The following is a 115,343-nucleotide window of genomic DNA, read 5'->3' as shown; positions in this document are numbered from 1 at the left end:
ACGTGATCACCGAATTCCCCTACACCGGCGTCAACGACGTCACCTACGATCCCGGCACCTACCGGGAATCGCTCGACCTCGCCGAGGCCACCCTCCGCGATGAGGGCTGGTACGAGTTCCGGGACCGGGCCGCCGCCGAGGGGCGGCACATCGGCATCGGATACTGCTGCTTCTCGGAGCGGACCGGCTACGGTTCCGACGCTTTCGCCAAGCGCAAGATGCAGGTGGTTCCCGGTTTCGACGTCTCCGAGATCCGGATGGACACCACGGGGTCGGTGGTGGTCACCAGCGGCACGATGAACCACGGGCAGTCGCATGAGACGACCCTCGCCCAGATCGTGGCCGACCGGCTGGGACTGGACCTGGACAAGGTCAAGCTGCGGCAGGGCGACACCGAGCGCATCGCCTACGGGTGGGGAACCTTCGCCTCGCGGTCGGTGACGATCGGCGGGTCGGCCGTGTCCGTCGCGGCCAGACGGCTCGGCGAGCTGCTGTGCACCATCGCCGCGCACCTGCTCAGGACACGCCCGGACAACGTCCGCCTGGACGGCGATGGGGGAGTCGTCCAGATCGACGACCCCGCGCAGCGAGTGTCCTTCGAGGACATCGCGGACGTGGCCTATCTGCGCAGCCACCTGTTGCCCAAGGGCGTCGAACCGACGCTGACGGCGACCGCGAGCTTCGACGTCGCCGGTGACGGCACGTTCTCCAACGCCACCCACGCGGTGGTCGTCGAGGCCGATCCGGGCACCGGCCAGATCACAATCCTGCGCTACGCCTGCGTGGAGGACTGCGGAGTGGTGATCCACCCGCAGGTCGTCGATGGCCAGTGCCGCGGCGGGATCGCCCAGGGCATCGCCGGAGCGCTGTTCGAGGAAATCACCTACGCCGACAACGGCGAGCCCTCGGCCGTCAGCTTCATCGACTACCTCGTACCGACCGCGACGGAGATCCCCGACATCACCGTCACCCACCTCGAGACACCGTGCGCCTTCACCGAGAACGGCGCCAAAGGCGCCGGCGAGGGCGGCACCATCGGTGCACCGGCCGCCGTGCTGAACGCGATCAACGACGCACTGCGCCACACCGGAGCCGAACTCGACACCACGCCCGTGCACCCGCAGACCGTGCTGGCCGCGCTGGACGCGGCCCGCTCCCCGCAATCGTCCGACCGAGAGGAGGCGACCACCCCGTCATGAACGATCGACACCTGATCGGGCTGAACGTCAACGGCGCAACGCACGAGGCCATCGTCGAACCGCGGAAGACCCTGCTCGACGCCCTGCGCCACGACCTCGGTCTCACCGGCACCCACGTCGGATGCGAGCACGGGGTGTGCGGGGCCTGCACCGTCCTCGTCGATGGCGAACCGGTGCGGGCCTGCCTGATGTTCGCCGTACAAGCCGAGAACTGCGACATCCGCACGGTCGAGTCGCTCGCCGACGACGGCGAGCTCTCCGATCTGCAGCGGGCCTTCCGCGACCACCACGGACTGCAGTGCGGGTTCTGCACCCCTGGGTTCCTCATGCTCGCCGAGGGCTTCCTCGCCCAACAGCCGGACGCCGACCGCGACGAGATCCGCGAGGCGGTCTCGGCCAACCTGTGCCGCTGCACGGGTTACCAGACGATCGTCGACGCGATCGCCGCGACCGCTGCGTGTCGACGGTCCACTTCGGACACCGAAACTGCTTGCCCGGCCGGCATCTCCGCCGAGAAAGAAGCGACACCGTGATCCTGGAAAACCAACTGCAAGTCCCGGCCGACCCGGATGCCGTGTTCGCCCTGATCAACGACGTCGAGCGGGTGGCGGGCTGCCTGCCCGGCGCGACCCTCGACGGGCGGGACGGCGACACCTACCGCGGCCGCGTCAAGTTCAAGGTCGGCCCGATCAGCGCCGCCTACGCCGGCACGGTGAGGTTCAGCGAGGTCGCTGCCGCTGATCGCCGGCTGCGACTGCTCGCGCGGGGAGCGGACAGCCACGGCAACGGCGACGCCGAGGCCGATGTCACCCTGACCGTGATCGAAGCTCCCGGGGGAGCGACGCTCAACCTGCACACCGACCTGTCCGTGCGCGGAAAGCTCGCCCAGTTCGGCAAGAGCGCGATCGGCACCGTGTCCAACCGGCTGCTCGACCAGTTCGCCCGCAACCTCGCCGTCCAACTGCAGCAGGGGCCGAGCACCGCGGCCTCGGAACCGGCTCTCGGAACCCCGGGCAGCAACGGCGTTGCGCCCGCCCCGGCTGCGAGGCCCGCTGCGAACGACAGCGGCGATGCCCTCGACGGGCTGGCGATGCTGCTTCCTCCCGAGACCCGGCGATACGCCGCGGTGGCGGCCGCAGCAGCACTCGGGTTCTTCCAAGGCTGGCTGCTCGGCCGGATCCGCACCCAGGACAAACTGATCAAGGAGTTGCAGCGTGCCCGTCGATGACCACCGATCCGCCGGCCTGCACGGGGCCGAGACCGATGCCACCTACGACCGGGCCGGGTTCGGCGCCGCTGTTCCCCGTGGCAGCCGCCCGGCACTGGTCGTGGTCGACCTGACCCGCGGATTCACCGAACCCGGCTTCGCCTCCGGATCCGACCTCACCCGGGAGGTGACCGCGGCGGCCGTCCTCGCGACCACGGCCCGGCAGCACGACGTGCCGGTGATCTACACCGCGATCAGCTACACGCCCGCCGAGGCAGACGGCGATTCCGTCGCCTGGCTCCGCAAAGCACCGGGCATGCGAGCCCTGCGGGAAGGAAGCGAAGAGGTCGCTCTCGATCCCCGACTCGAGCAGCACACTGGCGACCACCTCGTCCTGAAGAAGGGCGCCTCCGCATTCCACGGAACCGGCTTGGCCACCCTGCTGACCAGCCTGGGCACCGACACGCTGCTCGTCTGCGGCGCCACCACCTCCGGCTGCGTCCGCGCCACCGCGGTCGATGCCGTGCAGTGCGGCTTCAACACCCTCGTCGTGCGAGAAGCCTGCGGTGACCGAGCGCAAGGCCCGCACGATGCCGCCTTGTTCGACCTGCAAGCCAAATATGCCGATGTCATCGGCCTCTACGACGCCCTGGCCCACCTCGACCGCCTGCCCGGGCGCAACACCGCCGCGCCCCTCGCATCGGCGGCCGGGTAGCGCGCCGACCGCTGAGCCGACTCGCCGACACAGGAAGGCCACTCGTGACCACGTCCCTCCCGCCGATCCCGACCGAACCACCGACTGCCCGCACCATGAGCCAACTGGCGTTGGCCGATCTCGGCGCCGTCCCCGCGGTGAGCCGATGGGTGTGTTCGGGACCGCTCCGGCTGCACCTGCTCGACTACGGACCGGCCGACGGCGTGCCGGTGCTGATCCTTCCCGGCATCACCAGCCCCGCCATCACGATGGACTTCGTGGCGCGAGAACTGACCGACCTCGTGCGCCCGCTCGTGCTCGACATCCGGGGCCGCGGACTCTCCGACAACGCGCCCGAGCCCATTGCGGCCGACGGTGCAGGTGCACTGCATGGCTACGACCTCGCCAGCTACGCCGCGGACGTCGATGCGGTCGTGTCCGGGCTGCAGCTGGAAAGCCCCATCCTGCTCGGACACTCCATGGGTGCGCGGATCGCGGCGCTGGCCGCGACCACCGGCCATCACGAACTGCGAGGGGCCGTTCTGGTCGACCCCCCGATGAGCGGCCCGGGCAGGGATCCCTACCCCACAACCCTCGAAGCCTTCCTCCGCCAACTCGACCAAGCCCGCGACGGCACCGACGCCGACGAGGTGGCGCAGTCCTGGCCCCGCTGGCCCCGCAGGGAACAGGAGCTGCGCGCCCGCTGGCTGTCCTCCTGCTCACGGACCGCTCTCGCGGCCACGCACGCCGGATTCGAATCCGAGGACTTCTTCGCCTTCTGGCCCGAAGTCCCGGCCCCCGCGGTCCTCGTCTACGGAGCCGACAGTCCGGTCGTCACCGCCGCCGGCGCGCAGGAAGCCGCCAAGGCCAATCCCTCCGCCGAACTCGTCGAAGTCCCCGGAGCCGGGCACATGGTCTTCTGGGATGAACCCAACGCCAGCCTCGCCGCAGTGCGTGCAGCACTGCGGAAGCTGAGCTGATGGGGCTGTGCGGCGACGTGACGGCGCATGCGGCTGGAGTGTTGCAGCCGGGCATCGCGGCACTGGTGGATTGATGGCCTGTCGTGGTGTGGGTGCGGTAACGCGGGGTCTTGTCTTTGAAGCGGCGCAGCCGCTTAGCCCACCTACGGAGCTTGCACCGCTGCGGGTTCTCAGGTGTTTTCTCGCGAGGACAGCCCCGGCGTGGTGAATTGGCATTCATGAGTCGGGGATCCCACAGCGAGAAGACGCCTGAGGTTCCGCCACCTGCACCGCCACGCAGGATGAGTTTGGAAAAAGGCTCTAAGGCTGGAGGCTTACAAGGCGTCCGGGCACAGGGGTGCGAGCGGAGCCTTGCCCGGGATGTCGGCCTGGACGCAGTGGGCGGGTAGGCCGTTGTGCGCAGTGGTGCCGAAGTTCGCCGTGATGGTCAGGGCGTTGTCGCCGAAGGTCGTCCGCTGGACCTCGTGGTCGTCGGTGAGCCAGCGGAAGTCGGTCATCGGCTTCGTGCCGGCGGCCTCCTGGAGCTTGGCGAAGTAGTCCTGGAGTCCGGCGATTTGCTCGCCATGCTGAGAAATCGCCTGCTGGTCCAGGGCGAGGTTGAGCGGGGTGTTGTGGAGCATGGCCATCAGCGTCCGGTCGGTCTGCTGCCGCGGCAGCTTGTGCAGGGGGATCTCCCAGCGGTCGGTACTGATCACCGAGTCGTGCAGAACGGTCTCGTACAGCGGCACGCGGTAGACCGGTTCGAACATGGCGCGGGCGACGTTGGCGGGCAGTTCGGCCGGTTCGAAGAAGAAGCCGGGCCGTTCATCAGGCCAGTAGGCACCCCACGTTTCCTTGTCCCGCTCCGCCTTCCACAGGCCGGGGGTGACGGGGGTGGTGGAGCCGTGGCTGAAGGAGAGCACCTGGTTCGCCCAACTGCCAACGGTTTCCGAGCCGAGGACGAGGTCGCGATCCTCGGAGAGGTCGCGCATGCGTGTCAGGCGGTTGGCACGGTCCTGGGCTTGGGTCATGGGGTGGTTCGGGCTGTGGTCGCGAAACACCTCCCCGGTGGCGTCGACGTCGAGGAAGTAGCTGCGTGCCCCGTTGGCGGTCATGGAGTCGATGCGGTCGGCGAGGTAGTGGTGCCGCGGTTCGGCGTCGGCCAGTGCCTGGGAACTCACATAACAGCCGCGGCCCTGGAATCCGGTCACCGGTTCGCCGTTCTCGTCGTGCACGCATGCGTCGGGCCAGACGCGATCGGGCCAGCGTGCGACGGGGGTGTCGGCGGTGGCGGGGTCTTGGGCGTTGTCCCAGCTGTCGTAGGGGCCGACGAGGTATCCGGCCTTGTTGGCCGCATCGGTGGCTTCGCGGCTCATGGGGTTGCCGTCGGCGTCATAGCCGAGCCACATCTTGTCGATGCCGAGGTCCTGAAGCTGCTCGATGGCTTCGGGGCTGCGGCCGTCGCCCCAGAGATAGGCGTGGAATGCGCCGATCAGCTTCCGGGTTTCGGGGTTAGCGCGGATCTTCTGCTCGAGGCTGCTGAGCCGGCCGTGCTCGGTCAGCCAGCGCCGGTAGTCCTGGGCGGAGGCGACGGGGGAGTTGTCGGTGAGGGCGAACGCGACGGTGTAGTCGGTGGTGGCGTTCCCCGGGGTGAACTCGTGCGTGGCGTCGGTGCGAAGACGACCTTGTTCGGAGACGAACCGCAGCGAGGTGTCCAGATCGGTCGGGACCACGTAGCCGGCGCCGTGGCGGCCGATGGTGTGGCCCCAGAACGGCATGGTGAGGTCCTTGAGGTCAATGGCCTCCTCGGTGAGCTCGGCATCCGATGAGTTCCAGAACGGGTCGCGCACCGGCACGTTCAGTCCCTCGCCGCGTGGGAGCTGCACGGCGCTGCTGGCCTGGTCGGTACCCGTGACGGGCCAGGTCAGGGTGTTGTCGGAGTCGGCGTGCAGGTCGACGACCAGTCGGCCGTCACGGGCAGTGGCCGCGGCGGTCAGGCCTCGTTCGGGGTAGGTCCAGGTGGCCTTTCCGCCGTCCACCTGGACCGGGCCCGGTTCGCCCAGCGGCGTCGGGCTCGCGGCGGAGAGCGTCATCTGCTGTCCGTCGTCGGTGCGTGCGGTGATCTCCAGCGTCCGGGGGTTCAACCGGGCTTCGCCAGTGCCCATCGCCACGACCACGGTCTGGCCGTCGCGCCGGACGCCGGCCTGGGCATGGGCACACGCGGGTGACAGCGTGGTGAGGCCCAGCGTGGCCAGTGCGGTGAGTGCGAGGGCTGGACGCCGCTGTGGTGGCTTCCTATGTCTCATGGTCGCCAACGTGGTGGATGGCCATGAGAGGAAGATGAGAATCAAGGCTGGGGGAAGCGCAGGGCGAAGCGGGTCCCGCCGGCCGGCAGGGATGCCACGTCGATGTCCGCGCCGTGGGTGCGTGCGACTTGGGCGACGATGGCAAGGCCGAGACCGGAGCCGGGGATCTCGCGGGCGGTGTCGGCGCGGTAGAAGCGGTCGAAGATGTGCGGGAGGTCCTCGGCGGCGATCCCGGGTCCCTGGTCGGTGACGCTCAGTTCACCGCGGTCGAGGCGGACGGTGACGGTGCCGTGGTCCGGGCTGAACTTCGCGGCGTTGTCGAGCAGGTTCGCGATCGCCCGGGCGAGCCGGTCCCGTGCGCCCGTGACGATCGTCCCGTCGAGATCGGCGCGGAAATCCACGGTGGGCCAGTGCCGCTGGGCGTTGGCGAGAGTGTGTTCGACGAGGTGGTCGAGGCGGATGTCCTCGACGATCTCGGTCGGTTCGTCGTCGCGAGCGAGTTCGATCAGGTCGTTGACCAGCTGGGTGAGTTCGGCGAACTGGTCGTGCACGCGCCGCAGGAGCCGGCTCTGCACCTCCGGGGGCAGGGAACCGGCGGTGCTGAGCAGGTCGATGTCGGAGCGCAACGCGGTCAGCGGTGTGCGTAGTTCGTGGGAGGCGTCGGCGACGAGGCGCCGCTGCGCGGCGATCGAATCGGCCAGCGCGGCGAGCATGGTGTTGAAGTTCCGGGCAAGCTCGGCCAGTTCGTCGTTGCCTCGGGCGCTGATCCGGTGCGTGGGGTCGCGCGTGGTGGCGATGCGGCGACTGGCCTCGGTGACGCGGCGCAGCGGCCGCAGGCTGGTCCGTGTCACCAGGTATCCGAGCACGCAGGCCAGCACGACCCCGCAGGCGCTGGCCAGCAGCAGCACCTGCCGGACCCGGCCCAGGCTCTGCTCGACCTGGTCCGAGCGAACCGCGACCTGAAGTGCCCGCCCCGGTTCCAGCGCGACCACGAGCGTCCGCATCGGACGGCCGTCCACCACGAGATCGGCAGTGGCCCTGCCGCGAACGCCGGACAAGACGGCCTCGGCCTGCGGCGGCACCGGGAACGCCGTCGAGCCGGAACTCGCGGTGACCGTCTGGCTGCATGCGGGTGATGCGAGCCATTCGCACTGCTGCGAGAACGACGGATCCCAGTTGCCCTGCTTGATCTGCAACTGGACGCGGCTGGCTTCCCTGGTCAACGCCAGATCGAGCTGGCGGTGCGATTCGCGCGCGATCACCCAGTAGGCCAGCACCGCCATGACCACGACGGCCACCGCCACCGACAGCGCTGCGAGCGCGGCCATCCGGGTGCGCAACGGGATGGTGCTCACGGTTGCCTCAGCTGGTAGCCCATTCCGCGCACGGTGTGCAGCAGCCGCCCTTCGCCGCCGGATTCGAGCTTGCGTCGTAGGTATCCGACGTAGACCGCGAGCGAATTGCTGGCCGGACCGAAGTCGTAGCCCCAGACCCGGTCGTTGATCACCTCACGGGTGAGCACCTGTCCCGGATTGCGCACGAACAGCTCCAGCAACGCGAACTCGGTCTCGCTGAACTGGATCACCCGCCCACCGCGCGTACCCTGCCGGGCCGCAGGGTGCAGGACGAGATCGGCGTAACGCAGCGGTTCGGCGTCGGCGGTACCTCGGCCCGCCCTGCGCAGCAGCGCCCGCACCCTGGCCAGCAGCTCGCCGAGGTCGAAGGGCTTGAGCACGTAGTCGTCCGCACCGGCGTCCAGCCCATCGATCCGGTCTCGCGCCTCAACCCGGGCGGTCAGCACCAGGATCGGTGTCCGGTCACCCGCGGCGCGTAACGTGCGGCACACCGCCAAGCCATCCAGCCCGGGCATCACCACGTCCAGCACGATCAGATCCGGCCGTTGCTCGGGGACTGCCCGCAGCGCCTGCGCACCGTCGGTGGCCGTGCACACCCGGTACGAATGCACGGTCAACGCGTCGGAGAGCGTAGCGCGCACCGCCGGCTCGTCGTCGACGACGAGCACCGTCGCGGGCCCGCTGCTCTGATCCACTGTTCCTCCAGACCAAGCGGAAGTTCTTAAGAAGCGCTCACGAAGTTCGTCCACGGTGGCCTGATGACCATTCGGCCAAGGGCAAAGGACGCCGTACTCGGCGCAGCCGCGACGATCCTAGCGGTGCTTCTCCTCGGACACGGGTTCGTGCCGGACGTGGGCGGACTCGGCACGGTGCTGGACAGCTTCCTGCCCTGGCTTGGCGTGCCCATCGCGGTGTTCGGATTGTGCGCCCTCGTTCTTCGCTCCTTGCACGGGGCATTTGCTGCTGTGCTGGCTGCCACGGTGTGGGCCTCCTTGTTCCTGCCGGGCGTGATGGCAGCGACTCCTGGTTGCGGGAGTGGTGTGCGGGTGCTCACCCACAACGTCGGCGCGGCGAACTCCGACCCCGACGGCACCGCGGCAGCGTTGGCCCGCTCCGACGCAGACCTGATCGCCGTGCAGGAACTCACCGGCCGTACCAGGCGCAGCGTTGCCAGCGTCCTTGACGAAAGCCACCCCCACACCGCGACCGTCGGCACCGTCGGGCTGTGGAGCCGCTATCCCGTGACCGATGTGCAACCCCTGAAGCTCGGTTTGGAATGGGCACGAGCGTTCAGCGCACAGGTTCGGCTTCCTGGCGGCGAAACCACTGTGTACGTCGTCCACTTGGCCTCGATCAGGCTCGGTGACAGCGATGCGCGCGACCGCGCAGTGGACGCGCTCGCGGAGCAGATCAACGGCGATGGTGCGCGACGACTTCTTGTTCTGGGTGATCTGAACACCGCCACGACCGACAGGCGCTTCGCGCAGCTCACACGTACGGCAACAGACGTCAACAGCGGATTCGGCTTCACCTGGCCGGCACGGCTACCCCTCACGCGCCTCGACCACATCCTCGCGCGTGGCTATGCACCTGCCGGTGCTTCCGTGCTTCCGGCAACCGGGAGCGATCACCGAGCGACGACCGCCGCATTGACATGCCAGTGACAAGACCCTCGTCCCTGGCTCCGACGAGAACGGTGGTGGTGTCGAAAGATTTCACCCGCGGTCGGCACCTCCGAGTTTCTCGCCTTGGTCAGGCTGAGGCACGAACACGTGCGATCTATAAAGATCGGCTATGGCTTGACAGCCTTTTCATATTGACCAGGTATTGCAGGAGCTCGCTGCGGGAGTTGAGAATCCCCGTCCATGGATGCAGACGTGATCCTGGTGGGGCTCGGCAGTGTGGGAGCGATGGCCGCCTGGCGGCTCGCGGAGGTCCACGGTGCGCAGGTCATCGGCGTGGAGCAGCACGCGCTGGGGCACGACGCCGGGGGCTACGCGGGCGAGTCGCGGTTGTTCCGCACCGGGTACCACGAGAGCCCCGAGTACGTCCCGATGCTGCTCGAGGCCCGCGAGCTCTGGCAGGAGTTGGAGCGGGGCGGGAAGCGGACCCTGTTTCACGCTTCGGGGGTGCTGTCGATCGGCGCTTCGACGATCGCGCCGATGCGCAACGTGCTGGCTTCGGTGCAGGAGCACGGGATTCCGCACGAGGTGCTCGATGCGGCGGAGTTGACGAGCCGGTTTCCCCAGCACGGGTCGATCACCGATGAGATCGGCGTCCTCGACCGGCTCGGTGGTGTGCTGCGGCCCGAGTCCGCGGTGCAGGAGGCGCTGCGCCGGGCGCGTCAGGCGGGGGCGGAGCTGATCGACAACGCCCCCGTCACCGGGATCGAGGAGATTCCCGGTGGCGTGCGAGTCTCGACCGCGCGGGGTGCCCGCACCGCCAAGCACGTCGTCGTCACCGCAGGGGCCTGGGCGTCGCAGGTGCTGCCGGAGCTGCGGGAGCTGCTCGACATCCGTCCGCTCGTGCTGACCTGGTTCGCCCCGGAGGACCCGGCGCAGTACGCGCCGGAGGTCTTCCCGGGCTTCATCCGCGACCTCGGCGATGTCCACCTGTTCGGCATCCCGAGCGTGGACGGCGCTTTGGTGAAGGCCGGCTGGGCCGACGCCTGGGGCTCGATCGATGATCCTGGCCGGCTGACCCGCTTCCTGGCACCGAGTGCGCTGGCAGGCGTCGGCGGCGAGGTCCACGCCCTGGTCCCGGACCTGCCGTCGCAGCCGAGCCGGCACTCGGTCCACATGGACGCCTACACCCCGGACCGGCGAGCCGTCATCGGAACGGTCCAGCCGGGGGTGGCGGTCGTCGCGGGGCTGTCCGGCCACGGCTTCAAGCTCGCGCCCGCCTTCGGCGAGATCGCGGCCCGCCTGGCTCTCGGACTGCCGCAGCAGCACGACATCTCGCGGTTCTCCCCGGACCGGTTCGGAGGCTGATGTGGAACTCCGGCTGTTGCGCCACTTCGTGGCCGTGTACGAGGAACGCAGCTTCACCGCCGCGGCGCGCCGCCTGCACACCGTGCAACCGCCGGTGAGCCAGGCGATCGCCAACCTCGAACACGAACTCGGAGTGCGGTTGTTCGAGCGGACCAGCCGCTCGGTGTGGCCGACCTCCGCCGCCGATGTCCTCTACCCGGAGGCGATCTTCCTGCTCCGGAGGGCGGCGGAGACCAAGACGCTGGTGCGCGGGGTGCCGGGCCGCACCCCGGTCCGCATCGCCGCGGTGACCTCGGCCTTCCCCGCCCTGCTCCCGGCTCTGCTGCCGGAGTTGGGGGAGTGGGATCCCGTGGTGGTCGACCTCGGCAGCTCCGAGCAGCGGCACGCCCTCGCCGCGGGGCGCATCGATCTGGCCATCCTCCGGGAGTGGGCGGACGACTCCCCGGACCACATCGTGCTCGCCGACGAACGGCTCCTGCTGGCCGTGCCGCTCGACCACCCCCTGGCTGCCGCCGACACCGCATCCCTGCGCTCCGTGGCCACCGAGCGGATCGTGCTGTTCGGCCGGGACCGCGCTCCGGTCGCTTTCGACGCCATCGCCGCGGCCTGCGCCGAAGCCGGGTTCTCCGCCGAACCGGTGGCCCACGTGCAGAGCGAGCAGGCGATGCTGGGCCTGGTCTCGGCCGGGCACGGCGTGGCGATCGTCTCCGAGATCACCGGCCTGACGCCCTGGCCGGGCGTGCGGTTCCTGCACCTCCCTGACACGACCACGCGCTCGCCGCTGCGCGCGCGGGTCGCCGGTGGAGACCCGCTCGGGTTGCTACCCGTCGTCGAGCGCGCCTTCCGGTCCGCTCAGCGATCGCTCGGTTTCGGCGAGCTCGCTCGCGGCAGCGCCGACCATCCCACCGCCTCCGACGCCGACTAGGCCTCGGGAAGGCATCCCCACCAACACCGTAGGAGTCCCGTGGACTACTCAGCCTGGTCGCTGCTCGTCGATGCCGGCTTGATCGGCTTTCTCCTCGTGATCGGCGCCGCCCTGCGGGCGACCATCCGACCACTCCAGACCTTGATGGTCCCGGCCAGCGTGCTCGCCGGCGTGCTCGGCCTCGTGCTCGGCCCCAACGTGCTCGGCGTGCTGCCCTTCTCCGATCAACTCGGCGCGTACTCCTCGCTGCTCATCGTGGTCGTGTTCGCCTGCCTGTCGCTGACCGACGACGTCGACGTGCGACGGCTCGGCCGCTCGGTCGCCGGGTTCGCGAGTTACGGCGTCCTGTTCTACGCGGCCCAGATCGTGGTCGGCGTCGTGCTCGGGCTGCTGGTGCTCGGCCCGCTGTTCGGCACCCACGACGGGTTCGGCCTGCTGCTGTTCGCCGGGTGGGCCGGCGGATTCGGCTCGGCCGCGGCGATGGGCACCGTCTTCGGGGAGGGCGGCTGGACCGAAGCGCAGTCGCTGGCCTTCACCTCCGCCACCGTCGGGCTGCTCGTCGGCATCGTCGGCGGCATCATCCAGGCCAAGATCGGCGCGAAGCGCGGATACGCCAAGGAGTTCAAGGGGCTCAGCTCGCTGCCCGAACACCTCCGCACCGGTGTCCTGCGCCCGGGCGACGAGCGGCCGGCGATCGGCACGCACACCTTCTCCGGCGGTTCGATCGAGTCCCTGGGCTTCCAGGCCGCGATCGTGCTGATGATCTCCGCGGCGGCCTACGGGGTCAACACGCTCCTCGGCGATGTCTTCCCGTCGGTGTCGTTCCCGCTGTTCTCGATCGCGTTCGTGGTCGGGCTGGTCCTGCGCGGGCTGCTGTCGGCGACCAAGACGCGCCGGTTCGTCGACGCGGAGTCGCTCAAGTCGATCTCGGGCAGCGCCACCGACGTCCTCGTGGTCTGCGGCATCGCCTCGATCGTGCCGAGCTTCGTCGCCGGTTACTGGCTCCCGCTGCTCGTCCTGTTCGCCGTCGGGCTGGCGCTGTGCCTGCTGCTCGGAATCGGGGTCGCGCCGCGGATGCTCGGCGACGCGTGGTTCGAGAAGCAGATCTTCACCTGGGGCTGGGCGACCGGTTCGGTCTCGACGGGGCTCGCGCTGCTGCGCATCGTCGACCCGCGGCTGCGTTCCCGGACCCTGGAGGACTTCGCCATCGCCTACCTGCCGCTGCTGCCGGTGGAGGTGACGGCGGTGACGTTCACCCCGGTGCTCGCGCTCGCGGGTGCGGGCTGGGCCATCGCCGGAATCTGGGGCGGTATCGCAGTCCTCGCCCTGGCAGTGCCCTTCGTGCTAATCCGGCGAACGCCGACCGGCACCAGGAGCCGCACGTCAGAACCGACCGGTTGACCTCCACCGGATGTCGCGAAAAGCGACGAGGCCCCCTCGGGCGGGGCTGCGACCAGAGCCGCACCCGCCGCGTCGTGCGGTGAAACAGCTCGACACCGAGCTCGGCCTCCAGCTGACGGATCTGGTGACTCAGCGGAGGCTGGGAGATGTGCAGGCGCTCGGCCGCGCGGTCGAAATGCAGTTCGTCGGCGACGACCCATGTATCAGTTCGCGACGAACAAGTATTGGACAGATCTGAATAGCGCGAGGTCCGATGGTCCTCGTCCACCCCGATTCCACGAATTTTCGGAGCCGTTCCGTGCCTTCACTCCAGTCGCAGTACGCCGTCATCGGTGCCGGTCTGGCAGGTTCTGCCGCCGCGTGGCAGCTGGCCTCCCGGGGCCATGAGGTGACCTTGCTCGAACAGGCGACGCCCGCCCACCACGGTGGCAGCTCGCACGGATCGGCGCGCATCCTCCGCTACGCCTACCCCGAGCACCTCTACACCCGGTTGATGGTGCAGGCGAAGCCGCTGTGGGACGACCTCGAACGAAGCGCCGGCCGCAACCTCATCACGCCGACCGGCGCGCTCGACTTCGGTGCGCAACGCCGGCCCGAACACCTGGCACACGTCCTCGGCGACCTCGGCGTGGACCACGAGCTGCTGAGCGTCCAGCAGGCCACCGAGCGGTGGCCGGAGTTCAGCTTCGACACCCCCGTCCTGTGGCACCCGGGCGCCGGCGTGATCCACGCCCAGGCGGCCGTGGAGGCGATGGTCGAGCTCGCCGTGGCGCACGGGGCGCATCTGGAGACCGGCTGGCGGCTGACGTCGGCCGTTCGGGACGGGGCCGGGTACCGCCTGGTCTCGGCCGGCGGTGACGTCGTCGAGGCCGAACGAGTCGTGGTGTGCGCCGGAGGCTGGTTGTCCGATCTGCTGGCCGACCTGGCGCTCCCGCAGGGGTTCTTGTCCGGGATGCCGGCGTTGGCGGTCCGCCAGGAGCAGGCGTACCACTTCCCGTACCGGGATCGAGTTGCCGTCGGCAGTTCTGCCGAGCCGTGGCCGACCTTCATCTACAAGAGCGAGCAGATCCAGGTCTACGGCTTGCCCGGTGGTGAGGACGCCGGTTTCCGCGGGCAGAAGGTCGCCGAGTTCAACGGGGGAAAGCCGCTGCCGTCGGCAGCGCACCAGGACCAGATCATCGATCCGGCCAACCGTCGACGGGTCACCTCCTACGTGCAGGAGAAAATTCCCGGCCTGGAGCCGGATCCCTACGCCGAAACCACGTGCCTGTTCACGAACACCCCCGGCGAGAACTTCGTCCTCGACCGCGCCGACGGGGTCACCGTGGTGTCCCCCTGCTCCGGGCACGGGGCGAAGTTCGCGCCGCTGATCGGTGTCCTGGCCGCCGACCTGGCCAGCGCAGCGGCCACATCGGACGTGTCCACCGTGCCCCAGGAGTTCCGCGTGGCGGTCAAGGCCGACTGATCTGCGGCACCAGGCAGAGCCGCAACGCCCCGAATCCCGTGAAGTGAAGGAAGGCACCATGCCTGATCGGCTCAGCACAGTGACGTCGTTGCTCCGTGACATCCACGATGTCGGGACCGACCCGGTTCGAGGCGGGTACTCGCGCCCGGTGTTCTCCCACGCCGAGCTCGACCTCCGGGCGTGGTTCACGTCCGAGGCCGCCGCGCGCGGGCTCGACGTCACCACCGACCGCAACGGCATCATGTGGGCCTGGCTCGACGTCCCGTCAGGGGAGCGGACCGACGCTGTGGTCACGGGCAGCCACCTCGACTCGGTGCCGGGCGGCGGAGCTTTCGACGGACCCTTGGGTGTCGCCTCCGCGCTCACCGCAGTGGACCTGATCCGGAGTCGAGGGCACCGGCCGCAACGCCCCTTGGCCGTCGCGGTCTTCCCCGAGGAGGAGGGATCCCGCTTCGGATTGGCCTGCCTCGGCTCGGGAATCATGACCGGGACCGTGGACGTGACGCGTGCGCTCAAGCTCACCGACCAGGATGGCAACACCCTGGCCGACGTCGCCGGCCGCAACGGCCTGGACCCCGGCAACATCGGACCGGACCGCGAGGCCCTCGGGCGGATCGGGGCATTCGTCGAACTGCACGTCGAGCAGGGACGCGGGCTCGTCGACCTGGACCAACCCGTGGCCATCGGATCGTCGATCATCGGCCACGGACGCTGGCGGTTCACCGTGACCGGGCAGGGAAATCACGCGGGGACGACGCTGATGTCCGACCGGCGCGACCCCATGACCGTGGCGGCACGAATCCTCCTCGCCGCCCAGGAGACAGCACGGTCCACACCGGCGGCCCGCGCAACGGTCGGACGGATCGCACCAGTTCCGGGCGGCACCAATGTCATCGCATCCTCTGTGGACGTGTGGCTCGACGTGCGGCACCCGGACGACGAGGTGGCCCGGGCGGTCGTGCAGCGGGTCGCGGACGCAGCGCAAGAGGCGGCGGCTCAAGAGGGCTGTTCGGTGGCTTTGCGCGAGGAATCCTTCAGTCCCACAGCGCATTTCGACCAAGGACTTCAGCGCCGCCTCGCCCGAGTTCTCCCGGAAGCCCCTGTTCTGGACACCGGAGCGGGCCATGACGCCGGCGTGCTGTCGCCGTTCCTGCCGACAGCGATGCTCTTCGTCCGGAACCCCTCCGGCATCTCGCATTCCCCGGAGGAGCACGCCGAACCCGTGGACTGCGAAGCAGGTGCCGAGGCGCTCGCAGACGTCCTGACCGACCTGACAACATGACCGGACCCGATCCGGCCGCCGTGACGGCAGCCGTCGCCACCTGGAGGGGCGGAGTGGCGTATTCGGATGGACTCGATTTTGGGGAAAGTCTTCAGCGTGTGTCTTGTTCGATGAATTTCTGGTAGCGGAGGCGGCGGCGAGGAACCTGCCGGATCGCCATCTCGGCGGCATGCCGACGCCCCTGCAACACTGGTGACGGAAGGTAGTCGACAACAGGTTCAGCGGTCCAGCGAACGGAGTTCTGCATGCCCAGCCGACCACGAGCGGTGGCGTTCGATGTTGTCGAGACGCTGATGTCATTGGAACCCCTGCGGCCCCGGTTCGCCGAGGTCGGTCTCCCGCCGAATCTGTTGGAGCGCTGGTTCGATCGGCTGCTGCGCGACGGCATGGCCTTGACGCTGGCCGGTGATTACGAGCCGTTTCCGGAAGTCGCCGCGGCGGCGTTGCGCACGCTCGCCCGCGGCGAACTCGACGAGGACGCCGTGGCGCACGTGCTGGCGGGTTTCGGTGAACTGCCCGCTCACCCCGATGTCGAGCCCGCCATGCGCACCCTCGCTGAAGCCGGGATCTCGATGGTGTGCCTGAGCAACGGCACAGCCGAGACGACCGCCGGGTTCCTTGCGCGCAATGGTCTCAGCGGCTACGTCGACGAGGTCATCAGCGTGGCCGACGTCCACAGCTGGAAACCACCGCGTCGCGTCTACGAGTACGCGCTGGAACGGATGGGCCACCCCGCCGACGAGGTGTGCCTGGTCGCGGTGCACGCCTTCGACTGCCACGGGGCCAAGCGGGCGGGGCTCACCACGGGTTGGGCCAGCCGTCTCGAAGGGCACTACGCGGAGGTTTTCACCCCGGCCGACGTGCTCGGCCGCGATCTTGTTGATGTGGCGCGGATACTGGCCGCCTTGCCCCGGTAACGCCTCGGCGGGCCTTACGCCTCGCCGCGCCGATGCCGGCCGGTCGCTTTTGGTGTGCCGAAGAAACCAGTTGTGCGGCTTCCGGGCGGACGGTTGCGGCCTGTAGTCCGGACTGAGTGACCTGCCGCGAGGACACTGTGGACAGTTCGGCTTCGCTCGCCTGTTGCTCGCGTGCAACGACCGGGTTCGGCGCCTGCCCGGATCTGTTGCCGGATGGCGGCATCGGCACGTGCGCATTGGTCTGAACCGGTGACCGGTCGTTGCTCTATACGGGTCAACTTCGCCGTGTCCATGTGATCGTCGTCTCTCGACCTCTTCCTATTAAGTTAGCCTACCCTTTGCTAGCGTTCCGGCTGTCGCCCTGCCCGTTCCGGTCGTAGAGCTGAGGAGAAACGTGGCTGTCGACGCTCTGACCGAATCTGTCGCCGAGTCCGTTTTCGAGTGCGTGGGCAACACGCCTGTAGTCGCGCTGAACCGGCTGTTCCCCGAACCCGATGTCGAGGTGATCGCGAAACTTGAGCTGATGAATCCCGGTGGGAGCATGAAGGACCGCTCCGCGCGGCACATCGTCGAATGTGGACTGCGCGAGGGGTCCATCCGCCCCGGGAGCCACTTGGTGGAGAGCAGTTCCGGGAACTTCGGGATCGCGCTGGCCATCGCCGCGCGCATCCACGGCCTGCGGTTCACCTGCGTGTTGGACCCCAAGGCGGCCCCGGCCAACGTTGCGATCCTGCGGCACCTGGGCGCCGAGGTCGACCGGGTGAGCGAGCCGGACGAGATGGGCGGCTACCTGCACACCCGAATCCGCCGGGTGCAGGAGATCGTGGCGGGCTCGCCCGGGGCGATCTGGATCAACCAGTACGCCAACGACCGGAACTGGCAGGCGCACTACGACGGCACCGGGGCCGAGTTGACCCAGCAGCTGGTCCGCCCGCCGGCGTACCTGTTCGGTGCGGTCAGCACCACCGGCAGCCTGCTCGGCTGCTCCCGCCGGTTGCGGGAGAGCTTCCCGGACCTGCGGGTGGTCGCGGTCGATGCGGTGGGGTCGGTGATCTTCGGAGCGGCGCCCGGGCGGCGCGACGTCCCCGGCATCGGCGCCAGCCGGGTGCCGGAGCTGCTGGTGCCCGCCGAGTTCGACGACGTGGTGCACGTCAACGACTTCGAAACGGCCCAGGGCTGCCGGGACCTGCTGGCCGCGGAAGGCATCTTCGCAGGTGGCTCCACCGGCGCGGTGGTCGCGGCGATCCGGCGCGCGCTGCCCCGGCTGCCGCGGCCCTGCCGGGTGGTCGCGGTCTTCCCGGACCGCGGTGACCGCTACCTCGACCTGGTTTACGACGACGACTGGTTCGCCGCCGCCCGGCTGCGCTGCGCCGGCTGATGACGAGGAGATCTTGTGTCCATTGAGGAATCCCCGAAGATTCTCTACCTGAGCCGAAGCGATATCGCCGAAGTCGGTGGAGCCGAAGCCGAGCTGTACGTGCAGGCGTTGCGCGCCGGGCTGATCGCGCACGCGGAGGGCAAGACGGTGCAGCCGCTCAAACCGTACCTGCGGGCCGCGGGCAAGGAAGGGCACATCGCGGACCGGATCATCGCGATGCCCGCGCACGTCGGCGAGCCCGGGTTGTCCGGTATCAAGTGGATCGGCAGCAAGCACGACAACCCGCTCCGACGTGGCCGGGAGCGGGCCAGCGCGGTGATCGTGCTCAACGAACCGGAGAGCAACTATCCGGTGGCGGTGCTGGAAGGCAGTCTGATCAGCGCCTGGCGGACCGCGGGGGTGACCTGCCTGGCCGCCCGGCACCTGGCGCGCAGCGGTTTCGCCGAGGTCGCGCTGGTGGGGTGCGGCGTGATCGGTCGCACCCAGATCACCGCGCTGCTGCAGCAGTTCGACCACGTCGAGGCGGTCCACCTCTACGACCAGCACGCCGAAGCGGCGCACGCGCTGGCCGAGCAGATCGGCCGCGACCACCCGGCGGTGAAGGCGCACGTCGCCGCCACCGCGGAGGAAGCCGTGCGGGCCGGGGACCTGGTCGTCCCGTGCACGGTCACCAGCCGCCCCTACATCCCGTTCAGCTGGCTCAAGCGGGGTGCGCTGGTGTGCAACGTGTCCATCATGGACGTTCAGAAGGAGGTCTTCCTCAAGGCGGACAAGGTCGTGGTCGACGACTGGGAGCAGAGCAACCGGGAGAAGAAGATCATCAACCAGCTGGTGCTGGAAGGTTCGTTCTCCCGCGAGCGGTTGCACGCCGAGCTCGGCGAGATCCTGGCCGGGACGAAGCCCGGGCGCACCGACGACGACGAGATCATCCTGCTCAACCCGATGGGCATGGCGGTCGAGGACATCGCGTGCGCCGGTGCGGTGTACGAGCGGGCGAAGCTGCGGGGCGTCGGAACCTGGCTGGACCTGTACTGATGGGTGTGGAACCGGCCGAGCTGGTGATGCGGGACCTGGTCGACGCCCTGTTGCAGGAGGACCTGGCCGGTTTCGGCACGCGCGCCGAAGCCGACCGGCCCGCAGCGCTCGCCGGCGAGCCGCTCGCCGCCGGGGAGCAGTGGTGCCAGGTGAAGCTGGCCGCCGGGTGGGTGTGCTGCCGGGTGCGGTCCGGTGGGGCGTTGCAGCGCTACCGGTACGCCCGCGGACCGGTCTGGTTCGGCGGGGATGGTTCAGCACCGCGGCCGCTGCATCCGGCGGAGCTGCTGGTGCTGGCGTGCGGTGAGTTTCCCGGTGTTGCCGAGGTGTCCGAAGACGTGCGTGCCGCTGTGGAGCACACCGAGGTGGTCCTCGGGCAGCGCGCCGAACTCGACCTGGCACCGCAGGGCGGGCGTCTGCTGGCGGGGGAGCGGTTGGCGGCGACGCGCAACCGACCGTTCCACCCCACCGCGCGGGCCGCGGCCGGCTGGAGCGCCGGCGAGGTCGCCCGGTACGGGTGGATGCGTGCCGCTGCGGTAGGTCTGGACTGGGTAGCTGTGCGTCGGGACCGGCTCCGCTTCGGCGGTGCTCCCGAATCGCAGCAGCTTTCCGAGCTGGTCCTCGACCGGGCCGCGCAGCGGACGCTCGCCGACGCGCAGACGTCCACCGGCGACGAGTACGTGGCGATTCCCGTGCATCCGTGGCAGTTCGAGCACGTGTTGCCCGGGCAGTTCGCCGACGAACTGGCCAGCCGGGCTGTGGTCCCGCTGGTGCGCGGGCTCGGCCGGTTCCACCCCACCTCCTCGATCCGCACCCTGACCGTGGCTCCGGAGACCCGGAACCACGTCAAGCTCCCGCTCGGGGTGGCCACGCTGGGGGCCACGAGGTTGCTGCCCCCGCGATACCTGGCCAATGCCGAGCGGGCGCAGGAGAGCATGCGCGGCCTCGTCGACCGGGATCCCGTGCTGCGCCACCGGGTGGCGTTGTGCGACGAGCGGATCTGGTGCGGTTGGCACGATCCCGACGACGAGTTCGGCGATCGGCCGGGCCGGCTCGCCGCCCAGGTGCGGGTGTACCCCGAGCTGGACGGCCTGGTGCTGCCGATGGCCGCACTGGCCGCGCACGAGTGGGACGTGCTGGCCCCGGCGATGTCGGTCCGGTTCGATCCGGTCGAGTTCTTCGCGGAGTTGGCGCGATCGTTCTGCGAGTTCGGGTTCGGCTTCCTGCGCTGCGGGGTCCTGCCGGAGCTGCACGGCCAGAACGTCGTGGTGCAGCTCCGTGCCGGACGGGTGGACCGGTTCGTGCTCCGGGACCACGACACGTTGCGGTTGTACCCGGAGTGGATGGCGAAGGCCGGGACGCGGGACCCGGAGTACGCGATCAAGCCCGGTGCACCGCAGTCGCTCCGGCTGGAGTCCGCGGAAGCGTTGGTCGGCTACCTCCAGACCCTCGGTTTCCAGGTGAACCTCTACGGCATCGCCGATGCGCTGTGCCGCCACTTCGACCTGGACGAAGGCGTGTTGTGGGCGCAGTTGTCCGGTGCGGTGCGCGAGTGCCTCGAACCGCTGCCGGCTGCGGTCACGGAGGTCGTGCGCACCCAGTTGCTGAATGCCGGGACCTGGCCGAGTCGCGAGGTGCTGGGGCCGTTGCTTCGACAGGGGCGGTCCAGCGGGGTGAGCATGCCCGCTGGAATCGGTGCCGTCCCGAATCCGCTCGGGGCGGTGCGTTGATGCGATCGTCCTCCGCCCGGACCTTCGGCGTCCTCTGCCTGGGGCAGTTCGCGGCGACCGCGGGTCTGACCATCGTGGTGCCGTTGTTGCCGTTCTACCTGGCTCGCCTGGGCACCCCGGAAGCCGATATCCCGTGGTGGACGGCCGTTTCGCTGGCTGCTCCGGCGGTGGTGCAGCTGATCAGCGGACCGCTGTGGGGATGGGTCGGCGACCGCTTCGGCCGCAAGTCGATGGTGGTGCGCGCGCACTTCGGGCTGGGGCTGGCCATCGCGCTCATGGCGCTGGCGAGCACGCCCGGCGAGTTCTTGGCGTGTCGGGTGCTGCAGGGCGCATGCGGTGGCGTGGTCAGTGCGACCGCCGCGTACGCGAACGCCGGAGCCGCGGCCGACCGCCGCGGACGGGCGCTCGGTGCCTTGTTCGGTGCTACCGCAGCGGGATCGCTGCTCGGACCGCTGGTGGGTGGGCTGCTGGCCGGGCGGCTCGGGTTCAGCCCGTTGTTCGTTGCGGTGGCCGGGATGCTCGCGCTGTCCAGCGTGCTGGCCGCGGTCGTGCTGTCCGAACCACCGGGCCACGCCCCGCAGCGGCAGTCCGTGCGCGTGGTGGCCGGGATCTTGCTGCGGACACGGGAAAGTCGTTCGATGCTGCTGGCCGGGCTGGCCGCCCAGGCCGCGATCTACGCACTGGTGGTGGTGTTCGCACCGCACGTCGAGCGCGTGACCGGTTCGGTGGCCGCCGCGACGACCTGGGTCGGCGTGCTGCAGGCGGTGACCTGGCTGGCGTCGTGCGCGGGAAGCCCGTGGTGGGGCCGCCGCAACGACGTCCGACCGGCGCAGGCTGGTTTCGCCGTGGCCGCTGCCGGGTGCGGGCTCGCGGTGGCGCTGCAGGCGGTGGCGAGTGTGGAGCTGCTGGTACCGCTTCGGTTGGTCCAGGGCTTCTGCTTCGCCGCGCTCGTGCAGTCGGTGCTGCACGTGACCGCCCGACAGGTCCCGGACCGGGGGTGCGGCACCGCCTTCGGCTTCGGCACCGGGGTGCTCGACCTCGGCCAGGTGCTCGGACCGCTCGCGGGTGCGGCGTTGGCGGTCCTGCTGCCGCCCGCGGCGGTGTTCTCCCTGATCGGCGCGCTGCTGGGCGTGGCCGCGTTGCTGGCCGTGGCCGGTCGGCCGAAACCCGGTGCGGACTCCCGCCAACCGGATGAGACTCGCGAAAAGGTGTTGCGGTGAAAGAAGTCCAGGCACGCGCTGCGGCGCGACAACGCCTGCTCAACGCGCTGGTGCGGGAAGCCGGCGGCGAGGTGAGCGCCGAGGCGGTCCGGATCCCTCTGCGCTCGGCGGACGGTGCGCTCCGGGCCGAGGTGCGGTACCGCTCCGAGGCCGGCCATCACGCCTACGGGACCGTGGTGTTCCGGGAACTCCCCGACGGCAGCCGGATCCCGCTCGGCCACGACGAGTTCGTGTCGTTGCTCGTCGGGGAACTTGCCGAGCACGGCGTCGGAACACCACCCGACGCGGCCGCGGCGTTGAGTCGTCAGATTGCCAACAGCGTCGCGAGGACAGCTCGCTACCTGGCCCGCGAGCCGCGTCCCGCCCCTGTTTCGCCGGCGGAGATCACCCGGGACGCCGAGCAGTCGCTGCTGCTGGGGCACCCGTTCCACCCGACGCCGAAGAGCGCGGAGGGGTTCAGCGACGACGAACTCGCGCGCTACGCCCCGGAACTCGGTGCGTCGTTCCAGCTGCACCACTTCGCGGTGGCCCCGGCTCTGCTGCTGGAGGACCGGTTGGCCGACGAGCGCTGGATCCCGGCCGAGGTCGAGGAGAAGGCCCGTACTGCGTTGCGCGCCGACCAGTCCGACTACCGCCTGCTCCCGGTGCACCCGTGGCAGGCGGCTTACCTGCAGCGGCACCCGGAGGTCGCAGAGCTCGTCGACGCGGGGCGGATCGTGCCGCTCGGGCCGCTGGGTGCCGAGGTGTACGCGACGTCGTCGGTGCGCACGGTGTGCGACCCGGGCTTCGGGACGGCGTGGAAGCTGCCGTTGCACGTGCGGATCACCAACTTCGTCCGCAACAACCCGGTCGAGCACCTTCGCCGCGCGGCCGACGCCGGTCGGCTGGTTTGCGACGCCGCGAACCGGTGGCGGCACGACGGGTTCGAGGTGCTGCCGGAGACCGGGTACCGAACCGTCGATCCGGGCGTGGTCGGTGACCTGTCCGCGGACTTCGCAGTGCTGTTCCGGCGGAACCCGTTCGCCGGGTCCGGGGCCGCGCCGCGGGTGCTCGCCGCGCTGCTGGAGGACCGGCTCGACGGGCGTGCGCCCGCACTGGTGGACCTCGTGGCGCAGGCGGGACCGCTTTCGCCCGAGCACGTCGAGGACTGGCTCCGCGAATACCTGCGGATCTCCCTGGGCCCGCTGCTCGCGGTGTTCACCGATCACGGCATCAGCTTCGAGGCCCACGTGCAGAACACCCTGCTGCACGTCGAGGACGGCTGGCCGCGTGCGTTCTTCGTGCGCGACATGGAAGGCACCAGCGCCGGCCGCGACCGGGTCAGGCCCGGGATCCTGCCGCCGGACAGCCCGGTGCTCTACGACGATGCCGAAGCGTGGCTGCGGCTGCGCTACCACTTCGTCACCAACCACCTAGGCCACCTGGTCGCGGTGCTGGGCCGGTTCACCCCGGCGGCCGAGCGGCTGCTGTGGTCGGTGGTGCGGGACTTCCTGCGTCAGCGCCCCGGCCACTACGCCGCGGAACTGCTGGCCGCGCCGGTGCTCCCGGCCAAGGCGAACTTGCTAAGCCGGTTCGCCGAGCGCGGCGAGCGCCCGCTCTACGTCGACATCCCCAACCCGATTCGCGAGGTGAACCGATGACCGCGGAGCTGGTGCGCTCGGCGCTGACCGCGCCGAGCTTCCGGAACGCAAGGCGCCGGGTGTTCCGGCAGCTGGTGGAATCGCTGGTGTACGAAGGCGCGCTGAAGACCCGGCAGGACGGCGACGAGCACTTCGCCGACGGCGTGGACGCCGCCGGTGCGGAAGTCTGCTACTCGTTCCGCGCGGTGCGCCGGTTCGGCTTCGACCGCGTCGGCCTCACCTCGGTGGTGCGGCGCGGCGACAGCGAGGCGGAGTCGATCACGCTGTTCCTGGCCGAGGTGCGCGACTCGCTGGAAGCCGATGCCGAACACCTGACCGGCTTCGCACGCGAGCTGGAAGAAACCCTGTTCAAGGACGCACTATCAGAACACGTCCGCACCGAGCGGCGCACGGATCTGTCCACTGCGGACTACGACACCCTGGAATCGGCCATCACCGATGGCCACCGCTACCACCCCACGTACAAGTCACGGCTCGGGTTCGACGCGGCGGACAACATCGCCTTCGGCCCGGAGTTCGCCAACCCGGTGCGCCCGCTGTGGCTGGCCGCGCACCGCCGCATCACCGAGAGCAGCGCCTCTGCATCGGTCGGCGACCAGTACGTGGCCGATCAGCTCGGTCCGGCGGCCGTGGAATTCCGCCGCCGCATCGAGGAGCTCGGGCACGATCCGGGCGACTACGTGCTGATCCCGGTGCACCCGTGGCAGTGGCGGGAGCGGATCGCCAGGGCCTTCTCCGACCAGCTCGGCCGTGGTGAGCTGATCCCGCTCGGGACCGATCCCGACGACTTCGGCGCGCAGCAGTCGATCCGCACCTTGGCCTGCTGGGACGATCCGCGGCGGCCCTACCTGAAGCTGTCGATGTCCATCGTGAACACCTCGACGAGCCGCGGGCTGGCCGCGCACACCGTGCGCAACGCGCCGCGCATCACGGACTGGCTGCGGGACGTGGTCGCCGGTGACGACTACCTGCGCGATGAGCTGCGCCCGATCCTGCTCGGCGAGGAGCTCGGCGTCGCGGTGACCCCCGAGTCCGGGTTGCTGCAGGCGGACACCTACGGAGCCCTGGCCTGCATCTGGCGGGAGAGCCTGCACCGGCACCTCGAGCCGGGCGAGCGCGCCGTGCCCTTCACCGGACTGACCGCGTGCCAGGTGGACGGCACGCCGCTGATCGACCCGTGGGTGCGAGAGCTCGGCGTCGGGGAATGGGTGCGGAGGCTGGTGCGGGTGAGCGTGCTGCCGCTGGTGCACCTGCTGTGCCGGCACGGCATCGCACTGGAGTCCCACGCTCAGAACATGGCGCTGGTGCACGAGAACGGCGTACCGACCAGGGTGGTGCTGAAGGACTTCCACGACGGGGTGCGGTTCTCCCGCACGCACCTGGCCGAGCCGCAGCGGTGCCCGGAGCTGGCCGGAACGCCGGCGCACCACCAGAACCGCAACTCCTTCGTGGAAACCGACGAGCTGGGCCTGGTCACCGACTTCCTGCTGGACGCCTTCTTCTTCATCAACCTCGGCGAGCTCGCCATCTTCCTCGCGGATCGCTGCGAATTCCCGGAGCGGCGGTTCTGGCTGCTGGTGCGCGACGAGATCCGCGGCTACCAGCAGCGGTTCGGGGAACTCGCCGACCGCTTCGCACTGTTCGACGTGTTCACCCCGACCATCGAGGTGGAGAAGCTGACCACCCGCCGGTTGCTGCCCGACACCGAACTGCGGCTGCACACCGTGCCCAACCCGCTCGCGGAGGTGGACCGGTGCTGAGGCGCAACACCGTCAAGGAACGCCTCGCCGGCAGCGGCGAGAGCTACGGGCTGTTCTGCTCGATCCCGTCGCCGACGCTGGTGGAGATGATCGGCTGTGCCGGGTACGACTTCGCCATCCTGGACACCGAGCACAGCCTGGTCGACCCGCAACAGCTGGAGAACCTCATCCGGGCCGCCGAAGCCGTCGACCTGGTGGCCTTCGTCCGCGTCCCGGAAGCCGACCCGGGCGCGATCCTGCGCGCGCTCGACGCGGGTGCGCTGGGGGTGGTGGTGCCGCACGTGCGCACCCGAGCCGACGTCGAGATGGCGATCCGGGCCGCGCGCTACGCGCCGGAGGGGATGCGCAGCCTCAACGGCGGTCGGGTGCCGGGTTTCGGGCGCATCGAGCTCACCGAGTACATCCGCCGCGCCAACGAGGAGATCATGGTCATCGCGATGATCGAAGACGCCGAGGGCGTCGACGAGCTGCCGGCGATCCTCGCCGGGGGCGGAGTCGACCTGGTGCTGGAAGGCGCCGCCGACCTGTCGCAGTCCTACGGCGTGCCGTGGCAGACCCGGCACCCGAAGGTCCGCGACGCGCTCGAACGCGTGCACGCCGAGTGCAAAGCGCACGACGTGCCGTTCTGCGCGATCCCGCGGACCTGCGAGGACCACGAGCAGTGGCAAGCAGCCGGGGTGCGCACCTTCGTGCTCGGCGAAGAACGCGGCCTGGCCGCCCGGGCGCTCCGCACGCACCTCGACCAGCACCGGAGGCCCCATGAGTGACCAACTGGCCAAGCTCGTGCAGGACCGCGTCGGTGGCGAGCCGGTGTGCCTGTTCGCTTACGACCTGGACCAGCTCACCGAACACGTCCGCACCGTGACCGAATCGCTGCCGCCGCGGTGCCGGATGTTCTACGCGATGAAGGCGAACAGCGCAGACCGGCTGCTGCGCGCCCTGGCGCCGCTGGTCGCCGGGTTCGAGGTGGCGTCCGGCGGCGAACTGGCCAAGGCGCGTGCGGTCGGCGCCGAGATCCCGGTGATCTTCGGCGGCCCGGCCAAGACACCAGCCGAGATCGAGCAAGCGCTGGTCCAGGGCGTGACCCGGCTGCACGCGGAGAGCGTGCTGGAACTGCACCGGATCTCCGAAACCGCGACCCGGCTCGACCGCACTGCGGACGTGCTGCTGCGGGTCAACCTCGCCGGCCCGTTCCCGGCGGCGACCCTGGCGATGGCCGGACGCCCCACCCAGTTCGGGATTTCCGAGGAAGTCCTGCCTGAAGCGGTCGCAGCGGCGCGGACCCTGCCCGGACTGCGGTTGGTCGGCTTCCACCTCCACTCCCTGTCCAACAACCTCTCCGCCCCAGCGCACCTGGAACTGCTGGAGCACTACCGGCGCACGGTGATCGGATGGGAGCGCGAGTTCGGGATGCGCTGCGAGGTGCTCAACGTCGGAGGCGGGATCGGGGTGAACTACGTGGACCTGGACGACCAGTTCGACTGGTCGTACTTCGCACGCGACCTGCCCGCGCTGGTAGGCCGATTCCCGGACCACCTGCGCGAAATCGACTTCGAATGCGGCCGCTACCTGGTCGCCGAATCCGGCCGCTACGTGGTGGAAGTGCTCGACGTGAAGCGCAACCACGGCGTGGACTACGCGCTGGTCCGCGGCGGCACCCACCAGTTCCGCCTCCCGGTCTCGTGGCAGCACAGCCACCCGTTCACGGTGCTACCGGTGGACCAGTGGCCGTCGAACGCACCGCGCCCGGAGCTGCGCAACGCCCGCGCAACCGTGGTCGGCGAGCTGTGCACCCCCAAGGACGTGCTCGCCCGAGACGTGCCGGTGACGCGACTGCGCGCCGGTGACGTGCTGGTGTTCAGCCATGCCGGCGCATACGGCTGGGAAATCTCGCACCACGACTTCCTCACCCACCCCCACCCGGAACACGTCTACTACGGCGACAGCCTCTGAGGTCAACGGACGGCGGAGTGCACGAAGCCCGGCGGAATGCAGATCGCGGGGGAGCGCGGATGCCGTCGGCCGCATTCGAAGCGTCGGGCGGCTGTCCTCGAAACCGCGACCGTGCTTCTGAGTGCACAGCGCGTGGTTCTATTTCGAACCAGGTCGAAGCGGTGGCCCGGTCGGACGAGGTTTCCGAACCGGCCAATGTCCTGGTGGCCGGGCGAGTAGGCGTTGTCTGAGCGCAACCCCGGGATCGTCGGGGCCGTGCCTGGCAAGATCCGGCTCCGAAACTGCGGGGTGGGGAGAGGGATGTTCGAACGGTTCACCGATCGCGCGAGGCGGGCGGTCGTGCTCGCGCAGGAAGACGCCAGGGCGCTGGGGCACACCTGCATCGGCACCGAGCACCTGCTGCTGGGGCTGCTCCAGGCGGGGGACGGCGTGGCGGTGCAGGTGCTGCGTTCGTCGGGGATCGGTTACGAGCGCGTGCGCGGGCTGGTCCGGGAGACCTTGGGCGTGGGGGAGGAAGTGCCCGCTGGGCATCTCCCGTTCACGGATCGGTCGAAGCGGGTGCTGGAGATGTCGCTGCGCGAGGCGGTGGGCCTGCGGAACAACTACATCGGCACCGAGCACATCCTGCTCGGCCTGCTCCGGGAGGGTGAAGGCTTCGCCGCCCAGCTGCTGGTCCGGTTGGGCTTCGATCGCCCGCAGGCGCTCCGGCGGATCGCGGAGGTCCTTGGCCGGCCCGGAGCTCATCGCATCGGGTGACTGCCGGGGTCGGCGCGACCGGGATTTGCCGGAAGCGATCACGGATGCTCGCCGCGTTCGAGATGATGTCCGACATGGCTCGGATGACCGGATGGCGGCGTGGCGCGGTGTGGGCGGGCGGGGTGCTGCTCGTGGCCGGGCTGGGGGTGTTCCTGTCGTTGCTGGGGCTGGATCGGGCGAACCAGACGGCGGGCGTGCTGAGTCTGTTCGTCAGCCTGGCGGGTCTCGGCGTGGCGGCTGCGGCCTACGTCGGCGACCGGAGGGTCGAGAAGCGCGCGGCGACAGGCAATGAGGGCGGCGGGTCCGTGCGCAACGAGATCAGCGGCGGGAAGTTCCACGGCACCGTGCTCCAGGTCGGCCGGATCTCCGGGCAGGTCAAGCTTCCCGGCTCCGAGCAGGATGGTGACGATCCACCGCAGCCCGGGGAGAGCGAGCCGGAACCGCGGGGATGATGCCGGGATCGCGGCGGAAGGCGGCGGTAGAGAACAAGATCACCGGGGGCGTGTTCTTCGGCACCGTGATCATGGGCGAGGAGGTCTCTCTCACGCTGCCGCCGGAGGTGCCGACCGCGCTCGGCGGTCTCCCACCGGCCCGCACCGGGTTCACCGGGCGGGATGCAGAACTGGACGAGCTGGTGACTGCATTGGCCGCCGGGGACGGACCGGCGGTGCCGGCGCAGATCACCGGGCTGCCGGGGGCGGGCAAGACCGAGCTTGCGATCCAGGCCGCGCACCGCGCTCGGGCGGAGGGCGCGTTCCCGGGCGGGGTGCTCTTCGTCGATCTGCACGGTTACGACGAACACCAGCGCGTCGCACCGGCGAGCGCGTTGGAATCGTTGTTGCGCGCCGTCGGCGTACGGACGGAACACATTCCCCCTGTCATCGAGGACCGAACGCGGTTGTTCCGCGACGTGCTCAGAGCTTTCGCCGAACAGGGGCGTCGGCTCCTGGTCGTCGCGGACAACGCGTCGTCGGCGAAGCAGGTCGAGCCGCTAGTGCCTGGCGACGGCAGCACAGGGATGGTCGTGACGTCCCGGCACACACTGGACGGGGCGGGACCAGGGCCGCGCATGGCGCTGTGGGAGATCGCTGAACTGCCTGAAGAGTCCTGCGTCGAGTTGCTGGCAGGCGAGCTGGCCACGGCACGGCGCAACGACGACACACGTGTGCGGGATCAACCGCAGGATGCGAGGCGGATTGCCGAGCTGTGTGGCCGGTTGCCGCTCGCCCTGCAGATCATCGCTTCTCTGCTGGCCTCCGATCCGAGGCGCCCGCTGGCCGCCGTGGCGATGGACCTGGCGGACGAGCGAAGCCGGCTGGACGAACTGCGCTACGACGACAATGCCGTGCGAGCCGCTTTCGAGCTGTCGTACCGGCAACTCGACACGGAACATGCGGCGTTGTTCGCGGCGCTACCGCTGATCCCGGGACCGCATTTCTCGACGGAGGCGGCCGCCGCGCTGGAAGAGCAGCCGGTCCGGGCTGTGCGGCGGCGGTTGGATTCGCTGGCCCGAGCGCACCTGGTCGAGCGCGCCGAACTGTACGGCCGGTGGCGGATGCACGACCTCCTCCGCCTGTACGCGGAGGAGCTCGCCGCCCAGCCGGTGGAGGACGACATCACCGCCCGTACCCGGCAAGTTGTCGCGGTCGGCCGCGTGCTGGAGTACTACCAGCGCGCGGCCGAGGATGCTATGCAGTCCGCAGAGGACTCCGAAGAGCCGTTCGACGCGGACGCGTGGTTCGGGCTGGAACGGCCGAACCTGACCGCGGCGGTCGTATCGGCGCGAGAGACAGACCGCCCCGACCTCGCGAGCAAACTCGCCGCCGCACTGCGCCATTATCTGAACCGGCAGCGGTATTTCGATGATCTCGCGCAGATATCCAGGATCGGAGCGGAGGCCGCTCAGCGTCTCGGCCAGGTGACGTTGGCCGGAATCCTGCTCAGCAGCTTGGGCGTCGCGCTCCGGGAGCTGGACCGGATCGACGAAGCCGTGGCGGTAGGGGAGGAGTCCGTCCTGCTGCTCCAGCGGGTCTGCGACGGTGACGACCTGGGGCAGGCGTACAACAGTCTCGGCGCTGCCCTGACCATGGTCGATCGAAGCCGGGAAGCCCTCGATGTGCTGCGACGAGCCCGGCACATCCATGAACGAACCGGGAACAAGGGCGCTGAAGGCCAAGCCGTGGCGAATCTGGGCACTGTGCTGTCCGGCATGCGCGAGTTCGAACTTGCGCACGAGGCGTACCTGGAAGCTGGAGACCTGCTGGCGGAAGCCAAGGATTACCATGGCCAAGCCACCGTGCTGGCCAACATCTGCGCATGCCTCTGGCAGCTCGACCGGTTGGACGAGGCCGCCGATGCCGGCCGGGTCGGCGCCGACCTGCACGAGGAGCTCGGCAACGAGCACGGGGCGGGCCTCGCCCTGGCCAGCCTGGCAGCCGTCCTCGGTGAGAAGGGCGAAACGGCGGAGGCCGTCGATCTGTACCGGCGGGCCATCGATTTATTCCAGCGCACCGGTGACCAGCGACGGCTAGGGCTCGTTTCGGCCCGGCTCGGTGGGCTTCTCATCGACGAAGACAGCGACGCGGCGATCGAGCCGTGTCGGACGGCAGTCCGCATTTTCAGCGAAATCGCCGACGAGACCGCGACGGCGGAGGCGCGACTGTTCCTGGGGCGAGCGCTTGCCGATTCCGGCCATTTGCCGGAAGGCGCGGAACAATTAGAACTCGCCGTTCGTGGCATTCGTGAATCCGGCAATGTCCAGCTCGACATGGTTGCGGAATGGCAGTTGGCGCAGGCATACGCGCTCGCCGACCGTGCTGATGAGGCGGCAGCTGCGGCCGCTCAAGCCGTGCGCCGTGCGCAAGACCTCGGCGACGAAGCCGCCGAGGCCGACGCCTGGCGATTCCTCGCGCGTTCCGCTCTCCAAAGCTCGGCCGAGGCTACTGCTGAGGCATGTGCGAAGGCCGTGCCGTTGCTGGAGAAGCTGGGCCACGGCCGAGAGGCGGCGGAGGACTACTACCTGTGGGGCAGTGCCCTGCACGAGCTGAACCAAACGGCGGACGCCGTGGAGAAACTCCGGCGCGCTCAGCGTTTGTTGCCGGACCCCGACAACCCGGAATTAGCCGCGCCCGTGGCGTTCAGGCTCGGCGCGGTCCTGTCCGCGGAGCAACGCCACGAGGAAGAAGTGGAGGCTTTGGAGCAAGCACGGACGCTGTTCCGGGCCGCCGGTGATGTCGTTGCCGAGCGCGATGTTTGCGAGTGCCTGCTGATCGCGCTGTGGAAGGTGGGGCGGACTGAAGAAGCGCGCCATCTCCACGCCGAGCACCTCGAACTGTGCCGCCGAACGGACGACCTCCTGGCGGAAGCGGGATCGTGGCTCTGCATGGGAGACCTCATGTCCGGTGCGGAACTGCACGAGGAAGCGATCAACAGCTACCAAGCGGCGCAACTACTGTACGAGGAAGCAGATTCACCCTGGTTGGGCCTGGCGTTGCTCGGGATAGCGACGACCCGTAACAGCGTGGAAGATCACGACGGCGCGGTGGAAGCCGGAATCCGCTCAGTCGAGCTGCTACGACCGGCGGAGAACCGGGAGGACGAAGGCCGCGCATGGTGGCAGTTGGTAGTGGCATACATTGCCACTGGTCGGCATTCGGCGGCGGCCGAGGCGCTGGAGAACGCGATCGCGGCCGGGCAGGATGCCGGACTTCCCGATGAGGTGCTGACCGAGATGCGCGAAATACTGCGCGAACTGACTGCGGAACCCGAAAAGCACGACCAATGACGCGTGTGACGAGGGCTGGTCCACGCCGGTCGCCGTGGACCAAGCGGCTGTCCGCGGCCGCCCTTCTGGCGGCGGCGCAGAGTCCTGACCGCGGTTTGATGCTGTGACCGGGGAGTATGAGCGGGCGTTCTACGATGATCAGTTCCGGAACGTGATGGCCGCTCTGGCCGAGGTGAGCCGCCCCGCATCCGCACCCGGTACGGCCGCAGCTCAGTTCGCCAGTGACGTTCGGAGCCGGGATTCGATGAGTTCCCCGGCCTCGGACATGATCCGGCGGATGAGGTCGGCCACTGCGGGGATGTCATTGATCAACCCCATCCGTTCTGCCTAACCGTCCCATTGTCAGATCGTCATTGATCGCGCGCCATTGGGTGTAGTTGTATGCGACTGCGTGTGGCCTGGGTGCTATCCGCTTGGCGAAATCGATCAAGGTGTCGTCGCGCTGACCACGAATCGACCGAGATGGTGAAATGCGCTGTTTCCCAACCGCCTCGGAGCGATAGGCGCGGCTGTGGGCTGAAGCGAGTCCGATCAGGTTGGGGCCGCCGCGTGAGTCGCCGTGTCCCCGCATCGGCGGAGATCAAGGACAATGGAGGTCCGATGACCGCAATTCGACCGCTCGACGGGTCAGTGTGCCTGGTCACGGGCGGTGGACGAGGAATTGGGAAGGCGAGCGCTCTCGCATTCGCCCGTGCAGGTGCCTCGGTCGTGGTGGCTGCGCGCAGCAGGGAACAGCTGGATGAAGTCGCGCAGGAGATCGGGGAGCTGGGCGGCACGGCGATGGCGATCGAAGCCGATGTCACGTCCGGCGAGGACTGCCACGCGATGGTGAAGCGGACGGCTGCCGAATTCGGCAGGCTCGACGTGCTATTGGCGAACGCAGGTGGTGGGCTGACCGAAGGAAGGCTGGTGGACAGCGATCCGCAAGAATGGACGCACACGATCGCACTCAACCTGACGAGCCTGTTTCACTGCTGCCAAGCGGCGGTGCCGATCATGGCAGAGCAAAGGGCGGGCAAGATCCTGCTGATGGGATCGGGCATCGGTCACGCTCCGACGCCTGGTGCGTCGGCGTACGCCGCGGCGAAGGCCGGTGCATCGCAGCTGGTGCGCGTGCTCGCGCAGGAGGTTTGGCGACTGGGCATCGACGTCAACGAGGTCGTGCCAGGACCTGTCGCAACCGAGTTGACCAAGTCGCACTTCACACCTGGGCAAGCTCCGCAGATGGCCAAGAGCGAGCGAGTCAAGCATCCGGACGAGGTGGCCGAGCTGGTGACCTGGCTGGCGACCAGACCGATCGCCGGACCGACCGGGCAGACATTCAGCCTGGCGAGGAGGCCGCTGTGAAGATGTTGCAACCGTCCGTCGTTTCCGTCAGCAGCATGGCAATCGGCTGCGGCCAACGGCTTTGACCTTCAGCGGCGGGTCGAACTGCCTCGGGCCCCGGCTCCGGGGCCCGAGGCAGTTCGCGGGCTAGGGCAACTGTGCGGTCGTCCCGTCCGCGAGTCGGGCACCAGGGACACCGCGGAATCTGTACGGCTGAGGCTCGTGGCCGACTTGGATCAGCCATGCCTCGCCCGTTCCCCCTGAATCCAGCAGCCGCATCGTGGCACGTGCGACATCGTCCGGCTGCAGCATGGGATAACCGGACGACCGCAGTTCCTCGGCGACCAGAGGCGTGTCGATGAAGCCGGGGCACAGCGCATTGATCGCGATCTTCTGCTCGGCGAGCTGCAGCCGTCCCGCTCCGGCGCGGCCCACTCCGCCGACGCCACCGGTGATCAGGGCGACTCGTTTCCCATTGCTCATGCCTTCGTCCGCTCCCCGTGCTTGGCGAGTTCGTGACGTGCGGCTACCGCCAGGTGGACGTCGTCCGGTCCGTCGCGTCCGGGAGCCAGAGGTTCCACAGGCCGCGTTGCTTCGCTTCCGCTTTCAGCTTCTCGACAACGGGTGGAACGTCGTGGTCGTCGTAACCCAGCTCGGCGCGCTGATGGTGGTAGACGCTTTCGTTCGGGTAGACGAGCTCGGTCATGAAGGCGTCGACCTGGCTGAGCGTGTCCTGGGCGCGAGGGGAGAGTGTCAGGTCCACAGCGCTGGTCTCCTTGTCTTTCCAGGCGAACAGATCGGTGCTGGTTCTCCGCGCAACATGCCGTCCCCGGCGGGGCCCGTCGAGGTCAGCGCCCGATGAACTTCGGTGCACGCTTCTCCAGGAACGCGCGGGCCGCTTCGACGGAGTCTTCGGTGTGGGCCGAGTCCACGACGCGATCGACCTCGCGCGGCAGGTACTCGCTCAGCGGAGAAACCAGGGCGTCGTTGAGGTTGGCCTTCATGTGGCGCGTGGCCAGCGGGGCGAAGCCGGAGATCCGCCGGGCCACGGCGGTGACGTGGTCGCGCAGCTCGGCGGCGGGTACGACGTCGTTGAGCAGGTTCCACTCCAGGGCCTGCGCGGCGGTGAACTTCTGCGGGATCAGGAACAACTCGCGGACCTTCTGCGGTGCGGCCACCTGGCTGGCGAACCACACCGCGGCCATGTCGCCGGAGATGCCGGCGGTGAGGAAGGCGGTGTTGAACTTCGCGGTGTCGTTGGCGTAGCGCAGGTCGGTCGCCAGCGCGAGCCCGAGGCCGGCTCCGGCGCAGGCTCCGTTGATGGCCGCGATGGTGACCTTGGGCATCCGGTGCAGCAGCTCCACGCAGCGGCTGCCGTCGAGGACGTGATGGCGGTCGCGGTCCTTGGAGATCCGGGACAGCCCGCGGGTTTCCGGTGGGGAGGCGAGGTCGGCACCGACGTTGAAGTAGTCGCCGCAGCCGGTGAGGATCACGACGCGGACGTCGTCATCGGCTGCGGCCGCGCCCAGCACCTCGGCGAGCTCCGCCATGAACGATTTCGACACCGCGTTGCGCCGATTCGGTCGGTTCATCGTGATGGTCGCGACCGCGTCGTTCACTTCGTAGCGCACTTCTGCTGAATCCACGGACATCTCCTCGGCTTGTCGAGCGAACCGGCCACCATGCAAGTCCACCTCCGGTTGCCGCACCAAGACCGTTCCGCACGCGGACGCATAGGGCTGGCCTATGCGAGCCATCAAGTGCTCGTCGTTGTCCTGCGGTTCGCGTCGGCGTTTGCTCGGCGACAGGTCTCGACGTGACCGCACGTCGAGAACGGGCGGAGGGAAACGAGCGCCAGTGATTCGCAATCCGGAGGAGTTCTCGCGCTTCCTCGACGAAGTCCGGCGGTTCGTGCGGCAACGCTGCGTCCCGGGCGGGTAGCCGACCGGGCCGTGCAGATCCACGGTGGCAGCGGGTTCATCGAAGGCAACGACGTCGAGCGCTTCTACCGAGACGTGCGGTTGTTCCGGCTGTACGAGGGCACCAGCCAGACCCGCCAGCTCACCATCGCCGAACTCGCCCGCGCCGAGTACCGCGACACCTGAGACCGTGACCATTGCCGCTGCCTATGCGGTCGACACCGTTTGCGTCTTGGTCGCCTCGCTCGCGCAGACCGTTCAATACCACCGATCCCCAGTGGTGTGGAGGCAGGATGACGATCGACGAGCAGTTGCTGAACGGGCGCGGCGGGGCGGCTACTGAACGCAGGCGGACCAGCGCCTGGACGGTCGTGCTGCTGTGCATGTCGTTCATGCTGATCAACTTCGCGGACAAGGCGGTGATCGGGTTCGCCGGAGTCCAGATCAGGCAGGACCTCGGGTTGTCGGCGGAGCAGTTCGGGCTGGTGCAGAGCGCGTTCTTCTGGCTGTTCGCGGCTGGTGCGATCCTGGTGGGCCTGCTCACCAGCAAGATCAGCCCGCGGTGGATCGTGGTGGCGCTGATCGTGGTGTGGACGTTGACGCTGGTGCCGCTGGTCGGTGCGGTCGGGTTCGGAACCCTGCTGGTTTGCCGGATCATCCTCGGTTTCGCCGAAGGACCGGCGGCGGCGCTGGTGATGTCGATCGCGCACTCCTGGTTCCCGCCGGACAAACGAGCGCTCCCGTCCGGGGTGATCAACGCGGGGACCTCGCTCGGGCCGCTGCTGGCTGCGCCGACCCTGACCTGGGTGATCGCCGTGTTCGACTGGCACGCCGCGTTCATTGTGCTCATCGCCGCGGGGTTGGTCTGGTTGGTGCTCTGGCTGCCATTCGGTCGGATGGGCACCGAGAAAGCCACCGCCGTCACGTCGGCCGACCCTCTGCCGGAGCGGGTGCCTTACGGGGTGCTGTTGACCCGCCCAACGATCATCGGGCTCGGATTGTTGCTGTTCCTGGCTTATTGGGGCACCTCGTTGAAGGTGTCGTGGCTGCCGCTGTTCCTGCGCGAGGGCCTCGGCTACAGCGCCACCGCCACGGGGTACCTGGTGACGTTGCCGTACGCGGCCGGGGTGCTGGCCAACGTCGGTTTCGGGTTGTTGTCGAACTGGCTGAGCGCGCGCGGGGTGTCGAACCGGTTGGCACGGGGCTGGCTGGCTGCCGGGCTGGTGGTCGCCAATGGGCTGTCGATGTTGGGCTTCGCCGTGCTGGGGCAGAGCGGTCTGCAGATGGTGTTCGTGGTGCTCGGTTTCTCGCTGTACTCGGCGGCATTCGCCATCTCGTTCGCGGCGGTGTCGGACGTGGTGCCGACCAAGCAGCGCGGGGTCGTCTTCGGGTTCGTCATCGCTTTCTACAGCTTGGGGGGTGTGCTTGCGCCGATGCTCATGGGCTTGTTCGTCGGCGCGGGCGAGACCCCGGCGGCCGGCTACAGCTCCGGGTTCACCTTCACCGGTGCGCTGATGGCGATGGGATGCATCGCGGCGGTGTGGCTCATCCGTCCGGAGAAGGACGCGGCCGCGTTGGTGGCGCGGTACGCAACGCGTGGTTGAGCATCGTCCGGCCCGCGCCGTGCTGTTCGGGCCAGCACCGATGAGCCTTTTCCATCCTGGTCGGCCCGCAGCCCATGACGTTGCCGATGGATTTCCGCCTCGCCGGCACGCGTGCGCGCATCGGATTTGTCTTCGGACGACTCGGCATCGTGCCCGAAGCGGCATCATCCGAGCCGATTGGCGGTCAAGATGGACCTGACACCGACCCCTCGGGCGGCATGCGGCGACATCGCGAAGGTGGTGGGATGCGGTCGAAGCGACCCCCGTCAGGCGGTCGGACCCCGCCGCAGCGCTAGATCGCGCAGCGCCCGCGCGAACGGCGCGAGGTGACCAGGACGGTGCGTCAGCGCCTGCGGCAACAGGATCGGCGGGGTCAGCGACCGGACGACCGCACCTCGCACCTCTGCGAGGTCGGCGCTGCGACGGCCGGTCCACGCCATCCCGGTGCCGGCCAGCACCAGCGGGATCTGCATCGACCGGTTGGCCGTGACCACTCCGAGCCGAGTGCGCATGCCGGCCGCACGCAGGTGCTCCTCGACCGCGAGCCGGGCGACCGCCCCGCCGGGTGCGGCGACCACCGGCAGGTCGGGAATCTCCGCGAAGGGCAGCGGATCGGGCAGGTCGGGCCGGGTGTGCGGGGGCATGACAACGCAGAACTCGGTTCGCCCGATCAAGTGGGTGGTCAGGCCGGGCACGCTGTGCGGCCCGGCTGTCGGCAGATGGCAGAAGCCCAGCTCCACTCGCCCCTCGTGCACCTGCTGCAGCAGGACTTCTTCGTTGTCGGGTTCGGTCACCCGCACGGTGACGCCGGGGTGATCGCGCCGGAAGGCGCCGATCAGCTCGATCAAGGGCTGCTCGAACACCGGGTAGATGGCGGCGAGTTCGAGCGTGCCGGACGTGGCGCCGGACACTTCGGCGACGGAGGCACGGGCGGTGGCCAGGTCGCGCAGGATCTGCCGCGCGGGTTTGACGACCGCCTCGCCGGCGGGGGTGAGCACGAGCCCGCTCCCGACTCGGTGGAACAATGATGTCTTGAGTTCCCGCTCCAGTACCCGGATGGTCTGCGACACCGCAGGTTGGGTGAGTCGACGGGCGATCGCGGCCCTGCCCAGGCTGCCGTGTTCGACGACGTCCAGGAACACCTCGGCCTGCTTGAAATCCAAGGAAGTCCCCCCACTCTGGTTGGTCCGTTCGGGCTAGCCTAGTCGGCCGGTCGGTCACCGGCTGTTGGCTATTGTCGAGGCCATGGATTCGCGGCAGTTGAGGTACTTCGTCGCTGTTGCGGAGCACGGGGGAGTCACCAAGGCCGCCAAGGTTCTGCGGGTCGCCCAGCCGACCTTGACACAGGGCCTGCGCGCGCTGGAGCGGGACCTGGGCGTGGAGCTGTTCCACCGGGTTGGCCGAGGCATGGTGCTCTCCGCTGCCGGGGAGGCCTTGCTGGGGCCCGCGATGCAGGTCGGAGGCGGCCTTGCCGCCCTGGTGGACAAGGCCAGGCGCCTCGCGCGGCTCGACGGCGGATGGTTGAACCTCGTGACGAGCCCGGGCCTGGGCGTTGATCCGCTGTCCGCCATCATCGGCAGGTTCCGGGCCCGGTATCCGAAGGTGTGCGTCAACGTCCTCGACCCCGGCACGACCTCGATCACCGAGCTCCTGCGCACCGCCGCCTGCGAGATCGCGATGACGTTCCTGCCCGCAGCGGCGACCGGGATGGTGTCGGTGCCGCTGGGAGCCCGGCGATTGCGGCTCGTCCTGCCGCCGGAGAGCCCCATCGGCAGTCGCATGCCGGTCCGCCTGGCCGAGCTCGCCCGACTTCCCCTGGTGGTCGGCCCGCGCGGAAACCCGATCCGCGACCTCCTCGAAGTGAGCTGTGCCCCGGGATCGCCGCTGAACATCGCGGTCGAGACCGAGTCGGAGGAGCACGCCCGGGACCTCGTCCTGGCGGACGTAGGTGCGGCTCTGCTTCCCCAGTCGCTGGCGGAGCAGGCCGGATTGCGCGGGGCGTTGGTCCGGCGTACCGATCCCGTGCTCGAGCAGCGCATCGGCTTGGTGCACCGCAGCGGACCGCTCTCGCCCGCGGCAGGCGCCTTCCTCGACACGAGCCGCGAGTTCGCCGCTGCGCAGAACCTCTGATCGGCGCCGCCTATCCCTGTCCGCGGCAACTCGTCTTGGACGGTTCCGCAGCCTGTCGGTTGACTCGCCGGTAGCGACGTCGATCATCGGAGGTGCCAATGCGGACATGGCAGGTTCAGCAGCCCGGCGAGCCCGAGCGAGCGCTGCGGCTGGCGGACATCCCTGCACCTCGGCCGGGCCCGGGTGAAGTGCGGGTGACCGTCCGCGCGGCTGCCCTCGGCTTTCCGGACCTCCTGCTGTGCCAGGGGAAGTACCACGACAAGCCGCAGACGCCGTTCGCGATCGGCGGTGAGGCGGCCGGGACCGTCCAGGAGGTCGGCGACGGCGTCGACGAGTCGTTGGCCGGCTGCCGAGTCATCGTCATGCCAGGCCAGACCACGGCAGGGCTGCTCGCGGAGGAGGTGGTCGTTCCCGCGCAGCGATTGCTGCCGCTTCCTGGCGACATGAGCTGGGAGCAGGGCGCTGCGCTGTTCGTGGCCTTCCAGACTTCGCACCTGGCGTTGTTCCGCCGTGCCGGGCTCGCCAAGGGCGAGACGGTGCTGATCCACGGCGCGGCAGGTGGCATCGGCAGTGCCGCCGTACAGCTCGGCAAGGCGGCCGGGGCGAGGACGATCGCGGTGGCCGGCGGCGCCGACAAGGCCAAAGCGTGTTCCGAGCTGGGGGCCGATGTCGTCGTCGATCATCACGAAGACGACTTCGTCGCGGTGACGAAGGAGGTCACCGGCGGTCGCGGTGCCGATGTCATCTACGACTCGGTGGGCGGTGAGGTCTTCGACCGGTCCCGCAAGTGCATCGCGGTGGAGGGACGCCTGCTGGTGGTCGGATTCGCCAGCGGCACGATTCCGCAACTGCCGGTGAACCACGCATTGCTGAAGAACTACTCGGTCGTGGGTTTCCGGACCAGGCCGTTCCGGGACGACCCCGCTTACTGCCGCGAGATCCACGATGACCTGCTGCGCTACCGGGAGAAGGGCTTCGTGCAGCCGCTGGTGGACGTCGTCGCCTTCGACGACGTCCCGGCAGCGCTGCGCCGGATCGCCGATCGCGACGTCCTCGGCCGCCTCGTGGTGACCGTCGACCGGAATGACGTGCAGGTCGCTGGAACGGCGCGAGAAGGGATTCGCACGCGATGAGCGCACCCCTGAAAGGCATCAAGGTCATCGACTTCGGTCAGTACATCGCCGCCCCCGGGGCGGGAGCGCTGTTGGCGGGCCTGGGCGCGGAGGTGATCAAGGTTGAGCCGCTCGGCGGCGAGTCGGCCCGCAGCATCGGGAGCTTCGGCGACGGGATGCTTCGGGCCTACAACCGGGGCAAACAGGCGATTGCGCTTGACCTGCGGAAACCGCTCGGGCGGGAAACCGCGCGCCGGCTGGTCTCCGATGCCGACGTGGTCGTGCAGAACATGCGACCGGGCGCGATGGATCGGATGGGGCTCGGCGCCGGGGAGCTTCGCGAGCAGCACCCGGGGTTGATCTACGCCTCGGTCAGCGGGTTCGGATCGCACGGTCCGTCCCGGCAGCGCCCTGGTCTCGACATCGCTGCCCAAGCCGAGAGCGGCATCATGTCCCTGACCGGTGCGGCCGGTGGGGACCCGCAACGGGTCGGACTTGCGATCGTCGACGCGGCGACGTCGCATGCGTTGGCCCAGGCGATCCTCGCCGCGTTGTTCCGCCGCGAGCGCACCGGGGACGGAGCGGAGATCGAGATTTCGCTGCTGGAGGTGGCGATCCAGCTGCAAGCTCCGAACTTCGCCGAGTACTTCGCCACCGGGACCGTTCCGACGAGACGAGGCAACGGGCAGGCGACAGTCGCTCCGGCGGCCGACCTGATCTGCACCAGCGACGGCTTCGTGGTCCTGTCGGCCTACACGGACGCGCACTGGGCAACGTTGTGCCGCCTGATCGAGCGCACCGACCTGCTCACCGACCCCCGCTTCGAGACGAATGAGGTCCGGGTGGCCAATCGTCGGAAGTTGTTGCAGGAGTTGGGCGCGGCGCTTTCCGCGCGGAGCACCGAGGACTGCGTCCGCTGGCTGTCGGAGAACGGCCTCGTCGTAGGCGCGGTGCGCAACTACGAGCAGGTACCCGAAGCCGCTGACGTCGTCGCAGCGGGGATCTTCGCTCGCGGGTGCGACTCGGATGGCGGCGAGGAAACGTACGTCGGGTTGCCGTATCACTTCGTGGACTGGACGCCGGAGACCTCCGCGCCGACCCCGGCAGTGGGTGAGCACAGCATCGCCGTCCTGGAGCAGGCGGGTTTCAGCGCGGATGAGGTTGCGGCGCTGGTAGCCGGGGAAGTCGTGCGGGATGGCGCTCGAGGCGGTGCGCTCGCAGGATGACCTCAGTCGCTATGCGCGGCGGAGCTGAGCGCCAGGTCCAGGAATGCCTGGGCCGGCGGTGCGAGATGCCCGCGGCGGCGGAGTACGCCGTGGGTCAGCTCCACGGGCGGATCCAGCGAACGCACCGCGACGTCGACGGACGGGTTGCCCTGCGCGGAGGCTCGAGTGGTCCAGGCCATTCCGAGTCCGGCGGAGACCAACGGCAGTTCCAGATCCCGGTGTTCGGTCACCACGCCCAGTGAGGTGCGAACTCCCGCATCGCGCAGCGCGTTCTCCACGGTTTGACGGGCCACGGCGCCACGGGATACCGCGATTGCGGGTAGTTCGGGCAAGTCGGACAACGAGATCGGGTCGTCGAGCTGCGCGGCGAGCTCGACCGGCACCACCAGGCACAGTTCGTCATGGCCCAAGACGGTGATGTCGAGCTCGGGTTCCGGGTGCGAAGGGCTGCTTTCCGGGCCGGGCAAGTAGCCGAAACCGAGTTCCACCCGGCCCTCACGGACCCACTCGGCGAGCTGCTGTTCCGAGTCGGCCTCCGTGATCCGCTGCGGAATCTCGGGGTGCTGCTTGGCGAACGCGCTGACGAGGTCCAACAGCGGGTGGTAGATGCAGCCCGGCATCGCCGAGATCTGCAGTTGTCCGACGTCCGCACCCGCCAGTTCCGCGGCCGATGCGCGGACGGTGTCGGCGTCTCGGAGCACTTGCCGGGCCTGTTTGACCAGGGCGCTACCCGCCGGGGTCAAGGCGATGCCGCGGCCGATGCGGTGGAACAACTCGAGCCCGAGCTCCTGCTCCAGCGCCTTGATCGATTGCGTGAGCGACGGCTGCGCAAGGTGCAACGCCGCTGCTGCGCGCACGATGCCGCCATGTTCCACCACTGCCAGGAAGCACTCCAGCTGGCGAAACTCCACGGGTGTCCTCCCGGCACTGACTCGGACAACACCGTTGGTCCGATGCTAAGGACTGCATCTAAGCTGCTCTCGTGGACGTTCGCCAGCTCAGGTTCTTCCTAGCGGTTGCCGAGCATGGCAGCGTGACGAGCGCCAGCGAAGCGCTCTACACCGCTCAGCCCGCGTTGTCCCAGGCAATTCGGGCGTTGGAGGAGGAACTGGGCGCCGAGCTGTTCCACCGGGTGCCGAGAGGCATGGAGCTTTCCGCTGCAGGTGCGGCGCTGCTCGGGCCTGCGCATCAGATAGTGGGCGGCATCGCCGACGTGCACGACACCGTGCACGCGATCGCGGAACTGAGGCAGGGGCGGCTTGATGTCGTGGCACCTGCCGACCTCGCGCTCGACCCGTTGGTAAACCTGGTGGCACGGTTCCGCACGGCGCACCCCGGCGTCTGGGTCAACCTGCGGGACGTCGGTGAGCTGCAGGACGTCGCCACCGTCGTGTGCAGCGCGGGCTGCGAGGTCGGCCTCGGCTACCTGCCGGTGAAACAAGCACAGATCGTCGCGCATGTGCTGGGCAGACGGGAGTTGTCGCTCGCCCTTCCTCCGGGGCGTCATGGCCGACGCCCGGCCCTGCTGCGCGAAATCGCCGATGTGCCACTGATCCTTCCGCCACGGGGAACGGTCGTCCGCGATCTCGTGGAGCTGGCCTGGAGAGACCTGTGCGTCGAGCCGCGAGTGGTGATCGAAACCGATCACCTGGGAAGCGTGCACCGGCTGGTGCGGGCCGGGGTCGGCGCCGCGTTCCTGCCCCCGGCGTTCGCCGACCGCGCCGCGGCTCTCGGGGCGGTCGTGGTCGGCACGACCCCGGCTCTTGGACGGGAATTCGGTCTCCTGCACCGTGATGCGGTGTTGTCCCCTGCCGCGCGTGCGTTCGTCGCGCTGGCCACCGAGCCGCAGGGACGCGACGTGTAGCGATAGCCGCTCCCTATTCGGTCGACAACGAACTCGTCATGGACCGGACGCCGGGCGGCTGGTTTGAATGTCGCCACGTCGGACAGGTGCGCCGGCCGGGCCGTGTGATGCACGGCCCACCGTGGTCGATCGTGAGGAGCAGGGATGCCGGATCCCATCGCGCGCGGCGCGCTGCGAACCGAGCTGTGCGACAGGTTCGGGATTGAATACCCGATCTTCGCCTTCGCGCACAGCATCGAAGTGGTGGCTGCGGTGACCGAGGCAGGTGGGTTCGGGGTGTGGGGAGCGACCCGCAACACCCCTGAGGAAATCGCCGGCGGGCTCGCCGCACTGCACTCCCGCCTCGGTGCAAAGCCGTTCGGGGTGGATCTCGTGCTTCCGCAGGGCATGCCGGAGCTGGATGATCGGGAAGCCATCGAACGTGAACTCCCCGCCGAGCACCGCACCTTCGTGCGGAACCTCCGTGACCGGTACGGCGTGCCCGAAGACGGGCAGTCCGGCATGCGCTCGCGTTTCGTGCGTTCGGAGCAGGTAGCGCAGCGGCAGATCGAAGCAGTGCTGGCATCGCCGGTCGCGATGTTCGCGATGGGCATCGGTAGCCCACCGGGGACCATCCGCCGCGCCAAAGCCACCGGGAAGACCGTGGTCTCGCTGGTCGGCACACCGAAGCATGCGCAGCGCGCACTTGAGCTGGGGGCCGATCTGCTCGTCGCGCAGGGCTACGACGCCGGTGCCCACACCGGTACGGTGGGAACATTCTCCCTGGTGCCGAGAATCGTCGACATCGCAGGAGACGTCCCGGTGCTGGCAGCGGGCGGCGTGGCGACCGGTCGGCACGTTGCGGCGAGTCTGGCGTTGGGCGCCGCAGGAGTGTGGACCGGCACTGCCTGGCTGGCCACCCACGAACACGCCATGGAACCCGAGATCGTGGCGAAGCTGCTGCGTGCGGATGTCGATTCCACAGTGATCTCGCGTGCGGACAGCGGGAAAACACTGCGGCAGATCAAGACGAAGTGGTTCGAGGAGTGGGCTGCCGACGACGCGCCGGCGCCACTGCGGATGCCGTACCAGGACATCCTCGTCGGTGATCTGCTGGGCGCGATCGACCGGCATCGGGTGGAGCCGTTGATGCACAGTCCGGCCGGGCAATCGGTGGGCTACGTGACCGGAGTCGACAGCGTTGCCGAGGTGATGTCGCGCCTGGTGGCGGAATGGCGCACCGCTTTGGAAGGGCTGGTCGGCGGATCGGGGGAGACGGCGTGAGCCTCGCGGAGAGCGCAGAGCAGAAGCAACTCCGGGAATGGCTGCGCAGGTTCCTGCGCGACCACGCCCCGACGTCGACGACTCTCGAGGTGATGGAATCCGATGCCGGCTACGACAGGCGCCTGTGGAAGCTGATGGCGTCGCAGCTCGGTCTGCAGGCCATGCTGGTGCCGGAACAGTACGGCGGTGCGGAATCCAGCGTTGCTGACATCGTCGTCGTGATGGAGGAGCTCGGACGCGTGGTGCTCCCGAGCCCGTTTCTGCCCAGCGCCGTGCTCGCCACGCGACTGCTGGTCGACGGCGCGACGGACGCCGCACAGGCACGGCTGCTGCCGGAGCTGGCCGGCGGGGAGAGCATCGCCTGCGTGGTGCTGCCCGGCGACATCTCCGCGACGCGCCATGGCGACCAGTGGCGGTTGGACGGGCACAGCAGACTCGTGATCTGCGGCGACGTGGCGGACATCGTGCTGGTCGTGGCAAGCACTCCAGAAGGTCCTGCGCTGTTCGAGGCCCGCGCCGGCGCGAACGGGCTTTCCTGCCAACGCCTGCCCAGCCTGGACCTGACCCGCCCCTTGGCGGACCTCCACTTCGCGGCCGTGGCCGCCAACCGCATCAGCGCTCCTGGTGATGTCACCGCGGCGGCGGAGTCTTCGCTGGACATCGCCCTCATCGCGTTGGGCGCAGAGCAGGTCGGCGGCGCACGGCACTGCCTGAACCGCGCGGTCGCGTATGCGGCCATGCGAGCTCAGTTCGGTCGTCCCGTCGGATCGTTCCAAGCCGTCAAGCACGCTTGCGCGGACATGCTGGCACTCGTCGAACCCGCTCGTTCCGCGGTGCTCTTCGCCGCCCAAGCGGCCGATGCCGCCGATCCGGAGCTCCCGGCCTTGGCGAGCGTGGTCAAAGCGCACTGCCCCGCGGTTTACCTGCAGGTCGCGGCGGAGACGATCCAGCTGCACGGGGCAATCGGATTCAGCTGGGAACACGAAGCACACCTGCACCTCAAACGCGCCAAGAGCGGCCAATTGCTGTTCGGCGACGCTCGCCACCACCGGGAACGAATGCTGTTGTTGGCCCTGGACCGCTGGAGTTGATCTCATTGGACGCACCGGACACGGACTCGCTGCAGCGCCTGCAGGCCGAGGTCGCCGACTGGCTGGACCAACACGGTGCCGGCGGGCAGCGGCTGGAGTACGCGCACGAACCCTACGAACACGAGCCGAGCCCCGCTGAGCGAGACTGGATCGCCCTGCTGCGGGCCGGGCGCTGGCTGTGCCTGTCGTGGCCCGTCGAGTACGGCGGGCGGGGACTTTCCGCAGCGGAATGCCTGGTGGTGGAGGAGGAATTCGCCCGGCGCGGGCTGCGCCGTCCACTACTCGGGATGGGGGAGACTCTGCTGGCACCTGCGGTGTTGGCGCACGGCACAGAGGAGCAGAAGCGGCGGTTCTTGCCGCCCATCCTGGCCGGCATCGACGTGTACTGCCAGGGCTTCTCCGAGCCCGGGTCCGGATCGGACCTCGCGAGCGTGCGCACGACGGGTGTCGTCGAGGACGACCACTTGCGCATCGACGGCGAGAAGATCTGGACGAGCGGGGCGCAGCAGGCGAACATGATGTTCCTGCTGTGCCGCACTGATCCCGATCCGGAGGCCCGGCACCGCGGACTCACCTACGCCATCGTGTCCATGGCTGACAACGGGTTCGACATCCGGCCGATCCGGCAGGCCGCAGGGGCGCACGGGTTCGCGCACGAGTTCATCACCGGCGCCCGCACGCCGCTGGACAACGTCATCGGCGGCCTCAACCAGGGATGGCACGTCGCGATGACCACTTTGGGGGCTGAACGCGCCGGCGCGGCAGCTACCCAGCACTTCGGCTATCAGCGCGAATGGGAAGCCCTGGCACAACGACTGCGGGACACCGGGAGGTTGGCCGACCTGTGGGTGCGGCAGGAGCTCGCGCGGCTGCACATCGGTGTGCAGCTGATGCGCACCAGCGGAAGGCTCATCGCTGACAAGCTCGTCGCGGGCGAGTCGGTGGACGAGCTGCTGGCCGTGGACAAGCTCAACTGGTCGGAGTTCCACCGCGATTTCGGTGAGACCGCACTGGACCTGCTCGGCGAGCAGGCGGCGGTGCGCCCAACAGGCCCCGGATATTCGCTGGACCGCTTCCAACGGGTCTTCCTGGAGAGCCGTGGCCGCCGAATAGCTCGCGGCACCAATCAGATCCAGCGGAACATCATCGCCGAAAGAATCCTCGGGCTACCGAGGTGACGGTCCTCGACAAGAAGCGGGCGGCAGCGGATGACGCACACACCCTATTCGGGAACGTGAACTTCGTTCCGGATTTCCAGGATTCTGTCGTTGCTGTCGTAGGACGCGGCTGCGGTCATCGAAACGATCTCCCCGAGGCTGAAGACATGAGTACCTCCGCAGGGCATTTCCGCTGTGCCCCCTGGGATCTCGCATACCCACTGCCTGCGGTCGGTCAACGCGGGACCGGTGGTGTCGATGTGAACCGGGGCGTCGGATTCAATCCACCGTGCAAGTACGCGGTTGACGTCGTCGATGACGCCGGGCAGCTCGTCAAGAAAGCGGGCCGAGTCGAACCCGCGCTTGCGCAATGACTTGCCCAGCCTGTAGTGGTCGTGGCTACCGTCGACGTCATGCCGGGTACGGACGCAGGTTGCGTCGTCGAAGTCGTGATACCCACGCGAGTCGGTCCTGGTGGGTTTGCGCCACAAGTCGTGAGTGACTTCGTTGAGCGCGTAGGCCAGCAGGTGGCAGGCGGTGTGCGCGGAACTGAGCCTGCGCCGCCGGTGCTCGTCGACGACGAGCGTCACATCGGTGCCGATGCTCAACTGCGGAGCCGCTGCGGCGTCGACCACGTGCGCAACGCAGAAGAAAACGCCGGTTTCGTTGCGGCTGGCGTCGATCGCCCCACCGACCATCCACGGATCGTGGCCGCGCCGGGCGGCAGTGACGGAATCGTGCACCGTGAAAGTCGTGCTCCCAACCTCTAGCTTGCCGTGGTCGGCCGGCTGGTCGGGCCATAGCGGGTCGAGCGGGTGGAACGGGGTGACGTCGCTGATCACCAGCAGCCGGGAGTCGTTGTGTGGATCGGTCAGCACATTGACGACGGTGGCGATTTCGCGCAGTGAGCCGGACGGATATGTCACTACCGTTGCATCGAATTCGCCAGAGTGCGGAGCGTTCACGCGATCGAACTATAGCACCTATCGTTGCCCTAGAGTGCTGGTCAAGCGATTGTGCCTGATTGTGTGATGCCCGAGATTCCGATGCAGCAGGAAACGGAGGTTCTGCAGGAATCTTTCGCCGAATGCTGCCGCGCCGTGAAGCCGCGGCCAGGAGCCCGCCCGTTCGCGCGCGATCGCCGGCAGGCGATCCACTCCGCGCTCTGCCGCTATCGATCGGCAAGCCACCTCGCCGAATTCGCCGTTGCTGGAACTGTCACAGTCGTCACATCAGATTCGGCGGGGCAGAACGTCTAGTCCCCGTAGCGCTCGGCCGTGATGCCCTGCAGGGCCAGGTAGGTCAGCCAGCGCTCGACCGAGTCCGGATCCTTTGTGGCCTGATGCAGACCCTGGGACACCCGGCCTTCGGTCACTTCAAGGACCCCACACGCGAGAGGCACCGATACCAGCCAGGGCGTCGCTGCCTCTCGCTCGGTGCCCATGGCGTCGAGGACGTATTCGCCGCGCCAGCTTTCACCGCTGTCCGTGCGGACCTCCAACTTCACCGACATGACCACGCGGTCATGGTCGGATGCCGAGGTGGGGTGGCGTTCGGCAAGTTCGGCCGCCAGCGCGGTGATGCGTTCGTCGCTTGCCGAAGGCAACTCCTCGAACACGTCCTTCCAGGCTTCGCTCCAGCCGTCGAGGCGAAGGGTGCCGCGGACGAAGTCCTCCAGCTTCCATCTGGCCGGGATGTTGTACGTCCGGATGAACGGCACGCTGTCCCGGTTCGGGTAGACCTCGAAGACCTCGCCGTTGACCACCTGCTGCCTGGCGGACTTCCACGGGTGGACCAGTTTTCGTTCCACACCGCCGTTGATCAACCGTGCCGGGGTCAGCAGGGCAGTGAGCACGCCGCGCGGTGCCCAGCTGAACCGGTAGCGAAAGTCGTTGGCCACGGCGGGATTGCTGCCGCAGTAGGAGGTGAACCGGGCGATGGCGGCGCAGTCGCCGATGACTGCATCGGCCTCGTGCACGAGCTTGTGGGCGAGCAGGTGATCGATTCCCGGGTCGAGGCCGACCTCGGTGAGCACGACCAACCCGCGCGCGGCGGCCTCCTTCGACTGTTCGGAGATGCCCGGGCTGACGTAGCTGGAGCAGACGAAGTGCGCGCCCTTGTCGATGGCCAGCCGCAGCAGCGTGGGGTGTTCGACGGCCGGGAGCATTGAGACGACCACGTCGCCCTCGGTCAATTCGGCAGCGAGCGCATCGCGGTCGAAGGAGCGGGGCTCGGCACGGCCCATCAGCCCCAGCCTTGCCAGGCGGTCTTCGGCTTTCCGGACGGTGCGGCCCCAAAGCAGGGTGGTCGCGCCGTCGCAGACCAGCCCCAGACCACTTCCGGTGGACATGCCGGTACCGATCCAGTGCACGCGGCCGGTCGGGGTCGTCAGATCAACCATCGCCCACTCCTCCCTTCTCAGCGAGCCGAGCTGCGGCGTCGCGGAACTGGTCGTGGCAGTGTTCCCATGCCCTCTCACCGTCGTGCACCGTGCGCAGGTGCGGCACCAAGCCTGCGGAGAACGTCGTGCTGGACTCATGCGGTAGCAACGACGGCAGGTTGTCGATGGCGATCACGTCCAGCTCGGGCGGACCGGAATGCAGGCGTCGCACCGGCTCGGCCCAAGTGGTGGCCTTGTCGTTGACGGGAAGTCGGTTGCACGCGGAGGTCAGGTCGCACGTGACGTCGGAAAGCGTGGTCAGCTTCCGGTCGGTGCGCCTCAGGTCATCTTCGGTGAGGAAAGGAATACCGGGCTCGGCGGTGCCGACGGAGTTGACCAGGATGTCATGGGCGAGCAGCCGTTCGCGGTCGAGTTCCTCCGTCTCCTGAACGTCCCATTTGGTGGTAGGCACACCGGCCACCGCCAGCGCGGTGCACGCGCCGTCGCCGGAACGGCCTAGCGCGCCTATGACCAGCGCCCGTTCATCGGCGGATGTGCGGGGCAGCTTGGCGTCCAGTTCCCCGCGAGATAGTGAGCGCAGCGGCGCGTCGAGCTCGCCGCGGTGATGCAGGACGCCCAGCGCGGCACCCACGTATCCGGCCCAGAATCCGAATGCGGCGACCCTGCGACCGGCCTCGTCGACGAGTGCCTCCAAGTCGAGCAGGGCGCCGCCGCCGGCGGTGAAGCGTCGCAGGAGATCGGCACCACCGGCTTGGCCCTTGTAAGCGTGGCCGAAGAAGATGTGCCGGTGGGTCAACACCTGCGCCTCCCGCGAAGGTGCCTTCAAACCGAGGATGACCTCGTCCGGTGGAGCTTCCGGCCAAGTGTCACTCGGCACGATGCGGCAGCCCACCGCGGCGTACTCCTCGATCGGGTAGGCGCGCTGTTCGGCGACCTCCACGGTGACCTCGACCCCGGCTGCGACCAGTGCGGCGGCGTCGGCGGGGACGAGCGGGGCACGCTGCTCGTGCATCGCGACTTCCCGGCGCAACCACAGACCTTTCCTGCTCATCATCTCCGCGAGACTTCCTCCGTTCACGTGGCCGGTATTCCTCAGTGGATGGGCCGGGTCGTCTCCTGCCCGGAGATCGCGGCCTGCCAGCTCGCGACCGGAGGGAGAAGGTCCATGTGCTCGGGCACCGCGATGTGCAGGACCGACGGATCGGCAGCGTCGGCCGCCTGCTTGGCTAGTGCGGACAGCTCTTCCCGGGTGTGCGCGCGAACGCCTGCCAAGCCCGTGCCATGCGCGAGCTGCACCGGGTTCAGCGGTCCGGGGTCGACGGCGAAGTAGCGACCTCCCGCATACAGGTGCTGGATCATCTTGATCCATGACATCGACGTGTTGTCCAGCACCACGAAAGTGATCGGAAGGCCCAGCCGGCAGGCGGTCTCCCACTCGGCGACCGCCATGGCTACGCTGCTTTCCGTTGTGAGGCACAGAACGCGCGCACCGGGGTGCGCCATGGCGATACCGATGGAAGCGGGAATGGCGAAGCCCATCGGCCCATGCCCTCGCGGGATCACCACCCGCCAGCCGTCTCCTGGGGCCTCCCAGTAGCTCGACAGGTAAGGCGTCGGCGTGCCCGCGTCCGCAGCGACCCAGGTGTCCCGGCCGAATGCCTCGGCCAGCGTGCGAACGACTTCCCTCGGATGCAGGACATCATCGCCAAGCACCTTCGTGCCCTGCTCGACGCGCTGCGCCCACTCGGTGCGCGCAGCGGCGAGTTCCACGATTCGTGCCTTGAGGATGCTCTTGCCCGCTGCGGGAATCGCATCGGCGAGCTGTGCCAGTACCGCCTTGGCATCGCCGACCAGTGCGGTGCTTCCCGGGTAGTTGCGGCCGGCTCGGGTTTCGTCGGAATCGATGTGCAGGACGCGCGCGCCGGCGTCGCGGGCAGGCGCAGTGAAGCTCAACGTGTCTGTGGCGTTGGCCCGGGTACCGACGAAGAGCACGCAGTCGCTCTCTGCGATCCACGCGTTGGCGTAGTCGCGGGCGCCGTTGTTGCCCACGACCCCGAGGGCGAGTGGATGCGCTTCGTCGAGCGCTCCCTTGCCGTGAATGCTGGTGGCCACCGGAATCGCCGCGTGTTCGGCCAGCCCGCGCAGCTCGGCCCAAGCCCCGGAAAGATGCAGGCCGCCGCCCGCGATGATCATCGGTCGACGGGCGGCGGCCAGCAACCCGGCCGCGAATCGCACCGCGTCTCGTGCCGCGGGTGCCCGGTGCCGAGGGATGACGGCCTTGCTGACCGCTTCGCCGACGATGCCCGCGGTCGTTGTTTCGCTCTCGAGCACGTCCTCGGGAAAGTTCAGTGCGACCGGCCCAGGTCGCCCGGTGGTGGCGGCCCGGACCGCCTCCTCGACCAGGGCGGGTATGTCCTTGGTCCGGACGGCAGTGCGCCGCCATTTGGTGCATGCCGCGAATAGCGCCGCCTGGTCCATCTCGCTGATCGGCGCCGTGCCGGCGCTGCGCGTGCTGTTGTCCGTGGTGATCGCCAGCAGCGGGATGCTGGCGGCCAGTGCCTCGGCCAGCCCGCTGGCCAGGTAGACCGCACCCGCCCCGCTGGAGGCTTCGCAGCACCCGAGCCTGCGTGCGGTACGCGAGTACGCGTCTGCCATGAAGCCGGCGTGCCGCTCGTCCCGGACCAGCACGTGCCGAATGAACTCGGATCGCCGCCTGAGCGAATCGTAAAGCGCGATGCTGGTATCGCCGGGGAACCCGAATACCGTGTCGACCCCGTGCCGCACCAGCTCCTCGACGAGCAGGTCCGCTCCGTCGCGCATTGGGCCACCATTCCTTTCGCAACCCCGATCAGCCGGGTCGTCGGCGCAGATCGCTTCGCTTCGCCGTCTTCTGCTACCCCGTCACGTGACTGGTCACGATGGATCGGACCCGCTCCCCGGTCAGCGGCCGGTTGTAGCAGAATTCGCTGACTTCGGGATCGTCGAAGTTCGCAGCAATGATCTGATCGCTGATGAAGTCGCCGGACAGCCAGTGGAACCCGTCCACTCCGGGAGCCTTTTGAACGTTCGAGCCGTCGTTCGGGGTGTCGTTGGAAGCGACGAGGGTGGCGGCCTTCGATTCGGAGCCCGGCCTCGGCTCCAGCCAGGAACGAATCCGGGACAGCGCAGGAACCAGACCGGTCACCGGGTCGTACAGGTGTCCCAGCACACCGTCGATGTAAGCCACCGACCAGGTTTCTTCCGGCGCCCACTCGTAGATGTCGGCCAGCATCGCGTCGACGCCCTTCTCCCGGGCCAGCTCCACCGCGTCGGCCATGGCGTCGATGGCCACGACCTGGTAACCGCAGCGCACGAGTTCGGCTTCCACTGCCGCGTTGCCGCAACCCAGGCTGAGCAGCCCCCCGCCGTTGCGGTCCAGCTCGGCCATGAGCAGGTGCACCATCCACGTGCGGTATTCGACGTTGTAGGTGGACGGGGTGACCGAGTCGCCGCGGCTGCCACCGTTCTCCCAGACATGAAAAAGAGTCGCCTTGTCGGTGCTCTTTCTTATGTAAAAATTGATCAGGTCATCCTTTTTGTCGAACTGCGGTTCAAACACTGTCGGCCCCCCCAGAGGCTGCGGATCCAGCTCCATTCGGCAGTATCGATGGGCTACATGCTAGGCGCATCAATTCGGCAGTGCAGGGCGCCGAGTGATGCCACGAACCACGTCGTGGAACGAGCGTTAATCGCGATCCAGCGCATATCGCGATCTGTCGCCGGAGTATCGCTCCAGCTGATCTGGGCATACATCAGTCAGGGCACCCGCAGTCCAGGGAGCCTCTGAGGTTCCGCCACCCGCACCGCCACGCAAAACGAGGTTGGAAAACCTCATTGATCTGCGTTTGATCGAAAAGCGATATAGGTTGACCTTGTATATCGTGGCGGTCGGTGCCACGGACAGCGGCACAGTCAACATCGAGAGCCGTTCAGTCGCGTGTTCGTTCATTCGAACAATCTCAAACATGTTCGGCGCGTACCGAGTGCAGATGGGAGTGCCAGTTGCCAGTGTGGTTGTCCGATGCCGTCGCAAGATTGCACGCATGCCAACGTCTCGGTGATGCCGAAATAACCGACTGCACTGCCGACAGCCGCGAGGTCAAGCCTGGCTGGCTGTTCGCGGCAGTGCCGGGAAGCCGCACAGACGGCCACGACCATGCTCCCGAAGCCGTGTATTTCGGCGCAGCGGCACTGCTCGTGCAACGGCGCTTGCCGCTGCCCGTTCCGCAGGTCGTGGTGCCCTCGGTCGCGGCAGCTGTGGGACCGATCGCCGCCGCCATCCACGGCGATCCTGCCACAGCTCTGAAACTCGCGGGAATTACGGGCACGAACGGCAAGACCACCACGACCTGCCTGCTTCAAGCCGCGATGAACGGCGCCGGGTGGCCCACCGGGATGACGAGCACTGTGGGAAACGACATCGGCGACCACCGAGAGCACGCATCTTTGACCACACCGCCGGCGCCTGACCTCCAACGCATGCTCGCACGCATGGGCGCGCAGGGAGCCATTGCGGCAGCAATCGAAGTTTCCTCACATGCATTGGACCAGTACCGCGTAGAAGGAATCCAGTTCACCGTCGGCGTCTTTACCGGCCTGCGACCCGAACATCTCGACTACCACGGCACCATCGAGCAGTACTATGCGTGCAAGGCGTCATTGTTCACACCAGAGCGCTGTCAGCATGCCGTCGTGTGCATCGACGATCAGTGGGGGCAGCGCCTGGCGCATCAGGCCACCGTTCCGGTCACCACCGTCGGAAAACACCCGGACGCCGACATCCGTGTGCGACTCGGCACGACAGATCTGAACCGGATCAGGCTGGAATGCGGCGACGGGAGCGTCGAAGTGCGCACGCCGTTGACATGCTCACATCACGCGACGAACGTGGCCGCCGCGTATGCGGCCGCGCGAGTGCTGGGCGTGCCACCGAACGCCGCCCACGCCGGAATGGAATCGCTCACCCACATACCGGGGCGGTTCGAGCGTGTCCAGGTCGGTCAGCCGTTCCCCGTAGTCGTCGATTTCGCCCACACCCGGGATGCGGTGGAGGCTTTGATCAACACCGCCCGGAGGCTGGCGCCGCAGGGTCGCGTGATCGTCGTGGTGGGCGCAGCCGGTGGCCGCGACCGGTTCAACCGCCCTGAGCTCGGCGCGGCGGTCGGCACGGCGGATCTGGTGTTCCTCACGACCGACGACCTGGGTTACGACGACCCGCACCGCATCCTCGCCGAAGTTCAGCTCGGGACTCTCGGGGCACGGGATGGCGCGCGGGTGGAAATCGAACTGGACCGCCCGAAAGCCATCCGGGCGGCAATCGCCATCGCCCGCGCAGAGGACGTCGTGCTCCTCGTCGGACGTGGGCACGAAAGTCACCAGCACGTCAACGCTGAGCTGCTGCCCTGCGACGACCGAAGCATCGCCCGTGCTGCGATCACCGCAGCCGGTTGGAACGACCGCGCCGAGACGGCTGTGGAGGGGAGCCGATGATCCGCCTGAGTCTGGCCGAGATCGCCGAAGCAGTGAGCGGGCGGCTGCATCGAGCCTCCGGCTCGGAAATCGTATCCGGCGAAGTGGAGTTCGACTCTCGGCAGGTGCACGTCGGTGGCCTTTTCGCGGCGTTGCCCGGCGGGCGGGTGGACGGACATGCGTTCGCCGGTAGGGCGGTGGCCGCCGGTGCTACTTCGGTACTCGCTGCGCGTGAGGTCGACGCCCCTGCGGTCATCGTGCCTCCTGTCCCGCCGCACCGGATGGGCGCGGAGCGAATCGCCGGTGACGGCGACGGTTCGGGCGCGGCGGTCCTTGCCGCGTTGGCGAAACTCGCACGATATGTCGTAGACCGGCTGCCGGAACTGAACGTGGTGGGTGTGACCGGTTCTTCCGGCAAGACCTCGACCAAGGATCTCATCGCGCAGCTGTTGGCCCCGATGGGGCCGACAGTGTCACCACCTGGCTCGCTCAACAACGACCTCGGCCACCCGTGGACGGCCCTCCGTGCCGATTCGGCCACCAGGTACCTCGTGTCGGAACTGGCCGCCGACAGGGTCGGGGACATCGCAAGACTGTGCACGATCGCTCCACCCCGCATCGGCGCGGTGCTCAACGTCGGGAGCGCGCACTTGGAGAAGTTCGGCTCGCGAGAGGCGATCGTGCAGGCCAAGGGAGAACTCGTGGAGGCATTGCCTGCACGGACGGCCGCCGAGGAAGGTGCGGCAATCCTCAACGCCGATGATCCCTGGGTGATGACGATGGCCGAACGCACGACGGCAAAGGTCGTTCTGGTGGGAGAAACCGCTGCCGCCGACGTGCGGGCCGAGGACGTTGAACTCGATGACGCCGCGCGGCCGTCATTCACCCTGGTCGCACCCGGTGGCAAGGCTCATGTGCAACTGGCGCTCCACGGACGGCACTACGTGGCGAACGCGCTCACAGCTGCAGCGATCGCGCTGGAACTCGGGGCGGCATTGGACGACGTTGCTGACCGGCTGTGCAGTGCGCGAAGGCTCTCTTCGCGGCGGATGGAAATAGCCGAGGCGGAATCCGGTGCCACTGTGATCAATGACGCTTACAACGCCAACCCGGAATCGGTGCGTGCAGCATTGAGCGCCCTCGCATTCATGGCTCGACGCAAGCGGGGGCGCGCGTGGGCTGTTCTGGGCGAGATGAGCGAGCTCGGACCGATGAGCCAAGACATGCATCGTGAAACCGGGCGTCTGGCTGCCCGCCTGGGAATCGGCAATGTCGTCACCGTTGGTGATCAGGCACGCGCAATACAGCAGGGCGCCGTGGTCGAAGGACTGTCGGAGTGCCGATCGGTCCCAGATGTGGGTGCCGCTACCGCGCTCTTGTGCGACGAACTGCGCTCTGAAGATGTGGTACTCATCAAGGCATCCAATACGGCTGGCCTGTGGCGAGTTGCAGAGGACCTGTTGGGACGAACTGAAGAACCGGCGTGAGGCCCAGCAGCGGCATCGCTGTCTCGAAGAAACCGAACACGCATGCGACGTTCAGCCGCAGTTGTGCGTTGACCCCAGCCGGCCGAGGGCGATCGATGTGGCGAAGTTGCCAGCCCTGGCGACAAGGCACTGGCGCAGGGCTGTTTCGGGGTTCGCCCGGCGTTGACCTGGCTTACGCTGGTGGTTCGCCAACGTGCTTGTGTGTCTGGGAGGCGTGTCGTGGCTACAACGGCGCCGAACGCAACGTCGGGCGCTGGTGCGCGGCCAGAGCAGCGCTCGCGAGCTGCGGCGGTCAGCCTGCCGCGTGGTTGGGGGGATGTGGCCGGCGCGGCCCGCTCGGTACGAGATGGCTTGCCGTCGCGAGAATTCATGGTTTTCTGCGGCGGCCTGGGAGCGTTGTGGGCGCTGTCGATGATCGAGTGGCCGGTTGCCGCAGCGATCGGCGTGGGGGTGCTGATGGCGCAGCGGGCCGCCGGTGCACGATCGCCGGCGTCTAGTTCGAACAGGTCAGCGGAATCGGCTCGCGCGGCATCGAACAGCTGAGCGACTTCGATGCTGCGGACCCTGGGCGCGTTGGCCTCGCAGATCGTGGCTCCGGTGACGGCCGCCGCGAAGAGCATCGCGGGCTTGGGGAGCGGGCGGCGGGCTTGGGCGTCGGAGGGACGTGCGCACGTCGGGGTGCGCGGTGTTCACCAGCCGGGGACCGAGGAGGCTGGCGAGCAGATCGTCCGGCGGCTGGAGAAGGTGCCGGGCGTTGCCTGGGCCGAGATCAACGCCGCCGTTGGACGGGTGGTCATCGGGCACGATCCGGACCTGGTCGGGATCGCCGAGCTGGTGGGCGCTGTGGAGGATGCGGAGGCGGACACCGGCTTGGACGACGAGCCGTTCGCGACGGTCAACGCGAGCCATCCGGACAATCCTGCGAAGGTGCTCGCCGAGGCGACGATGCTCGGTGCGAACCTGACCGGCGCCGCGATCGCCATGGGGGCCCGGCTGCTGCCGCTGCCCGCGCTGCCGCCGTCTGTTCCGGCACTGGTGTCGACCGGCGAGTCGGTCTCCCGGGTCCGCGCGCCGCTGGAAACGCGGATCGGAAAGACCGCCACCGACGTGCTGTTCGGGCTCAGCAGTGCGATGGCGAACACGCTTGCGCAGCGTCCGGCGAGTTTGCTGGCGGAATCGGGGTACCGGTTCTGCCTGTTGCGGGAGACGCAGGCGGCGCAGCGGAGTTGGGCCCGGTGGGAAGCCGGAACGGGGACGCATCCTGCCAGTCACCGCAGTGCGCCGGTGGAGGTTCGGCCGCGCCCTGTGCGGCTGCCCGACGGCCCGGTCGAGCGCGTCGCGAACGGTTCGGCTCTCGCCGGGCCAGCGGCGTTCGCGGGCATGCTCGGGGTGACGCGGAGCCTTCAGCGTGCGCAAGCGATGTTGGTCGCGGGCGCGCCGCGCGCGGCGCAGGTGGGGAGGGGCGCGTTCGCGGCACAGCTCGGGTACGGGTTGTCGGAGCGGACGACTCTGGTGTTCGAACCCCGGGTGTTGCGGCGGTTGGACCGGGTGGACACGGTGGTGATCGACGCGGACGTTCTGCGCACCGGTGCTCGGCTGGTGCATGACGTGATTCCCGCGGACGGCGATCACACGGCCGTCGAGCTGTGGGAACGTGCGCACCATCTGGTCGGCGTGACCAAGGCGGATGGCATGCGGCGCGACGGTTGGGCGCTGTCCTCGGTGGCTCGGTCGCGGTTGCCCCCAGACGTGCGCAACGCGGCGGGGCCCGGAATTGAGGTGTTCGCGCTCCGCCACGATTCGCGCACCGTCGGGTGGATCCTTGCCGCCGAGGAATTGGATCCCCTCGCCGACGAGTTGATCGCGGCAGCTCGCGAGGTCGGGTCGGTGGTCCTCGCTGGGGATGGGGGCCGGTTGGCGGCGCGGATCGGCGTCGATCACGTGGTTCCGGGTGGGGCGCGGCTTGCTTCGGTGGTGCGGGAGATGCAGCGGGAGGGCGCCGTCGTGGCCGTGGTGTCCTCGCGTGCGCGAGCGGCGCTGGCGGCTGCGGACGTCGGTTTCGGTGTGACCCGCGATGGTGAGGTTCCGTGGGGTGCGCACCTGGTCGCGGGCGCGAGCCTGGGGGAGCCGTGTGCGTTGTTGCGCACTGTGCTCACTGCGCGCCATGTCAGCAGGCGCAGCGCGCAGCTGTCGTTGATCGGTTCGGTCAGCGGGGCGGCGCTAGCCGCGTTCGGGCCCGCCATCGGGAGTCAGGCCCGTGCTGGAATTCCGGTGGCCGTGTGCGCGGCGATCGCCCTCGGAGCAGGGACGTGGTGGGGGATGCAGGCCGCGTGGCGTCCGGTTCCGCGCGCCGTGCCGCGTACTCCCTGGCATGCGATGGCGCCCGGCACGGTGCTGGAACTGCTGGACAGTTCACCGGAGGGCCTGACCGATGATGCGGCACATCAGCGTTTCCCGGATCGCGACGTGGGAACGGACTTTCGCCGGATGGGTGTGCTGCGGGCGTCGCTGGAGGAGCTGGCGAGTCCGCTGACGCCGGCCTTGGCGGGTGGCGCCGCGATCTCGGCGAGCATCGGTGCCGTCGCGGACGCGACGATCATCCTGGGCGTGCTCGGGATGAACGCGTTGATCGGCGGCGTGCAACGCATCACCGCCGACCGCGCGTTGAACAAGCTGCTGGAAGCCAGCGTTGTTCGAGTTGTGGTGCGCCGCAAGGAAAACGTGACGCAGGTGCCCGCTGACCAGCTCGTACCCGGCGATGTGGTGGCGTTGGTGGCCGGTGATGCGGTGCCTGTCGACTGCCGGCTCCTGGAGGCGGAAGGGCTGGAGGTCGATGAGTCGAGCCTGACCGGCGAGTCGATGTTGGTCACCAAGACGGTGACGGCGACTCCGGCGGTGCCGGTCGCGGACCGGACCTGCATGATCTACCGAAGCACCGCGGTCGCCGCCGGGCGGGCCGTGGGTGTGGTGGTTGCGACCGGCGCGAACACCGAGGCAGGCAGCGCGATCGGGCCCGATGCCCGACGAGGTGCTGATGGTGTCGCGGCTCGCCTGCGGACTCTGGCCAAGGTGACGGTGCCGATCTGCCTGGGAGCAGGCGGGATTCTGCTCGTCACGGACATTCTGCGCGGGCGTCCATTTGGGACATCGCTGGGGCGGGCGGTGAGCCTGGCGGTGGCAGCCGTTCCCGAGGGATTGCCGTTCGTTTCCACCGTTGCCGAGCTCGCGGCCGCCCGGCGGCTGTCGAAACGCGGGGCGCTGGTGCGCAACTCCGCGACGATCGAGACGTTGGGGCGGGCGCAGGTGCTGTGCTTCGACAAGACCGGCACCCTCACCGAAGGGCGCATCGCGCTGCGGCGGGTCTCCGACGGCGCGTCGAGCCGGTGGCTCGAAGAAATATCCACAGTGGAACGCCGAGTGCTCGCCGGTGCCTTGCGGGCAAGTCCGTTGGTGGAGAACGGAGAACTACTCCCGCATCCCACCGATCGAGCCGTCGTCGATGGCGCGCGCGGCGCGGGAGTGCACCCGGCGGAAGGTAAGGAGGGCTGGGCGCCGATCGACGAGATGCCGTTCGAGCCCTCCCGCGGCTACCACGCGGTGCTCGGTACTTGGCGCGACGGCAATCTGCTGAGCGTGAAAGGTGCTCCGGAGATCGTGCTGGCCCAGTGCACTCGGTGGCGCAGGCCAGATGGCGACGTGCCGCTGGATGACACCGCTCGTCGAGACATCGAGCACATCGTCGAAGACCTCGCCCGGCAGGGCTACCGAGTGCTGGCTGTCGCCGAGCGGGCCGCCTCGGACCGCAGCGATCTCGACGAGTCCCGGATCCGGGATCTGCGGCTGATCGGTTTCGTCGCACTGGCCGACCCGGTGCGCCCTACCGCGGCCGCCGCCGTCGCACAGCTGCAGCAGGCAGGTGTCGAGATCGTCATGGTCACCGGCGATCACCCCAGCACCGCCGAGGCGATCGCCGCCGAACTCAACGCGCTCAACGAGCGCCGCATCATGACCGGCACCGAACTGGACAACCTAGACGACGACCAACTCGCGGCGAAAGTAACCGCCGTCGCGGTGTTCGCCAGGGTCAGCCCGGCGCAGAAAGCGCGCATCGTCGACGCCCTGCAGCGCAACGACCGGGTGGTCGCGGTAACCGGGGACGGCGCCAACGACGCCCCGGCGATCCGGTTGGCCGACATCGGCATCGCACTGGGGGAACGCGCAACCCCCGCGGCGCGCGAGGCCGCCGACCTCGTGGTCACCGACGACCGCATCGAGACCATCGTCGACGCCATCGTGGAAGGCCGCGCCATGTGGGCATCCGTCCGCGACGCGCTGGCCATCCTGCTCGGCGGCAACCTCGGCGAGATCGGCTTCACCGTCGCCACCGGGCTGATCAACGGCGGGGGCAGCCTCAACGCCCGCCAACTGCTGCTGGTCAACCTGCTCACCGACATCCTCCCCGCGATGGCGATCGCGGTAAGGCCACCTCCCACGATCACCGCCGAGATGCTCCTGGCCGAAGGCCCCGAAGCCTCACTTGGCGCGGCGTTGACCCGCGACATCTACCGGCGCGCCGCGGTGACCGCCGGGGCCGCCATCGGCGCGTGGATCTTGGGCAGGGCGACCGGAACCCTGTGCCAGGCAAACACGGTCGCACTCGTGGCGCTGGTCGGCGCCCAGCTCGGACAGACCCTGGTCGTGCGCGGACGGACACCACTGGTCGTGGGGTGTGCGCTTGTCTCGTTCGTAGCGCTGGCCGCCGTCGTTCAGACCCCTGGCCTGAGCCAATTCTTCGGGGCCAGCCCGCTACTGCCGCACGGCTGGATGATTGCGGCAGGCGCAACGACCGCCGCCACCGCCATCAGCCTCCTGCTGCAGCAATGGTGAAGCATCCGAACGAGCGCGAGAATGTCGGACATACATAAGGAGGGGCTCCCGCAGCCGAGAAGGCCGCTCAGGTTCCGCTACCCGCACCGCCACCCAAAACGAGTCCGGAATCAATCATCTAGCTAGGGGTTGCTGCCGAATGCCCTGATTTCGTCGGCTTCCTGGGGGGTGAGTTGTCGGGGTACCTCTCCGTGTTCGAGTTTTTCGCTCTGGATGTGGTGCCGGATCTCGTCGACGATTTCCGGATTGGCCAATGTGGACACATCGCCGACGTCGGCGAAGTTGGAGATTCCGGCGATGACCCGACGCATGATCTTCCCGGAGCGAGTTTTGGGCATGTCGTCGACGATCCAGACGTTCTTCGGCCGGGCGATCTTGCCGATCTCCCGCTCGATCGCGTGGATCACCGAGTGCTGGATGTCTTCGCTGGGGGCGGTGCCCGGCTTCAGCGCGATGTACATCTCGACGGCCCGGCCGCGAACCTCATCGATGACCGGGACCGCGGCGGCCTCGGCGACCTCGTCGACGGTCAGCGAGGCCGACTCGAGTTCCTTGGTGCCCAGTCGGTGCCCGGCCACGTTGATCACGTCGTCCACTCGGCCGAGGATCCGGAAGTAGCCGTCGGCGGCCTGCACGGCCCCGTCGCCGGCGAAGTACGGCCAGTCCCGCCAGTCGGTGCTTTCCGGATCCTGGCAGTACTTCTGGTAGTAGATCTGTACGAATCGGTCGGGTTGGCCCCAGATGGTCTGGAAGATCCCGGGCCAGGGGTTGCGGATGCAGATGTTGCCCGCCTTGCCGCTTCCGGCTTCGACGGTGTTGCCGTTCTCGTCGTAGATCACCGGGTAAACGCCGAGCACCCCGGGACCGCAGCTGCCCGGTTTCATCGGTTGCAGGGCGGGCAGGGTGCTGCCGAGGAAGCCGCCGTTTTCGGTTTGCCACCAGGTGTCGACGACGACCGCCTCGCCCTTGCCGGCGACGTCGTGGTACCAGCGCCACACCTCCGGTTCGATGGGCTCACCGACGGTGGTCATGTGCTTGAGGTGGTAGTCGTAGCGCTCCGGCTCGGCCGGGCCGAGCTTGCGCAGCATGCGGATCGTGGTGGGGGCGGTGTGGAAGATGTTGACCCCGAGCCGTTCGGCGATGCGCCAGACCCGGCCCGCGTCCGGGTAGGTCGGGGCACCTTCGTAGATGACGCTGGTGGTGCCCAACGCAAGCGGACCGTACACGATGTAGGAGTGGCCGGTGATCCACCCGATGTCGGCGCAGCACCAGTAGGTGTCGTCGGGGTGGATGTCCTGGTAGTACTTGGAGGTTCCGGCGACGTAGGCAAGGTAGCCGCCGGTGGAGTGCTGGCAGCCTTTGGGCCGTGCCGTGGTGCCGCTGGTGTACATGAGGAACAGCGGGGCTTCTGCGGGCATCGAGACTGGCTCGACCATCGCCCCGTGGTGCTCGGCGAGGACTTCGTCGACGAAGAAGTCCCGGCCGTCGACCATCGCGGTCTGCGAGGTGTAGTGATCGGTGTGGCGTCGCCACACCAGCACCTTGTCGACCTGCTGGCCGAGCCCGTTCGCGGTCTGCACTGCCTCGTCGGCTTTGGCTTTGTGGTCGACCAGGTGGCCGTTGCGGTAGTAGCCGTCCATGGTCACCAGGATGTGGCTGCCGGAGTCGGCGATCCGCTCGCCGCACGCGGCGCCGCTGAACCCGCCGAAGACCTCGGAGTGGATCACGCCCAGCCGGGCGCAGGCCAGCATCGCGACAGGCAGTTCGGGGACCATGGGCAGGTGGAAGGTGACCCGGTCGCCCGTGCGCACCCCGCAGAAGTCGCGCAGCACCGAGGCGAACTCGTTGACCTGTCGGTACAGCTCCTGGTAGGTGATCGTTCGGGTGGCTTCGCCCTCCGGTTCCGGGACCCAGATCAGGGCCGCCTTGTTGCGGTCGGTAGCCAGGTGCCGGTCGACGCAGTTGTAGCAGGCGTTGAGCCGGCCACCGACGAACCACTTCCAGAACGGCGGAGTGCTGGTGTCCAACGTCGTGTGCCAGTAGGCGTCCCAGCTCAGCAGGTCGGCGTACTCCTTGAAGCAGTCCGGGAAGCGGTCCTCGCCGAAGCGGCGGAAGAGATCGGGGTCGGCGGCGTTGGCGTGGGCGATGAACTTCGCGGGCGGCTGGTAGTAGTCCTCCTCGCGCCAGTGCACGGAGATCTGTGCCTCGGACGTCGATGTCTCGTGTGCTGTGGTCATGGTTCGACCTCCTGACCGAGTAGACCGGCACAGACGCCGAAGTCGTACAGCTCTGCCGACAACGCGGCCTGGCCCCCGAACGCGGTGATGTCCCCCCTGCACAGCGAGTCCCAGCAGAACTCATCGACCAGCCGCAGCGCTCGAACCACCACCGAGGTCAACGCGCTCGGCAGTGCTGCCTCGACTTCCCGGCGCAACCGTACGGCCGCATCCTCGGCCGCCGGGTCGGCCGCCATCGCCTGCAGCTGTGCCAACCGCAGTGACAGTTCGCCCACGAGGTACTGCTGCGTCATCACCATCGCCGCCCAGCCAATCGCCCACCCACGGGTGCGGCACGCGCCGATCACTCATCCCCACTCCAGGGAGAACCCTATGGTATCGCCGTGGGAAGGCGGCGTTGCCGACCCGACGACCGAAAGGTTCGGTTCCGCCAAGGCAGTGTCGGCGGCATGCAACAGGATGGGAGATGGCAGGTTGCGGAACAACATCATGTTCCTCGACTTCACCGAAGCGCAGGTGGCCGCACGCGGCGAAGACCTCCGCGAACTGATCGCTTCGCGACAGGCGGACTGCGCGCGGGAGCTGAAGCGCGGATGGAATCCGGTCAGGTACCGCCGAGGACCCGCGTGCGGAGGGGTCTGCGGGCGTTGATGCCGGGCTTGGGTGCGGGCTGCTGGTGTGCGTGATCCCAGTGATTGCCGAGTTGGTGTCTTCACCTGCGGCGATGCTTAAACAAGCCCCACCGGTTCATCAGCTCAATGGACCTCGACCTCGGTAGCTGACCATCGTGGCGCAGCGCGGCCGTCGGTCACTTCCGGCGGCCCCGCCATTGGCCGGTGGACCGCAGGTAGGACACGAAAGCGGTGACATCGGCGCTCGCGTCGCCCGGTGGTTTTGGCTGTGCGCGGGCGTAGTCGGCGAACACCGTGCCGAGCCGGTCCCCCAGGGTGGCGGCGACCGCGGACGCGTGTCGGGGAACGGCGCGGGATCGCTTGCGCACCAACGCCGAGCGTGCCACATCCACTCGGTCGACGTCGAAGTGCGGCGGCGACTGGGCGTGTCCGACCAATGCCTGCGCCAGCCGGTCCTGTTCCTGGGCTAATCCGTGCCGGGTTTCGTCCGGTGCTGCGACCACGCCCGGCAGCGGCGGGGTGGCAGCGCCAAGGCGCGGGGTGGCCAGGTCCGTGCAAGCCGGCCCCCGGCCCACGGCGGAGCGGATGGCATCCAGTTCGCCGGCGAGGACGCTGGGAGCCGGGTAGTCGCCGTCGCGTTCGAGCATCACCGCGGGCAGCGTGGTGCGGCCGGCGAGTTCGGCCAGCAGCGCGAGTACCGGTTCGCCAACCGGATGGGTGTGCGTGTCATGCCACACCCCGCCGCGCAGCGCGCCCCCGGCGACGTGCACGTAGGCGATGCGCTCCAGGGGCAGCACATCCAGCGCGGTGGTCGGGTCGGCACCGAAGTTGATGTAGGAGCTGTACAGGTTGGCCACATCCAGCACCAGCATCGCTCCGGTGCGTTCGATGATCTCGGCGACGAACTGGGCCTCGGTGAACTCGTCGTCCGGCCAGGCCAGCACGGCGGCGATGTGTTCCAGCGCGAGCGGCACGTCCAGGTTCTCCTGCGCGATCCGCACGTTTGCCACGATCACGTCCAGCGCGGCGCGGGTACGCGGCACCGGTAGCAGGTGCCCGATTTCCCGGCCGGTCGCGCGCACGTAGGCGATGTGCTCGCTGACCAACGGTGCGCGCAGCGCGGTGGCACAGGCGGCCAACCTGGCCAGCCGGGCCGGTTCCGGCCGTGCCGCGCCACCGAGGGACAGCGACACTCCGTGGGGCACCACGGGAGTCCCTCGGCCGCGCAGAGCGCGCAACGACTCCGGCAACCGGTTGGGCCGGATCGATTCGGCGATCACCTCGACGAACTCGACACCGGGCAATCGTTCGACGGTGAGATCGATCTCTGGACGCCATCCGATGCCCACCGCCGGTGATGTGGTCATCCGCCACCGCCGCACCCGCCGCCACCGCCGCACCCGCCGCCACCGCCGCCACCGCCGCCGCTTCCGGACACGATCGACTTGGCCAGTGCGCTGCGCAGTGCGGGATCGGCCAGGGCGGTGAAACCGAGCACGGCCACACCCGCGACCTGCACCCCGATGTCCGGTGTCGGGCCGGTTCGGTGCCGTTGACGTAGCTGGCGCACGACGGACCGGCCGGCGGCCGATGGCAGGTTGCGGGCCGCCGACCACCAGCGGAGCGTCAGGATCACCGTGATTGCCCCGCTCATAAACAACAGAAGCTTCAGGGCTTCGATGGGCCGACCGAGATAGGCGGCGTTGATGGCGCGCATCAGACCGACGCACCACACCGCGGCCGGGACGAACAGGAGCAGACGCCAGAGCAGCGCCTGGGAAGCGGTAAGCAGCAGGCCCCGGGAGCGCACCTGGTCCGCGATCGCCTCGACATTCGGGTGGCGGCGTATCCGGGACCGCACCCGCCCCGGTAACACGGTCGGGGTCAAGGTCAGCTCGTGGTGCACGGCAGCTTCTACCGGTCCGAACGGCCTCGCACCGTGGACTACGGTCAGCCTGCCGCCGCGGGCCACCAGAATCTGATCCCGCAGCGCCAGCCCGGCGATCGCGGTCTCTGCCACGCGGTTTGGCCCGCCGACCAAGTAGGCGGTCTGGTACACGTCCAGTGGCGTCCCGGTGTCCGCCGCCCGTGCGTCGGTGCTGGTCAACACCGCCCGTGCCACGAACACGATCACCACCGAGGCAACGTAGCCAGCGATGTACACCGCGATGAACTGCGGCCCAGACAATCCCCAGGGTTGATCCACGTCCCCAGTCTCCACCCCCGATCGGTCCTTATCAACGTTTCCGGCGAACCCGCGCTACCACAATGGGTTTCCCAGGCGAGAGCGCCGACGCCCGGGCTATTTCGTTGTCCTGCGGTCGCATTTCCTGGCTGACGCCGATATGACGTCCGAGAACACCATGAAAGCCATTGAGGTTTTTCCAATCTCAATTTGCGTGGCGGTGCGGGTGGCGGAACCTCAGAGACTCCCTGGTCTGTGGGTGCCCCTCCTGGTGTATTTCTGTTCGCCCCAGCCGGATCGTTCGTGGGTCACCGCGGCCGGTGCGGTCCGGGATACTGCGGCACTCATCACGTCCACAGTAGATGTGCCATGTCTGCGGACTGCCGAACTGTGCATACCGAACGCGGTACCGCCATCCGCAGTCGACATCGTGCGGTCGGCGAGATCCAGCTGCCGCCGACCCGCGTATGTCGCTCTGCACGTAGGTGCCACCGGGCGACCGCTCGTCGCCTTGCGCGTGAGGAGTCCGGTCGGCCGCTTCGAATGGCCCAGCCAGCTCTCGTGCCCGAGGGTGGGAGCAGAAGCGCGGCCGCGGGTGGTCGCACGGTGAAGTGGGGGAGCGACATGTCGAAGTACTTGGTGCAGGGCAGTTACACCGCCGAGGGCACGAAGGGGGTGCTCGCTGAGGGCGGAACCGGGCGACGGGAGGCCGTTGAAAGGGTCCTCAGGTCGTGCGGCGGAACGCTCGAATCGATGTACTTCGCGTTCGGCGACAACGATTTCTACATCGTGGTCGACATGCCCGACGACATCTCCATGGTCGCCACGGCTATGGCGGTGCGGGCCACCGGGGGCGTGATGTCCAGGGCGGTGCCGCTCTTCCGTCCCGAGGACATCGACGAGGCTGCGAGGAAGACTGTCGACTTCCGCGCCCCCGGAGCCTGACCGCGGCTGATTTCGGTGGTGGCTCCGTGACAGCGGCTGGTCTTGTGGGCCTGCGGATCACTACTGGCCGGAATGGGCGCTCCGTGAGGTCCGGTCCTGCAGCCACCGGAGAGTGCTGGCCGGCCCAGCACATGGTCAGGCAGTCGCGCAGGCCCACTGCGCCGGATGCCGAGGTGAGCGCCGCCGTCGAATCGGGCCGTTCAGTCTTCGGCCCGATGGGTGACCGGCGCCTCCGTGAATTCGGCCGGGAACTCGTACCAGCGGCGCCGCAGGCAGACGTACCGCACGTCGGCTTCCACGAGATGGACGAATGCCGAGACGGTATCGGCCAGGCGTTGCTGGAGAACGGGCTCGGCCAGTTGCCCGTCTTCGGTGAACGCCTCGTAGGCCCTGGCGAGGCTGAACATGTCGGGGTAGACCCGTGTTCCGAGGTGTTCCAGCGGGACCCTCAGCGCCCACAGCCCGCGGTTGCCGCCCACCAGCGACGGGGAGGCCGAGACGAGCAGCGCATGCTTGTTCTTGAACGGCTGCGGCGTGATGCGCGAAACCCAGTCGATGGCGTTCTTGAGTACCCCGGGGACGGAGCCGTTGTACTCGGGGGAGGAGACGACGAAGGCATCGCAGCGTTGGATCCGGTCGCGCAGGGTCAGCGCTCCCTGGGGCGGCCCCTCGGCGGCCTCGACGTCACCGTCGTACAAGGGCATGTCGAAGTCGTGCATGCGGCCGATATCAACCTCGGCGCCGGCCTGTGCGATCAGGCGAGCCGAAAGGGAGGCGAGCCGGGTGTTGATGGACCCGGCACGCAGCGCGGCACTGAAGACCAGCACCTGCACGGGAGGAAAATGAGCGTCCGTCGTCACGGTGTAGCCCCCTCCACGAGACGTGTGTCGTGTCGTCAGTCTGCTCGGCCCTGACTCGCCACGCTAATCCGGCAGATTCGGGTCGAAGTCCCATTGGCGATGGAGCGAGTGTGGATCGACCTCGGCTGCGGCGCGATTCCGGCGCGTACCTGACAGCAGATGTTCAAGCACTTGGACATACATAAGGAGGGGCTCCCACAGCCGAGAAGGCCGCTCAGGTTCCGCTACCCGCACCGCCACCCGAAACGAGTCCGGAATCAATCATCTAGCTGGTCTGCGATGAGTTTGCCGGGGTGCGCTGCGGCAGCACGAACAATGTGAGGATCACGCCGACGTAGCCGATCCAGACGACGGCTTCCAGGACGCTGGTCGCGGGGGAGAAGTTGAAGATGCCCTTGAGCAGGGTGCCGCACCACGACTCTGGTGGGACCTGCTCGCTGACGTCGAACGCGAGGGCGTTTAGCCCTGGCAGCAGCGACGCCTCCTGAAGGTCGTGCACGCCGTAGGCGAGCACCTCGGCGGCGACGAACACCAGCAGGATCCCCGTAATGGTGAAGATCCGGGACAGGTCGAGCCGGATCGCGCCCCGGTAAAGCAGCCAGGCGAAAACGATGGAAAGGGTGATACCGCCGAGGAATCCCAGCAACGGCTGCGCGGTTCCGCCGCCGGCGGACTGCACGCTGGAGAAGAAGAACACCGCGGTCTCCAGCCCCTCCCGCGCGACGGCCAGGAATGCGACACCGGCCACGGCCGGTGGGCCGATCCGCAGCGCCTCGGACAGCTTTCCTCGTCGCAGCCGGCCCCTCGAGCGGCGGCGAATGGACGCCGGGAACCGCGCCTGAAGTGGCGCCGGCCCGCCATGCATGGCGGGCCGGCGCGCGGGCTCAGCGGCCGAGAGCCGGGTCGCTGACCGATGCGCGGCCGTCCTCGAGGTGGCCGGCGAACGTCCGGCTCCAGGCGGTTCCCGGTACGGCGACGGTCACGTCGTACCAGCCGCCGGAGGCGCGGGTGTCCAGCATCGCCCGCCCGTCCTGGACCGGGACGGCACCGCGGTAGGCGTCCTCGACCACCACGGTCACGTCTGTGGGGGCGGTCACCGTGATGACGAGCGTCCGGCTGTCGCTCTGGCGGCGGACCTTGACGGCGGCGGAGTCCCTGGCCGTGTCGCCGGCGAACCGGCGGAAGAAGCCGTTGGGTCCGTGCACCTGCACGTCGTACGCCCCGGACACGGGCCAGGACGCCGTGAGGTCGTCGCCCGCGCCGATGGTGTAGCTGTGCGGGGCCCCGTCCGGTGCGATGAGCCGGGCTTGGACGTGCACGCCGAGCTTGCCGTTGTTCGCGAGCTCGACCTTGATCGCGCCCTTCGCGGGCAGCTCGTGGACGTCGAGGTCGTAGCCGAGCGGGCGGGCCGGACGGGTGCCGGGCTCCTGCCTGGGCATCGTGCCGGCGGCCGGTGCCGTTGGGTGGTAGCTCGGGTGCCGCTTGTTGTCGAACGGCTTCCAGTCCTCGGTCGACGGCAGCACCGGCAGCTCTCCCATCGTGCGGGAGAAGTCGAACGCCGAGGTCAGGTCACCGGCCACGGCGCGACGCCACGGGGTGATGTTCGGCTCCATGACACCGAAGCGCTCCTCCATGAACCGGATGATCGAGGTGTGGTCGAAGGTCTCCGAGCAGACCCAGCCGCCCGTGCTCCACGGCGAGATCACGAACATCGGCACCCGCGGGCCCATGCCGAACGCGCCGGCGACGTACCCCGGATCGCCCGGCTTGCCGGCGTAGAACTCGTTGTCGGTGGGCACCGTCGAGGCGCCCGGGATCAGCCGGCTGTTGGCGTGCGGTGGCACGAGGTGGTCGAAGAAGCCGTCGTTCTCGTCGTAGGTGATGAACAGCGCGGTCCGGCTCCACACCTCGGGGTTCGAGGTGAGCGCGTCCAGGACCTGCGCGAGGTACCAGGCGCCGTAGTTGGTCGGCCAGTTCGAGTGCTCACTGAAGGCCTCGGGCGCGGCGATGTAGCTGACCTGCGGGAGGTTCCCCGACTGCACGTCCTGGCGGAGGATCTCGAAGTAGCTCTGGCCGTCGCGGGCCCGGGTGCCGCGACGTGCCTTCTCGTACAGCGGGTCGCCGGGCTGGGCGTTGCGGTAGTTGTTGAAGTAGAGCAGCGCGTTGTCGCCGTAGTTGCCGATGTAGGGGTCGTCGGTCCAGCCCCAGTGCTGGCCGCCACCGCCGAGGCCGATGCCCTCGTCCTGGTAGACCTTCCACGAGACGCCGGCCGCTTCGAGCCGCTCCGGGTACGTCGTCCAGTCGTAGCCGAGCTCGTCGTTGTAGAGGACCGGGCCACCGCCCTTACCGTCGTTGCCGGTCCAGCCGGTCCACATGTAGTAGCGGTTCGGGTCGGTGTTGCCGATGAACCCGCAGTAGTAGGCGTCGCAGACCGTGAACGCGTCGGCCAGGGCGTAGTGGAACGACGCGTCCTGGCGCTCCAGGTAGGCCATCGTCACCGGGGTCTTCGCCGGGATCCACCGGTCGTAGACGCCGTTGTTGAACGCCTGCTGGCCACCTTTCCAGGTGTGGTCGAGCCCCTGCAGGAACTGCGCGCCCAGGTCCTCGGCGGTGGGATGGAAGGGCAGGACCTCATGGACATCGTCGGTCTGGTGCCACACCGTCTTGCCAGTCGGCAGGGTCGCCGGGTGCGGGTTGCCGAACCCCCGGACGCCGCGCAGCGAGCCGAGGTAGTGCTCGAACGAGCGGTTCTCCTGCATCAGGACGACGACATGCTCGACGTCCTGCAGCGAGCCGGTGGCCCGGTTCGCAGGGATGGCCGCGGCGCGCGCGATGGTCTGGTCGAGCATCGTCAGGGCGGCGGCACCACCGGCGATGGACAGGAACCTGCGGCGGTCGATGTCGACCATGGATGTGCTCCTCGGCTACGGGACGGGGGTTGCCCCGACAGCCTCGTGGCACTGGTTGAACTCCCTATTAGAGGCCGGTGACGTGGAAGCGGCGCCCCGCCGGACGAATCGGGTGATGCAGCGGATAGCGGCCTCGCCTGCCTCGACGACCGGGTGCGGACCCGTGGAACAGCGCCCGCAACGCCGTGGCACGCAGTGGCTCGTACGCGACGGCAAGCAACGCCTGTTCTCCTTGGAAGAGCCGGACAAGGTCAACGATCACCGAGCAGCCATCCCCGGCGCTGCACCCCAAAATCATCCCACACAAACGATCAAGCCTGATCTCAACCACCGGACCAATTACCTGGTCCGGTCGGTCGAAGGCCGTTTCCACGTAGCGACTGTTCGATCTCTTTGGACGTCCGTGCTACGGGGGCGTTGGCACTGTACTTCCGTGCAGTGGAAAGCGGGCCGGCGCGAAGCCGGTCAGATGACCGCGCCGCCGTTGGGGCTGATGACCTGACCTATCAGGTAGTGGGAACCGGCTAGGTAGACGACGAGCGAGGCGTATTCCTCAACGGTGCCGAGACGACCGAGCGGGCAACGTTGCCACATTTGGTTGCGGCCTTCTTCGCCGATTTTGTCGAGATAGGAATTGAACTCCGGGGTGGCCACTCCACCCGGGGCCATCGCGTTGACGAAGATGTTTGCTCCGGCGACCTCCGCCGCCACCGACTTGGTGAACGCGATGACGGCACCTTTGGTGGCGCTGTAGTGCGGGCTGTGCGTGCTGAGGTCGGACAGTCCGGCGATGGAGGCGATGTTGATGATCTTCCCGTCGTGTTGCGGCTCCATGAGCTTCAGCGCTTCGCGGGTGCAGTAGAAGACTCCGTGCACGTTGACACCCCAGTAGCGGTGCCACTCCTCATCGCTGATTTCGGCGGTGAATCCCAGCGACTGGCGTGGTACGGGCGTCGAGATGTACGTGTAGTGCTTGTTACGCCGCGCGGTGTCAGTCTCTCGGTTGGGGGTCAGGGCAGCGTTGTTGACCAGGACGTGCACAGTGCCGAAGCGTTCCGCCACTCGTTCGAACATGGTCCGAACCTCGGTGCTGGAGGAGACATCGCACCTGATCGCGAGGCACTCACGACCGTGGGCTTGGATCGCTTCCCCGGTCTCGGCGAGAGTGGTCTCGTTAATGTCGCAGATGGCGACCGTTGCACCGGCTTCGGCGAGCGCCACCGCGCACGCTCGGCCCAATCCGGGCCCCGCCCCGGTGACGAGTGCGATCTTTCCGGACAAGTCCATGAGAACCTCCTGTAGGCCGAGAGCGGGAGCGCGCCGCCCAGGCGATGGCGTCATGCGAGCCAGGATGCTTCTGGTGGATCAGTGCAGCCCGGGAGCGAAAGCTTTCCCCGGCTGGTTTGGTGCGGGACGAGCGTCTGGCGGCCGATGGGTTACCGCGGGCGGGTCGCCTGGTCGGTACGGCGGAGTTCTCGCTTGAGGATCTTGCCCGTGGCATTCGTGGGTAGGGCGTCGCGGAACTCGACGAGGCGCGGGTATTTGTAGCCGGCCATTGTTGATCGGGCCCAGTCGGTGAGGGCTTCCTCGGTGATGTCCGCGCCCGGGGTGGGGACTACGTAGGCTTTGATCTCCTCGCCGTGGCGGTGGTGGGGGATGCCGACGACAGCGGCCATGCTGACAGCGGGGTGGGCGAGCAGGACTTCTTCGATCTCGCGCGGGTAAACGTTGAAGCCGCCGCGGATGATCACGTCTTTGGCGCGGTCAACGATGTAGAGCCAGCCGTCCTCGTCCCGGCAGGCGAGGTCGCCGGTGCGCAACCAGCCGTCGCGCATGACCTCCGCGGTCGCGTCGGGGCGGCGGTAGTAGCCCTTCATGATGTTGTGCCCGCGGATCGCGATCTCCCCGGTCTGCCCCGGCCCGACCGGGGTCCAGTCCGGTGCCACCAGGTCTACCTCCACACCCCAGATCGGCACGCCGATGGACCCTGGCCGTACCCGGGTCCCACGGGGGGAGAAGGTTGCCACCGGGCTTGTCTCCGAGAGCCCGTAGCCCTCGCGGATCTCCAACCCGTAGGTCTCGGCGAACCTGCGGTGGATCTCCACCGGCAGCGCCGCGCCACCGGACACGGCCATCCGGAGGTTCTTCGCGACGGCGGACACGTCCGCATCGGCGGTATCTTCGCCGAGCATGCCCCAGTACATCGTCGGGACGCCCGCGAAGAAGGTCACCTCGTGGCGCCGTATGAGCTCGAGTGCGCCTCGGGCGTCGAACCGCGGCATCAAGACCAAGGTGGACCGCGCGGCGAGCCCGGCATTCAGCTGCACGCTCTGGCCGAAGGAGTGGAACAGGGGCAGGGTGACCAGGTGGACGTCGTGCTCGACCTCGCCGAACAGCTTGTGGCAGGTCAGCGCGTTGAAGATCATGTTGGCGTGGGTGAGTTCGGCGCCCTTCGGCCGGCCGGTGGTGCCGGACGTGTACAGGATGATCGCGCTGTCGCCGGGCTCTGTCACTGCGGTGTCGAAGGCAGCGGGCTGCGTGGTGAGCGCGTGGGCCAGGTTCTCGCCTTCATCCGCAGAGGGCGTTGCGCTCGGCGGCTCCGTTGGGTCGCCGGAGATCAGGAAGAAGTGCTCGCAACCGTCCGTGTCATCGAATGCGGAGCGGCCTTCGCGGCCAAGCGGGAGCTCTGCGCCGCCTTCGAAGCAGAAGTACGCCTTCGCATCGGAATCGGCGAGGTGGTAAGCGATCTCGCGGCGCTTGAGCAGGACGTTGAGTGGAACCACCACAGCCCCGGACTTCAGGATCCCGTAGTAGACCACCGGAAACCACGCGATGTTGGGACAGGACAGCGCCACCTTGTCGCCCTTGACGATTCCTCGCGACGCGAGCAGGTGAGCGACCCGATTGGCCGCTGCGTCAAGTTGTCGATAGGTCAACCGCTGCTCGCCCGACACGACCGCCACCCGACCGGGCACCGACCGGGCACTGTCCTCCAACACGATGGCGAGGTTGAGCATCGAGAACTCCAGGGTCTTTCGCAGTATGGGTAGCGAGCGCAAGCACTGGCCGCGGAGAGCTGGTGGTGTTCGGCGTGCAGTGCGCCGTTCTCGGCGCACGCCGCGCCACGGGCTTGGCGCGATTGAGGAGAGGTTCTGGTGCGCCGGACCGCCCCGGCGAACGGGAACGGTCCGACGCACCCACGAATTGATCGAGCGGGGTCGGCCGCGCGGTCCTAGACCAGAGCGCGGGCAGCCCCAACCGGAGACTCCCCGGTGGTGCCGGATTCGTGGACCGACGGCATGCCGACGGGCTTCGCCGGAGCACGGTGGCGCAGCGGGACACCCCGCTCACCAGCGCGACGGTTCGGCGGCAGACCAAGGTAGGTGAGTGTCTCTTCGGCAGTGGACCAGTATTCGCCGATCCGGTAGATCCGCTTGGCTTCCTCGGCGCTGGCCACGTCGCGTCCCAGCTCGTTGGCGATGCGGACGATCTGTTCGACCTGCTGTACGGAGGTGATGCGCTCCTTGCGGGGCGCCCACAGGTTGTCCTCGATGCCGACCCGCACGTGCAGGCCCAACGCGATGGCGATGGTGTTCATCGGCAGTGTGGAACGCATGATGCTCTCGATGGTGAGTACCGCACCGTCTGGGCTGCGACGAGCGAACTCGACCAGGTCCGCGGGGTGCAAGGCCGCCGCTCCGCCGCCGATGGCGACGTAGTTGAGATTGAGCGGGCCAGTGTAGACCCCGGCTCGGATCAACCGCTCCACGGTTTCCAGTGAGGGCAGGTTTCCGAGCATGAAGTGCGGTTGGATGCCGGCTTCGGTGAGCCGCTTGAGGTGTTCGAGGTAGAACTCCGGGCCGGCCTCGCTGACCATGTCCCGGTATGCCTTGTAGAGCTGCGGGTTCTGCATGGAGGTGCCGGCGATGTCGTCCTGGGTCAGCAGTTCGACGATGCTCATCTGGCCGGTGTTGATCGCGATCGTCACCTGGTCCGGCTTGGGGTCGAGTTCGGCCAGCAGGTGCCGGGTGTCGTAGTCGAGCCACTCCGCGGCTTCGCCTTCGTCCTTGGGCGCGAACGAGATGGACCCGCCGACCTGCAGGATCATCTCCGGCACGGCCTCCCGCAGCCGGTCGAGCATCTCGTTGAACATCGACAACCGCTTGGACCCGCGTCCGTCCAGCTCGCGAACGTGGATGTGCAGCAGTTGGGCACCGGCGTTGTAGCAGTCAACGGCCTTCTGGACCTGTTCATCCATGGTCACCGGGATGTCGTCGGAGTCGCCGGGCAGCCATTCGGGGCCGTACGGGGCGACCTGGATGACCAGCTTCTCCTGGTTCTCCGGCAGCAGCGAGTCGTCGAGGAAATGCATGTCCTGCCTCCTTGTCGGGGTGGGTTTCGTGGTTGTGGTGAGTGCTCAGTCGCCGGTGCGCTGCTCGCGTGCTGCGAGCTCTTCGGCGAGGATGGGGACGCCGATGTTGCACGCGTGGATGCCGACCAGCGTCGTCAGCTTCAGGACCTCGAGGATCTCCGCACGAGTGACGCCGAGTTCCAGTGCCGCCCGGATGTGCCGGCGCACCCCGGGGGCGTACATGTGCGTGGCGGAAGCGTCCACGGCGATGCAGAGCAGTTCGATGACCTTCGGGTCCAGCACTCCGCTCTGCCAGGGCTGCATGCCAGTGGCCATGAACTGCTCGGTCCAGGCCGGATCCCACTCGTCCAGCTTGTCCCACAACGGGTTCCAAGCGCCGCGGGCGCGCATCTGGTTCACGATCCCGGCACGGGCCGGCTCGCTGTCGGTTTTCATCCGTTCAACTCCGTTTCTCGGGTGAGGGGTGTGGTCGCCGCCGATGCACTGCCGGTGACGGCGGCGAGGTCCCCGTCATAGGTCCGCGAGCCCAACCAGAAGGCCGCGGCGGCGGCGACGCAGAACAGGGGCATGACCGCGAGCGCGGTCTGCAGGCCGAAGCCGTCCGAGAGCCACCCGGTGAGGAGCGGACCGACCGCCAGACCGAACAGGTTCTGCACGAGAACCACCACGCCGCCCGCGGTGGCCCGCAACGAGGGGTGCACGACATCGATCACGGCGGCCGGGGCCGTGCCCAGCGCGGCGGCGAGCGGGAATCCAGCCACCAGGATGAGGGTGAACTGAAGGCCGCCGGGAGCCAGCGCGCCGAACGCGGTGCACAGCAGCACCGCAGTCACGGCTGCCAGCACCGAGGGGACGACCAGCTTGTGAGCCGGGCGCACCGCGGCGCGGCGGTCGGCGAGATAGCCGGACGAGATAGCACCGATGAAGCCGGCCAGGATCACCATGGCGGCCCACACGCCGGCCCTGTCGGTGGCCAGACCGTAAGCCCTTCCCAGGTAGCTGGGCAGCCACGTGTACATAGTGGACAGCACCATCAGGTTCAACGCCCCGCCCGCGTAGCACGCCATCGCCGTGCGGGGACGAAGCAGCTCACCCAGTGTCAGCCACATCCCTGGTCGGGCCGTCCTCGTCCCACCAGCTCGCTTCTCGGCGCCCGAGGGAGCTTCGGCGGCAAGAGCGGGCGTGCGGTAGTCGCGCACCCTCAGGAACAACAGCGCCAGTACCAGGCCGGGAATGCCGAAGACGACCAAGCTCATGCGCCAGCCCCAGTGCGCGACGGCCAGGCCGCCGAGTAGGACGCCCAGGACCGATCCGAGCGGTCCGGCTGCCTGGAACGCACTCAGCACGGTCGCGCGCGACCGCTGGGAGAAGTAGCTGGACAGCAGTGCTCCGCCGGCCGCTCCGTAGCCCGCCTCGCCCGCGCCGAGCAGCGCCCGAGCCGCGAACAGCTGCGCGTAGTTGGCCGACACGGCGCACCCGATCGTCGCAAGGCTCCACAAGCAGCCCATCGCAGAGATGGTCTTCACCCGTCCCCAGCGGTCCGCCACCCGCGCGGTGGGCAGCGCGGCCGCGGCTATCACGATCGAGACCACCGACATCAGCGCACCGAGCGCGGTGTCAGACAGTCCCCACTCCGCTTTCAGGTAGGGGAACGCCGAGACGATGATTTGCCGGTCGACGTAGTCGGTGACAGCCAGTGCGAACGCCATCGCGAACACGCCCCACGCATAGCGCCGGGAGATGAGATGCGCTGCCGAGCCGGAGGTGTCCAAGATCAGTGGTGGTTCACTGCGCCACGACAACCTGACCATGCGCATCCTCCGGGTTCACAGCCGGCTCCGGTGCCGGGATAACCCGAAGACTAGGCACAATCAACCGAAGATGCTTGACCTGACGTGGCAGAATACTTGACATTCTGTGGCATCTGGAGGTGTCTCGTGAGACCGCTCGTCCGCAACGCCGCGCTGAACGGCTACTTGGAACTCACCCGCGCCCTGAACGTCGACCCGCTGCCACTGCTGCGATCGGCCGGCTTGCACGCCACCGATCTGGCCGCGCACAACAAATGGATCTCCGCCGACGCGGTCGCTGAGCTCCTGGAGCTGACCGCGATCGCGACCGGTCGAGACGATTTCGGTTTGAGACTCGCCGAAGACCGGCCGTTCTCGAATCTGGGCCCCGTCAGCCTCGCCGCACGCGAGGAGCCGGACGTGCGCAGCGCGCTGGAGATGATCACGCGCTACCTGCACCTGCACAACGAGGCGCTCCGGATCCGGATGGCCGAAACCAACGGCCTCGTCACCATCAAGGTGGACAGCGCCCTGGGCGCTCCCGCCGAATGCCGCCAGGCCACCCAACTGATCGTGGGCGTCATCCTCTGCAACATCCGCAGCCTCACCGGCCACGGCTGGGAGCCGGTCGCCGTCTGCTTCAGCCACGACCGACCGGCGGACCTCGCCACTCACCATCGCGTGCTGGGCCGGTCGATCCGCTTCGGCGAGGAGTTCGACGGCGTCGTCGTGTACGCCAGTGATCTCGACGCCCCCAACACCCTTTCCGACCCCCTGCTGCGGCCTTATGCCCGGCAGTACCTCGAAGCGATCGCGTCCCCGCTACCCGCCGCCGACGTCGACCGGATCAGGGACCTCATCGAAGCACTGCTCCCGACCGGACGCTGCTCACTCCAGCAGGTCGCGCACAGTCTTGGAGTTGACCGCAAGACGGTGCACCGACACCTCGCCAGGTTCGACGAAACATTCTCGTCGGTCCTCAACTCCACCCGCAGGCAACTCGTCCAGCAATACATCAGCTCCCAGAGCCGCCCCCTGACCCAGGTGGCAGAACTGCTCGGCTTCTCCGCACTCAGCACCTTCTCCCGCTGGTTCCGCTCTGAATTCGGCTCAAGTCCCAAGGCATGGCGGTCCGCTCGCCAGTACAACGGCATCAACAAGCCCCCTGCTGCGACGGGTTGAAAGGGCTTTCCGATGCCATCAATGAGGTGTGGCCGCAGGGGGTGCTGCGCGGGTAACGGGCGCGTTGGCCGCGCGCAGCCGCGGCAACCGCGCGGCGAGCAGCCAGGTAGTGATCAGGTAGCCGGCGCCGGTGATCGCCAGGCAGGTCACGGATGGTACCGCGGCGTCGGGCAACACCAAGTACACCAGGAAGCCGGTGATCGTCCAGCCGATGGCCAGCCAGTTGAAGCCGGACCAGTACCAGTACCGACCGTCCTTGGTGAACAGTTCGGTGATGTCGATTCCCCTGCGCTTGCAGAAGAGGTAGTCGGCGATCAGCACGCCGGCGACGGGAGCGAACAGGTTGCCCATCACCGTCATGAAACCGGTGAACCCGTTGACCAGTTCGGGCAGCAGCGAGAGCACGATGCCGATCACGGCGAGTCCCAGCGTCGCCCAGAACCGGCCGAGCCACCTGATGATGTTGACCAGTGCCAGACCTGCGGTGTACAGGTTCAGGACGTTGATCGTCCAGTTGTCCAGCACGATGTACAGCAGTACGAGGCCGAGCAGTAGGGGGCTGCTGGTGATGTGGGCGATGACGTCGAAGGCGTTGGCGTTGCCGCCCGATGCCACTGCGGCATAGCAGCCGACGAACGCGGTGATGAGTGTTCCGAGCACGGCGGCGGCCATGGTGCCCAGCCACATGTCGACCCGGCTGCGGGAGTAGCGGCAGAAGTCGCTGGCGTTGGTGATCATCGACAGCCAGGCGGACACGACGCTGTTCAGCCACAACGCGACGAGTGACCACTCCCAGGGGATTGGCTGATTCATGCCGAGTACCGCACCCGGCGCGTACTGCGGGTCGTCGTGCGTCATCAGCACTGTGCAGAAGACGATCGTCAGGATGATCTTGGTGGGGAAGGCGATCCGGGCCAGCACCTTCACCGAGTCGTAGCCGACGAGGGCGACGGCGGCCTGCACGATCGCGAAGATCACGCTGACGAGGGCGAAGTTCAGCGTGTGCCCGGTCAGCGCGCGCAGCACTGCGATGATCCCGAGGGCTCCCGCGACGGTCTGGAACGCGAACCAGTAGACGGAGCTGATCATGTGCAGGGTGGATGGGATCCATTTCGCACCGCGCATCCCGAAGGTGATGCGGGTGCCGACCTGGCCTGGCAGGCCGTAGTCGACGCCGATGGTGGCCATGATCGAGTAGGCGCCGAAGGCGATGATGATCCCGGCGAGCATCGTGGCGACGGCGCCCCAGAAGGGAAGGCCGGCGGCGACAGCGCCACCGGCGACCAGAATCATGCCCGGGTTGATCAGGAAGTTGATGATCATGAATGACACGTCCCACCACCGGACGGTCTTCTTGTCATCGGGGATCGCCTCGACGCCGTACTGTTCGACGCCCTTCGGCTGACGGTAGTGCCGGGCCGGAACGTCCTTGTCCTGCGGTATTCTCATCGGATTGACTCGCATTCCGTCTTCGGTGACGCACGAGGGCAGTGCAGTTGTCGCGCGGAAGATCCCTTTGTTCGGAACAGCGGGGCTGGGCATTCTCGTCCACGTGCCTCCGGGTTGGCGGAGAAGCGGAGAAGGCTCGTAGCTCGATCTGTCCTTTCTGGACAGTTCAAGAACTTCCCCAGCGCGCGTTACGGGGTTCTCGATCGTAGTCCGCAGTACTCGATCGCCGCGGCGGCGAAGACCTTTGCCGTGTCTACGATCGAGTTGACGTCAACCCATTCGTCGGGGCCGTGCGCATCCCCGCCCAGGGCGCCGTAGATCAGTGGAGTCGCGCCGGTGGGATGGTAGAAAGCGCCGTCGCAGACCGCGACGAACCCGGTGAGCTCGGTTGCCTTGCCCAATGCGGTCCGCTGTCGTCGGATGCTGTCGACGATGGGGAATTCCGGAGGGGTGTCGAACGCCGGGAAGTGCAGGTCGCCGAGCTCCCACCGCACGACCGGTGGATTCTCGCGCAGCCACGAATCCTGGGCCGCCCAGTGCGCGAGGAAGTCCTCGAACTCGGCTCGGATCTGCGCCGACGTCTCGGTGGGCAGGTATTTCAGGTCGAAGTCGACTACTGCGACGTCCGGGGTGATGGCCGGATTGGTCATCGTGGCGGGCAGGCCGTCTGCACCGATGCCCGCGCCGACGTGGACGACACTGGGGCTGATGGTGTTGACTCCGGGCGGGAGTAGGGGATGTGCCGGTTTGCGGCAGCCCCAGTCGCGCTCGAGTTGACCGACGGCGATGATCAAGCGCGCAGCCAGTTCGGCGGCGTTGACACCGGGCCGGGTGCGGTTGGAGGTGTCGCGCTGCGGGTAGATGTCGTTGTACCGCCATCCGGTGTGCGCGTTGCGTCCTCGGAGGGTGACCCGGACCCATTCCAGTCCACCCTGGCACAGCATGACCTGTTCTTCGGTCGGCTCACCGACGATGACCGCGGAAGCCGTACGTCCGCGGGCGAGGAGGTTCTTGGCGCCGAACCCGCCGGCCTCTTCGTCCACGACGCTGTGCACCTCGAACCGGCCGTCGAGTTCGATCCCGCAGTCGTGGATCGCCTTCGCGGCGGCGATCGCGGCGGCGATTCCGGCCTTCATGTCGTAGCCGCCTCGCCCGTAGAGCCTGCCGTCGCGGATCTCGGCCCCGAACGGATCGGCAGACCACATGGCACGATCCCCGACGGGGACGACGTCGATGTGACCGTTGAGGACGAGACTGCGTTCCTCGGAGCCGTCGCGGTAGGCGCGCACGTTGGGACGGTCGGGGAAGACCTCGTGCTGCTCGGTGGTCAGGCCGGCTGCCGCGAGGTGTGCGGCCACCAGTCGTTGGGCGTCCGCCTCGCGGTTGAGGCCTTCGGCGGACTCGAACTTCGGATTCACGGTCGGGATCCGCACGAGTTCCTGCGTCAGCTCCACGGGGAACTTCCGGTCCTGTTCCACCCGTGCGGTCACCATCTTCACGGCGCTGGCTGTGTCCATGTTCCTCTTCCACCTCACCGGGCGACTGGTGTTGTCGGTGTTGCGGTTGTCCATTGGTAGTTGGTAGTTCTCCGTGGTCGCCGGAGGAGCGATCACCAACCGGCGTATTCCTGGACGATGTCGGGGTCGACGGCGCCTGTGGCGGCTTCGCCGATGGCCTGCGCCAGCAGTGCGACGGCATGGTCGATTTCGGCGTCACTGATGATCAGCGGCGGCGTGATTTCCAGGACGTTGCCGCCGACGGGGAAGGCGACGGCGCCGAGTTCCCAGAGGCGGTAGACGGTCGATGCCGCGAGATCCGGGCTGCGCTCCCGGGTGGTCGGGTCGCGGACCAGGTCGATCCCGATGGCGAGGCCGCGGCCGCGGACATCGCCGACCACCGGCAGATCCGCGCAGGCCTGCCGGAGTCCGGTGATGAACCGATCGCCGGCCGCGGCGGCCCGGTCGGCAAGCTGTTCGGCGGCAAGCACGCTGAGCACGGCGCGGGCCGCCGCGGTGCAGACCGGGTTGCCGGCGGTGGTCAGCAGAGCGGAGGCGACGGGTTGGTCGAGTACCCAGGCGGGCCCGACCGCCGCCGAGATGGGCAGCCCGCCGCCGAGTGCCTTGCCGAAGGTGACCAGGTCGGGGGTGATGTCGTCGTGGGCGAAGGCGTGCAGCAGCCCGGTGCGGCCCAACCCGACCTTCACCTCGTCGCAGATCAGCAGGGCTGCGGCATCGGAGCACAGGGCCGCGAGGTCGCGCAGGAACCCGTCCGGGGGCGCCACGAGTCCCCCATCGGACAGGATTGGTTCGACGATGACGCAGGCGATTTGGCCGCTGGACAGCGCCGAGGCGACTTCGGCGAGGCTCTGCCGCGCGGTGGTGCCCCGGTACGGGTCGGGGTAGGGGGCGAACACGATCGCCGGATCGGGCTGTACGTGCCCGGCATCCAGGTGCACACCGGAGGCGTTCATGGCTACGCCGAGCCCGCCGTGGTAGCTGTGCTCGAATGCGAGCACTGTTGGCTTGCCGGTGGCGTGCCGGGCGCAGCGGATCGCGACATCGTTGGCGTCGCTGCCCGAGTGTCCGAAATAGACCCTGCGCTCGCCGGGCCCGGGAACCAGTGCCAGCAAGTCCTCGGCCAGGCCGACCGAATCAGGGTGCGCCGCTGACAGTGCGCCCGCACCGGGCGGATTGGCCAGCGCTGCAGAGATTGCCGATGCGACCGCGGGGTGGCCGTGCCCCAAGGCGACTGCGGTCCATGTCGCGGACAGGTCGAGCAGCTTCCGGCCGCCGGGCTCGGTGAGCCAACAACCCTGCCCCGCGCGCACGGCGAGCGGATAGAACCGCAGCTTCTCGACACCGGCGATCACCCGGTCCCGGGCATAGAGTTCGGCTGGCTCGGTCATCGCGCAGGAACCTCCGTGTCGAGTTCCGCGCGCTGGTCGGTGTCCAGTTCGTGGGCGAGGGCAGCGCCGATCTTGCGCGTCAGTCGTGGCGCGGCGAAGGCCACGACGACACCGGTGACCACCCAGATGCCGGCCAAGTACGCCGGTCCGAAGTCCGTCAGGTCCGTGAAGCCGTATCCCAGCACGGCGAGGATGAACAGTCCGCCCACCCCGGGTGCGATCAGCTCGACCGGTCGGATTCGGATCTGCCCTCGCCACCACGCTGCGAAAACGGCGACCTCGACCAGGAAATAGACCACGAGGAGGCAGGTCGCGCCCGTGACACCGAAGTAGAAGTAGGAGTCCAGCGCGACATCGCCGGTACCCATCACCGGCCAGGTCGTCAGGTAGGACACCAGCGTGACGACCAGGGCGACGGCCGCGACCAGCAGGAGCGCGTTGCGGGGAGTGTGGTGCCGCGGCTCGATCCGGGCGAACACCCGTGGCCCGAACCCGTCTCGGGCCAGCGCGGACAACAGCCGGGACGCGGTGGCCAGCGAGGACAGATTCGATGCGAACGCCGACATCACCGCAGCGATCAACACCAGGATCCCGAACCAGTGTCCGATGTAGGTGGTGCCGAGATCGCCCAGGGTGTTCGGGGAACTGCTGAACGCCTCCAGTCCTCCGGCGTCGGTACCGAAGCCGATGACCTGGGCGTACATCACCACGACGAACAGCACACCGGTGATCAGCACGGAGCCGAACAACGCCCGGGGGATGTTGCGTCTCGGGTTGTCCGTTTCCTCGCCCAGCGCCGCGCACCCCTCGAAACCGGCCCAGGAGAGGAACGCGGTGACCACAGCGGCGATGATCGGACCGATGCCGACGCTGCCGGGGTTGAACGGAGCCAGGCTGAGTCCGGTGCGGGGGTTGCCGCCGCTGGCCAAGATGACGACTACCAGCACGATCATGGCTGCGATGCCGAGGCCCTCGATCACCAGCAGCCAGGTGGCCACGCTTCTGTTGTCCCGGGTGTTCAGCCAGGTGCTGATGGCCAGGGCGATCAACGCCGGGATTGCCCACGCGAGTTGTCCCGGGCTGCCGGCGGCGTCCAGGAAGGCGTTGAAGAACGCGGCGACGGCGGCGCTCGTGCAAATCCCCAGGAACACGTAGGTGCCGAACAACGCGAACCCGGCGACGAACCCGGCGCGCGGCCCCAGCGTGACCCCGACCAGGGCGTAGGCGCTGCCCGTGTGGTTGTACCGCTGGGTGAGGCGGATGAACCCGTATGCGACCAGCGCGACTCCGATGAAGCCGAGCAGGAACACCAGCGGTACCGCGGCGCCCACCTGGCCGATCACGCCCTGGCCGTTGCCGGTCATCGCCAGCGTGGGGCCCATCAGCCCGAGCGAGAGCGCCAGTGCGCCCCACAAGGTGAATCTGTGTTTTCCAGGCACCATTGCCTCCATCGGTAAAGCGCCATGCCGACGATGTGAAACGGACCAGCACGTGGCGGTCGGTGTTGGGACAGGCGTTGAGCTGGGCGGCGTGGAAGGCCTGATCGCCGCTGCGGGCCACGATGTTATGCACGTTACAATGACGCCGTCAATGGTCAATTTTGTAAGTCTTGTGAGATTGGGGTGGCCCTGCGTCCGATGCGTCCCGAGGCGGCGAAACTGTGGTGGGTTCGCGCGGGACGACGCGCGGGCATCACCGGAAGGATGGCCAATGGCAGCAAAGGGTGAGTCCGGCCGGGCGCGGGGGCTGGACAGGGTGGATCTCGCCGCCTCGGTCGCCGATCGGGTGCATGCGAAGCTGGCCGATCTGAGTCCCAGCGAGCTCAAGGTCGGGCGTGCCTTGCTCGCCGCCTACCCCGCGGCCGGCTTGGAGACGGTCGCGCAGTTCGCCGAGCGGGCGCGCGTCAGTGCCCCGACGGTGTTGCGCTTCGCGGCTCAGCTCGGCTTCGACAGCTATCGCGCGTTTCAGGAAGCGCTGATTCGCGAGGTCCATGAACAGATGGGCTCGCCGCTGCGGCAGATCGGGGCGGCCGACGACGAGCCGGGGGGAGGGCGCGGTGCGTCGGCCGCCCGTCACCACTACGTCGACGTCGTGTCCAGGTCGTTCGAGGCGCTCCCGGAGGCTGAACTCGACCGGGCCGCGGGCTTGCTGAGTGACCAGCGCATGCAAGTGCATCTGGGCGGCGGGCGGTTCAGCCGTGTGCTGGCCGAGTACCTGGCTACCCACCTCACGATGATTCGCGCCTCGGTCCACCTGGTTCCCGTCAGTGAGCTCGAGCGGACGACCACGCTGCTGGATTTCGGGCGGCGCGATGTGCTGGTGCTCTTCGACTATCGCCGCTACGACCAGGATCTGGCCGCGTTCGCACAGGACGCGGCTGCGCGCGGTGCCCACGTCATCGTCTTCACGGATCCGTGGATGTCGCCCGTCGCGCAGGTGGCGGAGGTAGTGCTCCCCGCCAGGGTCGAGGCGCCGAGCCCGTTCGACTCGCTGGTGCCGGCGATGGCGGTGGTGGAAACGGTGATCGCGGCCGTCGCCGAGCAGCTGGGCGCGGCCGCTCGTGCTCGGCTGCGCGAGATCGAGTCGCTCTCGCGCTCGTCCGGCGCCGAGTAGCTCGCCCTTCGCGGCCTGTCCGGGGAGCACCGCGCCCAGAGCTTGGATGATCTATTACAAAAACTGACTGTTGACAGTTCGATGTAATACATGTTTCGGTTTCGGGGTCATTCACGCGAGGCTGGTGAGGCATACCCATGGAATCGACCGTGTTCGTCGCGACCTGCGATCTGGCTGGGCTGATGCGCGGCAGGGCAGTCCCGGATACCGAGCACGACAGCGTGCTGCGCCGGGGAGTTGGCTGGGTTCCAGCCGACCTCGCCCTGACCTGTTTCGGCCCCATCGCCGAGAACAACGTGTTCGGCTCTGTCGGGGATCTGCGCCTGATGCCTGACCATGAGACCGGGGTTCTGATCCCGGAAACCGGCACCCATCCCGGCGTCCACGTACTCCTCGCCGATCAGACCTCGCTCGACGGCGCGGCATGGGAATGCGACCCGCGCACCTTCGCTCGTACCGCCCTCGCCGAGTTGCGCGAGCGAGCAGGGCTGGAGATCGTCGCTTCGTTCGAGCACGAGTTCATGGTCGACTGCGTGGAACCGACGGCGCCGTTCTCGTTCCATCGCTACCGCGGCATCGAGCCCTTTGGATCCGCACTCGTCCAGCTCCTCGCCCAGACCGGTCTCCAGCCGGAGACCTGGCTGCCCGAGTTCGGCGAGAACCAGTTCGAAGTCACGCTCAAGCCCAGTACCGCCCTCGTCGCGGCGGATCGCGCCGTACTGCTCAAGGAGATCGTCCGCGACCTCGCCCGCAGGCACGGCCGCCGGGTCACATTCGCCCCACTGCCGGACGCGGACGGAAGCGGGAACGGCGTGCATGTGCATCTGTCCCTGCGGGATGCGGCCAGCGGCCAGCCCGTCCTCTTCGACGAGCACCGGCCCGGTCGGCTGGCCGACGTCGGTGCCCGATTCGCCGCCGGCATCCTCGCGCATGCCCGGGCCCTCACCGCGATCACTGCTCCCAGCCCGTCCTCGTTCCTGCGGTTGAGGCCAAATCGCTGGAGCACAGGCGGGGTCTTCCTCGCCGAGCGCAACCGCGAAGCACTGCTACGCATCTGCCCGACGAGCACGGTGGGTGGCGCGCACCCCGCGCAACAACTGAACCTCGAGTACCGCGCTGCGGACGCGACCGCAAATCCCTGGCTGGTGCTTGGGGTCCTCGTCCGCGCCGGTCTTGAGGGCATCCTCGGCGACAGCGAGCTGCCGACGGTGTGGCCGGAGGAGACGACCGCGGAGCAGCTCGCCGATGTCCCCCCTCTCCCCGCCGACCTCCCAGAGGCACTCGACGAGCTGGAGAAGGACGACGTCGTCCGGCAATGGTTTGCCCCTGCTCTGTTCCAGACCCATCTCGATGTCAAACGCGCCGAGCTCGCTCTGATGGACGGGCTCACCGTCGCCCAGGTCTGCCGGAAGGTGGCCAGTGTCTACTGATCTGCGCACTCAGCTCGTCGATATCCCGTTGGTCGACCACCACGTTCACGGGCCACTGCGGGACCGAGTCTCGCGCGCCGACTTCGAGCTGCTGATCACCGAGTCGGACCGCCCGGTGCCGTCGTGGATGACCCAGTTCGATTCCCAGATCGGATTCGCGCTGCGCCGGCACTGCGCGCCCCTGCTCGGCCTGCCCGCGCGGGCGAGCGCAGCGGAGTACTGGTCGGCCCGGTCCGAGCTCGTCCCCGACGAGCTGACCCGGCGCTTCCTGAATGCCAGTGGGACATTCCACTGGCTGATCGAGACCGGCTACTGCGGCGAACAGATCCTGGAACCCGGCGAGCTTCGGCACCACGTGAACGGGCGGGTGGACGAGATCGTCCGCTTGGAATCCGTCCTGGAGTCCGTGGGGAGCGGAAGCACGGCGGCCGGCCTCGCCGCGGCGTTCCGGGATGAGCTCGCGCGCCGCACCGCGGCCGCGGTCGGACTGAAGAGCATCGTGGCGTACCGCTACGGTTTCGACTTCGACCCCGAACCCCCGTCCGGGGTCGAGGTACTGCGTGCTGCCGGGCGGTGGCTGCGGAGCATCGAATCCGGTGCGGACGTGCGCGTGGTCGACCCGGTTCTGCTGCGGATGCTGTTGTGGGAGGGCGTCCACACCGGACTACCTCTGCAACTGCACGCGGGCTACGGCGATCCCGACGTCGAACTGCACCGCTGCGACCCGCTCTTGCTCACCCGCTGGCTCAAGGCCATCGAGGGATCCGGCACTGACGTGTTGTTGTTGCATTGCTATCCGTTCCACCGCAACGCCGGGTATCTCGCCCAAGTGTTCGGCCACGTCTACTTCGATGTCGGTCTCGGCATCAACTACACCGGAGCGCGCTCCGCCGCGGTCATCGCCGAGAGCCTGGAACTGGCACCCTTCGCCAAGGTTCTCTACTCGTCCGACGCCTGGGGACCGCCAGAACTGCACTTCCTCGGGGCCGTGCTCTTTCGCCGGGGCATGGCTGCGGCGCTGAGCCGGTGGGTTGAGGAAGGGGAGTGGTCACAACAAGATGCGGTGCGAGTGGCCAAGATGATCGGTCGTGAGAACGCCGTTCGGATCTACGGGCTGGGCGATGAGTGACCACGCGCGGCTGCTCGCCGCCCTCGCCGATGAGCTCCCGGCAGCCCGGGCTCTTCGCCGCAGGCTGCACGTGGCCCCGGACCTCTCCGGGCACGAGGCCGCGACCCGCGATGCCGTCCTTGCCGCACTGCCCGAGGGCACCGCGTCCGTCTACACCGCGCACACTGGCGCCGTTGCCCGAATCGGCGGCCCCGGCCCTGCGGTCGGCATGCGCGGGGAACTGGACGCGCTTGCGGTCGACGAGTCGACCGGCATCGTGTGGGCGTCCGCCCGGCCGGGCGTGATGCACGCGTGCGGGCACGACACCCACCTCGCCGCAGTCACGGCCGTTGCCCGTGCCGTGCACGAAGTCGGCGGTCCAGCCCCTCTGCTACTGGTGCTCCAGCCTCGAGAGGAGTCGTATCCGTCCGGCGCGCAGGACATCGTCGACAGCGGCGTGCTCACCGCCCAGGACTGTCGCGCCATGATCGGCGCCCACGTCCAACCCGTTCTCGCGCCAGGTGTCGTCGCCTGCGTCCCAGGCGGGGTCAACGCCTCCTCGGACGAGTTCGAGATCACAGTGGAGGGCGAGTCCGGGCACGCAGCCTATCCGCACCTCGCTCGTGATCCGGTGCTCGCGCTGTCACAGATCATCGTCGCTTTGCAGAGCGTGGTGAGCAGGTCGGTGGACCCGATGGAGCCAGCGGTCGTCGGCGTTTCCTCGCTGCAGGCGGGCAGTGCCGCCAACGTCGTGCCGGGGATCGCCCGCGCCTGCGGGACGATCAGGGCGTTGTCGACCACAACGCGAGAACTGCTCCACCACCGGGTGAGCGATGTGGTCGAGGGCGTCGCTCGAGCCCACAACTGCGGCGCGAAGGTGACCTTCACCCACGGTGAGCCGGTGCTCGAGAACGACCCCGAGCTGGCCGAACGAGTGTCCAGTCACCTCGAGTACGCCGGCCTCCAGGTCTCAGACACCTTGCGATCAGTCGGCGCGGACGATTTTTCCTACTACGCCGAGCACATCCCTTCGCTGATGATGTTCGTCGGCATCGATACCGATCAACCCCTGCACAGCAACACCTTCCTGCCCGGCGACGACGATGTGGCACGCGTAGCGCGCTCTCTGCTCGCCGGCTACCTCGGCGCCGCCGAGCGCCTGACCGACGCGTCCGGCCTGGCCGGCTGCGTGTCACGCACAGCGCCTGCACCCCCGAGACAGGGCTTTGAATGACTTTCCGCGGTTCTCGAACAGCGGCCCGATGAAACCGATGAAGCAAGGAACTTCCATGTCAGCACTCGAATCGCCGGCTCCTTTCCCGGGTTCCGCCACCAACGCCGACGCCGTCACGCTCGCCGAGGCGGTGGTCGCGCACAACTATCATCCATTGCCCGTCGTCATCGCCGAAGCTGCCGGTTCCTGGGTGACCGACGTCGAGGGAAAGCGATATCTCGACTGCCTTGCCGGGTACTCCGCACTCAACTTCGGCCACGGTCATCCCACGCTCCTGGCTGCTGCGCGGAAGCAGCTGGAGCGCGTGACGTTGACCAGCAGGGCATTCCACAACGACAGGCTCGGCCCCTTCTGCCGGGACCTCGCCGCGCTCGCGGGCAAGGATCTCGTGCTGCCGATGAACACCGGTGCGGAGGCGGTGGAAACCGCGCTCAAAGTAGCCCGCAAATGGGGGTACTCGGTCAAGGGCATTCCAGCGGACATGGCCAACATCGTGGTGGCACAGGAAAACTTCCACGGACGGACCACGACGATCGTCGGCTTCTCCAGCGATCCGGTCGCACGGACGGGGTTCGGTCCGTTCACCCCCGGCTTCCGGGCCGTCCCGCACGGCGACATCGCGGCACTCGAGAACGCCGTGGACGAGAACACCGCGGCCGTGTTGATCGAGCCAGTCCAGGGTGAGGCCGGTGTGCTCGTGCCGCCCGCCGACTACCTGCGACAGGTCCGGGATCTCTGCACGCGGAGCAACGTGCTCTTCGTGGCGGACGAGGTCCAGTCCGGGCTCGGTCGCACCGGCGCCACGTTCGCCTGCGATCACCAAGAGGTCGTTCCCGACATCTACATCCTCGGCAAGGCATTGGGCGGCGGTGTCGTGCCGGTCTCCGCCGTCGTGGCCGATCACGACGTGCTCGGCGTTATCCAACCCGGCAACCACGGCTCCACATTCGGTGGCAACCCGCTCGCTGCCGCCGTCGGACACGCCGTAGTCGGCCTGCTCGAAACGGGGGAGTACCAACGTCGTGCCAGGGTTCTGGGCGAGCGGCTGAACGTGCAGCTGCAGGAGCTGGTGGGCAGTGGCGTCGCGGCCGTGCGGACCCATGGCCTTTGGGCAGGGATCGATATCGAGCCCGGTCTGATGACTGGACGTCAGGTATGCGAGCGGCTAGCGAGCCGGGGCGTTCTGGCCAAGGACACCCACGGATCGACGGTGCGCCTGGCACCCCCACTGGTCATCGAGGAATCGGAGCTCAACTGGATGGTCGAGCAGTTCGCCGCCGTCTTGTCAGGGGTGTAGAAGCCGACGTCCTGCTGCCACGGGGACGGGGAGTCCGCATTAACGGCGATGGGCGGCCGGCAACCCGCGGCCGCCGCCACACCTGGCTCGCCTACCGCGAATTCGGCCGCGCCACCGCTGACAATTCACCCGCCACACCGGCGTCGCGAGCCCGAACCTCCCCGCTCCGCTGCGCCACTGGAGTTCTTCCACTTGTCCCGGCGATACACCAGAACCCAATCCTCCAAAGGAGTTCGCCATGACATCCATCACGGAACGACCACACGCCGCGCCGAGACCGTCCACGCGGACATGTGCCGACAATGTGGTCGCACCGGCCGTCGGCGGCAGGGAAACAGCCCGATCCGCCGCCTTGTCCCAGCTCGCCCATGCAGCCCGGATCCTGGAGCTGGACGATGGTCTGCACGCGATCCTCGCCACGCCGCGTCGATCGCTGTCGGTGTCGGTGCCGCTGCAACGGGAGGACGGCACCGTGCAGGTCCTGCAGGGCTATCGAGTCCAGCACAACCTCGCCCGTGGACCGGCTAAGGGCGGACTCCGTTTCCACCCGGCGACAGATCTCGACGAGGTCACCGCGTTGGCGATGTGGATGACGTGGAAATGCGCGGTGGTCGGCATTCCGTACGGCGGAGCCAAAGGAGGTGTCGCCGTCGACCCAACGGCCTTGACCCCCCGCGAGCTCGAAAGGGTCACCCGCCGCTACGCGAGTGAAATCATGCCCCTGCTCGGCCCCGAACGTGATATTCCCGCGCCTGATGTGGGTACCGATGAGCAGACCATGTCCTGGATCATGGATACCTACTCGGTCAACGCCGGACATTCCGTGCCTGGCGTTGTCACCGGCAAGCCGTTGCCGCTGGGCGGTTCCCCCGGCCGTCGCGGTGCCACATCGCGCGGGGTCGTGATCAGCGCCCTGTCTGCGCTGCGGGACCTCGGCCGTGACCCGAAGGAGTGCACAGCCGCAGTCCAGGGCTTCGGCAAGGTCGGTGCTCTGGCGGCTCAGTATCTCGCCGAGGCGGGGATCCGCGTCGTCGCGGTATCGGATGTCAGTGGAGGCTGCTATCGCGGAGACGGACTCGACATCGGCTTGCTGCGCGACTACGTTGCCGGCGGAGCCCCGGGCGTTGGAGATTTCCCCGGCGCAGAGCCAATGGGCCACGCCGATCTACTCGCGCTGGACGTCGACGTGCTCGTGCCGGCCGCCCTCGACGGCGTGATCACCGGCGCCAACGCCGACCAGGTGAAGGCCGGCCTCATCGTCGAAGGCGCCAACGGCCCGACCACCCCGGCAGGCGATGCCATCCTCGCTGACCGGGGCATCCTGGTCGTGCCGGACATCCTCGCCAATGCCGGCGGCGTCGCCGTGTCCTACCTGGAGTGGGTGCAGAACCTCCAGGCCTATCCCTGGAACGAGAACGATGTGCAGGTTCGCCTGCGCGACCTGATGAACAACGCCTACGACACCGTGGCCGCCACCAGCCGTGCCCGCGGCATCACGCTGCGGCAAGCTGCGCACGTCGTCGGCGTGGGTCGCGTGGCCGATTCTGTACGCCTTCGTGGGATTTACCCCTGACCACCCGAGGAGCGCGTCACTGACCGCTGGCGAGCGAGACTGCCAGTACGAAACCGCCATGCGGATCGCGCCGGCCGCCGATCCGGACCAACACGAGCCGCTCGACATACGTCGACGCGATCGGCTCGATGGCATCCTCCACGAGTACCACCACGCAGCATGACCCGCACGGATACGGTTTCCGGCAAGTGCGGGGCTGGTGTAACCGCGGTGCTGACAGGCCGGTGTGCTTCTTGTCCGCGCATTCGCCCGTCGCTCGACCCGGGGCGGTCGATCTGGCAAGAGCTGGGATCTTCGCTCACGTGCTTTCCGGCCCCAGCCACTCCCGGAGTTCGGTGCGGTCGTCGGGGAGCAGGAGCTCAGCGGTGTTGAGCAGGTGGTCGCGCATGGTCCGGGCGGCCAGTTCGCGGTCGCCCGCACGGACCGCGGCGGATATTTCTTCGTGTTCGGCGAGGATCTGCGCCGGGCTGCGTCCACTGGGGATGGTTCGACGACCCTGCAGCGAGATCGCGTCGCGCAGCCCGGCGACGAACTCCGCCAGCCGCTCGTTGCCGCTGGCCCGCAGGATGACGTCGTGGAACGCGCGGTCGGCGGCGAAGAATGCCTCGCGGTCGTCCTGGCGGGCCGTCATCTCGGCCAGCGCAGCGTCGAGGTCGGCCACCGGGAACGCCGGCTGTCCCGCGGCGCGCCCGGCGGCCGGCGGTTCCAGCAGCAGTCGCAGGGTGAAGACCTCGTTGATGTCCTTGTCGGTGCTGGTGAGGATCCGCGCGCCGCGGTTGCGTTCGATGCGCACCAGGCCCGCGTTGGCGAGCTTCAGCAGCGCCTCGCGCACGGGAGTGCGGGAGACGCCGAAGCGCTCGCCGAGTTCCTGCGCGGAGTAGAGGCGTCCTGGCGCGAGCTCGCCGTTGCGGATTGCGTCGCGCACCGCGACGGCTAGCCGCTCGCTCTTGGTGAGCTCCTCGGGCAACCGCTCCACTGTGTCCCTCCAACCGCTGCCTCTGATCGTAGTCAGGCGGCGGACCGCTTCCCCCTCGGCATCGTGGAATGTAACATGCAACTGTTGCATGCAACTTGCCTGGAGGTGTGCTCATGGCGGTCGAGGCGTCGGCGCTGCAAGAGAAGCTCGAAGCCGAGCTGCCCGGTTTGGTGCGCGCGGATCTGACGACTCGGGCGGCGTACGCGTCGGATGCCTCGATCTACCGGCAGGTTCCGATCGCGATCGTCGAGCCGCGCTCGGCAGCGGACGTCGCGGTCGTCGTGCGGTTGGCCGCCGCGGCTGGTGTGCCGGTGACGGCTCGCGGTGGCGGGACTTCGGTCGCGGGCAACGCCATCGGGCGTGGCGTCGTGCTCGACTTCTCCCGGAGGATGAACAAGATCCTCGAGATCGACCCGCTGGGACGTACCGCCCGGGTGCAGCCGGGCGTGGTGCTCGACGATCTGCGTGCCGCAGCGAGCGAGCACGGGCTCACCTTCGGGCCGGATCCCTCCACCCACTCCCGATGCACCATCGGCGGGATGATCGGCAACAACGCCTGCGGCTCCCACTCGGTGGCCTGGGGCACGACCGCGGACAACGTCATCGAGCTGCGGATGGTCCGCGCCGATGGCAGCGAGTTGACCGTCACCGGCTCCACCAGCGGCGACGCCGAGGTGGACGCGCAGCTGCGTGGGCTGGTGCGCGACAATCTCGCGCTGCTGCGCACCGAGTTGGGGCGGTTCGGGCGGCAGGTCTCGGGGTATGGGCTGCACCACCTGCTGCCGGAGAGCGGGTTCGACGTCGCCAAAGCACTGGTGGGTAGCGAAGGCACTTGCGGGCTGATCGCCGAGGCCACGGTGCGGCTGGTGGAAACCCCGGCGGCCCGCGCCCTGCTGGTGCTCGGCTTTCCCGACGTCTACTCGGCCGCCGAGGTCGCGCCGGAGCTGGCTGCGGCCGGCGCGATGACTGTTGAAGGCATGGGTGCGGACTTGCTCGCGGCGTTGCGTTCGCGCCCGGGCAGGGCCAACGCTGGGGATGTCCTGCCCGCCGGTCAGGCGTGGCTGTACTGCGAGACCGGAGGGGAATCGCTCGCTGAAGCCGCGGAGCGGGCGCACGAGCTGGGACGCCTGGCCGCCGAGCGCATCGACGGGGCAACGTCGCTGGTGGTGACCGATCCGGCGGCGACCCGCTCGCTGTGGCGGATCCGGGAATCGGGTGCAGGTATCGTCACCCGGCTCGCCGACGGTGGCGAGGCCTGGCCGGGCTGGGAGGACTCCGCCGTGCCGCCGCAGAACCTGGCCGCTTACCTGCGCGATCTGTACGCGCTGTTGGGCGATCATGGTCTGCGTGGTGTGCCGTTCGGGCACTTCGGGGAAGGCTGCCTGCACCTGCGAGTGGACTTCGAGCTCGGCACCGAGGAAGGTCTCGCCGGGTACCGGTCGTTCATCACCGAAGCGGCCGAGGTCGTCGTCGCGCACGGCGGTTCGGTGTCCGGCGAGCACGGTGACGGACGGGCCCGTTCTGAGCTGCTCGACATCATGTACTCGCAGCCGATGCTGGACTGCTTCGCCGCGTTCAAGCACATCTTCGACCCGCAGGGGACGCTTAACCCCGACGTGCTGGTCGACCCGGCACCGATCGACGCCGCAGTGCGGCCCGGACCCGGGCACCGCGCGCTGGAGGTGACACCCGTGCATGCGCTGCACCGGGATCGGGGATCGTTCGCCGCAGCGGTCAACCGATGCGTCGGGGTCGGTGCGTGCCGGTCGTTGGACACCGGCAGCATGTGCCCGTCGTTCAAGGCCACGCGCGACGAGGTGCACTCCACGCGCGGCCGGGCTCGGGTGCTTGCCGAAATGCTGCGCGGCGAGTCCATTTCGGATGGTTGGCGGTCGGAGGAGACGCGGGAAGCGCTGGATCTGTGCCTGTCCTGCAAGGCGTGCGCCAACGACTGCCCGGTCAACGTGGACATGGCCACCTACAAGGCGGAGTTCCTGCACCACCACTACGCGGGGCGGCTGCGGCCGGCGGCGCACTATTCGATGGGTTGGCTGCCGTTGTGGGCCAAGCTGATCACCTCGGTGCCAGGCCTCGCCTCGGCGACCAACTCGTTGCTGTCGAAACGCCCGGTGGCGGTGCTGGTCAAGCGGCTCGGCGGGATCGAACCGCGCCGCGAGATGATCCGGTTCGCGCCGCGGTCGCTGTCGCGGTGGCTGCGGCGGCGTCCGTCACGCGGTTCGCGGACCGTCGTGCTCTGGCCGGACACGTTCACCAACTTCCTCAGCCCGGACGTCGGGCAAGCGGCCGTCGAAGTGCTGGAAGCAATGGGATATCGGGTGGTGCTGCCCGACGGTTTCGTGTGCTGCGGACTGACCTGGCACTCGACCGGCCAGCTGAACACCACCCGGTGGGTGCTTGAGAGGTCGTTGGCATCGCTCGCACCGCACCTGGCCGCCGGCCGAACGGTCATCGGGCTGGAACCGTCCTGCACGGTGATGCTGCGCGACGAGGCGACCGAACTGCTGCCGGAAGATCCGCGGGCCCAACGCCTCGCGGCGCAGACGCGGACGTTCGCCGAGTTCGTCGCCGCGCACGACGGCCCGTGGCCGTTCGGGCTGCTCGACGTGCATGCGGTGTCGCAGGTGCACTGCCATCAGGAAGCCAAGGGCTCCTACGACCCGGACCGCGAAGTGCTCGCCCGCGTCGGTGTCGACACCGATGTGATCGCATCCGGCTGCTGTGGTCTGGCGGGCAACTTCGGCTTCGAGCGCGGCCACTGGGACGTCTCCCAAGCCTGCGCCGAGCAGGAGCTCTACCCGGCGGTCTGCGCAGCAGACCCCGAAGACCTGGTCCTGGCCGACGGCTTCTCCTGCCGCACGCAAATCGCCCAAGGCACCGACCGCGACGGCCTCCACCTGGCCCAAGTGCTGCGCGAGGCCCTGCGACGCCAGGGCCGGTGAGCCTTCGGTCCGCAACGGGCGCTTCGGTTTTCGGTTCGCCGCGTGTGGAGAATGCGTCGAGCGGCCGGCAAGTACCCTTGCCGGCCGCTCGACAGTTCGAGTGATCAGCGAGCCACGGCGCTCTCGACGTCGGAGAGCATGCCGTCGATGCCCGAGAGCAATTCGCCGATGATCTCGCCGTCCGCGATCAGCGGCGGGGACACCATGATCATGGTCGCGCCTCGGTCGTCGCCGCGCAGGATCACGCCGGTGCGGCGGAAGGACTCCGGCAGGACCTCCCGGAGCACCCTGGCCGATTCCTCGTCGGTCAGTTCGCGCCCGGAGTCCCGGTCCGCCATCAGCTCGATCGCGTAGAAGTACCCGGTACCGCGGACGTCCTTGACGCAACGGTGGCCGCTCTGCAGGGCATCCAGGCCGGCGCGCAGATCAGGGCCTCGCTCTTCCACATTGGACAAGACGGATTCTTCTTGCATGGCCTTGATCGTCGCGACGGCGACCGCCGTGGCGACCGGGTGCCCACCCCACGTCGCGCCGTGGGTGAACCCGGTTCCGCCGTGGTCGAACAGCTTCTCGATCAGGGGTTCGCGGATGATCACGCCGCCCAGCGGGGCGTAACCGGAGGTGGATCCCTTGGCGAACGTGATGAGGTCGGGGACGATGCCGAACCGGGCGCTGCCGAACCAGTCGCCAATGCGGCCGAAGGAGCAGATCACCTCGTCGGAGACCAGCAGGATGCCGTGCTCGTCGCAGATCCTGCGCAGTTCCTGCCAGTAGCCGTCCGGCGGGACGAGCGCCCCGCGACCGTTCTGCACCGGCTCGGCGAAGATCGCGGCGATGGTCTCGGCGCCCTCCTCCTCGATGACCTGCTCGATCGCGCGCACGGGCGCCAACTCGTCGGCAGGCCCGCAGTCGCCGAGGAGGCCGTGCGTGTTCGGGACGTGCCGGATGCCGTCCAGCAGTGGGCCGAACGGCTCGCGGATCTTCGGCAGGCCGGTGACGGACAGGGCGCCCATCGTGGTGCCGTGGTACGCCATCTGCCGGCTGATGATCTTGGTCCGCTGCGGCTGCCCGTTGCTGCGGTGGTACTGGCGCACGAACTTCAGCGCGCTCTCGACCGCCTCGGAACCGGAGTTGACGAAGAACGTCGTGTTGAGGTCACCCGGCGCGAGCTCGGCGATCAGGGAAGCCGCTTCGATCGACGGCGGGTGCGCGGAGCCCCAGTTCGTCGAATAGGGCAGCAATCCCATCTGCTTCGTCGCCGCGGCCACGATGTCGCTGCGGCTGTGCCCGAGGTTGACGCAGAACAGGCCCGCCAGCCCGTCGAGGAAGCGACGCCCGTCGCTGTCGAACAGGTGGCACCCTTCGCCGCGCACGAACACGGGCAGTTCGCCGGATCGCCACTGGGCTCCGCGGGTGAAATGCGGTCCGAGGTGTCGACGAGCTTTGTCCCTGAACTCTGCGGTGTCCACGCTTCCTCCTTCGGTCTGCGGGGGATCGGCCTGGCGCCGGTGCACCCTGTCTGGTCCCGACGATGCAGCCCGGACGGGGCTGGACGGCAGGTCCAGAACGGGCGGGAATGGCAGGACCAGCCGCGGACATCGGCGGGAACTCCGGACTGGACCCATCGAGATGGGCGCCACTGGCCCTTCTCACGGTGCCAGCGCCGGCCCCAACCTCTGTTCACCGAGCTCGCCCGGCGGCGAGCAGCACAACGGGGTTGACGGGAGTGGCAGATGAGGATCGGTGTTCCACGGGAGCTGAAGAACCACGAGTACCGGGTGGCGGTGACGCCGGCAGGCGTGCACGAGTTCACCGCGTGCGGTCACGAGGTCTTCGTCGAGCGCGGGGCGGGCGCCGGCTCGGCGATCCGCGACGAGGACTACATCGCGGCGGGGGCGAAGGTGGTGGATGCGGCCGATGATGTGTGGGCGACGGCCGAGCTCGTGCTCAAGGTCAAGGAACCGATCGCCGAGGAGTACGGCCGGATGCGGCCGGACCAGGTGTTGTTCACCTACCTGCACCTGGCGGCCGGCGAGGAATGCACCCAGGCGCTGCTGGACTCCGGCATCACCGGTGTCGCGTACGAGACGGTCCAGTTGCCGGACGGATCGCTGCCGCTGCTGTTCCCGATGAGCGAAGTCGCCGGACGGCTGGCGCCGTTCGTCGGCGCGCAGGCGCTGATGCGGGCCAACGGCGGTCGAGGCACGTTGCTGGGCGGTGTCTCCGGCGTCCACCCGGGGCGGGTCGCGGTGCTCGGTGCGGGCGTGGCCGGTATGAACGCGGTCGCGGTCGCCGCCGGTGCTTGGGCCGACGTGGAGCTGCTCGACAAGAACGTGGACAAGTTGCGCGCCGCCGACCGCATGTACCAGGGACGGATCCGCACCACCACGTCCAACCGCTACGAGGTCGAGCGCGCAGTCACCGAGGCCGATCTCGTCATCGGCGCGGTGCTCATCCCCGGTGCGAAGGCGCCGAAGCTGGTCACCAACGAGCTGGTGTCGCGGATGAAGCCCGGCAGCGTGCTGGTGGACATCTCGGTGGACCAGGGAGGTTGTTTCGAGGACTCCCGGCCCACCACGCACGACGACCCGGTCTTCCCGGTGCACGACTCGCTGTTCTACTGCGTGGCGAACATGCCGGGTGCGGTGCCGAACACCTCGACGCACGCGCTCACCAACGTCACGCTGCCGTACGCGCTGGAGATCGCCAACCGCGGGTTGCGAAAAGCTGTGGAGGCCCGGCCTGAGCTGGCGGGTGGCGTGAGCACCGTGGCGGGACAGCTGACCAATGAGCACGTGGCGAACGCCTTCGGTCGCGAGTTCACCCGGGCAGAGCAGCTGCTGGGCTGAGCGGCGCGACCACGAGAGTGGGCGACCGTGCCCCACGGGCTCCTGCGCGGGACCTTGAGGAACGCTCTAGCCGTGGGGCACCTGCAGCGCTACTGTTCCACCACTCCCGGGTGAACATCTGTGGGAGGGAAGATGCCGCGAACGTTGATCGAAGTGGATCGGTCGTCCGACGAGCCCTTGTACCAGCAGGTGCGGCGGGCGATCGAGCACGGCATCGCGGTCGGCACCTTCGACCCGTTGCACCGGCTGCCGAGCTCGCGCGAACTGTCCGAGGAGCTGGGCGTCTCGCGGAACACGATCAGCCTGGCCTACCAGGAGTTGATCGCCGAAGGATACGTCCACAGCGAGGAGCGCCGCGGGCTGTTCGTCAACTCCGAGATGCGTCAGCAGTGCCATGCCCAGATGCGCGACACCGCGCCGCGCATCGACTGGTCCCAGCGGATCCGCCGTGCCCCGGACGCCGACGTCCCGCACATCGAGAAGCGCACGGATTGGCACCAGTACCCGTATCCGTTCCTGGCGGGGCAGGTCGACGTGACCGCGTTCCCGTCCCGGTCGTGGTCGCGCTGCCTGCGTGATGCGCTGTTCCACCCGCACATCTACCAGAGCCTGCAGGACAGCGTGGGCTCCGACGATCCGATGCTGGTGGACATGATCTGCCGTCACCTGTTGCCTGCCCGCGGCATCGAGGCGAGCCCGGACGAGGTGCTGGTGACGGTGGGATCGCAGCAGGGCCTGGACCTGCTCGGCCGGACGCTGCTCGGGCCGGGGCAGACCGTGATGATCGAGGACCCCGGCTACCTCGATGCCCGGCACATCTTCCTGCGAGCCGGGGCGGATGTGCGGTGCCACCGCGTCGACCACGCCGGTCTGCAGCCTCCCAAGTCGTTGCAGGGCACGAACCTGCTGTACCTGACGCCGAGCCACCACCACCCGACCAACGTGACGTTGAGCATCGGTCGTCGCCGCCAACTGCTGCAACTGGCTGCCGAGAGCGGCACGGTCGTGGTGGAGGACGACTACGACAGCGAGTTCCGCTACCAGGGCAGGCCGACACCGGCGCTGAAGGCGCTGGACAGCACTGGGGACGCCGTCTACCTCGGGACGTTCTCCAAGTTCCTCTCGCCGGGTCTGCGGCTGGGGTACCTGGTGGGGCCCGCACCGCTGGTCGCGGAGCTGCGGCAGGTCCGCCGCTACGTTTGCCGGCATCCGTCCGGCCACTTGCAGCGCGCGCTGGCCATGCTCGTCGAAACGGGGGAGTACCACCGTTCGCTTCGCCGCTACCGCTCGAAGCTGATGGGCAAGTGGGAAGCCGTGTGCGAGGCCGTGAACCGCTACCTGCCGTGGCAGGAAGCCGCGTTCCCACCAGGCGGCGTGAGCTTGTGGATGACCGGACCACCCGACCTGGACTGCCGCAGGCTCGTCGAGCGGGCCGAGGAGCACGGGATCCTCATCGAACCGGGGGACATCTTCTTCTTCGATCCGGAACGCGGGCGCAACCACTTCCGCATCGGCTTCTCGGCGGTACCACTGCGCTCCATCGACGACGGCATCCGATTGCTCGCGGAGGTCGCCGGCGGAGTGCTGGCCGAGCGCGTCGACTGACGCTGGTACTCGTTTCCGGACCGCATCTGGGCCTGCCGGCGGCTGCTGCCCCGGAGTTGAATCCTTCGCGGAACGCGCGGCGTCGACCGGATCGAAGCGCCCGAAGGCGATGGGAGTTGACGTGATGGATCAGATCGAGCTGGTGGTGCTGGACATGGCCGGCACCACGGTGCGCGACGACGGCCTTGTGGCGAAAGCGTTCGACGATGCCTTGCGCGAATCCGGTGTCCACAAGGGAACAGAAGAGTTCGCGGACGCCCACCGGCACGTCCGGGACACCATGGGGCAGTCGAAGATCGAGGTGTTCCGCACGCTGTTCGCCGGCGATGAAAGCCGTGCCCAGCAAGCGAACGGCGCCTTCGAGAGCAGCTACGACGCCCTGGCCGCGCGTCGCTGCGAACCGGTGCCGGGCGCTGAGGAAGCCGTGCGGTTGCTGCGGGACAACGGCATCCGGACGTGCCTGAGCACCGGGTTCTCGAAACCGACCAGGGAACGCTTGCTGGACCGCCTTGGGTGGAGTGATCTCGCGGATCTCGTGCTGTGCCCGGAGGAATCCGGGAGGGGACGTCCCTTCCCCGACATGATCCTGACCGCTGTCCTTCGCCTCGGGATCAGCGATGTGCGGGCCGTCGCGGTTGCCGGCGACACGGCCTACGACATGCTGGCCGGGCGTCGGTCGGGCGCGTCCGTGGTCGCCGGAGTCCGCACGGGATCGCACGATGCGAACGCACTCCTCGCAGGTGGTGCCACCCACGTCCTCGCATCGGTGGCCGATCTGCCCGGTCTGCTGGGGATCGGGCAGCAGACCCGTCGGCTGCGAACCGGATGACGAGGAGGCTCGAGCAGGAGTGGAGTCGCAGGAGGCTCGCGGCAGTTCTCGGATGCGAGTAGCCCGGGGCCTGGCGCGTGTACCGGCGCCGGGCCTTGTGCTCGGCGGCATCGTGGGCCTGCAGTGCGGCGCAGCGGTCGCGACGGACCTCTTTCCCGTCGTCGGTGTCGCGGGAGTCGTGTCGCTGCGCCTCTCCTTCGCGGCGGTTCTGTTGTTGCTCTGGTGGCGACCTGGCGTCCGGTACGACCGGCGGACCTGGGGCCTCGTCCTGTTGGCGGGTAGCGCGCTCACTGTTCACCACATCGCCTTCTTCGAGGCAGTGGCCAGGGTGCCGCTCGGTATCGCCACGTCCGTGGAGTTCCTGGGTCCGCTGGCCGTGGCGCTCGTGGGCTCTCGCCGAGTCTTGGACGTCCTGTGGGCGTTGCTGGCGGCCGTTGGCGTCTTCGCATTGACGGGTGACGGTGGAAACGTGACGGGTAGTGGCTTGCTGTTCGCCGGCGTTGCCGGGTTCTGCTGGGGGCTTTACATCGTCGTGTCGGCAACGCTCGTTCGGCGGTTGGGCGATTCAAGGGGGTTGGCCTTGGCGATGTGCTGGGGGGCTGTTCTCACCTTGCCCTACGGGGTCGGCCAGGCGGGCAACGCATTGTTCAGCCTCAGCGTGCTTGCCTTGGGCATGGTGGTGGCATTGCTGTCCAGCGTGTTGTCCTATTCGCTTCAGATGGAAGCGCTGAGAAGGATGTCCCGCGGTTCGTTCGGCGTGCTTGCCAGCTTGGAACCGGCTGCGGGTGCGCTCGTGGGGTTGGTCCTGCTCGGTCAGGTCCTCAGCGCTGAACAGACCCTTGGTGTCGCGGCTGTCGTCGTGGCTTCGCTCGGTGCCACGCACGCGAGGACCCGGCGCCGTACCTCCTGACCCGGGGAGAACGAGCTCGACCGGCTCCCGGTGCATCACGACCGCCGGTCGCCGGCGATCATTCCGAGGATCTCGCGGAACACGTCGTTGCCCGGTCCGCGGGACAGGTCCAGGGCGTGGGAGCGGCGGTAGAAGGGGCTCAGGTCGAGGCCGACGCCAAGGCCGCAGATCTGAGCCGAACCGGCGAGTTCCTCTTGCCGGACGACGTTTTTGAGATGGTTGTCCAGGTAACACCGGTCGTTGGTCAGGCTGGTCGCGCTGTCCATCGGGCTGCCGTCGGAGAGCACGATCAGCAGCCGCCGTTGCTCGGATCGGCCGACCATGCGTCGGCAGGCCCAGGTCACCGCTTCGCCGTCCACGCCTTCCCGGAACAGGTCGGCCTTCAGCAGCCCCGCGATGCCGGGGCGCGCCCGTCGCCAAGACGTGTCGGCGTCCTTGAAGACGAGGTGGCACAACTCGTTGAGACGCCCCGGATGCGGCGGTCGTCCGCTGCGGCGCCAATCGCGCAGCGCGCGGCCGCCGTTCCACGCGCCGGTCGTGAATCCCAGGATCTCGCTGCTCGCCCCGACCAGCTCCAGCGCGCGGGCGAACACGTCGACGATCACCGCGATCGACTCGATGTGCTCCCTCATCGACCCGGAGCAGTCGATCAGGAAGGACACCAGGCAGTTCGCCGCCGGTTCGACCCGTTCGGTGCGGAACAACCGGCGCTCGGTCGGGGACGCGACGAGCTGGGCCAGGCGGCGACCGTCCACGTGCCCTTCCTCCTGGCCACCGTTCCAGCCGTCGCGGGACGGATCAGCGAGCAGCACCTTCAGCTGGCGGGTCAGGCGGGGAACGTTCACGCCCTGTTCCGCGATTCGCCGGTCGAGCCGTTGGCGGTACTCCCGCAGCAGCTCTGCCCGAACGAGCGCGGGAACGGCGTGCTGCCGGTCATGAGCCGTGGTGAAAACGCGGTAGCCGTCGCCGGATTCCGCGAGGACGCGGCTGTGGCCGGTGGACGCCTGCGCGAACGTGTCGTCGGCATCGTCGTCCGAATCCAGGAACAACGGGAACCTGGCGTGTCCGTCGGCCTCCTCACTGTCGTGCCGGTCGTTCTCGTCGGCAGCGGCGAGCATGCCTCCTACGATGCGTGCGATGGCCAGCGCGTGCTCTGCGTATGCGGTCTGATCTTTGCGATGCCTTCGCAACCCGGCGAGGTCGTTGCCCAACGCTGGGGCGATGTCGAAGCGGGTGGCTTCCAGCAGGTCCTCGGTTTCGGCCACCACGGGCTGTCCGGTCACGCGGGATCGGCAGACCTGCGCCGTGGTGTAGAGGAGGATGCCGCGCGAGGTTTCGGTCATACCGGAGTGGTGGACGCCGAGCGACCACTGGACGTGCCGGTGGCGCAGGTTCGCGATGACACCAGGCAAGTCGGCCAGCGCCTCGACGCGGAACTGCTCCAGCATCTCGAAGATGAGTCGCTGCACCGGATCGGTGGGTTGCAGTCTGCGGTGGAGTTCTGCGTCCGAGTGCGTCAGACGCAGTGCCATTCCGTCCGCGGCACCCCGGAACGAGCCGAAATCGTCGTCTTCCAGCGACGGCTGCAAGTGCGGAGCGTGCAGCGGCAGGCGTTGGCGCCCGCGATGCAGGCGCCGCCCCCGGAAGTGCAGGTCCGGCTCGCCGCTGAGCGCGCGAACCGCAGCGGCGCAAAGCTCCTCGACCCGTTGCTGGCGCCGCGCGGCTGCTCTGGAGCCGCTCATGCCGGAGACAGCTGGTAGGACTCTGCCAGCTCGCGGTCGAAGCAGCGCTGGAAGTACTCCGCCACCAGCGGGCGTTCGGCCTCGTCGCACTTGTTCACGAAGGACAACCGGAACGCCAGCGCGGGGTCGTCGAACACTTCGACGTTCTCCGCCCAGGTGATCACCGTGCGGGGCGACATCAACGTCGACAGGTCCCCGGCGTTGAAACCGGCGCGGGTGAGGCCGGCGACGGCGACCATCGACGCGATCAGGTCCTCGTGCAGCTGCGGCGCTCGGCCTCGCACGATCGCGATTTCCTCCTCCGGCGGGAGGTAGTTCAACGATGCCACGATGTTCCAGCGGTCGATCTGCGCGTGGTTGAGGCGCTGCGCGCCGTGGTAGAGACCGTTGAGGTTGCCGAGTCCCAAGGTGTTCGCGGTAGCGAAGAGCCGGAAGTGCGGGTGCGGGCGCAGCACCCGGTTCTGGTCCATCAGCGTGAGCTTGCCGTCGCGCTCGAGGATCCGCTGGATCACGAACATGACGTCCGGGCGGCCTGCGTCGTACTCGTCGAAGATGAGCGCCACCGGGCGTTGCAGCGCCCAGGGGAGGATGCCCTCCTGGAACTCGGTCACCTGTTGCCCGTCGCGCAGCACCACCATGTCCCGGCCCACGAGGTCGAGGCGGCTGAGGTGGCCATCGAGGTTGACGCGCACGCACGGCCAGTTCAACCGGGCCGCCACCTGCTCGATGTGGGTCGATTTGCCGGTGCCGTGCAGTCCTTGCACGAGCACGCGCCGGTCCCTGGTGAACCCTGCCAGCAGCGCCAGCGTCACGTCGCGGTTGAACCGGTAGGCCTCGTCGATCTCGGGAACGTGCTCGTCGGGCTCGCTGAACGCCGGGACCACCATCTCGGAGTCGATGCCGAAAGCATCGCGCACGGAGACCTGGCGGTCCGGGCCGGGCAGGTCCGGTCGGGGCAAGGTCATGTCGTCACCAATCACGCCGGGGTATCGGTCGAGGCCGTGGAGCCTTCGGTCTCGATGCGGTAGATGGCTTCGGCGGCGCGCCGGAGCGCCGGGAGCAATTTCGGTGCATCCGTTGCGGTGAGCCGCATGACGGGTGCCTGAGCGGCCAGGCAGAGGTTGGAGCGCCCGCTGTCCGTTGGCACGAGCACGGCGGCGCAGACCAGCCCGGGCAGGAATTCTTCGTCGTCGATGGCGTAGCCGTCGCTGCGCACCCGCTTGAGTTCGACTTCCAGCTCATCGAGGTCCGTGATGGTCTTGGGCGTGTACTGCTTCAGGGGAGCGTGCGCCACGAGCTTGCGCCGTTGCGCGGGGCTGAACTGCGACAGGATCATCTTGCCGCTCGCGGAGCAGTGGGCCGGGACCCTCGAGCCGGGCCGCAGGTAGAACCGCAGCGGTTCGGGCGTTTCGACGCGGTCCAGGTACACCACCTCGTCGCCGGAAAGCGCGGTCACGTTGCAGCTTTCGCCGAGTTCCTCCACGAGATTGCGCAGGACCGCGTGCCGTGCACCGTGCTGGGTGGCGTTGAGCAGCAGGTTCTCGGCCAGTCGCCGCAGTCGGGCGCCCGTGCCGTAGTGCCGGCCGTCGCGTTGCCGAACCAGCAGGCCGCCGCTTTCGAGCTGCTGGAGCATGCGGTGCAAGGTCGGCTTGGGCATGCCGGTTTCCTCGACCAGGCCTTGCAGCGACACGAACTGGTCTTTGGAGGCGATCAGTTCGAGCAGCGCGAACAGGCGCAACGTGGGCGTTTCCCCGTTGAGCTCGACTGCGGCCTCGGTTCCGCGATTCTCGTCCATGATGCCCCCACTGTAGCCAAGTATCGGAAAACCGTACAAGACGTACCGGTTTCCTGGATTTCTATTGACCGCACCTGACGAGCCTCCTAGCATCGAATACAGGTTTTAGAGACGCCACGTACCGATTTTCGGATCTGCCTGTCGCAGGAGAGGAACGACCATGACTGACCAGACGGACGGGGCAAGCCGCACCGTTGTCCAGGGCGTGCAGAAGATGACGCCGTCGGAAGCGTTCGTGGAGACGCTGGTGGCCAACGATGTCAAGGACATCTTCGGCATCATGGGCTCCGCGTTCATGGACGCGATGGACATCTTCGCTCCGGCCGGCATTCGCCTCATCCCGGTGGTGCACGAGCAGGGCGCCGGCCACATGGCCGACGGCTACGCGCGCGTCAGCGGGCGCCACGGCGTCGTGATCGGCCAGAACGGTCCGGGCATCAGCAACTGCGTGACCTCGATCGCCGCCGCGTACTGGGCGCACAGCCCGGTGGTCATCGTGACGCCCGAAGCCGGCACCATGGGCACGGGCCTGGGTGGCTTCCAGGAAGCCAACCAACTGCCGATGTTCCAGGAGTTCACGAAGTACCAGGGGCACGTGAACAACCCCGCGCGCATGGCGGAGTACACCGGCCGCTGCTTCGACCGGGCGATGTCCGAGATCGGGCCGACCCAGCTGAACATCCCGCGGGACTTCTTCTACGGCGAGATCGCCACCGAGATCCCCCGGCCGAAGCGCCTCGATCGCGGCGCTGGAGGCGAGCAGAGCCTCGACGAAGCGGCGGAACTGCTCGCCGCGGCGGAGTTCCCGGTGATCATTTCCGGTGGTGGCGTGGTGATGGCCGACGCGGTGGAGGAGTGCCAGGCCCTCGCCGAGCGACTGGGCGCCCCGGTGGTCAACAGCTACCTGCACAACGACTCGTTCCCGGCCGGCCATCCGCTGTGGTGCGGGCCGCTGGGTTACCAGGGCTCCAAAGCCGCGATGAAGCTGATCTCGCGCGCTGACGTCGTCGTCGCCCTGGGCTCGCGCCTCGGTCCCTTCGGCACCCTGCCGCAGCACGGCTTGGAGTACTGGCCCGAGAACGCCAAGATCATCCAGATCGACGCCGACCACAAGATGCTCGGCCTGGTCAAGAAGATCTCCGTCGGCATCTGCGGGGATGCCAAGGCGAGCGCCGTCGCGCTGACCGAACGGCTGGCGGGCAGGACGCTTGCCTGCGACGCCACCCAGGAGGAACGCGCGGCCGCGATCAAGGCCGAGAAGGACGCGTGGGAGAAGGAACTCGACGAGTGGACCCACGAGACCGACCCGTTCAGCCTCGACATGATCGCCGAGCAGGAGCAGGAGCAGGGCAACTGGCTGCACCCGCGCCAGGTGCTGCGGGAGCTCGAGAAGGCAATGCCGGCGGACGTGATGGTCTCCACCGACATCGGCAACATCAACTCCGTGGCCAACAGCTACCTCCGCTTCGAAAAGCCCCGCAGCTTCTTCGCTCCCATGAGCTTCGGCAATTGCGGGTACGCGCTGCCGACGATCATCGGCGCCAAGGCGGCTGCGCCCGAACGCCCGGCGATCGCCTACGCCGGTGACGGCGCTTGGGGGATGAGCATGGGCGAGGTCATGACCGCGGTGCGCCACGACATCCCCGTCACGGCGGTGGTGTTCCACAACCGCCAGTGGGGCGCGGAGAAGAAGAACCAGGTCGACTTCTACAACCGCCGGTTCGTCGCCGGCGAGCTGGAGAACGAGAGCTTCGCCAAGATCGGTGAGGCCATGGGTGCTGTGGGCATCGTGGTGGACAAGCTCGAGGACGTCGGCCCGTCGCTGCGCAAGGCGGTGGATCTGCAGATGAACGAGGGCAAGACCGTGGTCCTCGAAATCATGTGCACCCGCGAGCTGGGTGATCCCTTCCGCCGGGACGCCCTGCGCAAGCCGGTCCGCCTGCTCGAGAAGTACCAGGATTACGTCTGATCAGCGACGCGTGAGCACCCGGCGCTGAGGCGCCTCGCCCGCACGCCCGGCAGGGCGGGCTCTGGTAGCGGTATTCGTGGAACCGGAGCCCGCCTTGTGCGTTCGTACGCCTGTGTGTGGGGGACTCGCGAAGTCGGTTGCGGCGAGTTGCCGGGCGCTTCGTCGAGCCTCCGCAGATGACGCTGTGGTGCGATGCGGGAGCGCTTGCTCCGCTCAGAAGCTGTGCCCCGGAGGGAGGAGCGTGGAGATCTCCTTGGCCGCACGAACGACTTCCGGTCCGAGTTCGTCGAAACGTGCGTCCGGGACGCGCACGGCGGGGGCCTGGACGGCGATGGCCGCGCGCGCGTTGCCGGAGCTGTCCCGGATCGCCGCGCCGGCGCAGCGAACGCCCAGCGTGGATTCCTCGTCGTCGATGCTCCAGCCGCGGGCGCGAATCGCCTCCAGATCCGCCGTGAGGTCGTCGACGTTCGTGAACGTCTTCGGCGTCAGCGCAGGCAGTTCGGACACGCCCCGGAGAGTTCTCGCCCGTGCGTCGTCGTTGAAGGCCAGCAGGGCCTTGCCCATCGACGAGGCGTGCAGGACGACCCGTGTGCCGGGCGGCTGCGTGAAGCGCAGCGGTTGGGCGGATTCGATTCGTTCGACCACGATCGCCGCGTTGTCGGCCAGGACGCCCAGGTTCACCGATTCGCCGGTCTGCGCGGCCAGGTTCTGAAGTACCGGGTAGACGACGTCGAGGCCGAAGTTGCGGTGCGCGGCCTGGCCGAGGAGGAGGGCTCCGGTCCCGAGGTAGTAGCGCTCGCTGTCCTCGTTCTGGGCGAGGTAGCCCTCGGCCACGAGCGCGCGCACGATGCGGTGCGCGGTGCTCAGGTTCAGCCCCAGGTCCTTCGCGACCTGCCCGACCCCCAGGTCGGTGCCGCGATCCCGGAAGAGCCGGAGCACGGCGAAGGCTCGGCTGATGGTTTGCGCGCCGACCACCCGGGCCGTGCCTTGCGGCGACGTCGAGCCCTCATCGGTAGACATGACCCTCCTCTACCACATGTTGGAAGTAGCTTACATCATTTGTTGACGCTCGTCGGTCCGCCGCCTATGCTAAATGTTGGAATGTGGTTTTATATATTGAAATCACTCTGGGCTGGAGAAACGTCATGACGGAGACCGCTGCGGGTTCCGCTCGTCTGCCCGGACGGCACGAGACGGGCGAGGCAGGATCGCGGACATCGGCGCGATGGCGGCGGCAACTGGCCGGTCACGTGGTCCGTGCGGCACTGGCGGACGGCAACGATCCCCGCGCGGTAGAGGCCGCAGCTCGGCTCTACGAGCAAGGAGTGCTCGAACCGCGGTTGGTCGGTCAGCGCGAGCAGATCGAGGAGGCCGCCCGCGCGAGCGGGGTGGCCTTGCCCCCCGAGCTGGTCCTCGACGTCGATCGCCTCGCCGCCGATCCGGCCGTGCTGCACGTGCTGGACGAGTCCTTCGCCGGCAAGCCGGACGAGCAGCGGGAGCTGGCGCGGCGCGACTCCTTGTACCTCGCGGCGGCGGCATTGCGCGCCGGCCTTGTCGACTGCTGCCTGGCGGGTGCGTCGCGCCCGACCGCGGACGTGCTGCGGGCCGGGATTCGGGTGATCGGCCTGCAGGCCGGCGTGCAGACGTTGAGCAGCTCGTTCGTGATGGTCCTGCCGGACGGGCGGGTGTTGACGTTCGCCGACTGCGCGGTTCTTCCGGAGCCCACCGAAGTGCAACTTGCCGACATCGCGATCGCGGCGGCGGATACCCACCGGAGGCTGTCGTCCGCTGAACCACTGGTGGCCATGCTTTCCTTCAGCACCAGGGGAAGCGCCGATCACGAGTTGGTCGACAGGGTCCGCTCCGCGACCCGGATGGTGCGCGAAAGAAAGCCGGAGCTGGTCGTCGACGGGGAGTTGCAGTTCGACGCGGCGGTGGTGGAGGCGGTCAGCGCCCACAAGGCACCCGGATCGGCCGTGGCGGGCCGGGCCAACGTGCTCGTGTTCCCGAACCTCGCCGCCGGCAACATCGGCTACAAGATCACCGAGCGAATCGGGGGAGCGCTGGCGCTCGGCCCGATCCTGCAGGGACTCAACGCCCCGCTCAACGACCTCTCGCGGGGCTGCAGCGCCGCCGACATCGAAGTGCTGGCTCTCGCCAGCGCGGTTCAGTCCTTGCGCTAGTGCTCTGACCGAAATGGTTCGCCGGGGCGGTTGGCGCAACACCAACGCCCGCCATCCAGATGTTCTCGCGGCCCAGCGCCGCGAGCGAGCCCGCATCCGCAGCGAGAAGGGCCTGCGCTGGGGCGGACGACCGGCGAAAATCGCGTGACCCTACCAATGGCACCGGCGACACTGACGCCATGACCGGTTCTGCACTGCCTCAACTGCTTCGACCGCGTGCCCTGAGGCCCGGAGATCTCGTTGTCATCGCATCGCTGTCCGGTCCGCTGCCAGCCGCTTACGAGCCCAACGTCGAGCAGACGGTGGTTGTGCTCGAGCGGATGGGCTTCCGCGTGCGTCGGGCTCCGCTACTCGAAGTAGGACGCCGCCATTGGTGGAGCGCGGCCACGCCGGCGGAGATCGCCGGAGAGCTCAATGATCTTCTGCGCGATCCTGAGGTGCGCGCGATCGTCGCGAGTGACGGCGGCCAGTCGGCGCTCGGCTACCTCGACCTGATCGACGTCGAGGCGATCAGGGCCGACCCCAAGCCGATCCTCGGCTACAGCGACATCTCGCTGCTGCATCTGCTGCTCTATGCGCGCACGGGTCTGGTCGGGTTCCATGCCGACATGGCCGTCCCCGGCTTCGGCGGACACTGGCAGTCTGCGCCCGTGGCACGCCAAGCGAAACTCGCGAAGCTCTACTCCAGGTTGCTGACCGGTACCGAGGCAATCGGTGCGCTGCCTGCGAGCCCGTCGTGGGAGTGCTGGCGTCCTGGTCGTGTCGAAGGCCGGCTGATCGGCGGGTTGATCAATCGCATCGTGCTGGCGCAGGCGACGCGTTTCGCGCTGCCGCTCGAACGGTTCGACGGTGCGGTGCTGTTCTGGGAGGAGATGGGCGGCCTGGCATCGTACGTGTGGAGCTATCTGCAGGTGATGCGACACTGCGGCATCCTCGATCGGATCTCCGGCATGGTCGTGGGCGTTCCGCGCGAGATCAGTGGACTCGAGCCCAGCGCGTCTCCTACCCTGCCCGAGATCGTCCTCGACGTCCTCGGCGACCGTGACATCCCGGTCCTGGGCAACGTCGAGTTCGGGCATGCCGGCCCGAATCTGCCGATGCCGGTCGGCATCCGCGTCGGCCTCGATGCGCAGCAGCGGAGGTTGTCGCTGCTCGAACCGGCGGTAGGGCCGCACGCGGGGACGGGACCGGTCAGCTGAGCACCGCGGATCAGTGAGCCGACGGCCCCCGGCAGCACCCCCCACCCAACAAGCGAAACTGCGGTGGGACGGCTTGGCCGCCCCACCGCCGTTCCGGTCCACCACTAGGTTTTCCGGGCCTCCGGCAGGACGTGCGGCTCGTCGGCTGTCGCCGGCCGCATCTCAGGTATGCCGGCTGATTCGTCTGCCTGCGGAGCACCGCCGCGTCGGTCGCGGCGCACGCGGAGCTGGTAGCCGGCCAAGATGACGGCGAGCGTCAGCAAGCTCAGCCAGAACTGCGAGCGGGTGTCCGGCAGCACCGCCATCGCGATGATGACGGCACCCATCAACGCGATCGTGAGGTAGCTCAGCCACGGGAACAACCACATCTTGAGCGTGAGTGCCGCGGGCTCGGTTCGCTCCAGAGTGCGCCGCATCCGCACCTGGGCGATCGCGATGACGAGGTAGACGAACAGGGCGACCGCGCCGTAGGAGTTGACCAAGAACTGGAACACGACGTCGGGGGAGAAGTAGGCGGCCAGGACGGAGACGTAGCCCGCGATGGTTCCCACGAGGATCGCGCGCCTGGGCACCGAGCCCCGGCCGAGCTTCGTGAGCGTCCTGGGTGCATCGCCGTTCTTGGTGAGGGCGAACAACATCCGCGACGAGGTGTAGAGCGCGGAGTTCAGGCAGGACAGCACCGCGGTCAGCACGATCGCGTTCATCACCGTCGTCACCGCCGGGACTTCCAGCGCGGACAGGACGGCGGCGTAGGGGCTGACCTTCGTCTGCGGCGAGTCCCAGGGCACGATCGCCACCACGAGGAACACCGAACCGACGTAGAAGCCCACGACTCGCAGGATGATCGACTTCATGGCTCGCGCCACGGCCTGCTTCGGTTCGGCGGACTCGGCTGCGGCGATGGTGACGATCTCGGCACCGGTGTAGAAGGCGATGCAGGGGACTACGGCCGCGAGGACCGCCCCGACGCCCATGGGCGCGAAGCCGCCGTGTGCGACCAAGTTGTCGAGGCCTGCATGTGCGCCCGGCCAGAACCCGAGCACGTGCAGGACGCCGAACAGCAGGAAGGCCACGATGGCCAACACCTTGATCGAGGAGAACCAGTACTCGAATTCGCCGTAGGAGCGCGCCGAGACGAGGTTGGTGGCCGTCAGCAGCGTCAACAGCACCCCGCTGAGCACCCACAGAGGCACTCCCGGCAGCCACAGCTGCAGGATCTGCCCACCGGCGACCGCCTCGACGGCGACGACGATGACGAAGAAGTACCAGTACATCCAGCCGACGGAGAACCCGGCCCGGTTGCCCAGCGCCTGCCTGGCGTACACGTAGAACGAGCCGAGCGCGGGCCTGGCGACCGTCATTTCCGCGAGCATGCGCATGATCAGCACTGTGAGCATCCCCGCGAGCAGGAATGACACCACGGCCGCCGGCCCGGTCTGGTGGATCACCACCCCGCTGCCGACGAACAAGCCGGCCCCGATCACGCCGCCGAGGGCGATCAGGTTCATGTGGCGACGTTTCAAACCCTGCTGCAAACCAGTGGTTTGTCCATCGGCCGAGTCGGGAGCCACGTTTCCTCCTCCTCAGGTCGCACCCCAGGACTTCCTGGAGCAGTCGTTGCGCGAGACGTTGTGGTTCCGGTCACGCTAGGCAGCGGATCGACTCGTGCGGAGTGCCAGTTCAGGATGGATCGCAGGAACCAGCTTGAACCGTCCCACCACCTGTGCGGGACAGGCGAAATCCCGATCGCAACCGCACGAACCCGCGCGCCACGTGGCACATCGAGGTCGGGATCTCCCAGGTGCGACGCAAGATCGTGGCAGCCCGTGCGATCTCACCGGATCCGCATGTTCCACGTGATCGCCAAATGGCCCACTGCCGGAATCGTCGAGCTCGCCGGCGCGTCGGTGCGAGTCGGTCAGTCCGATGTGGACGCTACTGCGGTCGTGCCGGCCGGGAAGCCGGGATTCTCATTCCACGGCGAGCGACGGCGTTGAACGCCGCTTCGCGCCCCGCGTGTCCCTGGCAGACAGGTCGGCCGGACGCATCGCCAAGGTGCACGCCGTGCTGACCGCACCGGTGAGGACGAGGTAGGCCACCAGGAGCCACGGTGTGCCACCGATTGCGAGGAGACCGGCCAGGATCAGCGGGGTCAGGCCGGAGGCGAAGATCCCGGAGAACTGGTAGACGAGCGAGATGCCGGTGTAGCGGACCTCGGTGGGGAACAGGTCGCAGTACAGCGCTGCCTGCGGCCCGTACATCAAGGGGTAGGCCACGCCGAAGCTGAGCAGCAGCGCAGCGGTGAGGACGACGAGCGACCGGGTCTCGAAGAGGCCGAACACCGGGTACGCCAGGACGGTGAAGGTCATCGCGCCCAGCGCGAAGGTCTTCCGGCCGCCCCACCGGTCGGAGCAGTGCCCGAACACGGGGATGAAGACCACCATCACCGCCGCGCAGACCAGCACGACGCGCAGCAGGTCGGAGTAGTGCAGGCCGAGCGACTTCACGCCGTAGGACAGGATGAACACGCCCCACGTGTTGAAGGCGACGCCTTCGGCGAGCCGGCTGCCCATGCCGAGCAGCAGGTGCCGCCGACCGAGGCGGTCCCGCAGCAGTTCGGCGGCGGGCACCGTGGCGGCCTCCTGGTGCGAACGCAGGGCGGTGAAGGCAGGGGTCTCCATGACCTTCAAGCGGACGAACATGCCGATCAGCACCAGTACCAGGCTGAACAGGAAGGCGATGCGCCAGCCGTAGGCGAGGAACGCGGTCTCGTCCATCGTGGCCGACAGCAGCAGGAACGCGCCGGTGCCCAACAGCAGGCCGAGCGCCAGGCCGACCTGGGGCCAACTGCCGTAGAGCCCCTTGCGCCGCGGCCCCGCGTACTCGACGGCGAGCAGCACGGCTCCGCCCCACTCGCCGCCGATCGCCACGCCCTGCGCCACGCGGCACAGGATCAGCAGGATCGGCGCGAGGATCCCGATGCTGTCGTAGGTGGGGACCAAGCCGATGAGGAAGGTCGCGACACCCATGATCATCATCGTGGTGACCAGGGTCTTCTTGCGACCGATGCGATCGCCGATGTGCCCGAAGATCAAGCCGCCGACCGGTCTGGCCACGAAGCCGACGGCGAAGGTCGCGAAGGCCAGCAGGGTGCCGACGAGGGGGTCGTGGCCGGGGAAGTACAGCTGGCCGAAGATGAGGCTGGCGGCCATGCCGTAGAGGAAGAAGTCGTACCACTCGATGGTCGTGCCCAGGATGCTGGACAGGATGACGATCCTCATGTCCTGCTGGGCGGGGGCTCTTCGTTGCGCTTGCTCCGTCAAGGCGGGCTCCCTGGTCGATGCCGGTGGTTCACAGCGAGGCTCGGAAGATGTCCGCGGCGGCCGCGCGGTCCAGGTGGCGCGGTACCACGGCCAGCTGGCGGGTCTGCTTGAGCGTTCCGTCCACAAGGGACTCGACGTGGTGTTCCGCGTAGCCGAAGGCGCGCAGACCGCTGGGCATGTCGATGTCGGCCATGAGTTCGCGGAGGACGTGCGGAAGTGCTTCGGCTCCGTCGGTGCGGGTGAAGGTGCTGCCCGAGAGCAGTTCGGCCGCGCGCAGGTGCCGTTCGGGATCGGCCGGGTAGGTCCAGGAGAACACGGCCGGTGCGGTAGCTGCGACGGCCTGGCCGTGGGGCACCATCGGCATCTCCGGGTACCCCTGCGGTTGGTAGCTCTCCGCCATGCCCGCGATCGGGTAGGCGTTCGCGTGCGGTAGGTGCGTCCCGGCGTTGCCGAAGCCGGTTCCGGCATAGGTGGAGGCGAGCGCCATCTGGTAGCGCGCATCCAGGTCGCGACCGTTGTGCACGGCGGCGCGCAGGTGGCGGCCGACGAGTTTGAGCGCCATCTCGCACCACACGTCGCTGATCGGGTTGGAGCCGCAGAAGGCGGGGCGCCGCATGGGGTCGGCGGGTGCGGGCTTGGTGTCGAAGCGAACGGCTGTGTAGGACTCGAGCGCGTGGGAGAGCACGTCCATACCGCTGGCGGCGGTGACCTGCGGGGGCATGCTGACCGTGGTCAACGGGTCGACCAGGGCGAGGGCCGGCCGCAGGCGGGGGTGGCTGACACCGGCCTTGAGGTGCATCGACAGCAGGTCGACGACGCAGATCGTGGTGGACTCGGACCCGGTACCGGCCGTGGTCGGCACCGCGATCAACGGCTTGACCGGCCCCTCGGGCACGCGTCCGGCGCCGATCGGCGGCGTGACGTAGTCGAGCAGCTCGCCGTCGTGGGTCGTGAGCAGGTTGACCGCCTTCGCGGTGTCGATCGTGGAGCCACCGCCGACGGCGACGAAGGCGTCCCAATCCTTCTCCCGGGCCCACTTGACCGCCAGGTCGATGCTGACGTCGGTCGGCTCGACCGCGACGCCGTCGAAGACCTCGCATTCGATGCCCGCGGCGCGGATGCGGTCCTGCACGCGGGCCGGGATCCCGGTGTCGCGCACGCCCGGGTCGGTGAGGACCAGGACCCTCCGCGCCCCGGACGCGGCCAGTTCGCCGCCGATCTCGTCCAGCGCGCCCAGGCCGAACTTGAGCGGCGGCGCGGCCCAGGTGAACACGGAGTCGTTGGCTGGAGTGGTCATTCCGTACCTCCCGCATCGTCTTCAACATGTGGAGTGGTATGCCACTATATGGTCGAG

Annotated in this window: 90 protein-coding genes and 4 pseudogenes (1 of these 94 only partly in view); 54 read left to right on the top strand and 40 right to left on the bottom strand. The window is 68.3% G+C overall.

Features of this window, described 5'->3' with window-relative positions:
* The 5 genes in view from AC07EQ_RS06375 to AC07EQ_RS06355 are tightly spaced (at most 44 nt apart) and all read left to right on the top strand, a layout consistent with a single transcriptional unit that may run on beyond the window.
* Nucleotides 1–1,199: the final stretch of a xanthine dehydrogenase family protein molybdopterin-binding subunit gene (locus tag AC07EQ_RS06375; RefSeq protein WP_478386883.1), read on the top strand. 1,249 nt of this gene lie to the left of the window's left edge; the window shows 1,199 of its 2,448 coding nt (coding positions 1,250–2,448); the start codon falls outside the window, past its left edge; its stop codon occupies nucleotides 1,197–1,199.
* Nucleotides 1,196–1,732 (top strand): (2Fe-2S)-binding protein, encoded by a 537-nt coding sequence (locus AC07EQ_RS06370; protein WP_478386882.1) that lies wholly within the window; start codon nucleotides 1,196–1,198, stop codon nucleotides 1,730–1,732. The genes AC07EQ_RS06375 and AC07EQ_RS06370 overlap by 4 nt, the downstream gene beginning before the upstream one ends.
* Nucleotides 1,729–2,427 carry an SRPBCC family protein gene (locus AC07EQ_RS06365; RefSeq protein ID WP_478386881.1) on the top strand — a complete coding sequence of 233 codons (699 nt, stop codon included), beginning with the start codon at nucleotides 1,729–1,731 and terminating at the stop codon, nucleotides 2,425–2,427. Before AC07EQ_RS06370 ends, AC07EQ_RS06365 begins: the two co-directional genes overlap by 4 nt.
* On the top strand, nucleotides 2,414–3,121 hold the full coding sequence (locus AC07EQ_RS06360; RefSeq protein WP_478386880.1) for an isochorismatase family protein: 708 nt from the start codon (nucleotides 2,414–2,416) through the stop codon (nucleotides 3,119–3,121). The genes AC07EQ_RS06365 and AC07EQ_RS06360 overlap by 14 nt, the downstream gene beginning before the upstream one ends.
* Before the next feature lie 44 nt (nucleotides 3,122–3,165).
* Nucleotides 3,166–4,080: an alpha/beta fold hydrolase gene (locus AC07EQ_RS06355; RefSeq protein WP_478386879.1), complete on the top strand. Its 915-nt coding sequence runs from the start codon at nucleotides 3,166–3,168 to the stop codon at nucleotides 4,078–4,080.
* A gap of 314 nt (nucleotides 4,081–4,394) precedes the next feature.
* Here the strand turns inward: AC07EQ_RS06355 and AC07EQ_RS06350 are convergent, their stop codons facing one another.
* Genes AC07EQ_RS06350 through AC07EQ_RS06340 form a run of 3 tightly spaced genes read right to left on the bottom strand, consistent with a single transcriptional unit; the run spans nucleotide 4,395 to nucleotide 8,415 of the window.
* Nucleotides 4,395–6,365 carry a glycoside hydrolase gene (locus AC07EQ_RS06350; protein ID WP_478386878.1) on the bottom strand — a complete coding sequence of 657 codons (1,971 nt, stop codon included), beginning with the start codon at nucleotides 6,363–6,365 and terminating at the stop codon, nucleotides 4,395–4,397.
* A 41-nt stretch (nucleotides 6,366–6,406) separates the two neighbouring features.
* Complete coding sequence (locus tag AC07EQ_RS06345) at nucleotides 6,407–7,720, bottom strand: sensor histidine kinase (protein WP_478386877.1); 1,314 nt, start codon at nucleotides 7,718–7,720, stop codon at nucleotides 6,407–6,409.
* On the bottom strand, nucleotides 7,717–8,415 hold the full coding sequence (locus AC07EQ_RS06340) for a response regulator transcription factor (RefSeq protein WP_478386876.1): 699 nt from the start codon (nucleotides 8,413–8,415) through the stop codon (nucleotides 7,717–7,719). Before AC07EQ_RS06340 ends, AC07EQ_RS06345 begins: the two co-directional genes overlap by 4 nt.
* Before the next feature lie 63 nt (nucleotides 8,416–8,478).
* Here AC07EQ_RS06340 and AC07EQ_RS06335 point away from each other — a divergent pair, with 63 nt between their 5' ends.
* The 4 genes from AC07EQ_RS06335 to AC07EQ_RS06320 all read left to right on the top strand — a co-directional run bounded on the left by AC07EQ_RS06335 (nucleotide 8,479) and on the right by AC07EQ_RS06320 (nucleotide 13,036).
* Entirely contained in the window at nucleotides 8,479–9,384 is a 906-nt protein-coding gene (locus tag AC07EQ_RS06335; protein WP_478386875.1) for an endonuclease/exonuclease/phosphatase family protein, read from the top strand.
* Nucleotides 9,385–9,585: 201 nt separating this feature from the next.
* A complete protein-coding gene (solA, locus tag AC07EQ_RS06330; RefSeq protein WP_478386874.1) occupies nucleotides 9,586–10,710 on the top strand; it encodes an N-methyl-L-tryptophan oxidase in 1,125 nt (374 codons plus the stop codon).
* 1 nt (nucleotide 10,711) lies between these two features.
* On the top strand, nucleotides 10,712–11,635 hold the full coding sequence (locus AC07EQ_RS06325; RefSeq protein WP_478386873.1) for a LysR family transcriptional regulator: 924 nt from the start codon (nucleotides 10,712–10,714) through the stop codon (nucleotides 11,633–11,635).
* A 39-nt stretch (nucleotides 11,636–11,674) separates the two neighbouring features.
* Entirely contained in the window at nucleotides 11,675–13,036 is a 1,362-nt protein-coding gene (locus tag AC07EQ_RS06320) for a sodium/glutamate symporter (protein ID WP_478386872.1), read from the top strand.
* Nucleotides 13,037–13,085: 49 nt separating this feature from the next.
* On the opposite strand, the pseudogene AC07EQ_RS06315 reads toward AC07EQ_RS06320, so the two are convergent.
* Nucleotides 13,086–13,268: pseudogene (locus AC07EQ_RS06315) on the bottom strand (helix-turn-helix domain-containing protein); the annotation flags it as partial.
* 66 nt (nucleotides 13,269–13,334) lie between these two features.
* Here AC07EQ_RS06315 and AC07EQ_RS06310 point away from each other — a divergent pair.
* The 15 genes and pseudogenes from AC07EQ_RS06310 (at nucleotide 13,335) to AC07EQ_RS06240 (ending at nucleotide 33,300) form a co-directional block, all read left to right on the top strand.
* Nucleotides 13,335–14,501: an FAD-dependent oxidoreductase gene (locus AC07EQ_RS06310; RefSeq protein WP_478386871.1), complete on the top strand. Its 1,167-nt coding sequence runs from the start codon at nucleotides 13,335–13,337 to the stop codon at nucleotides 14,499–14,501.
* Between the two features lie 58 nt (nucleotides 14,502–14,559).
* Entirely contained in the window at nucleotides 14,560–15,783 is a 1,224-nt protein-coding gene (locus tag AC07EQ_RS06305) for an allantoate amidohydrolase (RefSeq protein ID WP_478386870.1), read from the top strand.
* Between the two features lie 245 nt (nucleotides 15,784–16,028).
* Nucleotides 16,029–16,700 carry a haloacid dehalogenase type II gene (locus AC07EQ_RS06300; protein WP_478386869.1) on the top strand — a complete coding sequence of 224 codons (672 nt, stop codon included), beginning with the start codon at nucleotides 16,029–16,031 and terminating at the stop codon, nucleotides 16,698–16,700.
* Between the two features lie 394 nt (nucleotides 16,701–17,094).
* Entirely contained in the window at nucleotides 17,095–18,078 is a 984-nt protein-coding gene (gene sbnA, locus AC07EQ_RS06295) for a 2,3-diaminopropionate biosynthesis protein SbnA (RefSeq protein WP_478386868.1), read from the top strand.
* Between the two features lie 15 nt (nucleotides 18,079–18,093).
* Nucleotides 18,094–19,113 carry a 2,3-diaminopropionate biosynthesis protein SbnB gene (sbnB, locus tag AC07EQ_RS06290; protein WP_478386867.1) on the top strand — a complete coding sequence of 340 codons (1,020 nt, stop codon included), beginning with the start codon at nucleotides 18,094–18,096 and terminating at the stop codon, nucleotides 19,111–19,113.
* Entirely contained in the window at nucleotides 19,113–20,840 is a 1,728-nt protein-coding gene (locus AC07EQ_RS06285; RefSeq protein WP_478386866.1) for an IucA/IucC family protein, read from the top strand. The genes sbnB and AC07EQ_RS06285 overlap by 1 nt, the downstream gene beginning before the upstream one ends.
* Nucleotides 20,840–22,060 carry an MFS transporter gene (locus tag AC07EQ_RS06280; protein ID WP_478386865.1) on the top strand — a complete coding sequence of 407 codons (1,221 nt, stop codon included), beginning with the start codon at nucleotides 20,840–20,842 and terminating at the stop codon, nucleotides 22,058–22,060. The genes AC07EQ_RS06285 and AC07EQ_RS06280 overlap by 1 nt, the downstream gene beginning before the upstream one ends.
* Nucleotides 22,057–23,700 carry an IucA/IucC family protein gene (locus tag AC07EQ_RS06275; protein ID WP_478386864.1) on the top strand — a complete coding sequence of 548 codons (1,644 nt, stop codon included), beginning with the start codon at nucleotides 22,057–22,059 and terminating at the stop codon, nucleotides 23,698–23,700. Before AC07EQ_RS06280 ends, AC07EQ_RS06275 begins: the two co-directional genes overlap by 4 nt.
* Nucleotides 23,697–25,460, top strand: coding sequence for an IucA/IucC family protein (locus AC07EQ_RS06270; protein WP_478386863.1), 1,764 nt, complete (start codon nucleotides 23,697–23,699; stop codon nucleotides 25,458–25,460). Before AC07EQ_RS06275 ends, AC07EQ_RS06270 begins: the two co-directional genes overlap by 4 nt.
* Nucleotides 25,454–26,227 (top strand): HpcH/HpaI aldolase family protein, encoded by a 774-nt coding sequence (locus AC07EQ_RS06265; RefSeq protein ID WP_478386862.1) that lies wholly within the window; start codon nucleotides 25,454–25,456, stop codon nucleotides 26,225–26,227. Before AC07EQ_RS06270 ends, AC07EQ_RS06265 begins: the two co-directional genes overlap by 7 nt.
* Complete coding sequence (locus AC07EQ_RS06260) at nucleotides 26,220–27,413, top strand: type III PLP-dependent enzyme (RefSeq protein WP_478386861.1); 1,194 nt, start codon at nucleotides 26,220–26,222, stop codon at nucleotides 27,411–27,413. Before AC07EQ_RS06265 ends, AC07EQ_RS06260 begins: the two co-directional genes overlap by 8 nt.
* 300 nt (nucleotides 27,414–27,713) lie before the next feature.
* A pseudogene (locus AC07EQ_RS06255) lies at nucleotides 27,714–28,139 on the top strand (Clp protease N-terminal domain-containing protein); the annotation flags it as partial.
* Nucleotides 28,140–28,213: 74 nt separating this feature from the next.
* Nucleotides 28,214–28,621 carry a hypothetical protein gene (locus tag AC07EQ_RS06250; RefSeq protein ID WP_478386860.1) on the top strand — a complete coding sequence of 136 codons (408 nt, stop codon included), beginning with the start codon at nucleotides 28,214–28,216 and terminating at the stop codon, nucleotides 28,619–28,621.
* A complete protein-coding gene (locus AC07EQ_RS06245; RefSeq protein ID WP_478386859.1) occupies nucleotides 28,618–31,953 on the top strand; it encodes a tetratricopeptide repeat protein in 3,336 nt (1,111 codons plus the stop codon). Before AC07EQ_RS06250 ends, AC07EQ_RS06245 begins: the two co-directional genes overlap by 4 nt.
* A gap of 381 nt (nucleotides 31,954–32,334) precedes the next feature.
* Nucleotides 32,335–33,300: an SDR family NAD(P)-dependent oxidoreductase gene (locus AC07EQ_RS06240; RefSeq protein ID WP_478386858.1), complete on the top strand. Its 966-nt coding sequence runs from the start codon at nucleotides 32,335–32,337 to the stop codon at nucleotides 33,298–33,300.
* 126 nt (nucleotides 33,301–33,426) lie between these two features.
* Here the strand turns inward: AC07EQ_RS06240 and AC07EQ_RS06235 are convergent, their stop codons facing one another.
* The 3 genes from AC07EQ_RS06235 to AC07EQ_RS06225 all read right to left on the bottom strand — a co-directional run bounded on the left by AC07EQ_RS06235 (nucleotide 33,427) and on the right by AC07EQ_RS06225 (nucleotide 34,925).
* A complete protein-coding gene (locus tag AC07EQ_RS06235) occupies nucleotides 33,427–33,762 on the bottom strand; it encodes a hypothetical protein (RefSeq protein WP_478386857.1) in 336 nt (111 codons plus the stop codon).
* Between the two features lie 43 nt (nucleotides 33,763–33,805).
* Entirely contained in the window at nucleotides 33,806–34,042 is a 237-nt protein-coding gene (locus AC07EQ_RS06230; protein WP_478386856.1) for a hypothetical protein, read from the bottom strand.
* Nucleotides 34,043–34,127: 85 nt separating this feature from the next.
* Nucleotides 34,128–34,925, bottom strand: coding sequence for an enoyl-CoA hydratase-related protein (locus AC07EQ_RS06225; protein WP_478386855.1), 798 nt, complete (start codon nucleotides 34,923–34,925; stop codon nucleotides 34,128–34,130).
* 267 nt (nucleotides 34,926–35,192) lie between these two features.
* On the opposite strand from AC07EQ_RS06225, the pseudogene AC07EQ_RS06220 reads away from it, so the two are divergent.
* Nucleotides 35,193–35,384 (top strand): annotated as a pseudogene (locus AC07EQ_RS06220) (acyl-CoA dehydrogenase family protein); the annotation flags it as partial.
* Between the two features lie 107 nt (nucleotides 35,385–35,491).
* The gene (locus tag AC07EQ_RS06215) at nucleotides 35,492–36,802 is read left to right on the top strand and encodes an MFS transporter (RefSeq protein ID WP_478386854.1); all 1,311 of its coding nucleotides are present in this window, start codon (nucleotides 35,492–35,494) and stop codon (nucleotides 36,800–36,802) included.
* Nucleotides 36,803–37,068: 266 nt separating this feature from the next.
* Here AC07EQ_RS06215 and AC07EQ_RS06210 read toward each other — a convergent pair whose 3' ends face one another.
* Nucleotides 37,069–37,965: a LysR family transcriptional regulator gene (locus AC07EQ_RS06210; RefSeq protein WP_478386853.1), complete on the bottom strand. Its 897-nt coding sequence runs from the start codon at nucleotides 37,963–37,965 to the stop codon at nucleotides 37,069–37,071.
* A gap of 82 nt (nucleotides 37,966–38,047) precedes the next feature.
* Here AC07EQ_RS06210 and AC07EQ_RS06205 point away from each other — a divergent pair, with 82 nt between their 5' ends.
* From AC07EQ_RS06205 to AC07EQ_RS06195, 3 genes are all read left to right on the top strand, one after another.
* Nucleotides 38,048–38,932: a LysR family transcriptional regulator gene (locus AC07EQ_RS06205; protein ID WP_478386852.1), complete on the top strand. Its 885-nt coding sequence runs from the start codon at nucleotides 38,048–38,050 to the stop codon at nucleotides 38,930–38,932.
* A gap of 98 nt (nucleotides 38,933–39,030) precedes the next feature.
* Nucleotides 39,031–40,065 (top strand): NADPH:quinone oxidoreductase family protein, encoded by a 1,035-nt coding sequence (locus AC07EQ_RS06200; RefSeq protein WP_478386851.1) that lies wholly within the window; start codon nucleotides 39,031–39,033, stop codon nucleotides 40,063–40,065.
* Entirely contained in the window at nucleotides 40,062–41,270 is a 1,209-nt protein-coding gene (locus tag AC07EQ_RS06195; protein ID WP_478386850.1) for a CaiB/BaiF CoA transferase family protein, read from the top strand. The genes AC07EQ_RS06200 and AC07EQ_RS06195 overlap by 4 nt, the downstream gene beginning before the upstream one ends.
* A 2-nt stretch (nucleotides 41,271–41,272) precedes the next feature.
* Here the strand turns inward: AC07EQ_RS06195 and AC07EQ_RS06190 are convergent, their stop codons facing one another.
* On the bottom strand, nucleotides 41,273–42,181 hold the full coding sequence (locus AC07EQ_RS06190) for a LysR family transcriptional regulator (protein WP_478386849.1): 909 nt from the start codon (nucleotides 42,179–42,181) through the stop codon (nucleotides 41,273–41,275).
* A gap of 71 nt (nucleotides 42,182–42,252) precedes the next feature.
* On the opposite strand from AC07EQ_RS06190, the gene AC07EQ_RS06185 reads away from it, so the two are divergent.
* The 4 genes from AC07EQ_RS06185 to AC07EQ_RS06170 all read left to right on the top strand — a co-directional run bounded on the left by AC07EQ_RS06185 (nucleotide 42,253) and on the right by AC07EQ_RS06170 (nucleotide 46,666).
* The gene (locus AC07EQ_RS06185; protein WP_478386848.1) at nucleotides 42,253–43,134 is read left to right on the top strand and encodes a LysR family transcriptional regulator; all 882 of its coding nucleotides are present in this window, start codon (nucleotides 42,253–42,255) and stop codon (nucleotides 43,132–43,134) included.
* 144 nt (nucleotides 43,135–43,278) lie between these two features.
* Nucleotides 43,279–44,397 carry an NAD(P)H-dependent flavin oxidoreductase gene (locus AC07EQ_RS06180; RefSeq protein ID WP_478386847.1) on the top strand — a complete coding sequence of 373 codons (1,119 nt, stop codon included), beginning with the start codon at nucleotides 43,279–43,281 and terminating at the stop codon, nucleotides 44,395–44,397.
* Complete coding sequence (locus AC07EQ_RS06175; RefSeq protein ID WP_478386846.1) at nucleotides 44,394–45,488, top strand: acyl-CoA dehydrogenase family protein; 1,095 nt, start codon at nucleotides 44,394–44,396, stop codon at nucleotides 45,486–45,488. Before AC07EQ_RS06180 ends, AC07EQ_RS06175 begins: the two co-directional genes overlap by 4 nt.
* A gap of 5 nt (nucleotides 45,489–45,493) precedes the next feature.
* Entirely contained in the window at nucleotides 45,494–46,666 is a 1,173-nt protein-coding gene (locus AC07EQ_RS06170; RefSeq protein WP_478386845.1) for an acyl-CoA dehydrogenase family protein, read from the top strand.
* A gap of 44 nt (nucleotides 46,667–46,710) precedes the next feature.
* Here the strand turns inward: AC07EQ_RS06170 and AC07EQ_RS06165 are convergent, their stop codons facing one another.
* Nucleotides 46,711–47,610, bottom strand: a complete 900-nt coding sequence (locus AC07EQ_RS06165; protein ID WP_478386844.1) for an alanyl-tRNA editing protein — start codon at nucleotides 47,608–47,610, stop codon at nucleotides 46,711–46,713.
* Nucleotides 47,611–47,676: 66 nt separating this feature from the next.
* Here AC07EQ_RS06165 and AC07EQ_RS06160 point away from each other — a divergent pair, with 66 nt between their 5' ends.
* Nucleotides 47,677–47,904: a hypothetical protein gene (locus AC07EQ_RS06160; RefSeq protein WP_478386843.1), complete on the top strand. Its 228-nt coding sequence runs from the start codon at nucleotides 47,677–47,679 to the stop codon at nucleotides 47,902–47,904.
* On the opposite strand, the gene AC07EQ_RS06155 is transcribed toward AC07EQ_RS06160, so the two are convergent.
* The 4 genes from AC07EQ_RS06155 to AC07EQ_RS06140 form a co-directional block, all read right to left on the bottom strand.
* A complete protein-coding gene (locus AC07EQ_RS06155; RefSeq protein ID WP_478386842.1) occupies nucleotides 47,901–49,046 on the bottom strand; it encodes a saccharopine dehydrogenase family protein in 1,146 nt (381 codons plus the stop codon). The two genes, AC07EQ_RS06160 and AC07EQ_RS06155, sit on opposite strands and share 4 nt — an antisense overlap.
* Nucleotides 49,039–50,097 carry a Rossmann-fold NAD(P)-binding domain-containing protein gene (locus AC07EQ_RS06150; RefSeq protein WP_478386841.1) on the bottom strand — a complete coding sequence of 353 codons (1,059 nt, stop codon included), beginning with the start codon at nucleotides 50,095–50,097 and terminating at the stop codon, nucleotides 49,039–49,041. The genes AC07EQ_RS06155 and AC07EQ_RS06150 overlap by 8 nt, the downstream gene beginning before the upstream one ends.
* A gap of 41 nt (nucleotides 50,098–50,138) precedes the next feature.
* Complete coding sequence (locus tag AC07EQ_RS06145) at nucleotides 50,139–51,866, bottom strand: thiamine pyrophosphate-binding protein (RefSeq protein ID WP_478386840.1); 1,728 nt, start codon at nucleotides 51,864–51,866, stop codon at nucleotides 50,139–50,141.
* A gap of 73 nt (nucleotides 51,867–51,939) precedes the next feature.
* A complete protein-coding gene (locus AC07EQ_RS06140) occupies nucleotides 51,940–52,680 on the bottom strand; it encodes a class I SAM-dependent methyltransferase (RefSeq protein ID WP_478386839.1) in 741 nt (246 codons plus the stop codon).
* A 419-nt stretch (nucleotides 52,681–53,099) separates the two neighbouring features.
* Here AC07EQ_RS06140 and AC07EQ_RS06135 point away from each other — a divergent pair, with 419 nt between their 5' ends.
* The 3 genes from AC07EQ_RS06135 to AC07EQ_RS06125 all read left to right on the top strand — a co-directional run bounded on the left by AC07EQ_RS06135 (nucleotide 53,100) and on the right by AC07EQ_RS06125 (nucleotide 60,928).
* The gene (locus tag AC07EQ_RS06135; RefSeq protein ID WP_478386838.1) at nucleotides 53,100–54,575 is read left to right on the top strand and encodes a UDP-N-acetylmuramoyl-L-alanyl-D-glutamate--2,6-diaminopimelate ligase; all 1,476 of its coding nucleotides are present in this window, start codon (nucleotides 53,100–53,102) and stop codon (nucleotides 54,573–54,575) included.
* Nucleotides 54,572–56,041: a UDP-N-acetylmuramoyl-tripeptide--D-alanyl-D-alanine ligase gene (locus tag AC07EQ_RS06130; RefSeq protein WP_478386837.1), complete on the top strand. Its 1,470-nt coding sequence runs from the start codon at nucleotides 54,572–54,574 to the stop codon at nucleotides 56,039–56,041. Before AC07EQ_RS06135 ends, AC07EQ_RS06130 begins: the two co-directional genes overlap by 4 nt.
* Nucleotides 56,042–56,593: 552 nt before the next feature.
* Nucleotides 56,594–60,928 (top strand): HAD-IC family P-type ATPase, encoded by a 4,335-nt coding sequence (locus AC07EQ_RS06125; RefSeq protein WP_478386836.1) that lies wholly within the window; start codon nucleotides 56,594–56,596, stop codon nucleotides 60,926–60,928.
* A 122-nt stretch (nucleotides 60,929–61,050) separates the two neighbouring features.
* On the opposite strand, the gene acs is transcribed toward AC07EQ_RS06125, so the two are convergent.
* The 4 genes from acs to AC07EQ_RS06105 form a co-directional block, all read right to left on the bottom strand.
* Nucleotides 61,051–63,165 carry an acetate--CoA ligase gene (acs, locus tag AC07EQ_RS06120; protein ID WP_478386835.1) on the bottom strand — a complete coding sequence of 705 codons (2,115 nt, stop codon included), beginning with the start codon at nucleotides 63,163–63,165 and terminating at the stop codon, nucleotides 61,051–61,053.
* A complete protein-coding gene (locus AC07EQ_RS06115; protein ID WP_478386834.1) occupies nucleotides 63,162–63,464 on the bottom strand; it encodes a hypothetical protein in 303 nt (100 codons plus the stop codon). Before AC07EQ_RS06115 ends, acs begins: the two co-directional genes overlap by 4 nt.
* Nucleotides 63,465–63,973: 509 nt before the next feature.
* Nucleotides 63,974–65,164, bottom strand: coding sequence for an MbnB/TglH/ChrH family RiPP precursor modification enzyme (locus tag AC07EQ_RS06110; protein ID WP_478386833.1), 1,191 nt, complete (start codon nucleotides 65,162–65,164; stop codon nucleotides 63,974–63,976).
* Nucleotides 65,161–66,003: a TIGR04222 domain-containing membrane protein gene (locus tag AC07EQ_RS06105; RefSeq protein ID WP_478386832.1), complete on the bottom strand. Its 843-nt coding sequence runs from the start codon at nucleotides 66,001–66,003 to the stop codon at nucleotides 65,161–65,163. Before AC07EQ_RS06105 ends, AC07EQ_RS06110 begins: the two co-directional genes overlap by 4 nt.
* Before the next feature lie 603 nt (nucleotides 66,004–66,606).
* Between AC07EQ_RS06105 and AC07EQ_RS06100 the strand changes: the two genes are divergently transcribed.
* Nucleotides 66,607–66,927: a GYD domain-containing protein gene (locus AC07EQ_RS06100; protein WP_478386831.1), complete on the top strand. Its 321-nt coding sequence runs from the start codon at nucleotides 66,607–66,609 to the stop codon at nucleotides 66,925–66,927.
* 200 nt (nucleotides 66,928–67,127) lie between these two features.
* Here the strand turns inward: AC07EQ_RS06100 and AC07EQ_RS06095 are convergent, their stop codons facing one another.
* The 3 genes and pseudogenes from AC07EQ_RS06095 to AC07EQ_RS06085 all read right to left on the bottom strand — a co-directional run bounded on the left by AC07EQ_RS06095 (nucleotide 67,128) and on the right by AC07EQ_RS06085 (nucleotide 70,696).
* Nucleotides 67,128–67,760: an NADPH-dependent FMN reductase gene (locus tag AC07EQ_RS06095; RefSeq protein WP_478386830.1), complete on the bottom strand. Its 633-nt coding sequence runs from the start codon at nucleotides 67,758–67,760 to the stop codon at nucleotides 67,128–67,130.
* Nucleotides 67,761–68,052: 292 nt separating this feature from the next.
* Nucleotides 68,053–68,577 (bottom strand): annotated as a pseudogene (locus AC07EQ_RS06090) (FTR1 family iron permease); the annotation flags it as partial.
* A gap of 94 nt (nucleotides 68,578–68,671) precedes the next feature.
* On the bottom strand, nucleotides 68,672–70,696 hold the full coding sequence (locus AC07EQ_RS06085; protein ID WP_478386829.1) for a phosphocholine-specific phospholipase C: 2,025 nt from the start codon (nucleotides 70,694–70,696) through the stop codon (nucleotides 68,672–68,674).
* A 163-nt stretch (nucleotides 70,697–70,859) separates the two neighbouring features.
* On the opposite strand from AC07EQ_RS06085, the gene AC07EQ_RS06080 reads away from it, so the two are divergent.
* Nucleotides 70,860–71,198: a hypothetical protein gene (locus tag AC07EQ_RS06080; RefSeq protein WP_478386828.1), complete on the top strand. Its 339-nt coding sequence runs from the start codon at nucleotides 70,860–70,862 to the stop codon at nucleotides 71,196–71,198.
* Here AC07EQ_RS06080 and AC07EQ_RS06075 read toward each other — a convergent pair.
* From AC07EQ_RS06075 to AC07EQ_RS06055, 5 genes are all read right to left on the bottom strand, one after another.
* Nucleotides 71,162–71,983 carry an SDR family NAD(P)-dependent oxidoreductase gene (locus AC07EQ_RS06075; protein WP_478386827.1) on the bottom strand — a complete coding sequence of 274 codons (822 nt, stop codon included), beginning with the start codon at nucleotides 71,981–71,983 and terminating at the stop codon, nucleotides 71,162–71,164. The two genes, AC07EQ_RS06080 and AC07EQ_RS06075, sit on opposite strands and share 37 nt — an antisense overlap.
* A gap of 149 nt (nucleotides 71,984–72,132) precedes the next feature.
* Nucleotides 72,133–73,713 (bottom strand): long-chain-fatty-acid--CoA ligase, encoded by a 1,581-nt coding sequence (locus tag AC07EQ_RS06070; RefSeq protein ID WP_478386826.1) that lies wholly within the window; start codon nucleotides 73,711–73,713, stop codon nucleotides 72,133–72,135.
* A gap of 215 nt (nucleotides 73,714–73,928) precedes the next feature.
* Complete coding sequence (locus AC07EQ_RS06065) at nucleotides 73,929–75,068, bottom strand: beta-keto acid cleavage family enzyme (RefSeq protein WP_478386825.1); 1,140 nt, start codon at nucleotides 75,066–75,068, stop codon at nucleotides 73,929–73,931.
* 45 nt (nucleotides 75,069–75,113) lie between these two features.
* Nucleotides 75,114–75,503 (bottom strand): carboxymuconolactone decarboxylase family protein, encoded by a 390-nt coding sequence (locus AC07EQ_RS06060; protein WP_478386824.1) that lies wholly within the window; start codon nucleotides 75,501–75,503, stop codon nucleotides 75,114–75,116.
* On the bottom strand, nucleotides 75,500–76,840 hold the full coding sequence (locus AC07EQ_RS06055) for an MFS transporter (protein WP_478386823.1): 1,341 nt from the start codon (nucleotides 76,838–76,840) through the stop codon (nucleotides 75,500–75,502). The genes AC07EQ_RS06060 and AC07EQ_RS06055 overlap by 4 nt, the downstream gene beginning before the upstream one ends.
* A gap of 165 nt (nucleotides 76,841–77,005) precedes the next feature.
* Here AC07EQ_RS06055 and AC07EQ_RS06050 point away from each other — a divergent pair, with 165 nt between their 5' ends.
* On the top strand, nucleotides 77,006–78,040 hold the full coding sequence (locus AC07EQ_RS06050) for an AraC family transcriptional regulator (RefSeq protein WP_478386822.1): 1,035 nt from the start codon (nucleotides 77,006–77,008) through the stop codon (nucleotides 78,038–78,040).
* A gap of 18 nt (nucleotides 78,041–78,058) precedes the next feature.
* Here AC07EQ_RS06050 and AC07EQ_RS06045 read toward each other — a convergent pair whose 3' ends face one another.
* From AC07EQ_RS06045 to AC07EQ_RS06030, 4 genes are all read right to left on the bottom strand, one after another.
* The gene (locus AC07EQ_RS06045) at nucleotides 78,059–79,489 is read right to left on the bottom strand and encodes a purine-cytosine permease family protein (protein WP_478386821.1); all 1,431 of its coding nucleotides are present in this window, start codon (nucleotides 79,487–79,489) and stop codon (nucleotides 78,059–78,061) included.
* A gap of 188 nt (nucleotides 79,490–79,677) precedes the next feature.
* Complete coding sequence (locus AC07EQ_RS06040; RefSeq protein WP_478386820.1) at nucleotides 79,678–81,006, bottom strand: ArgE/DapE family deacylase; 1,329 nt, start codon at nucleotides 81,004–81,006, stop codon at nucleotides 79,678–79,680.
* A gap of 92 nt (nucleotides 81,007–81,098) precedes the next feature.
* Nucleotides 81,099–82,394 carry an aspartate aminotransferase family protein gene (locus AC07EQ_RS06035; RefSeq protein WP_478386819.1) on the bottom strand — a complete coding sequence of 432 codons (1,296 nt, stop codon included), beginning with the start codon at nucleotides 82,392–82,394 and terminating at the stop codon, nucleotides 81,099–81,101.
* Nucleotides 82,391–83,833, bottom strand: a complete 1,443-nt coding sequence (locus AC07EQ_RS06030; RefSeq protein ID WP_478386818.1) for an APC family permease — start codon at nucleotides 83,831–83,833, stop codon at nucleotides 82,391–82,393. Before AC07EQ_RS06030 ends, AC07EQ_RS06035 begins: the two co-directional genes overlap by 4 nt.
* Before the next feature lie 271 nt (nucleotides 83,834–84,104).
* Between AC07EQ_RS06030 and AC07EQ_RS06025 the strand changes: the two genes are divergently transcribed.
* The 6 genes from AC07EQ_RS06025 to AC07EQ_RS06000 all read left to right on the top strand — a co-directional run bounded on the left by AC07EQ_RS06025 (nucleotide 84,105) and on the right by AC07EQ_RS06000 (nucleotide 91,649).
* Nucleotides 84,105–85,007 carry a MurR/RpiR family transcriptional regulator gene (locus tag AC07EQ_RS06025; RefSeq protein WP_478386817.1) on the top strand — a complete coding sequence of 301 codons (903 nt, stop codon included), beginning with the start codon at nucleotides 84,105–84,107 and terminating at the stop codon, nucleotides 85,005–85,007.
* Between the two features lie 137 nt (nucleotides 85,008–85,144).
* Entirely contained in the window at nucleotides 85,145–86,437 is a 1,293-nt protein-coding gene (locus tag AC07EQ_RS06020; protein WP_478386816.1) for a glutamine synthetase family protein, read from the top strand.
* Nucleotides 86,427–87,566, top strand: coding sequence for an amidohydrolase family protein (locus tag AC07EQ_RS06015; RefSeq protein WP_478386815.1), 1,140 nt, complete (start codon nucleotides 86,427–86,429; stop codon nucleotides 87,564–87,566). The genes AC07EQ_RS06020 and AC07EQ_RS06015 overlap by 11 nt, the downstream gene beginning before the upstream one ends.
* Nucleotides 87,559–88,779 carry a M20 metallopeptidase family protein gene (locus AC07EQ_RS06010; RefSeq protein WP_478386814.1) on the top strand — a complete coding sequence of 407 codons (1,221 nt, stop codon included), beginning with the start codon at nucleotides 87,559–87,561 and terminating at the stop codon, nucleotides 88,777–88,779. Before AC07EQ_RS06015 ends, AC07EQ_RS06010 begins: the two co-directional genes overlap by 8 nt.
* 55 nt (nucleotides 88,780–88,834) lie before the next feature.
* Nucleotides 88,835–90,076 (top strand): ornithine--oxo-acid transaminase, encoded by a 1,242-nt coding sequence (gene rocD, locus AC07EQ_RS06005; protein ID WP_478386813.1) that lies wholly within the window; start codon nucleotides 88,835–88,837, stop codon nucleotides 90,074–90,076.
* Between the two features lie 238 nt (nucleotides 90,077–90,314).
* Nucleotides 90,315–91,649, top strand: coding sequence for a Glu/Leu/Phe/Val family dehydrogenase (locus AC07EQ_RS06000; RefSeq protein WP_478386812.1), 1,335 nt, complete (start codon nucleotides 90,315–90,317; stop codon nucleotides 91,647–91,649).
* A 16-nt stretch (nucleotides 91,650–91,665) separates the two neighbouring features.
* Here the strand turns inward: AC07EQ_RS06000 and AC07EQ_RS05995 are convergent, their stop codons facing one another.
* Nucleotides 91,666–91,791: a hypothetical protein gene (locus AC07EQ_RS05995; protein ID WP_478386811.1), complete on the bottom strand. Its 126-nt coding sequence runs from the start codon at nucleotides 91,789–91,791 to the stop codon at nucleotides 91,666–91,668.
* A 156-nt stretch (nucleotides 91,792–91,947) separates the two neighbouring features.
* The gene (locus tag AC07EQ_RS05990; RefSeq protein ID WP_478386810.1) at nucleotides 91,948–92,625 is read right to left on the bottom strand and encodes a GntR family transcriptional regulator; all 678 of its coding nucleotides are present in this window, start codon (nucleotides 92,623–92,625) and stop codon (nucleotides 91,948–91,950) included.
* A gap of 113 nt (nucleotides 92,626–92,738) precedes the next feature.
* On the opposite strand from AC07EQ_RS05990, the gene AC07EQ_RS05985 reads away from it, so the two are divergent.
* Complete coding sequence (locus AC07EQ_RS05985) at nucleotides 92,739–95,585, top strand: FAD-binding and (Fe-S)-binding domain-containing protein (protein ID WP_478386809.1); 2,847 nt, start codon at nucleotides 92,739–92,741, stop codon at nucleotides 95,583–95,585.
* Between the two features lie 104 nt (nucleotides 95,586–95,689).
* Here AC07EQ_RS05985 and AC07EQ_RS05980 read toward each other — a convergent pair whose 3' ends face one another.
* A complete protein-coding gene (locus AC07EQ_RS05980; RefSeq protein WP_478386808.1) occupies nucleotides 95,690–97,054 on the bottom strand; it encodes an aspartate aminotransferase family protein in 1,365 nt (454 codons plus the stop codon).
* A gap of 264 nt (nucleotides 97,055–97,318) precedes the next feature.
* Here AC07EQ_RS05980 and ald point away from each other — a divergent pair, with 264 nt between their 5' ends.
* The 4 genes from ald to AC07EQ_RS05960 all read left to right on the top strand — a co-directional run bounded on the left by ald (nucleotide 97,319) and on the right by AC07EQ_RS05960 (nucleotide 101,778).
* Nucleotides 97,319–98,434 (top strand): alanine dehydrogenase, encoded by a 1,116-nt coding sequence (gene ald / locus AC07EQ_RS05975; protein ID WP_478386807.1) that lies wholly within the window; start codon nucleotides 97,319–97,321, stop codon nucleotides 98,432–98,434.
* A gap of 132 nt (nucleotides 98,435–98,566) precedes the next feature.
* A complete protein-coding gene (gene pdxR, locus AC07EQ_RS05970; protein WP_478386806.1) occupies nucleotides 98,567–100,039 on the top strand; it encodes a MocR-like pyridoxine biosynthesis transcription factor PdxR in 1,473 nt (490 codons plus the stop codon).
* Between the two features lie 124 nt (nucleotides 100,040–100,163).
* On the top strand, nucleotides 100,164–100,868 hold the full coding sequence (locus AC07EQ_RS05965) for a phosphonatase-like hydrolase (RefSeq protein WP_478386805.1): 705 nt from the start codon (nucleotides 100,164–100,166) through the stop codon (nucleotides 100,866–100,868).
* A 19-nt stretch (nucleotides 100,869–100,887) separates the two neighbouring features.
* Nucleotides 100,888–101,778, top strand: coding sequence for an EamA family transporter (locus AC07EQ_RS05960; RefSeq protein WP_478386804.1), 891 nt, complete (start codon nucleotides 100,888–100,890; stop codon nucleotides 101,776–101,778).
* 35 nt (nucleotides 101,779–101,813) lie between these two features.
* Here the strand turns inward: AC07EQ_RS05960 and AC07EQ_RS05955 are convergent, their stop codons facing one another.
* The 3 genes from AC07EQ_RS05955 to AC07EQ_RS05945 are packed head-to-tail and all read right to left on the bottom strand — an operon-like array spanning nucleotide 101,814 to nucleotide 105,354.
* A complete protein-coding gene (locus tag AC07EQ_RS05955; RefSeq protein ID WP_478386803.1) occupies nucleotides 101,814–103,520 on the bottom strand; it encodes a cobaltochelatase CobT-related protein in 1,707 nt (568 codons plus the stop codon).
* A complete protein-coding gene (locus tag AC07EQ_RS05950; protein WP_478386802.1) occupies nucleotides 103,517–104,485 on the bottom strand; it encodes an AAA family ATPase in 969 nt (322 codons plus the stop codon). Before AC07EQ_RS05950 ends, AC07EQ_RS05955 begins: the two co-directional genes overlap by 4 nt.
* Nucleotides 104,486–104,496: 11 nt before the next feature.
* Nucleotides 104,497–105,354, bottom strand: coding sequence for an IclR family transcriptional regulator (locus tag AC07EQ_RS05945; protein WP_478386801.1), 858 nt, complete (start codon nucleotides 105,352–105,354; stop codon nucleotides 104,497–104,499).
* Nucleotides 105,355–105,475: 121 nt separating this feature from the next.
* On the opposite strand from AC07EQ_RS05945, the gene xsc reads away from it, so the two are divergent.
* Nucleotides 105,476–107,284 carry a sulfoacetaldehyde acetyltransferase gene (xsc, locus tag AC07EQ_RS05940; RefSeq protein WP_478386800.1) on the top strand — a complete coding sequence of 603 codons (1,809 nt, stop codon included), beginning with the start codon at nucleotides 105,476–105,478 and terminating at the stop codon, nucleotides 107,282–107,284.
* A 213-nt stretch (nucleotides 107,285–107,497) separates the two neighbouring features.
* Here xsc and AC07EQ_RS05935 read toward each other — a convergent pair whose 3' ends face one another.
* On the bottom strand, nucleotides 107,498–108,304 hold the full coding sequence (locus tag AC07EQ_RS05935) for an IclR family transcriptional regulator (protein WP_478386799.1): 807 nt from the start codon (nucleotides 108,302–108,304) through the stop codon (nucleotides 107,498–107,500).
* A gap of 125 nt (nucleotides 108,305–108,429) precedes the next feature.
* Here AC07EQ_RS05935 and AC07EQ_RS05930 point away from each other — a divergent pair, with 125 nt between their 5' ends.
* Nucleotides 108,430–109,467: a phosphotransacetylase gene (locus AC07EQ_RS05930; RefSeq protein WP_478386798.1), complete on the top strand. Its 1,038-nt coding sequence runs from the start codon at nucleotides 108,430–108,432 to the stop codon at nucleotides 109,465–109,467.
* 179 nt (nucleotides 109,468–109,646) lie between these two features.
* Nucleotides 109,647–110,666 carry a S66 peptidase family protein gene (locus AC07EQ_RS05925; protein ID WP_478386797.1) on the top strand — a complete coding sequence of 340 codons (1,020 nt, stop codon included), beginning with the start codon at nucleotides 109,647–109,649 and terminating at the stop codon, nucleotides 110,664–110,666.
* Between the two features lie 104 nt (nucleotides 110,667–110,770).
* Here AC07EQ_RS05925 and AC07EQ_RS05920 read toward each other — a convergent pair whose 3' ends face one another.
* From AC07EQ_RS05920 to AC07EQ_RS05910, 3 genes are all read right to left on the bottom strand, one after another.
* Nucleotides 110,771–112,174, bottom strand: coding sequence for an amino acid permease (locus AC07EQ_RS05920; RefSeq protein ID WP_478386796.1), 1,404 nt, complete (start codon nucleotides 112,172–112,174; stop codon nucleotides 110,771–110,773).
* Nucleotides 112,175–112,636: 462 nt separating this feature from the next.
* Nucleotides 112,637–113,947: an MFS transporter gene (locus AC07EQ_RS05915; RefSeq protein ID WP_478386795.1), complete on the bottom strand. Its 1,311-nt coding sequence runs from the start codon at nucleotides 113,945–113,947 to the stop codon at nucleotides 112,637–112,639.
* Nucleotides 113,948–114,017: 70 nt separating this feature from the next.
* Complete coding sequence (locus tag AC07EQ_RS05910; RefSeq protein WP_478386794.1) at nucleotides 114,018–115,286, bottom strand: hydroxyacid-oxoacid transhydrogenase; 1,269 nt, start codon at nucleotides 115,284–115,286, stop codon at nucleotides 114,018–114,020.
* Between the last annotated feature and the right edge of the window lie 57 nt (nucleotides 115,287–115,343).

The sequence above is a fragment of the Saccharopolyspora sp. NPDC045839 genome (assembly GCF_056431645.1).
The sequence above is the reverse complement of the archived record's forward strand: the minus strand, read 5'-3'. Positions and strand labels throughout refer to the sequence as shown.

Coding starts and splice junctions, on each gene's coding strand:
- AC07EQ_RS06370 (WP_478386882.1), top strand. CDS start 1,196: ATGAACGATCGACACCTGATCGGGCTGAACGTCAACGGCGCAACGCAC.
- AC07EQ_RS06350 (WP_478386878.1), bottom strand. CDS start 6,365: ATGAGACATAGGAAGCCACCACAGCGGCGTCCAGCCCTCGCACTCACC.
- AC07EQ_RS06335 (WP_478386875.1), top strand. CDS start 8,479: ATGACCATTCGGCCAAGGGCAAAGGACGCCGTACTCGGCGCAGCCGCG.
- solA (WP_478386874.1), top strand. CDS start 9,586: ATGGATGCAGACGTGATCCTGGTGGGGCTCGGCAGTGTGGGAGCGATG.
- AC07EQ_RS06305 (WP_478386870.1), top strand. CDS start 14,560: ATGCCTGATCGGCTCAGCACAGTGACGTCGTTGCTCCGTGACATCCAC.
- AC07EQ_RS06300 (WP_478386869.1), top strand. CDS start 16,029: ATGCCCAGCCGACCACGAGCGGTGGCGTTCGATGTTGTCGAGACGCTG.
- AC07EQ_RS06285 (WP_478386866.1), top strand. CDS start 19,113: ATGGGTGTGGAACCGGCCGAGCTGGTGATGCGGGACCTGGTCGACGCC.
- AC07EQ_RS06280 (WP_478386865.1), top strand. CDS start 20,840: ATGCGATCGTCCTCCGCCCGGACCTTCGGCGTCCTCTGCCTGGGGCAG.
- AC07EQ_RS06270 (WP_478386863.1), top strand. CDS start 23,697: ATGACCGCGGAGCTGGTGCGCTCGGCGCTGACCGCGCCGAGCTTCCGG.
- AC07EQ_RS06260 (WP_478386861.1), top strand. CDS start 26,220: ATGAGTGACCAACTGGCCAAGCTCGTGCAGGACCGCGTCGGTGGCGAG.
- AC07EQ_RS06250 (WP_478386860.1), top strand. CDS start 28,214: ATGCTCGCCGCGTTCGAGATGATGTCCGACATGGCTCGGATGACCGGA.
- AC07EQ_RS06245 (WP_478386859.1), top strand. CDS start 28,618: ATGATGCCGGGATCGCGGCGGAAGGCGGCGGTAGAGAACAAGATCACC.
- AC07EQ_RS06240 (WP_478386858.1), top strand. CDS start 32,335: ATGCGACTGCGTGTGGCCTGGGTGCTATCCGCTTGGCGAAATCGATCA.
- AC07EQ_RS06235 (WP_478386857.1), bottom strand. CDS start 33,762: ATGAGCAATGGGAAACGAGTCGCCCTGATCACCGGTGGCGTCGGCGGA.
- AC07EQ_RS06215 (WP_478386854.1), top strand. CDS start 35,492: ATGACGATCGACGAGCAGTTGCTGAACGGGCGCGGCGGGGCGGCTACT.
- AC07EQ_RS06205 (WP_478386852.1), top strand. CDS start 38,048: ATGGATTCGCGGCAGTTGAGGTACTTCGTCGCTGTTGCGGAGCACGGG.
- AC07EQ_RS06200 (WP_478386851.1), top strand. CDS start 39,031: ATGCGGACATGGCAGGTTCAGCAGCCCGGCGAGCCCGAGCGAGCGCTG.
- AC07EQ_RS06195 (WP_478386850.1), top strand. CDS start 40,062: ATGAGCGCACCCCTGAAAGGCATCAAGGTCATCGACTTCGGTCAGTAC.
- AC07EQ_RS06180 (WP_478386847.1), top strand. CDS start 43,279: ATGCCGGATCCCATCGCGCGCGGCGCGCTGCGAACCGAGCTGTGCGAC.
- AC07EQ_RS06160 (WP_478386843.1), top strand. CDS start 47,677: ATGCCCGAGATTCCGATGCAGCAGGAAACGGAGGTTCTGCAGGAATCT.
- AC07EQ_RS06155 (WP_478386842.1), bottom strand. CDS start 49,046: ATGGTTGATCTGACGACCCCGACCGGCCGCGTGCACTGGATCGGTACC.
- AC07EQ_RS06150 (WP_478386841.1), bottom strand. CDS start 50,097: ATGAGCAGGAAAGGTCTGTGGTTGCGCCGGGAAGTCGCGATGCACGAG.
- AC07EQ_RS06145 (WP_478386840.1), bottom strand. CDS start 51,866: ATGCGCGACGGAGCGGACCTGCTCGTCGAGGAGCTGGTGCGGCACGGG.
- AC07EQ_RS06140 (WP_478386839.1), bottom strand. CDS start 52,680: ATGGAGCTGGATCCGCAGCCTCTGGGGGGGCCGACAGTGTTTGAACCG.
- AC07EQ_RS06130 (WP_478386837.1), top strand. CDS start 54,572: ATGATCCGCCTGAGTCTGGCCGAGATCGCCGAAGCAGTGAGCGGGCGG.
- AC07EQ_RS06125 (WP_478386836.1), top strand. CDS start 56,594: ATGCTGCGGACCCTGGGCGCGTTGGCCTCGCAGATCGTGGCTCCGGTG.
- acs (WP_478386835.1), bottom strand. CDS start 63,165: ATGACCACAGCACACGAGACATCGACGTCCGAGGCACAGATCTCCGTG.
- AC07EQ_RS06115 (WP_478386834.1), bottom strand. CDS start 63,464: ATGGTGATGACGCAGCAGTACCTCGTGGGCGAACTGTCACTGCGGTTG.
- AC07EQ_RS06110 (WP_478386833.1), bottom strand. CDS start 65,164: ATGACCACATCACCGGCGGTGGGCATCGGATGGCGTCCAGAGATCGAT.
- AC07EQ_RS06100 (WP_478386831.1), top strand. CDS start 66,607: ATGTCGAAGTACTTGGTGCAGGGCAGTTACACCGCCGAGGGCACGAAG.
- AC07EQ_RS06085 (WP_478386829.1), bottom strand. CDS start 70,696: ATGGTCGACATCGACCGCCGCAGGTTCCTGTCCATCGCCGGTGGTGCC.
- AC07EQ_RS06075 (WP_478386827.1), bottom strand. CDS start 71,983: ATGGACTTGTCCGGAAAGATCGCACTCGTCACCGGGGCGGGGCCCGGA.
- AC07EQ_RS06070 (WP_478386826.1), bottom strand. CDS start 73,713: ATGCTCAACCTCGCCATCGTGTTGGAGGACAGTGCCCGGTCGGTGCCC.
- AC07EQ_RS06065 (WP_478386825.1), bottom strand. CDS start 75,068: ATGCATTTCCTCGACGACTCGCTGCTGCCGGAGAACCAGGAGAAGCTG.
- AC07EQ_RS06060 (WP_478386824.1), bottom strand. CDS start 75,503: ATGAAAACCGACAGCGAGCCGGCCCGTGCCGGGATCGTGAACCAGATG.
- AC07EQ_RS06045 (WP_478386821.1), bottom strand. CDS start 79,489: ATGAGAATACCGCAGGACAAGGACGTTCCGGCCCGGCACTACCGTCAG.
- AC07EQ_RS06040 (WP_478386820.1), bottom strand. CDS start 81,006: ATGGACACAGCCAGCGCCGTGAAGATGGTGACCGCACGGGTGGAACAG.
- AC07EQ_RS06035 (WP_478386819.1), bottom strand. CDS start 82,394: ATGACCGAGCCAGCCGAACTCTATGCCCGGGACCGGGTGATCGCCGGT.
- AC07EQ_RS06025 (WP_478386817.1), top strand. CDS start 84,105: ATGGCAGCAAAGGGTGAGTCCGGCCGGGCGCGGGGGCTGGACAGGGTG.
- AC07EQ_RS06020 (WP_478386816.1), top strand. CDS start 85,145: ATGGAATCGACCGTGTTCGTCGCGACCTGCGATCTGGCTGGGCTGATG.
- AC07EQ_RS06010 (WP_478386814.1), top strand. CDS start 87,559: ATGAGTGACCACGCGCGGCTGCTCGCCGCCCTCGCCGATGAGCTCCCG.
- rocD (WP_478386813.1), top strand. CDS start 88,835: ATGTCAGCACTCGAATCGCCGGCTCCTTTCCCGGGTTCCGCCACCAAC.
- AC07EQ_RS06000 (WP_478386812.1), top strand. CDS start 90,315: ATGACATCCATCACGGAACGACCACACGCCGCGCCGAGACCGTCCACG.
- AC07EQ_RS05985 (WP_478386809.1), top strand. CDS start 92,739: ATGGCGGTCGAGGCGTCGGCGCTGCAAGAGAAGCTCGAAGCCGAGCTG.
- ald (WP_478386807.1), top strand. CDS start 97,319: ATGAGGATCGGTGTTCCACGGGAGCTGAAGAACCACGAGTACCGGGTG.
- pdxR (WP_478386806.1), top strand. CDS start 98,567: ATGCCGCGAACGTTGATCGAAGTGGATCGGTCGTCCGACGAGCCCTTG.
- AC07EQ_RS05965 (WP_478386805.1), top strand. CDS start 100,164: ATGGATCAGATCGAGCTGGTGGTGCTGGACATGGCCGGCACCACGGTG.
- AC07EQ_RS05955 (WP_478386803.1), bottom strand. CDS start 103,520: ATGAGCGGCTCCAGAGCAGCCGCGCGGCGCCAGCAACGGGTCGAGGAG.
- AC07EQ_RS05950 (WP_478386802.1), bottom strand. CDS start 104,485: ATGACCTTGCCCCGACCGGACCTGCCCGGCCCGGACCGCCAGGTCTCC.
- xsc (WP_478386800.1), top strand. CDS start 105,476: ATGACTGACCAGACGGACGGGGCAAGCCGCACCGTTGTCCAGGGCGTG.
- AC07EQ_RS05935 (WP_478386799.1), bottom strand. CDS start 108,304: ATGTCTACCGATGAGGGCTCGACGTCGCCGCAAGGCACGGCCCGGGTG.
- AC07EQ_RS05930 (WP_478386798.1), top strand. CDS start 108,430: ATGACGGAGACCGCTGCGGGTTCCGCTCGTCTGCCCGGACGGCACGAG.
- AC07EQ_RS05925 (WP_478386797.1), top strand. CDS start 109,647: ATGACCGGTTCTGCACTGCCTCAACTGCTTCGACCGCGTGCCCTGAGG.
- AC07EQ_RS05920 (WP_478386796.1), bottom strand. CDS start 112,174: ATGAACCTGATCGCCCTCGGCGGCGTGATCGGGGCCGGCTTGTTCGTC.
- AC07EQ_RS05915 (WP_478386795.1), bottom strand. CDS start 113,947: ATGAGGATCGTCATCCTGTCCAGCATCCTGGGCACGACCATCGAGTGG.
- AC07EQ_RS05910 (WP_478386794.1), bottom strand. CDS start 115,286: ATGACCACTCCAGCCAACGACTCCGTGTTCACCTGGGCCGCGCCGCCG.